97 protein-coding genes, 7 pseudogenes and 1 riboswitch (1 of these 105 running past the window's edge) are annotated in these 115,343 nt (G+C 37.6%); of the genes and pseudogenes, 66 read left to right on the top strand and 38 right to left on the bottom strand.

Features of this window, described 5'->3' with window-relative positions:
* Positions 1-1,150 carry the 3' portion of a NupC/NupG family nucleoside CNT transporter gene (locus AC1MGI_RS21400; RefSeq protein WP_480350057.1) on the top strand. Its footprint begins 32 nt before the window's first position, so 1,150 of the gene's 1,182 nt are visible here — the last part of the coding sequence; its start codon lies beyond the left edge, outside the window; the stop codon is at positions 1,148-1,150.
* 23 nt (positions 1,151-1,173) lie between these two features.
* Positions 1,174-2,103, top strand: a complete 930-nt coding sequence (locus tag AC1MGI_RS21395) for a nucleoside hydrolase (protein ID WP_480350055.1) — start codon at positions 1,174-1,176, stop codon at positions 2,101-2,103.
* Positions 2,104-2,353: 250 nt separating this feature from the next.
* Here the strand turns inward: AC1MGI_RS21395 and AC1MGI_RS21390 are convergent, their stop codons facing one another.
* Complete coding sequence (locus tag AC1MGI_RS21390; RefSeq protein WP_062186753.1) at positions 2,354-2,710, bottom strand: hypothetical protein; 357 nt, start codon at positions 2,708-2,710, stop codon at positions 2,354-2,356.
* 310 nt (positions 2,711-3,020) lie between these two features.
* Between AC1MGI_RS21390 and tnpC the strand changes: the two are divergent.
* Positions 3,021-3,880: pseudogene (gene tnpC, locus AC1MGI_RS21385) on the top strand (IS66 family transposase).
* 317 nt (positions 3,881-4,197) lie between these two features.
* Here the strand turns inward: tnpC and yppF are convergent.
* Entirely contained in the window at positions 4,198-4,395 is a 198-nt protein-coding gene (yppF, locus tag AC1MGI_RS21380) for a YppF family protein (protein ID WP_480350053.1), read from the bottom strand.
* 315 nt (positions 4,396-4,710) lie between these two features.
* Here yppF and AC1MGI_RS21375 point away from each other — a divergent pair, with 315 nt between their 5' ends.
* The 10 genes from AC1MGI_RS21375 (at position 4,711) to lpdA (ending at position 15,910) form a co-directional block, all read left to right on the top strand.
* Positions 4,711-6,090, top strand: coding sequence for an amino acid permease (locus AC1MGI_RS21375; protein ID WP_480350052.1), 1,380 nt, complete (start codon positions 4,711-4,713; stop codon positions 6,088-6,090).
* A gap of 365 nt (positions 6,091-6,455) precedes the next feature.
* A riboswitch (glycine riboswitch) is annotated at positions 6,456-6,558 on the top strand.
* A gap of 262 nt (positions 6,559-6,820) precedes the next feature.
* Positions 6,821-8,071 carry a serine hydroxymethyltransferase gene (gene glyA, locus AC1MGI_RS21370; protein WP_480350051.1) on the top strand — a complete coding sequence of 417 codons (1,251 nt, stop codon included), beginning with the start codon at positions 6,821-6,823 and terminating at the stop codon, positions 8,069-8,071.
* Positions 8,072-8,086: 15 nt separating this feature from the next.
* On the top strand, positions 8,087-8,599 hold the full coding sequence (locus AC1MGI_RS21365) for a serine dehydratase beta chain (RefSeq protein WP_480350049.1): 513 nt from the start codon (positions 8,087-8,089) through the stop codon (positions 8,597-8,599).
* Entirely contained in the window at positions 8,599-9,480 is an 882-nt protein-coding gene (gene sdaAA / locus AC1MGI_RS21360) for an L-serine ammonia-lyase, iron-sulfur-dependent, subunit alpha (RefSeq protein ID WP_480350142.1), read from the top strand. Before AC1MGI_RS21365 ends, sdaAA begins: the two co-directional genes overlap by 1 nt.
* Before the next feature lie 13 nt (positions 9,481-9,493).
* Positions 9,494-10,603, top strand: a complete 1,110-nt coding sequence (gene gcvT / locus AC1MGI_RS21355) for a glycine cleavage system aminomethyltransferase GcvT (protein WP_480350047.1) — start codon at positions 9,494-9,496, stop codon at positions 10,601-10,603.
* A gap of 94 nt (positions 10,604-10,697) precedes the next feature.
* A complete protein-coding gene (gcvH, locus tag AC1MGI_RS21350) occupies positions 10,698-11,093 on the top strand; it encodes a glycine cleavage system protein GcvH (RefSeq protein ID WP_062186742.1) in 396 nt (131 codons plus the stop codon).
* A gap of 1 nt (position 11,094) precedes the next feature.
* Positions 11,095-12,447 carry an aminomethyl-transferring glycine dehydrogenase subunit GcvPA gene (gcvPA, locus tag AC1MGI_RS21345; RefSeq protein WP_480350045.1) on the top strand — a complete coding sequence of 451 codons (1,353 nt, stop codon included), beginning with the start codon at positions 11,095-11,097 and terminating at the stop codon, positions 12,445-12,447.
* The gene (gene gcvPB / locus AC1MGI_RS21340) at positions 12,440-13,924 is read left to right on the top strand and encodes an aminomethyl-transferring glycine dehydrogenase subunit GcvPB (protein ID WP_480350043.1); all 1,485 of its coding nucleotides are present in this window, start codon (positions 12,440-12,442) and stop codon (positions 13,922-13,924) included. The genes gcvPA and gcvPB overlap by 8 nt, the downstream gene beginning before the upstream one ends.
* A gap of 191 nt (positions 13,925-14,115) precedes the next feature.
* The gene (locus AC1MGI_RS21335; protein ID WP_480350041.1) at positions 14,116-14,421 is read left to right on the top strand and encodes an iron-sulfur cluster biosynthesis family protein; all 306 of its coding nucleotides are present in this window, start codon (positions 14,116-14,118) and stop codon (positions 14,419-14,421) included.
* A gap of 88 nt (positions 14,422-14,509) precedes the next feature.
* Complete coding sequence (gene lpdA, locus AC1MGI_RS21330) at positions 14,510-15,910, top strand: dihydrolipoyl dehydrogenase (protein ID WP_480350040.1); 1,401 nt, start codon at positions 14,510-14,512, stop codon at positions 15,908-15,910.
* Between the two features lie 192 nt (positions 15,911-16,102).
* Here lpdA and AC1MGI_RS21325 read toward each other — a convergent pair whose 3' ends face one another.
* On the bottom strand, positions 16,103-16,987 hold the full coding sequence (locus AC1MGI_RS21325; protein WP_480350038.1) for a LysR family transcriptional regulator: 885 nt from the start codon (positions 16,985-16,987) through the stop codon (positions 16,103-16,105).
* Between the two features lie 306 nt (positions 16,988-17,293).
* Between AC1MGI_RS21325 and AC1MGI_RS21320 the strand changes: the two genes are divergently transcribed.
* The 4 genes from AC1MGI_RS21320 (at position 17,294) to AC1MGI_RS21305 (ending at position 24,738) form a co-directional block, all read left to right on the top strand.
* Positions 17,294-18,634: an ArgE/DapE family deacylase gene (locus AC1MGI_RS21320; protein WP_480350037.1), complete on the top strand. Its 1,341-nt coding sequence runs from the start codon at positions 17,294-17,296 to the stop codon at positions 18,632-18,634.
* 297 nt (positions 18,635-18,931) lie between these two features.
* On the top strand, positions 18,932-20,428 hold the full coding sequence (locus AC1MGI_RS21315; protein WP_480350035.1) for an NCS1 family nucleobase:cation symporter-1: 1,497 nt from the start codon (positions 18,932-18,934) through the stop codon (positions 20,426-20,428).
* A 362-nt stretch (positions 20,429-20,790) separates the two neighbouring features.
* A complete protein-coding gene (locus tag AC1MGI_RS21310) occupies positions 20,791-22,932 on the top strand; it encodes a hydantoinase/oxoprolinase family protein (RefSeq protein ID WP_480350033.1) in 2,142 nt (713 codons plus the stop codon).
* Positions 22,933-22,938: 6 nt separating this feature from the next.
* On the top strand, positions 22,939-24,738 hold the full coding sequence (locus AC1MGI_RS21305) for a hydantoinase B/oxoprolinase family protein (RefSeq protein ID WP_480350031.1): 1,800 nt from the start codon (positions 22,939-22,941) through the stop codon (positions 24,736-24,738).
* A gap of 85 nt (positions 24,739-24,823) precedes the next feature.
* Here AC1MGI_RS21305 and AC1MGI_RS21300 read toward each other — a convergent pair whose 3' ends face one another.
* On the bottom strand, positions 24,824-25,666 hold the full coding sequence (locus AC1MGI_RS21300; RefSeq protein WP_480350029.1) for a helix-turn-helix transcriptional regulator: 843 nt from the start codon (positions 25,664-25,666) through the stop codon (positions 24,824-24,826).
* 111 nt (positions 25,667-25,777) lie between these two features.
* Between AC1MGI_RS21300 and fabF the strand changes: the two genes are divergently transcribed.
* On the top strand, positions 25,778-27,013 hold the full coding sequence (gene fabF, locus AC1MGI_RS21295; RefSeq protein WP_480350027.1) for a beta-ketoacyl-ACP synthase II: 1,236 nt from the start codon (positions 25,778-25,780) through the stop codon (positions 27,011-27,013).
* Positions 27,014-27,246: 233 nt separating this feature from the next.
* On the opposite strand, the gene AC1MGI_RS21290 is transcribed toward fabF, so the two are convergent.
* Positions 27,247-28,956: a PucR family transcriptional regulator gene (locus tag AC1MGI_RS21290; protein ID WP_480350025.1), complete on the bottom strand. Its 1,710-nt coding sequence runs from the start codon at positions 28,954-28,956 to the stop codon at positions 27,247-27,249.
* Positions 28,957-29,285: 329 nt separating this feature from the next.
* Between AC1MGI_RS21290 and AC1MGI_RS21285 the strand changes: the two genes are divergently transcribed.
* From AC1MGI_RS21285 to hxlA (AC1MGI_RS21240), 10 genes are all read left to right on the top strand, one after another.
* A complete protein-coding gene (locus tag AC1MGI_RS21285) occupies positions 29,286-30,587 on the top strand; it encodes an MFS transporter (RefSeq protein ID WP_480350023.1) in 1,302 nt (433 codons plus the stop codon).
* 213 nt (positions 30,588-30,800) lie between these two features.
* Positions 30,801-32,039, top strand: coding sequence for a M24 family metallopeptidase (locus AC1MGI_RS21280; RefSeq protein ID WP_062186710.1), 1,239 nt, complete (start codon positions 30,801-30,803; stop codon positions 32,037-32,039).
* Between the two features lie 390 nt (positions 32,040-32,429).
* Positions 32,430-33,842: an amino acid permease gene (locus AC1MGI_RS21275; protein ID WP_480350021.1), complete on the top strand. Its 1,413-nt coding sequence runs from the start codon at positions 32,430-32,432 to the stop codon at positions 33,840-33,842.
* 179 nt (positions 33,843-34,021) lie between these two features.
* On the top strand, positions 34,022-34,801 hold the full coding sequence (locus AC1MGI_RS21270) for a creatininase (RefSeq protein ID WP_062186705.1): 780 nt from the start codon (positions 34,022-34,024) through the stop codon (positions 34,799-34,801).
* Between the two features lie 321 nt (positions 34,802-35,122).
* Positions 35,123-35,692 carry a DeoR family transcriptional regulator gene (locus AC1MGI_RS21265; RefSeq protein ID WP_480350020.1) on the top strand — a complete coding sequence of 190 codons (570 nt, stop codon included), beginning with the start codon at positions 35,123-35,125 and terminating at the stop codon, positions 35,690-35,692.
* Between the two features lie 265 nt (positions 35,693-35,957).
* Complete coding sequence (locus AC1MGI_RS21260; protein WP_480350019.1) at positions 35,958-37,919, top strand: primary-amine oxidase; 1,962 nt, start codon at positions 35,958-35,960, stop codon at positions 37,917-37,919.
* A 486-nt stretch (positions 37,920-38,405) separates the two neighbouring features.
* A complete protein-coding gene (locus AC1MGI_RS21255; protein ID WP_480350017.1) occupies positions 38,406-38,642 on the top strand; it encodes a hypothetical protein in 237 nt (78 codons plus the stop codon).
* Between the two features lie 58 nt (positions 38,643-38,700).
* Entirely contained in the window at positions 38,701-40,110 is a 1,410-nt protein-coding gene (locus tag AC1MGI_RS21250) for a purine-cytosine permease family protein (RefSeq protein ID WP_480350015.1), read from the top strand.
* Positions 40,111-40,692: 582 nt separating this feature from the next.
* Complete coding sequence (locus AC1MGI_RS21245; RefSeq protein ID WP_480350013.1) at positions 40,693-41,085, top strand: winged helix-turn-helix transcriptional regulator; 393 nt, start codon at positions 40,693-40,695, stop codon at positions 41,083-41,085.
* 171 nt (positions 41,086-41,256) lie between these two features.
* Positions 41,257-41,898 (top strand): 3-hexulose-6-phosphate synthase, encoded by a 642-nt coding sequence (gene hxlA, locus AC1MGI_RS21240; protein ID WP_400629872.1) that lies wholly within the window; start codon positions 41,257-41,259, stop codon positions 41,896-41,898.
* Between the two features lie 559 nt (positions 41,899-42,457).
* Here hxlA (AC1MGI_RS21240) and AC1MGI_RS21235 read toward each other — a convergent pair.
* The gene (locus tag AC1MGI_RS21235) at positions 42,458-42,904 is read right to left on the bottom strand and encodes a hypothetical protein (RefSeq protein ID WP_480350011.1); all 447 of its coding nucleotides are present in this window, start codon (positions 42,902-42,904) and stop codon (positions 42,458-42,460) included.
* Positions 42,905-43,253: 349 nt separating this feature from the next.
* Between AC1MGI_RS21235 and AC1MGI_RS21230 the strand changes: the two genes are divergently transcribed.
* The 6 genes from AC1MGI_RS21230 (at position 43,254) to AC1MGI_RS21205 (ending at position 52,046) form a co-directional block, all read left to right on the top strand.
* On the top strand, positions 43,254-44,270 hold the full coding sequence (locus AC1MGI_RS21230) for an ABC transporter substrate-binding protein (protein ID WP_480350009.1): 1,017 nt from the start codon (positions 43,254-43,256) through the stop codon (positions 44,268-44,270).
* Positions 44,271-44,889: 619 nt separating this feature from the next.
* On the top strand, positions 44,890-47,058 hold the full coding sequence (locus AC1MGI_RS21225) for a BglG family transcription antiterminator (RefSeq protein ID WP_480350008.1): 2,169 nt from the start codon (positions 44,890-44,892) through the stop codon (positions 47,056-47,058).
* Between the two features lie 226 nt (positions 47,059-47,284).
* Positions 47,285-48,724 (top strand): PTS transporter subunit EIIC, encoded by a 1,440-nt coding sequence (locus tag AC1MGI_RS21220; RefSeq protein ID WP_480350140.1) that lies wholly within the window; start codon positions 47,285-47,287, stop codon positions 48,722-48,724.
* A gap of 244 nt (positions 48,725-48,968) precedes the next feature.
* Entirely contained in the window at positions 48,969-49,385 is a 417-nt protein-coding gene (locus tag AC1MGI_RS21215; RefSeq protein WP_480350007.1) for a cupin domain-containing protein, read from the top strand.
* Between the two features lie 366 nt (positions 49,386-49,751).
* Positions 49,752-50,507, top strand: a complete 756-nt coding sequence (locus AC1MGI_RS21210) for a hypothetical protein (protein WP_480350006.1) — start codon at positions 49,752-49,754, stop codon at positions 50,505-50,507.
* Positions 50,508-50,627: 120 nt separating this feature from the next.
* Positions 50,628-52,046, top strand: a complete 1,419-nt coding sequence (locus AC1MGI_RS21205; RefSeq protein WP_480350004.1) for a purine-cytosine permease family protein — start codon at positions 50,628-50,630, stop codon at positions 52,044-52,046.
* Between the two features lie 45 nt (positions 52,047-52,091).
* Here the strand turns inward: AC1MGI_RS21205 and AC1MGI_RS21200 are convergent, their stop codons facing one another.
* Positions 52,092-52,346 carry a hypothetical protein gene (locus AC1MGI_RS21200; protein ID WP_480350003.1) on the bottom strand — a complete coding sequence of 85 codons (255 nt, stop codon included), beginning with the start codon at positions 52,344-52,346 and terminating at the stop codon, positions 52,092-52,094.
* A 142-nt stretch (positions 52,347-52,488) separates the two neighbouring features.
* On the opposite strand from AC1MGI_RS21200, the gene hxlA (AC1MGI_RS21195) reads away from it, so the two are divergent.
* The 12 genes from hxlA (AC1MGI_RS21195) (at position 52,489) to AC1MGI_RS21140 (ending at position 61,227) form a co-directional block, all read left to right on the top strand.
* On the top strand, positions 52,489-53,130 hold the full coding sequence (hxlA, locus tag AC1MGI_RS21195) for a 3-hexulose-6-phosphate synthase (RefSeq protein ID WP_480350002.1): 642 nt from the start codon (positions 52,489-52,491) through the stop codon (positions 53,128-53,130).
* Between the two features lie 2 nt (positions 53,131-53,132).
* A complete protein-coding gene (hxlB, locus tag AC1MGI_RS21190) occupies positions 53,133-53,690 on the top strand; it encodes a 6-phospho-3-hexuloisomerase (protein WP_480350001.1) in 558 nt (185 codons plus the stop codon).
* 133 nt (positions 53,691-53,823) lie between these two features.
* Positions 53,824-54,567 carry an IclR family transcriptional regulator gene (locus AC1MGI_RS21185; RefSeq protein WP_480350000.1) on the top strand — a complete coding sequence of 248 codons (744 nt, stop codon included), beginning with the start codon at positions 53,824-53,826 and terminating at the stop codon, positions 54,565-54,567.
* 106 nt (positions 54,568-54,673) lie between these two features.
* Positions 54,674-55,087: a hypothetical protein gene (locus tag AC1MGI_RS21180; RefSeq protein ID WP_480349998.1), complete on the top strand. Its 414-nt coding sequence runs from the start codon at positions 54,674-54,676 to the stop codon at positions 55,085-55,087.
* A gap of 221 nt (positions 55,088-55,308) precedes the next feature.
* On the top strand, positions 55,309-55,671 hold the full coding sequence (gene hxlR, locus AC1MGI_RS21175; protein ID WP_480349997.1) for a transcriptional activator HxlR: 363 nt from the start codon (positions 55,309-55,311) through the stop codon (positions 55,669-55,671).
* A 222-nt stretch (positions 55,672-55,893) separates the two neighbouring features.
* Positions 55,894-56,535 (top strand): 3-hexulose-6-phosphate synthase, encoded by a 642-nt coding sequence (hxlA, locus tag AC1MGI_RS21170; protein WP_480349995.1) that lies wholly within the window; start codon positions 55,894-55,896, stop codon positions 56,533-56,535.
* A gap of 63 nt (positions 56,536-56,598) precedes the next feature.
* Positions 56,599-57,012: a hypothetical protein gene (locus AC1MGI_RS21165; protein ID WP_480349994.1), complete on the top strand. Its 414-nt coding sequence runs from the start codon at positions 56,599-56,601 to the stop codon at positions 57,010-57,012.
* Positions 57,013-57,150: 138 nt separating this feature from the next.
* On the top strand, positions 57,151-58,146 hold the full coding sequence (locus tag AC1MGI_RS21160; RefSeq protein WP_480349993.1) for a heme-dependent oxidative N-demethylase family protein: 996 nt from the start codon (positions 57,151-57,153) through the stop codon (positions 58,144-58,146).
* 18 nt (positions 58,147-58,164) lie between these two features.
* The gene (locus tag AC1MGI_RS21155; protein ID WP_480349992.1) at positions 58,165-58,965 is read left to right on the top strand and encodes a dimethylamine monooxygenase subunit DmmA family protein; all 801 of its coding nucleotides are present in this window, start codon (positions 58,165-58,167) and stop codon (positions 58,963-58,965) included.
* Between the two features lie 23 nt (positions 58,966-58,988).
* Positions 58,989-59,942 carry a PDR/VanB family oxidoreductase gene (locus AC1MGI_RS21150; RefSeq protein ID WP_480349990.1) on the top strand — a complete coding sequence of 318 codons (954 nt, stop codon included), beginning with the start codon at positions 58,989-58,991 and terminating at the stop codon, positions 59,940-59,942.
* Between the two features lie 80 nt (positions 59,943-60,022).
* Entirely contained in the window at positions 60,023-60,826 is an 804-nt protein-coding gene (locus AC1MGI_RS21145) for a helix-turn-helix transcriptional regulator (protein WP_480349988.1), read from the top strand.
* A 53-nt stretch (positions 60,827-60,879) separates the two neighbouring features.
* Positions 60,880-61,227, top strand: coding sequence for a metal-sensitive transcriptional regulator (locus tag AC1MGI_RS21140; RefSeq protein ID WP_480349987.1), 348 nt, complete (start codon positions 60,880-60,882; stop codon positions 61,225-61,227).
* A gap of 343 nt (positions 61,228-61,570) precedes the next feature.
* Here the strand turns inward: AC1MGI_RS21140 and AC1MGI_RS21135 are convergent, their stop codons facing one another.
* Positions 61,571-61,705, bottom strand: a complete 135-nt coding sequence (locus AC1MGI_RS21135) for an FbpB family small basic protein (protein WP_172796933.1) — start codon at positions 61,703-61,705, stop codon at positions 61,571-61,573.
* Positions 61,706-61,953: 248 nt separating this feature from the next.
* Here AC1MGI_RS21135 and AC1MGI_RS21130 point away from each other — a divergent pair, with 248 nt between their 5' ends.
* From AC1MGI_RS21130 to AC1MGI_RS21120, 3 genes and pseudogenes are all read left to right on the top strand, one after another.
* Positions 61,954-62,472, top strand: a complete 519-nt coding sequence (locus tag AC1MGI_RS21130) for a flavodoxin domain-containing protein (protein ID WP_480349986.1) — start codon at positions 61,954-61,956, stop codon at positions 62,470-62,472.
* 13 nt (positions 62,473-62,485) lie between these two features.
* Positions 62,486-62,650 (top strand): Fur-regulated basic protein FbpA, encoded by a 165-nt coding sequence (locus AC1MGI_RS21125; RefSeq protein WP_480349985.1) that lies wholly within the window; start codon positions 62,486-62,488, stop codon positions 62,648-62,650.
* 16 nt (positions 62,651-62,666) lie between these two features.
* A pseudogene (locus AC1MGI_RS21120) lies at positions 62,667-62,839 on the top strand (IS110 family transposase); the annotation flags it as partial.
* A 137-nt stretch (positions 62,840-62,976) separates the two neighbouring features.
* Here the strand turns inward: AC1MGI_RS21120 and AC1MGI_RS21115 are convergent.
* The 3 genes from AC1MGI_RS21115 to sigH all read right to left on the bottom strand — a co-directional run bounded on the left by AC1MGI_RS21115 (position 62,977) and on the right by sigH (position 65,931).
* Positions 62,977-63,399 carry a hypothetical protein gene (locus AC1MGI_RS21115; protein ID WP_480349984.1) on the bottom strand — a complete coding sequence of 141 codons (423 nt, stop codon included), beginning with the start codon at positions 63,397-63,399 and terminating at the stop codon, positions 62,977-62,979.
* A complete protein-coding gene (locus tag AC1MGI_RS21110; RefSeq protein WP_480349983.1) occupies positions 63,371-64,165 on the bottom strand; it encodes a ParA family protein in 795 nt (264 codons plus the stop codon). Before AC1MGI_RS21110 ends, AC1MGI_RS21115 begins: the two co-directional genes overlap by 29 nt.
* Before the next feature lie 1,142 nt (positions 64,166-65,307).
* Entirely contained in the window at positions 65,308-65,931 is a 624-nt protein-coding gene (sigH, locus tag AC1MGI_RS21105) for an RNA polymerase sporulation sigma factor SigH (protein WP_480350139.1), read from the bottom strand.
* 586 nt (positions 65,932-66,517) lie between these two features.
* Between sigH and AC1MGI_RS21100 the strand changes: the two are divergent.
* The 3 genes and pseudogenes from AC1MGI_RS21100 to AC1MGI_RS21090 all read left to right on the top strand — a co-directional run.
* Positions 66,518-66,800 (top strand): annotated as a pseudogene (locus AC1MGI_RS21100) (aldo/keto reductase); the annotation flags it as partial.
* A gap of 23 nt (positions 66,801-66,823) precedes the next feature.
* Positions 66,824-67,023 (top strand): annotated as a pseudogene (locus AC1MGI_RS21095) (NAD(P)H-dependent oxidoreductase); the annotation flags it as partial.
* 1,276 nt (positions 67,024-68,299) lie between these two features.
* Positions 68,300-68,542: a hypothetical protein gene (locus tag AC1MGI_RS21090; protein ID WP_480349981.1), complete on the top strand. Its 243-nt coding sequence runs from the start codon at positions 68,300-68,302 to the stop codon at positions 68,540-68,542.
* A 577-nt stretch (positions 68,543-69,119) separates the two neighbouring features.
* On the opposite strand, the gene AC1MGI_RS21085 is transcribed toward AC1MGI_RS21090, so the two are convergent.
* Positions 69,120-69,671, bottom strand: coding sequence for a site-specific integrase (locus AC1MGI_RS21085; protein ID WP_480349980.1), 552 nt, complete (start codon positions 69,669-69,671; stop codon positions 69,120-69,122).
* Between the two features lie 240 nt (positions 69,672-69,911).
* Between AC1MGI_RS21085 and AC1MGI_RS21080 the strand changes: the two genes are divergently transcribed.
* The 4 genes from AC1MGI_RS21080 (at position 69,912) to AC1MGI_RS21065 (ending at position 72,568) form a co-directional block, all read left to right on the top strand.
* Positions 69,912-70,520, top strand: coding sequence for a collagen-like protein (locus AC1MGI_RS21080; protein ID WP_480349979.1), 609 nt, complete (start codon positions 69,912-69,914; stop codon positions 70,518-70,520).
* A gap of 250 nt (positions 70,521-70,770) precedes the next feature.
* A complete protein-coding gene (locus tag AC1MGI_RS21075; protein WP_480349977.1) occupies positions 70,771-71,157 on the top strand; it encodes an exosporium leader peptide-containing protein in 387 nt (128 codons plus the stop codon).
* Positions 71,158-71,469: 312 nt separating this feature from the next.
* The gene (locus AC1MGI_RS21070; RefSeq protein ID WP_480349975.1) at positions 71,470-71,814 is read left to right on the top strand and encodes a hypothetical protein; all 345 of its coding nucleotides are present in this window, start codon (positions 71,470-71,472) and stop codon (positions 71,812-71,814) included.
* Between the two features lie 367 nt (positions 71,815-72,181).
* Positions 72,182-72,568, top strand: coding sequence for a DUF4181 domain-containing protein (locus AC1MGI_RS21065; RefSeq protein ID WP_480349974.1), 387 nt, complete (start codon positions 72,182-72,184; stop codon positions 72,566-72,568).
* Positions 72,569-72,842: 274 nt separating this feature from the next.
* Here AC1MGI_RS21065 and AC1MGI_RS21060 read toward each other — a convergent pair whose 3' ends face one another.
* The 4 genes from AC1MGI_RS21060 to AC1MGI_RS21045 all read right to left on the bottom strand — a co-directional run bounded on the left by AC1MGI_RS21060 (position 72,843) and on the right by AC1MGI_RS21045 (position 75,196).
* Positions 72,843-73,013 (bottom strand): YjcZ family sporulation protein, encoded by a 171-nt coding sequence (locus AC1MGI_RS21060; protein WP_480349973.1) that lies wholly within the window; start codon positions 73,011-73,013, stop codon positions 72,843-72,845.
* A 359-nt stretch (positions 73,014-73,372) separates the two neighbouring features.
* On the bottom strand, positions 73,373-73,849 hold the full coding sequence (locus AC1MGI_RS21055; protein WP_480349972.1) for a DUF5342 family protein: 477 nt from the start codon (positions 73,847-73,849) through the stop codon (positions 73,373-73,375).
* A 71-nt stretch (positions 73,850-73,920) separates the two neighbouring features.
* Positions 73,921-74,229, bottom strand: coding sequence for a PepSY domain-containing protein (locus AC1MGI_RS21050; RefSeq protein ID WP_480349971.1), 309 nt, complete (start codon positions 74,227-74,229; stop codon positions 73,921-73,923).
* Between the two features lie 781 nt (positions 74,230-75,010).
* The gene (locus AC1MGI_RS21045; protein WP_480349970.1) at positions 75,011-75,196 is read right to left on the bottom strand and encodes a YjcZ family sporulation protein; all 186 of its coding nucleotides are present in this window, start codon (positions 75,194-75,196) and stop codon (positions 75,011-75,013) included.
* 411 nt (positions 75,197-75,607) lie between these two features.
* Here AC1MGI_RS21045 and AC1MGI_RS21040 point away from each other — a divergent pair, with 411 nt between their 5' ends.
* The 3 genes from AC1MGI_RS21040 to xerS all read left to right on the top strand — a co-directional run bounded on the left by AC1MGI_RS21040 (position 75,608) and on the right by xerS (position 78,285).
* The gene (locus tag AC1MGI_RS21040) at positions 75,608-75,847 is read left to right on the top strand and encodes a hypothetical protein (protein ID WP_480349968.1); all 240 of its coding nucleotides are present in this window, start codon (positions 75,608-75,610) and stop codon (positions 75,845-75,847) included.
* Between the two features lie 1,055 nt (positions 75,848-76,902).
* The gene (locus AC1MGI_RS21035; RefSeq protein WP_480349967.1) at positions 76,903-77,061 is read left to right on the top strand and encodes a hypothetical protein; all 159 of its coding nucleotides are present in this window, start codon (positions 76,903-76,905) and stop codon (positions 77,059-77,061) included.
* Between the two features lie 90 nt (positions 77,062-77,151).
* A complete protein-coding gene (gene xerS / locus AC1MGI_RS21030; protein WP_480349965.1) occupies positions 77,152-78,285 on the top strand; it encodes a tyrosine recombinase XerS in 1,134 nt (377 codons plus the stop codon).
* A gap of 874 nt (positions 78,286-79,159) precedes the next feature.
* Here the strand turns inward: xerS and AC1MGI_RS21025 are convergent.
* The 10 genes from AC1MGI_RS21025 to glpX form a co-directional block, all read right to left on the bottom strand.
* Entirely contained in the window at positions 79,160-79,303 is a 144-nt protein-coding gene (locus AC1MGI_RS21025) for a hypothetical protein (RefSeq protein ID WP_480349964.1), read from the bottom strand.
* Positions 79,304-81,058: 1,755 nt separating this feature from the next.
* Complete coding sequence (locus AC1MGI_RS21020; RefSeq protein ID WP_480349963.1) at positions 81,059-81,463, bottom strand: cupin domain-containing protein; 405 nt, start codon at positions 81,461-81,463, stop codon at positions 81,059-81,061.
* Positions 81,464-81,594: 131 nt separating this feature from the next.
* Positions 81,595-82,839, bottom strand: coding sequence for a M24 family metallopeptidase (locus tag AC1MGI_RS21015; RefSeq protein WP_480349962.1), 1,245 nt, complete (start codon positions 82,837-82,839; stop codon positions 81,595-81,597).
* A gap of 180 nt (positions 82,840-83,019) precedes the next feature.
* Positions 83,020-84,183 carry an N-methyl-L-tryptophan oxidase gene (gene solA, locus AC1MGI_RS21010; protein WP_403076680.1) on the bottom strand — a complete coding sequence of 388 codons (1,164 nt, stop codon included), beginning with the start codon at positions 84,181-84,183 and terminating at the stop codon, positions 83,020-83,022.
* Positions 84,184-84,750: 567 nt separating this feature from the next.
* A complete protein-coding gene (locus AC1MGI_RS21005; protein WP_480349961.1) occupies positions 84,751-84,894 on the bottom strand; it encodes a GapA-binding peptide SR1P in 144 nt (47 codons plus the stop codon).
* A 434-nt stretch (positions 84,895-85,328) separates the two neighbouring features.
* Positions 85,329-85,775: a ribose 5-phosphate isomerase B gene (gene rpiB / locus AC1MGI_RS21000; protein WP_480349960.1), complete on the bottom strand. Its 447-nt coding sequence runs from the start codon at positions 85,773-85,775 to the stop codon at positions 85,329-85,331.
* Positions 85,776-85,889: 114 nt separating this feature from the next.
* A complete protein-coding gene (gene pfkA, locus AC1MGI_RS20995) occupies positions 85,890-86,849 on the bottom strand; it encodes a 6-phosphofructokinase (protein WP_480349959.1) in 960 nt (319 codons plus the stop codon).
* Positions 86,850-87,311: 462 nt separating this feature from the next.
* Complete coding sequence (gene tkt / locus AC1MGI_RS20990; protein WP_480349958.1) at positions 87,312-89,315, bottom strand: transketolase; 2,004 nt, start codon at positions 89,313-89,315, stop codon at positions 87,312-87,314.
* Positions 89,316-89,348: 33 nt separating this feature from the next.
* Positions 89,349-90,212, bottom strand: a complete 864-nt coding sequence (gene fba, locus AC1MGI_RS20985) for a class II fructose-1,6-bisphosphate aldolase (protein ID WP_480349956.1) — start codon at positions 90,210-90,212, stop codon at positions 89,349-89,351.
* A 33-nt stretch (positions 90,213-90,245) separates the two neighbouring features.
* Positions 90,246-91,220 carry a class II fructose-bisphosphatase gene (gene glpX, locus AC1MGI_RS20980; RefSeq protein ID WP_480349954.1) on the bottom strand — a complete coding sequence of 325 codons (975 nt, stop codon included), beginning with the start codon at positions 91,218-91,220 and terminating at the stop codon, positions 90,246-90,248.
* A gap of 568 nt (positions 91,221-91,788) precedes the next feature.
* On the opposite strand from glpX, the gene rpe reads away from it, so the two are divergent.
* From rpe to hxlB (AC1MGI_RS20960), 4 genes are all read left to right on the top strand, one after another.
* Positions 91,789-92,454, top strand: a complete 666-nt coding sequence (gene rpe / locus AC1MGI_RS20975) for a ribulose-phosphate 3-epimerase (protein WP_480349952.1) — start codon at positions 91,789-91,791, stop codon at positions 92,452-92,454.
* Between the two features lie 519 nt (positions 92,455-92,973).
* Complete coding sequence (locus AC1MGI_RS20970) at positions 92,974-93,321, top strand: winged helix-turn-helix transcriptional regulator (RefSeq protein ID WP_062187861.1); 348 nt, start codon at positions 92,974-92,976, stop codon at positions 93,319-93,321.
* 359 nt (positions 93,322-93,680) lie between these two features.
* A complete protein-coding gene (hxlA, locus tag AC1MGI_RS20965) occupies positions 93,681-94,322 on the top strand; it encodes a 3-hexulose-6-phosphate synthase (protein ID WP_480349950.1) in 642 nt (213 codons plus the stop codon).
* Positions 94,323-94,324: 2 nt separating this feature from the next.
* The gene (hxlB, locus tag AC1MGI_RS20960; protein ID WP_480349949.1) at positions 94,325-94,882 is read left to right on the top strand and encodes a 6-phospho-3-hexuloisomerase; all 558 of its coding nucleotides are present in this window, start codon (positions 94,325-94,327) and stop codon (positions 94,880-94,882) included.
* A gap of 764 nt (positions 94,883-95,646) precedes the next feature.
* On the opposite strand, the gene fbp is transcribed toward hxlB (AC1MGI_RS20960), so the two are convergent.
* Positions 95,647-97,578 (bottom strand): fructose-1,6-bisphosphatase, encoded by a 1,932-nt coding sequence (gene fbp, locus AC1MGI_RS20955; RefSeq protein WP_480349947.1) that lies wholly within the window; start codon positions 97,576-97,578, stop codon positions 95,647-95,649.
* Between the two features lie 95 nt (positions 97,579-97,673).
* Here fbp and AC1MGI_RS20950 point away from each other — a divergent pair.
* Positions 97,674-98,051 (top strand): annotated as a pseudogene (locus AC1MGI_RS20950) (recombinase family protein); the annotation flags it as partial.
* A gap of 270 nt (positions 98,052-98,321) precedes the next feature.
* On the opposite strand, the pseudogene AC1MGI_RS20945 reads toward AC1MGI_RS20950, so the two are convergent.
* Positions 98,322-98,503 (bottom strand): annotated as a pseudogene (locus AC1MGI_RS20945) (Lin0368 family putative glycerol transporter subunit); the annotation flags it as partial.
* 369 nt (positions 98,504-98,872) lie between these two features.
* Positions 98,873-99,820: pseudogene (locus AC1MGI_RS20940) on the bottom strand (IS4 family transposase); the annotation flags it as partial.
* Positions 99,821-100,028: 208 nt separating this feature from the next.
* Here AC1MGI_RS20940 and AC1MGI_RS20935 point away from each other — a divergent pair.
* Together AC1MGI_RS20935 and AC1MGI_RS20930 are read left to right on the top strand one after the other, a co-directional pair.
* Positions 100,029-100,262 carry a hypothetical protein gene (locus AC1MGI_RS20935; RefSeq protein ID WP_480349945.1) on the top strand — a complete coding sequence of 78 codons (234 nt, stop codon included), beginning with the start codon at positions 100,029-100,031 and terminating at the stop codon, positions 100,260-100,262.
* 561 nt (positions 100,263-100,823) lie between these two features.
* Complete coding sequence (locus AC1MGI_RS20930; protein ID WP_480349943.1) at positions 100,824-101,000, top strand: hypothetical protein; 177 nt, start codon at positions 100,824-100,826, stop codon at positions 100,998-101,000.
* Between the two features lie 450 nt (positions 101,001-101,450).
* Here AC1MGI_RS20930 and AC1MGI_RS20925 read toward each other — a convergent pair whose 3' ends face one another.
* From AC1MGI_RS20925 to AC1MGI_RS20885, 9 genes are all read right to left on the bottom strand, one after another.
* Positions 101,451-101,873 (bottom strand): hypothetical protein, encoded by a 423-nt coding sequence (locus AC1MGI_RS20925; protein ID WP_480349942.1) that lies wholly within the window; start codon positions 101,871-101,873, stop codon positions 101,451-101,453.
* A gap of 431 nt (positions 101,874-102,304) precedes the next feature.
* Positions 102,305-102,631 carry a hypothetical protein gene (locus AC1MGI_RS20920; RefSeq protein WP_480349941.1) on the bottom strand — a complete coding sequence of 109 codons (327 nt, stop codon included), beginning with the start codon at positions 102,629-102,631 and terminating at the stop codon, positions 102,305-102,307.
* Between the two features lie 1,469 nt (positions 102,632-104,100).
* Complete coding sequence (locus AC1MGI_RS20915) at positions 104,101-104,349, bottom strand: ferredoxin (RefSeq protein ID WP_480349940.1); 249 nt, start codon at positions 104,347-104,349, stop codon at positions 104,101-104,103.
* A 31-nt stretch (positions 104,350-104,380) separates the two neighbouring features.
* Complete coding sequence (locus AC1MGI_RS20910; protein WP_480349939.1) at positions 104,381-105,397, bottom strand: NAD(P)/FAD-dependent oxidoreductase; 1,017 nt, start codon at positions 105,395-105,397, stop codon at positions 104,381-104,383.
* 187 nt (positions 105,398-105,584) lie between these two features.
* The gene (locus AC1MGI_RS20905) at positions 105,585-106,733 is read right to left on the bottom strand and encodes an aromatic ring-hydroxylating oxygenase subunit alpha (protein ID WP_480349938.1); all 1,149 of its coding nucleotides are present in this window, start codon (positions 106,731-106,733) and stop codon (positions 105,585-105,587) included.
* 239 nt (positions 106,734-106,972) lie between these two features.
* Positions 106,973-109,408 (bottom strand): GcvT family protein, encoded by a 2,436-nt coding sequence (locus tag AC1MGI_RS20900; RefSeq protein WP_480349936.1) that lies wholly within the window; start codon positions 109,406-109,408, stop codon positions 106,973-106,975.
* A gap of 934 nt (positions 109,409-110,342) precedes the next feature.
* On the bottom strand, positions 110,343-111,011 hold the full coding sequence (locus AC1MGI_RS20895) for a TetR/AcrR family transcriptional regulator (protein WP_082675243.1): 669 nt from the start codon (positions 111,009-111,011) through the stop codon (positions 110,343-110,345).
* Positions 111,012-111,327: 316 nt separating this feature from the next.
* Positions 111,328-112,854: a glycine betaine uptake BCCT transporter gene (locus AC1MGI_RS20890; protein WP_480349934.1), complete on the bottom strand. Its 1,527-nt coding sequence runs from the start codon at positions 112,852-112,854 to the stop codon at positions 111,328-111,330.
* A 1,357-nt stretch (positions 112,855-114,211) separates the two neighbouring features.
* Positions 114,212-114,391 (bottom strand): IDEAL domain-containing protein, encoded by a 180-nt coding sequence (locus tag AC1MGI_RS20885; RefSeq protein WP_062186866.1) that lies wholly within the window; start codon positions 114,389-114,391, stop codon positions 114,212-114,214.
* Between the last annotated feature and the right edge of the window lie 952 nt (positions 114,392-115,343).

The following is a 115,343-nucleotide window of genomic DNA, read 5'->3' as shown; positions in this document are numbered from 1 at the left end:
ACTTGTTTTTGGTGTTGCTTTTTTAGTCAGTAACAATAGAAAACAAATAAAATATAAGCGTATTTTGATTATGTTGGCTGTGCAAATTTTTGCAGTTTACTTCATGATGAATACGAGTATCGGTTTAATTGCGATTACTAAAGTAGGCGTTTTCTTTGAAAAATTAATGAAAATTGCTAATTCAGGAATCCAATTTGTATTTGGTGATATGGTGAATGAGGGTGGATTTACGTTTTTCCTATCCGTGTTATTACCGCTTGTTTTCATATCTGTTTTAATAGGCATACTAAATTATATAAAAGTATTGCCATTCGTCATCAAATATATCGGTTTAATTTTAAGTAAAATAACAGGAATGGGGAAACTAGAAAGCTACTTTGCCGTATCTACAGCTGCACTTGGACAACCAGAAGTGTTCTTAACCATTATCAAGCAAATTCCACTCCTATCTCCAAAAAGACTTTATACCATTTGTACGTCAGCAATGAGTGCAATAAGTATGGCGATGGTTGGGTCTTATATGACCATGTTGGAGCCAAAATATGTTGTAACGGCTGTTGTATTGAATATCTTTAGTGCACTGATCATTGCTAATATTATTAACCCATACGATTTAGATGATGATGAAGATTTAATTCAAATTGAAGAAAAAGAAAGACTTCCATTCTTCCAAATGATTGGAGAAAGTGTAATGGATGGGTTTAAAATTGTTATTATTGTTGCCGCGATGCTGTTGGGATTTATTTCCTTGATGGAATTGATTAATGTGGTTTTTGTAGGCGTATTTCAGGTTTCTTTCCAAACGGTTATTGGCTATATTTTTGCACCAATCGCTTTCTTAATGGGTGTTCCGTGGGCAGAAGCTGTACAAGCAGGTGGAATTATGGCGACAAAACTTATAACCAATGAATTTGTTGCCATGTTGAATTTTGGTGACATTTCAAACCATCTTTCCGATAAAACCATTGCCATTGTATCCGTTTATTTAGTAAGTTTTGCTAATTTCGGAACTGTGGGTATTGTTGCTGGTTCAATCAAGTCAATCAGTGAAAAACAAGGAAGCCATGTTGCAAAATTTTCATTGAAATTATTGTTAGGTGCGACATTAGCATCTGTCATTTCAGGAACAATAATGGGTATTGTCATGTAACTATAAAATAGGAGTGAATGATTATGACGACAAGAAAAATTATTATGGATTGTGATCCAGGACATGATGACGCAATTGCCATTATTTTAGCTGCTGCACGATCAGAATTGGAAATTTTGGCGATTACAACCGTTTCCGGAAATGCAGAAATTGAAAAAACGACGATGAATGCCTTAAAAGTTTGTGATTTAGTTTCACTAAAAGATGTTGTTGTTTCAAAAGGGGCAAGCGATCCATTGATTCGATTACGAGAAACTGCACCCGGTATTCATGGAGATTCAGGTTTAGATGGTCCTGAGTTACCAGAACCATCTCGAAGCTGGAGTGGGGAGCATGGGGCTGATACAATCATCAGATTAGTAAAAGAGTCAAAAGAGCCTGTTACGATTCTTCCGACAGGACCATTAACAAATATTGCTATGTCTTTATCAAAAGCACCAGAAATTAAGGACAATATTGAAGAAATTGTTCTTATGGGTGGTGGAACATTTGGTAACTGGACACCAACGGCTGAATTTAATATTTGGGCGGACCCAGAAGCCGCAAAAAAAGTATTTGATAGTGGTATACCAATCGTTGTTATGGGACTAGATATCACACATCAAGCCTTGGCAACAAAAGAAGTTATCGATCAAGTGAATAAAATTGATAACCATGTTGCTAAAATAGTTGGGGAATTATTAGTGTTTTTTGCATCCACATATAAAGAGATGTTTGATTTTGATGGGGCACCAGTACACGATGTATTAACTGTGGCATATTGTGTTGCACCAGAATTGTTTAAGACGAAAGATGTAAATATAACAGTGGAAACGAAAGGCGAGTTTACAGCAGGAACCACGTTAATTGATCTACATGGGGTCACTGGTAGAAAAGTTAATGCTAAGTTTGGAGTAGAACTTGATGTAGAAGGTTTTTGGAAACTAATGATTGAAGCACTTAAAAAATACTAGAACTTACTAGCCTTTGCTCTCTGGGAGCAAAGGCTACGAACCGTCTGTATACTTTTATTCATCATATTAAAAAAGATAGATTTGAATGTTACAAAATGTGCTTTATGCTAGGCTGCTCCAATTGTGCTGACAAACAGAGGGGACAGATAAAAGGGTTTCCTTATCCATCAAAGGTCATTCATCTATTTCTGAATAATAATTCTGTTGAAAGATAGGGATCTATTAGCTAGAGAGTGTTAGAAAAGGCCTATCATGATTCCTCTTTTCTTAATAAGAAACTGAGACTCTTTAATGTGTGGAGTCTAGCGGTAAAAATAAATAAGTCATCGTAGTTCCTTTCTACATATTCATTAATAACGTCGATCCCTTTTCTAAATCTCTCGACTAATAAATAAGTATATTGTTCATTCCAGCAAAACTGATTGATTCTCTGAAGTTCATCAGCAAGTATTTGGAGCTTATATTCCTTAACAAAAAGCCTTAGTTGATACACTTTATCCATATTTAAAATAAGGCTGCTTTTCTTATCCTGGTTTTTATAAACAAATTCTATAAATCCATGTATATTTTCAGCTAAAAGATTCGCAATTTTCATATTGAAATTCATATTTCCAACTCCTCAATGTATGCAAACCAATACATTACTATGAAGATTGTATGATTTGGATCGGTATTTTAACACTAAAATACACCTTGTGCGTTATTATCCAAAATTAGTTTTCTATTTTTACCTACTAACATACCTTGTTCTTTTGTAACTACTCAGACCCCCTATAATTTTTGGAAAATAACTCCATCTCCACGTCTGATTTCTTGATAACTAGTGAACGCTTGGAATATCAAATCAAAGGAGGTAAAGGATATGAACTACAAAAAGTTTTTAACTATCTACAATCAAGGCCCAGAAAAGCTATAAGTTGATTCCTTTCGCTCGAACAAAAGAGTTCTTTCAGGACTTTTTCGATTTGTCGATGAGCGAAGGAACCTTATGGAATGTCAATGAAAAATTTGGCACCCATTTGGTGAACACTTTTGAACCACAAGCGAAAAATCAGATTCTCCAAGCACCAGTTGTACATTTCGATGAAACAGGCTTACGAAGTGAAGGGAAACGCAATGGTTACATACGTTAAATACCGACCAAGTGACGTTACAGTATGTCCACGAAAAACGCGGCACAGAGGCAATCAACGAGATTGATCTCTTGCTAAAATTTCAAGGGATTGCTGTTCATGATTGTCTGGCATTCTATTTTGTGTATGAAAATTGTGAACATGCCGTGTGCAATGCCCATTTACTTTGCGATCTAAAAGCCGTTTACGAGTAAACGGAACAAACATGGACACCGAATATGATGGAGATTCTCCTTTTGGCCAAGCAAGAGCGAGAACGTCAAGATGAGCCACTGAATCCCATGGTTATTGCATGGATGGATGATACCTATCTAGACATTATAGAAAAGGGATATGTGGAAAATGCAACCATGGCCAATCATGATACGGAAAAGTTATTAAATCGACTCTCCAAGCGCCAAGATTCTGTCCTACTATTTGTAGAAGATCCACATGTTCCCTTTGATAATAATTTGACCGAACGAGATTTACGAATGGCCAAAGTGAAGCAAAAAGTTTCAGGTGCATTCCGAAGTGAAACGGGCGCACAAAACTTCGCGATGGCACGAAGCTTTTTAAGCACACTGAAAAAGCAAAAAAAGAACCTGTTTGAATCCATTAAACAAGTGATAAAAACAGGAGAAAAAGAATTGTTTGAAACCTAGTTTACGAGGTAATTCGTGATGAGTTACCTCTATTTGTTGAGTAGTTACAAAAATACTAGAATCCAATATAGAAGGTCGTAATTTGAATAATGCTATTTTCAATAGCGGAAATTTGAAAAATAGCCTTTGCTCAACGGGAGCAAAGGCTATTAATAATCTTTTACAACTATGAAGAGCTATTAGACAAAACTTGTTTTATAGATTGTTTCATGTGTTTCATAATAGATGTTCCTGTTTACTAATCATGTGTATTAGATTCTAGAATAAGTAAAAGAGTATATTGTTAGAGTGGTGAATATTCTGTAGATTTTTCAAAGTTATCTTGTTTTTATGAAGAATGATATTGGCTTTTCTGCTTTCAGTTTGTCCAGTTCAAAGAAAAGTTTTTTGTATTCAACAATCGATAGTTCCCCATCAATATACCCTTTTTGAATATAGTCTAATAATTCATTGGCATGTAATGGGTTTCTCTTTTTTACAAGTTCAAAACGATGTATTAAGTCTTCTACTAACATAGTAATCCACTCATTTCATCTTTGTTTTTGCAACATGTCTTCATTTTTGAAAAGTATACCATGCAGATGGTTAGATATTTTCTTTTTTGAAAATTCAAACTTACGACATTTTTTTACAATTTATTAACAAAGTTCCTAAACGAATCCTCTAAGGAAGGGAATTATTTTGGGTAATTTTGCAGAAAATTCAATATGTTCTAAATGTAAGCGTATTCTTTTTAGTGTCGAATTGACGGATAGTATGGTAAACTTTTATTAAGCTATTAATATGTTAAAATTGCAAACAATCTAAAAAAGTAGAGAGTGGGAAATTGTATGCAGGAACAAAAACTGGCGAGAGGTCTAAAAAACAGACACGTGCAGCTAATTGCTATTGGCGGGGCGATCGGAACGGGATTATTTCTTGGAGCAGGAAAATCGATTCATTTAGCAGGGCCGTCGATTTTATTTGCTTACATGATTACAGGCGTCATTTGCTTTTTAATCATGCGTGCACTTGGAGAACTACTCCTATCCAATTTGGAATATGACTCTTTTGTTGACTTTGTAAAAGACTATTTAGGTAATATGGCCGCATTTATTACCGGCTGGACTTACTGGTTTTGCTGGATTTCAATCGCAATGGCCGACTTAACAGCAGTTGGTCTCTATACCCAATATTGGCTTCCCGATGTACCACAGTGGATGCCAGGATTAATTGCACTTGTCATTTTGCTCATGATGAACCTTGCAACTGTAAAACTTTTTGGCGAAATGGAATTCTGGTTCGCATTAATTAAAGTCATCGCGATTTTAGCACTCATTGTGATCGGTATTTTCATGATTATTAAAGGCTTTTCCACGAATTCAGGCGCATCCAGCTTCACGAATCTATGGAGCCACGGAGGCATGTTCCCAAATGGCATAAATGGCTTTATCCTTTCATTCCAGATGGTCGTGTTTGCGTTTGTTGGCATTGAACTTGTAGGACTTACAGCAGGTGAAACAGAAAATCCAGAAAAGGTGATCCCACAAGCAATCAATAATATCCCGATTCGGATTATCATTTTCTACCTTGGCGCACTTATTGTCATCATGAGTATTTATCCGTGGAATGCCATCAATCCAATGGAAAGCCCATTTGTCCAAGTCTTCGTGGCAGTTGGAATCGCAGCAGCTGCTGGTATTGTCAATTTTGTCGTCCTAACATCCGCAGCTTCAGCATGTAACAGCGCTATTTTCAGTACAAGCCGGATGGTATACTCCCTTGCCAATGATAAAAATGCACCTATACCATTTACAAAACTTACTTCTCGTAAAGTACCTTCCAATGCATTATTCTTTTCAACTGTTGTCATTCTACTAGCCGTTGTTTTGAATTATGTCATGCCAGAAGGCGTATTTACGCTGATTACAAGTATTTCTACGGTATGTTTCATCTTTATTTGGGGAATTACTGTCATCAGTCATTTGAAGTACCGCAAAACAAGACCAGATCTAGCGAAAGTGAACAAATTTAAATTGCCACTATATCCATTTTCCAATTACTTGATCCTTACTTTCCTAGCGTTCGTTCTTGTCGTACTTGCACTTGCGGAAGATACTCGAGTTGCTTTGTTCATAACTCCTGTTTGGTTTATTTTGCTGATTACGATCTATAAGATGCGGAAATCGAAGGGGGATCATGTGGATCAAAGAAAAATAGTGGGAAATTAAGAGGGAACGAACAAAAATCCCGCCCGTGTACTAATGAAATTTGATCAAAAAATCCTGTGTTAATCATCTGAGGCCACTGAAAAGTCCTTTTAAAGAGAAAAAGAAGCTAACGACCTACTATATATAGGTTGTTAGCTTCTTCTATTGTCTGTATATCGATAAAAATCTTTGCTACTTTCAAAATGAGTTACTTTTTCAGTGCGCTCTAATCATCTATACAGGTTTTTTTGATCTTATTCGTTTCGATTAAACTACCCACGCTTTTAGTCAACTAATTCTAAAAAAATGTTAGCGTTTACAAAATAACCTTGACAGATCTACCTTATGCAACTATTCTGAATATAACAGAAACTAAATATGAGCGAATGACGGTTGTGGGAGAGTGCAATGTAACAAGCCACCGAAGGAGCAAGTTCCAAAAAGACCCTTGGAGCAAATCTCTCAGGTAGATGGAACCACAATCGGACGCACCTCTGGAGAGCGCGTATAAGTAGTACGCCACCAAAGGGGAACGACTCTATGAATCATAGGGTTAAACTCTCAGGTAAAAGGACAGGGAAGGGTAGAGAAAGTCACGCTATCCTTTTCTGTCCTTTTTTGCGTGCAAAAACGGGAGCGTATCTCCACAGTTTTCTCAGAAAAGAAGAGTGATAGTGAGAGAGTGGTTTCACTAGCTAAGCTGAAAGGATCCAAACATGGTGTCATACAAAAAAATTGAGGGGGAGTATATATGAGTTTACAGCAAAATGATTCTATTATTTTTGGAGCGATTGAAAAGGAACGAGAGCGCCAACTTCAAACACTTGAGTTAATCGCATCAGAAAATATTGTAAGCGAAGATGTATTAGAAGCTATGGGAAGCGTGATGACGAATAAATATGCAGAAGGGTATCCAGGAAAGCGTTATTATGGCGGGTGTGAATTTGTTGACGTGGCAGAACAAACAGCGATCGAGCGCGTAACGGAGCTATTTGGCGCTAAATATGCCAATGTTCAGCCACACTCAGGAGCACAAGCAAATTTTGCCGTTTTCTTCGCACTGCTTCAGCCTGGTGATAAAGTAATGGGAATGAACCTTTCACATGGTGGACATTTAACACATGGAAGCCCTGTTAGTGTTTCAGGAAAATGGTTTGACATTGTGTCTTATGGTGTGAGGGAAGATACGCAAGTCATTGATTACGATGAATTAGAAGAGATCGCCAAGAAAGAAAAACCGAAATTGATTATTGCAGGGACAAGTGCTTATCCAAGAACGATCGACTTTGCTCGCTTTAGAAAAATTGCCGATCAAGTCGGGGCAAAACTTATGGTCGATATGGCGCATATTGCAGGACTAGTAGCAGCTGGACTTCATCCATCTCCAATTCCATATGCCGATGTTGTGACAAGTACGACACATAAAACATTGCGTGGCCCGCGTGGCGGTATCATCTTAACAAATGATGAAGAGATGATTAAAGCGGTTAATAAATCGATATTCCCTGGTATTCAAGGTGGACCACTGATGCATATCATTGCTGCAAAAGCGGTGGCTTTCAGAGAAGCTTTACAACCAAGTTTTAAAGAGTATGCCAACCAAGTTATTGACAATGCGGCAATACTTGGCGAAACCTTAAAGAATGAAGGAGCGGCCCTCGTTTCTGGTGGAACAGATAATCATATTGTCCTATTAGATTTACGTCCATGGAATTTAACTGGAAAAGAAGCCGAGAAATTATTAGAAGAAGTGGGCATTACCGTAAATAAAAATACGATTCCGTTTGATCCAGAAAAACCATTTGTTACGAGTGGAATCCGTATCGGAACAGCTGCGTTAACAACGCGTGGCATGAAACAAGAAGAAATGGTGAAAATCGGAAAAGTGATCGCGGACGTTTTAACAAATAAAGGTGATGAAGCCGTTCTTGAAAAAGCAAAAGCAACAACTAAAGCGATTTGTAGCGCGTATCCGTTATTTCAACAAGCAGTAACGGTGTAAGAAAGGGGGAGAATCATGGAATTTCAAAGTTGTTTTGACATAATCGGCCCAATCATGGTCGGACCGTCGAGTTCTCATACAGCTGGTGTTGTATCGATTGGAAAATTTATTTATGAACTGTTAGGAGATTATCCACAAGAGACCAACATTGTATTTTATGATTCGTTTGCTGAAACCTACCAAGGACATGGAACAGATAAAGCACTTCTTGGCGGATTACTCGGGATGAATACCGATGATTCCCAAATCAAATACGCATTGGAAAAAGCAAAAGAATGTGGTATGCAGTACCAGTTTGAATTCGAAAACACTTGCGAGTATATGGACCACCCAAATACAACCATTGTAACAGCAAAACGTGATGAGCGTGTTGTCAAGGTTGGTGGTGTATCACTCGGAGGTGGCTTATCGAAGATCTTTATGATTGATGATGAGATGGTATCGATTCGTCTTAGCGCTGGAGATGACTTTTCGATCCTTGCGAAACCTTATCAACAGAAAGAGAAAGTATTGGTGAAGGCGATATGATGGAAATTCAATCTATGAAAGAGCTTATTGAAGCTTGTGAACAGGAGAAAAAATCCATTAGCGAAATGATGTTAATGGTTGAAGCAAAAAAGTCAGGTAGAGACGAAGAGACGATTATCAGCATGATGGAAGAGCGATTGATCAAAATGAAAGAAGCGGTGGATAGTGGGATTAAAGATGCTTCCACGGCGCCAAGTGGGATTTCTGGCGGTGATGCCGTGAAGATGTCTGAATACGTTCGGCAAGGTAAATCCCTATCAGGCGATTATATAAGCAATGCTATGAGCTTTTCATTAGCCACTTCTGAAAATAACGCCAGAATGGGCGTCATTGTGGCAACACCAACTGCTGGAGCAGCAGGGATCTTACCTGGCGTATTATTTTCGCTTCATAAAAATGATGGCACACCTTACAAAGAGTTGGTGAAGGGCTTGTTTACAGCAAGCATGCTAGGTCTTGTCATTGCGAACCGTTCTTTCATTTCAGGCGCAGCTGGAGGTTGTCAAGCAGAGGTCGGGTCTGCAACAGCGATGGCAGCAGGAACAATCGTTGAGTTAAAAGGTGGGTCGCCACAGCAAGCGGTGAATGCTACAGCGATTGCGATGAAATCCCTTTTAGGATTAGTTTGCGATCCAGTCGGAGGGCTTGTTGAAGTTCCTTGCATCAAACGGAATGTGATCGGTACTTCCATTGCCTTTTCAGCGGCTGATATGTCTCTTGCTGGCGTTGAGAGTCGGATTCCGTGTGATGAAGTCATTGAAGCGATGTACAAAGTTGGAAAAGATATGCCACGGACTCTTCGTGAAACAGCTCTTGGGGGTCTTGCGATGACCGAAACAGGTAAAGAGGTAAAAGAACGTCTATTTTGCAGAAAATCTTAATCGGGGGTAAATCATGAGTACAGAAACAGCATTAAAGCAAACACCGCTTTTTGACATATACGGAAAGTCTGGGGCGAAAGTGATTGATTTTGGTGGTTGGGCTTTGCCCGTTCAGTTCTCGAGCATTTTAGAAGAACATGAAGCGGTACGTACAGAATCAGGCCTTTTTGATGTCTCTCATATGGGGGAAGTACTTGTAGAAGGAAAAGATGCATGTGCTTATATCAATCATCTTGTAACGAATGACATAACGAAACTTGCGATCAATCAGGCACAGTATACGGCAATGTGCTATCCAGACGGTGGAACGGTCGATGATATATTAGTGTACAAACTGGCAGATGAAAAATATTTACTCGTGATCAACGCTGGAAACATTGAAAAAGATGTGGAATGGATGGAGAAGCATGTCGAGGGAGATATGAAACTTGAAAATATCTCTAATGACATCGCTCAACTAGCGATTCAAGGACCAAAGGCAGAAGCGATTTTACAAAAGGTAACGGATACCGATTTATCAGCAATTGGTTTCTTTAAATTTGCACAACATGTTACCATTTCTGGCATTACAGATGTGCTTGTTTCCCGGACAGGCTATACAGGAGAAGACGGGTTTGAACTCTATTTACAAAAAGACCAAGTGGTAGCACTTTGGGAGAAGCTTTTAGAAGTAGGAACATCAGAAGGATTAAAACCGTGTGGTCTTGGTGCCCGGGATACACTTCGCCTAGAAGCGCGTCTTCCGCTATATGGTCAAGAACTTAGCAGCGAAATTAGTCCACTTGAAGCAGGAGTCGGTTTTGTCGTAAAAACCAATAAAGAAAGTGACTTTATTGGAAAAGCGGCACTTTCTGCACAAAAAGAAGCTGGATTAACGAGAAAAATCGTAGGGATTGAAGTAACAGGTCGGGGGATTCCACGTCATGGCTATAAAGTAGTTTCTGAAGATGGAGAGGAAATAGGAATCGTTACATCAGGCACACAATCACCATCATTGAAGAAGAGTATCGGCCTTGCCTTGGTATCTGTGGAACATGCTGAAGTGGGGACGCCACTAAAAGTGGAAATCCGTAATAAACAGGTTGATGCTGTTGTTGTAAAAACACCATTCTATAAAAAGTAATTTCTAAGTTTACTAGCCTCATGCTAAAGATAAGGATGAGGCTAGTAAATCGATTTCATATCAGAATATTCAAAAGCCGAAAGGACGAAAAACAATGACAAAAGCGACAGCAAATTTACTATATAGCAAAGAGCATGAGTGGGTGGAGCAATTAGAAGGTAATCGTGTTCGGATTGGGATCTCCGATTATGCACAGAAGGCGTTAGGGGATATCGTATTTGTTGAGAACCCAGAGATTGATGATGAAGTAATCGTTAATGAATCGATGGGAACGATCGAATCTGTTAAAGCGGTTTCTGAACTTTACTCTCCTGTCTCAGGTACAGTCGTGGCTGTAAATGAAGAGTTAGAAGGCGCTCCAGAGACGATTAATGAAAATCCATTTGAAGCAGGATGGTTAATCGAAGTGGAAATATCTAACCCAGAAGAGTTGGAATCGCTTCTTAATGAAGAAGAGTACGAAGCATTTACGAATGAAGGAGAGGAATAATATGACTTCAACTTACAGATACCTCCCTGATACGAAACAAGATCAGGAGGAAATGCTCGAGTTTTTACAGGTTTCTTCCATAGATGAATTGTTTGAAGATATCCCAGCTGATATTAGACTACAAGGGGAGCTAAATATCCCACAGGCCGTTCCTGAACCACTTCTCATGAAGAAAATGAATCAGCTTGCTACGAAAAACATAAATGCAAATCAATACCCAACATTTCTCGGTGCAGGTACGTATGATCACTACATACCTAGCGTAGTCAACCATATGATTTCACGCTCTGAATTTTACACAGCGTATACTCCATACCAACCAGAAATCAGTCAAGGTGAACTCCAAGCGATTTTCGAATTTCAGACGATGGTATGTGAATTAACAGGAATGGATGTAGCGAATTCTTCGATGTACGATGGCTTTACATCGCTTGCAGAAGCCGCATCACTTGCTGTTGCATCAACAAGACGTTCGAAAATTCTTGTATCGAAAGCAGTGCATCCTGAGTCTAGAGCTATTTTACAGACAGTAGCAGATGGTCCAGGATATACAGTTGAAGAAATCCAACTGACTGATGAGATTACTGATTTAGGAAAACTAAAAGAGCAAATTGATAAAGATACAGCAGCAATCATTGTTCAATATCCAAATTTCTTTGGTTCAATTGAAGATTTAACGGAGATTAAGAAAATTGCCGAAGAAAACAAGGCTCTTTTCATTGTAAGCGCCAACCCACTCGCACTTGCACTTTTACAGGCACCTGGGAAGCTTGGGGCAGATATTGTGATCGGTGATATGCAACCATTAGGCATTCCGATGTCATTTGGTGGTCCACATTGTGGCTATTTTGCAGTCAGTAAGAAATTTATGCGTAAAATCCCAGGCCGGATTGTCGGCCAAACAGAAGATGAAAAAGGCCAACGCGGCTTCGTACTAACACTGCAAGCCCGTGAACAGCATATCCGTCGTGATAAAGCATCATCCAATATTTGTTCGAACCAGGCATTAAATGCTCTTGCCTCTTCAATCTGCATGACATCACTTGGCAAGCAAGGGATTCGCCAGATGGCTCAATTAAATTTGGAGAAAGCAGACTATATGGCAAAAACGCTGAAACAGAAAGGGTTTGTCATTCTGAATCAATCCCCATTCTTCAATGAGTTTGTTGTCGACCTTCCTCGTCCAGTCAAGGAAGTTAATGCGAAACTACTAGAAGCGGGAATCATTGGTGGATTTGATTTGGAAAGCGATTATGGTTATGAAAATCAAATGCTACTTGCTGTGACTGAACAACGAACAAAAGAAGAGATTGATCAATTTGTAGAGGTTTTGGAGGCGATTGTAAATGGTTGAATACAATGATTTGATTTTTGAAATTAGTCGTCCAGGACGTATCGGTTCAAGTCTTCCGGAAAGTGATGTGGACCCTGTTGATATTACTAATAAACTTCCGAAGCATTTAATTCGTGACGTACCTGCAGAACTCCCGGAAGTATCAGAGTTGCAGCTTGTCCGCCATTACACAGCGCTTTCTAATAAAAACCATGGGATCGATAATGGCTTTTACCCACTTGGTTCTTGTACGATGAAGTACAATCCGAAAATCAATGAAGATGTGGCACGTTTGGAAGGGTTTAGCCGTATTCATCCGTATCAACCAGTTGAAACGGTACAGGGTGCATTAGAAGTGTTATATGAACTACAGGAAGAATTAGCAGTCATCACAGGAATGGATGCGGTCACTTTACAGCCATCAGCGGGAGCTCAAGGTGAATGGACAGGGTTAATGATGGTGAAAGCCTACCATGCCCAAAAAGGAGAAACGAGGAAGCAAGTGCTTGTTCCAGACTCTGCACACGGTACGAACCCTGCAAGTGCAACAGTAGCAGGGTTTGAAACGATTACGATTCCATCCAATGAAAATGGATTAGTGAATTTAGAAGAATTAAAGAAACATGTCGGTCCAAATACAGCTGCCCTCATGTTGACAAATCCGAATACGCTTGGCCTTTTTGAAAAAGAAATTGTCGAAATTGCTCAAGTCGTTCATGAAGCGGGAGGGTTATTATACTATGATGGAGCGAATGCAAACGCCATTTTAGGTAAAACAACGCCGGGACAAATGGGCTTTGACATCGTGCATTTAAACCTCCACAAAACATTTACGACGCCTCATGGTGGCGGTGGCCCAGGTGCAGGTCCAGTCGGTGTGAAAGAGAAATTGATTCCTTACTTGCCTGTGCCACGCGTTGAAAAAGACGGCGAGAAATATGTATTAAACTCAGATCATCCACTCTCGATCGGTAGAGTAAAAGGATATTACGGAAACTTCGGTATTCTATTACGTGCCTATACGTATATTCGTACAATGGGACCAGAAGGATTGCGTCAAGTATCGGAAAGTGCTGTCCTTCATGCGAATTATCTTCGCAAACGATTAGAGCCATATTTTGAAGCGCCATATTCACAAATTTGTAAGCATGAATTTGTCCTATCTGGCTCTAAACAGAAAAAACTTGGAGTTAGAACACTAGATATGGCCAAACGATTGCTTGATTTCGGTTATCATCCGCCAACTATCTACTTCCCGTTGAATGTAGAGGAATGTTTAATGATTGAACCGACTGAAACAGAGTCAAAGGAAACCCTCGATGCTTTTGCAGATGTGATGATTCAAATCGCCAAGGAAGTGGAAGATAATCCTGGGGTCGTTTTAGAAGCACCACATACGACAGTCATTGGTCGATTGGATGAAGTACAAGCTGCGAGACAACCTATTTTGCGTTATGAAAAAGCAGTAGAAGTTGAGAAAGAAACGGTAAAATCCTAAATGAATGATTGAGCATGAACCACCGGGAATGAAAATAGCGAGAAGATCAGTTTCTCATTATTTCACACTCGGTGGTTTCATATGAGTGCAGAAATGCCAATTTTCTTCTACTTACCATGCAGATGAACAGGTCTGAGCCGTTCAGGTGAATGCTTCATCAAAAAATAGGCGGCTAGAGGAGGGAGAAATTGATGGTCATCAAGATATCAGAGGTAGCCATGAACAAATTGCAAGAAATGGCGTCTCAAGAAAAACTAGTTCCAAGAATTGACGCTGATGTTGCAGGTGGCTGTGGTTTGTCAGTAAAGTTCTCCATTGTGTGGGACGAACCCCGAAGGAACGATACCGTTATTGAATATGAGGGAATTCATATTCGCTTGGACCATTTTACAAAACGCTATTTAGATGAAGAGACACAAATTGATTATCTAGACGATCAAGGCTTTATCGTGGGAGAACAGTTTTCCTCTAGTGCCTGTGCAATTGAATTAGATTGATAGGCTCGAGATTACTAGCCTTTTTCTTGTACATAGATTGTAGATTTCTTTTTTTGATTAGGATAGAAACAAAAGGGGGACATAGCAGATGAGTCAAGAATATGATGTGGTCATTGTCGGTGGCGGAACTGGTGGGTATGTTGCGGCCATACGTGCGTCGCAATTAGGATTAAAAGCTGCGGTTGTAGAGCAAGGGAAACTTGGCGGAACATGCCTTCATGCAGGTTGTATCCCGAGTAAGGCGCTATTAAGAAGCGCAGAAGTATATGCGAATACAAAAAATGCAGAGAAGTATGGAGTCATTGCTCCAGAAGTAGGTCTGGATTTTCAAAAAGTACAAGCTCGTAAAGAAGAAATTACAGAACGCTTATATAAAGGTGTTCAACATTTAATGAAAAAAGGGAAAATTGATGTGTACGAGGGGAAAGGCAGTATTCTCCAAACAAAAGATGTTTTAGTAAAATTGAATGAGGAAGATCGCGAGGTTATTTTAATCGCAAGAAACATTGTCCTAGCAACAGGTTCCCGACCACGGACTCTTCCTGGTTTAGAAGCGGATGGGCAGTACGTGATGACATCGGATGAAGCGCTACAAATGCAAGAGCTTCCAGAATCGATTCTGATTGTCGGTGGAGGAGTAATTGGAATTGAATGGGCTTCAATGCTTGTTGATTTTGGATTATCAGTCACAGTAATTGAGTATGCGGATCGGATTTTACCGACAGAAGATAAAGAGATTTCAAAAGAAGTCCAACGATTAATGAAGAAAAAAGGTGTGAAAATCATTACGGGAGCAAAAGTACTTCCAGAAACGTTGGAAAAAGGCGAAGGTGTTTCTATTAAAGCAGAGCAAAAAGGAAAAGAAACATCCTATTCAGCTGATAAACTATTAGTATCGGTTGGAAGAATGCCAAATATAGAAGGGTTAAATCTAGAAAATACGAGTGTTGCTGTCGAACGTGCTTTTATAAAAACAAATGAGTATTATCAAACGAATGAACCTAATATTTATGCGATTGGTGATGTAATTGGCGGTTTACAGCTTGCCCATGTTGCTTCACATGAGGGCATTATCGCCATTGAACATATTGCAGGAGAAAATCCAGCACCACTGAATCCAACACTTGTTTCAAAATGTGTGTATAGTAGCCCAGAGGTTGCAAGTGTTGGATTAACAGAAGAAGAGGCAAAGGAAAAAGGATATCAAGTAAAAACAGGTAAGTTCTCGTTCCGTGCGATTGGAAAAGCTCTTGTTTTTGGTGAATCAGATGGTTTTGTCAAACTTGTTGTAGAAGAAGGATCTAATAAGTTGTTAGGTACACATATGGTTGGCCCTCATGTAACAGATATGATTACAGAGGCAGGTCTTGCGCAAGTATTAGAGGCAACAGCCATGGATATTGCCAATACGATCCACCCCCACCCTACATTAGCAGAAGCGATTGGCGAGGCTGCTCTGGCTGTATATGGGAAAGAAATCCATGCTTAGAAAAATGGATGAATAGAATAGTCTTAAACTCCTCTTCCTCCATCTAAGAAAGCAATAGAAAATGATGGGGGAGAGGATTTTTGCTTCCTGACTGCTCCTCACGTAAAATCTTCTAATTTCTTTGTTTCCAATGATTATGAAAAGAAACTCGTAACGTCGAACTTTCTCCACTTTCTCTTTTTTCCAATAGTGTTAAATGACTGTTTCTTGTAAAAATGAAATAAATGAATGGACAACTGGAGAGGTTTCTTTCTTGCTCCAGGCTGCACCAATTTTGCATGTTGTATAACTTTTTTTGAGTTGTAGGTAGACGATATCATCATTTTTTACAAATTGAATGGAAGACGGAAGTAAAGCAATACCGATTCCGGAAGCAACAAACGATAATGCCGTATGTAACTCTAGTGCTTCTTGGGTCTTTTTAGGACTAAAGCCGGCATACTGACAAAGACTAATGATCGCATCATAATAGCTTTCTCCTGCTTTTCTAGGTGTCATGATGAACTGTTCGTTGGCGAGTAGAGAGACATCGATTGGCTCTGTTTCAACTGCTAATCGATGTGTTTTAGGTAACGCAACAATAAATGGTTCTTCCCGTAGCATTTCTACATGAAACGATTCACTTTCAATTGGTAGATTCAATAGGCCGATGTGGATGGAGTTGTCGTGAAGCGCTTCCATTTGTTCTGTTGATGACAATTGTCGTAAGACGATATTAATATTTGGGTATTGTTCTTGAAACCTTCTGAGTAATAGAGGAAGTAGTTCAAACGCGATTGATCCAGTAAAGGCTAATATTAATTGACCAGCTTCCCCACGAGCAATACTACTTGCTTCTTCACAGGCCAAATGTACACGGTTTAGAATTTCATAGGCTCTCTTTAAAAAAACTTCACCAGCTTTCGTTAATTTCACGCGCTGCTTCGTTCTCGAAAATAAAAGCACATCTAATTCGTTTTCCAATTGCTTAATTTGTTGACTTAAAGGTGGTTGTGCCATCTGTAGGCGTTGTGCTGCTCTACCAAAATGTAGCTCCTCTGCAACTGCAATAAAGTATTTTAAATGCCGTAATTCCATGTAGACACCTCTTAATATATTTAAAGTATTAACCTGTAAACAAAGATGTATTAGAAAAGAATGGGCACTCGTTGTATGATTATTTTAACAAATATTTCGAAATATGTGAATATTAGGATTTTTATCCGTTACTAGGTTTATAGATTCATTCTATAAATCCCGTGAATGGCACATAAAACAGGGGAGGTTTAAGTGTCAAACTGAAAAAGAAACTCACTTTTTCAAGTAGGTTCCAAATCTAGTAAGTCCATTCTTTATGAGTGATTCTTTGTAAAGTGACTAAACAAAAATTTAGGGGTGTTGGAAATGGAAGCTTTGTTGTCAAATGGGGTACGTCAAAGAGTAAAAACGTATATGCAACAGAATCGTGAAGAATTGATAGAAGGACTGCGGAAATTGATTCAAATACCGAGTGAAACGGGGTATGAAGGTCCTGTACAAGAACATATTAAACAAATTATGTTAGGACTTGATCTGGAAGTAGATACTTTCGTTGCGGATGCAGAAAAAGTTAGACGTCATCCAGAATACACGGAGTCAGACGTAGAACGTCTTGTAGGGTTTAAAGGTCGTCCAAATGTAGTTGGTAAATGGAAGGGTACGGATCAAGATCGCTCGCTTCTGCTATTTACGCATGTTGATACAGTACCAGTTGGAGACTTAGTTCACTGGAACTATTCACCACATGAAGGAGTCATTGAAAACGGATTAATGTATGGCCGAGGAACAGCTGATAATAAAGGTGGTTTTGGCTCCCTCCTTGCAGCATTAGGCGTGATTAAAGAATTAGGATTGAAACCAAAAGGAGCGATTACGGCTATTTCGGTTGTCGACGAGGAAGTAGGAGGCGCCGGGGGAGCAGTAGCGATGACCCAATATCTTGAAGAACAAGGCTTTAAAGCGGATGCATGTATTTATCCACATCCATTGACAACGGGAGCAGGACCACAGATTGCTTGTGCTGGTGGATTAATCTTTAAGATAAGAGTGACAGGTGTCGCTGCTCACAACTTAAATGGTCAAGTTGGAATTAATGCAATTGGTAAGGCGATGAAAATCTATGATGCACTCATTGAATTAGACAATAAACGGATAGAAACTGTTAGCTATGCGCCATTTGAACGCTATTTCGCTGCTAGTGGCATGCAAGTTCGTTCTAGTAATTTAACTCCTGCGATGATCAATGCTGGTCAGTGGGCATATAAAGTTCCAGCTGAATGTGAATTAACAGGAACGATTGGTTATCCGCCAAATGAGACTCTTGAAGAGGTAAAAGCTCAAATTGAAGAAGTTGTCAATCGAGTAGCGGATGCTGATGAGTGGCTATCGAAAAACCGACCTGAAATCACGTATGAATGGCATACAAGCCCAGCGGAGATTAGCCCTGATCATCCTTTTGTTCAGATGGTGAAGTCCAATATTGATGAAGTGGTTGGGCGAGAAACTGAAATCTTCGGAATGCCGACATTTAGTGATATTCGTTTCCCACTTCTTTACATGAATATGCCTGCCATCATTTATGGACCACAAGGCGGAAATCTTCATGGCTCAGATGAGTGGGTCAATATCCAAGATTGGTTAGATTGTGTTGAAACGAATGTTTTAAACATTTTAGAATGGAGTGGCTATGAAGAGGTCACGAAGTAAACATAGAGACGAAATGGTTTGAGATAATTATCACGGAGACAAGACTTCACTCCAAAATGGGCACAATCATATTAAAGGAGTGAAGTTGTTTTTTATGAATCGAGTCGTTTAAATAAGCGGTTATTGAGTAAAGAATTACAAAAATTTTGCCCAGTCCCTCTCTTTGAAAATAAGCAGCCACGAACTCCTATATGTAAGCTTAAGATTTTCGCTTTATTGTAAGCGCTTAATATTAAGAAGGAACTTTCATAAGACTTGTTCCGTGAATCATATAAAATTTAAAGGAGTATTAGGAATATGGCTATGAACCAACCTGATTTTCAAGAAGAGACGGTAAATTCTCTTAGTAATCATGATTTGTTACCGGTACGACCGGAGGAGCAAACTTGGAAAACGCAAAACTTTGCATCGATGTGGATGGGGGTTATTAATAATATCCCCACATATGCAACAATAGGAGGATTAGTTGTTTTAGGGTTTTCCCCAATGCAGGTAATCATGATCATATTTATTGCTTCATTGATCCTGTATGGAGCTTTATCTCTTAACGGTCATGCAGGGTCTAAATATGGAATACCATTTCCAGTCCTCGTGCGAACTTCTTATGGAATCAAAGGTGCAAATGTTCCAGCGTTATTACGTGGAATCATTGCAATCGTGTGGTTAGGTATCCAAGCGTATGCAGGAAGTGCGGCGTTTAATATCGCCATTACACTGCTTTGGCCAGGATTTTCTTTACTTGGTGGAAACTGGACATTTCTAGGGATTGGGCTCCCAGGTTTACTTTCCTTTGTATTATTTTGGTCCATGCACTTTTTAGTTTTAAAGAGGGGAATGGAGTCTCTCAAGAAATTCCAAGCGTTCACCGGACCGTTAGTGTATATCGTATTAATTGGCTTGCTGTGGTGGGCAATTGATACGGCAGGAGGAATTCAACCAATCATTACTCAAACTGGAAAGTATGAGACGTTTGGGGAATTATTCTTTCCGTTTCTCGCTGCAGTAGCAGGTATAATCGGAATATGGTCAACGCTAATACTGAATATACCAGACTTCACACGATTTGCTAGATCTCAGAAAGATCAAATAAAAGGGCAACTATATGGCTTACCGATTACGTTTACTATATTTACAGTTGTTACAGTTTGTGCAACAACTGCAACAACGATTGCTTTTGGTAATCCGATTGGAGATATCATCGTTACTCTCCAACAATTTGATAGACCGATTGTAATTGCAATTGCAGCACTTATTCTTTCAGTAGCTACAATCACAGTAAATGTGATTGCAAATCTAGTCTCACCTGCCTATGATTTAGCGAACTTATTTCCGAAGTGGATTAACTTTAAGAAAGGCTTTTATATTACAATGCTAGCCGCTCTTTTTACAGTACCGTGGAAATTGATGGAAAACGCTGATGCGATCTTCACCCTTCTTAACTTGATTGGAGGAGCGCTTGGTCCAGTAGCAGGAGTAATGATCGCCGACTATTATTTGATTCGTAAAAGAAAGCTTAATATAAACGATATCTACTCTTTAAAAGGGGAGTACACGTACTGGAAAGGGTATAATTATAGAGCTTTTGCAGCGACAGGGTTTGGGGCTGCAGTTGCTTTAATTGGGGCTTTTGTGCCTTCATTAAAAGCACTATATGAGATCTCATGGTTTATAGGAGTGATTCTTTCCTTTTTCGTTTATATCGGTTTTATGCGCTTGCACCCTCCTGTTCATAATCAGGAAGGGGACGATCAATTGGAAGATATGACGCAAGGAAATATGAAAACAGGTAATTGATAGAGTCGATTGTTGAATAAAGGATATAGATACTTATAAGTAGAATATATTGAATATTCAGTATTCTAATAAAGAGGTAATAAGATTGAATATATCTATGCATAAAGAATGGGTAGATTCATGTAAAAACGAACTCAAGTACAAGCATCTTATCCACATGATGACCACGAGGTTTTGAAACTAAGGTGACTATGCACTGTATTCAGGCATTGAAAGAAGCTTGGCAATCAGTACAATAAAAAATTAGATTTAAATATTCAATATTTTTGTAATGGCTTACTGTATTTGAGAGATTGTTTCATGGGGAAATGAGAAAGCGTTTTATAATTCTGATGGAGTAACCTAGAAAAGGAGCTGGTCTCATGATTCGAATAGGCGTTGACGTTGGTGGTACATTTACTGATTTAATACTTGTGGATGAATTAACGAATCAAATTCACGTACACAAGGTACCAAGTACACTTGAGGATCAGTCGATAGGTGTGATTAACGGTATCCAAAAACTGTGTGAAAATGCTAATGTTCCTGTGACAGATATCGATTATGTGCTTCATGGCACAACAGTAGCTACGAATATTACCATTGAACGTAATGGAGCTGTAGTTGGGATGTTAACGACGAAGAATTATCGAGACATCTTGCATATTGCGCGACATAAGAAGTCAGAGAATTTCTCCATCCAGCAAGATCTACCTTGGCAAACAAACCCATTAGTATTACGTAGAAACCGTATTCCGATTACAGAGAAACTGCAAGCTCCAGACGGCCGAGTAAAAGTGCCGATGAATGAAGAAGAAGTTCGTCAAGCGGTTGAAAGACTCAAAAAATCTGAAGTAGATATTATTGTTGTGTCATTCCTCTTTTCCTTCTTAAATGATAAACACGAACAACGGGCAAAGGAAATCGTCAAAGAAATGTGGCCGGAAGTACAATGTTTTACCTCTAGTGAAATTGCCCCTCAAATGCGAGAGTATGAAAGATTTAGTACAGCAGCAATGAATGCCTATGTAGCGCCACGGGTCAGCCGATACTTAAGTAATTTAACTAGTGCTTTAGAAAAGGCTGGGGTTAAAGGAGAACTTCATATTATGCAATCTTCTGGTGGGATGGCTACCAGTGAAATGGTGACGGAAAAACCAGTCACTTTGTTAAAGTCTGGGCCATCGGGAGCTGTATTAGCCACCGCTTGGTTGGGTGAATTGGAAGGAATTCCTAATTTGATTAGTGTTGATATTGGCGGAACGTCAGCGGATATTTCTGTTATTCCAAATAATACGCCGAAAATTATCAATCCACGTGATGCTGAGGCGAATGGCTATCCTGTACTTGTGCCAATGATTGATGTGGAAGTCATTGGGGCTGGTGGAGGTTCGATTGCTTATATTGATGCTGGCGGTGCATTTAGGGTGGGACCGAAAAGCGCAGGTGCTCATCCTGGACCAGCTTGTTATGGTCAAGGAGGGGAAAATCCTTGTGTGACAGATGCCAATGTGATTCTTGGGCGACTCGATCCTGAACAGTTTCTTGGAGGGGATCTTCAGTTACATTCTGAACTGAGCTTTAAAGCGGTTGAAGAGAAACTGTGTCGCAAACTAAATATGTCTGCGGAAGAGGCAGCTCTTGGTATTTTGAAAATTATTAACAATCATATGGCGCTTAGCATTCGTGCAAAGTCTGTAAGTAAAGGAATCGATCCACGTGAGTATGCTTTACTTGCAGCAGGTGGTGCTGGACCACTTCATTCTGTTGATTTGGCGGAAACGATAGGGTGTAATCTTGTTATTGTTCCAAATTATCCAGGTATTAGTGCAGCAACAGGTCTCCTAGTAGGTGATATTAAATATGACTTTATTAAATCGAATATACTTCGTCTTAACAATGTAACGGATGAATCAATTGATTCGATTAACGCCGATCTACAGGAACTAGAAGGACGTGCTTATGATCAGTTGATTAAGGATGGGGTTTTACCTGAAGATATTATAATCGAAAGAATCGCCGAGTGCCGCTATGCTGGGCAAGGATTCGAATTGCGTGCATCCATTCCAGAAGGGATACTGACTCATCAATCTATAGAGACAATTCGTCAAAGATTCGATAAATCACATGAGGAAGAGTATGGTCATCATTTTCCGGACAATGTTGCGGAACTGATTACATTACGAATCGTTGCAACTGGAAAAACCCCTTCATTAACTTTACCGAAATTAGCAAGTGGGAACCGCATCAATCCAGATGCTGCATTTATGTATGAGCGAGAAACTGTATATGAGGTAAATGGAGAGATTAAACGTTTCCCAACTCCTCGTTACGATCGAAGTAAATTGTTAGCACATGACTTAATTAAAGGGCCAGCAATCATTGTCCAACGTGATTCGACAACTTCGGTCCCACCTCATTGGCAAGCGACTGTATCAGAAAATGGCACGTTATTTGTCGCTTCAAAAGTGACACAGGGTGGCGCGGCAGAATCAGTAGAAAAACATTTCTCGAAGGTGAGGTAAATAGATATGACTATTAATCACATGAGCTCTACTGTTATTCAAAATAAAATAGATCCTGTGACCTTGCAGGTAATCGGTGGAGCACTAAAGACAATAGCAAAAGAAATGGCACATGTTATGTATCGGATGGCTTATTCATCGCTTATTCGTGAATCTGAGGACCTTGGAGCAGGAGTTTTTGATGTTTTTGGTAATACATTAGCTGAGGCGGATTCTACCCCGATGCAATTAGGGTGTTTACCTGGGTATATTCGAGGCTTCCAAGAAAAACTGGGGGATAATCAACATCCCGACGATATCATTTGGAATAATGATCCCTATGCGGGTGCTTCGCATTCTCCAGATGTTGCTTTATGTCAGCCAATATTCTATAAAGGAGAATTGGTCGGATATGCGGGTGCAACTGCCCATCATTTAGATATGGGTGGGGCACAGCCTGGGCTGATGGTTGATGTACCGGATGTGTATGCTGAAGGCTTGATTTTAAATGGTGTCAAACTATATGACAAAGGGGTACGGAATGAAACCCTATTTGAAATTATTCGCCAGAATGTTCGGACACCAAATGAAGTCATTGGAGATTTAGAAGCGCAAGTTGCAGCCTGCCGATTAGGGGTTAAACGTTTCATTGAGCTGATGGACAAGTACGGGAAGGACACAGTGCTTTCAGCTTGTGAAGAGTTAATGAATTACTCTGAGCGGATGATGCGAAAAGAAATTGCCAAAATTCCCGATGGTGTCTATGAGGCAGAATCTTGGTTGGATAATGATGGACGTCATCTAGATATCCCTCTTAAAGTACATGTGAAACTGACGAAACAAGGAGAAGAACTGGAAGTAGATGTTTCTAAATCTGCTGATCAAGTTTCTACGGCCTTTAATGTAGCATATTCCGGCGCTCTTTGTGTAAGTGTTCATAGTGTATTACGTTCCATCTTTTTAGATACATTTATGACGGAAGAAGATGTTCCAGCGAATGAAGGAGCGTTTCGCCCAATTAAAATTACAGCACGTAAGGGAAGTATTTTTAATCCGATTAAACCGGCGGCTCTATTTAGCCGTGCCAATCAAGTAAACACAGTAGCAGACTTAATTATTAAAGCACTAGCACCGATTATCCCGAATCAGACATGTGCAGGTAGTTCAGCCAATATACAATTTGCTTCGTATGCGGGACTGGATGAAAACAATGAATACTGGGTGTATATTGAGGTAAATGAGGGGTCATATGGTGGCCGACCAGGTAAAGATGGCATGGATGCTGTAGATTTTAGCTCATGGAATACGATGAATAACCCAATTGAAGATCTTGATATGCATGTTCCTCTCGTATGTGAACGATATGAACTTCGCGAAGATACAGGAGGAGCTGGAAAGTGGCGAGGTGGTCTAGGAATTGTAAGGTGGAACCGCTTCTTAACCGATGGCTATATGACGATGGAAGGGGACAAGCATACGGTACGACCGTGGGGGTATAAAGGTGGACTTCCTGGAACGAGCGCAAATCTAATTAAAAATCCAGATCGTACAGCTGAGGAACTTCCGTCTAAACTTAACGGATATCGCTTCCAAGCTGGAGAATCGGTGCAGATCTTAGTTCCATCTTCTGGAGGAAACGGCGATCCACTTGAACGACCTGCAGAGCAAGTGTTTGAAGATATATTAGATGAAATTGTCTCAGTTGAAACAGCCTATAGAGATTATGGAGTTGTCATCTCTGATATGGAGCTTGATATTAGAGCTACAGAGATAAGACGAGAAGAAATAAGAAGCACGAGAGGCGAATTGCCAGTCTATACTCAATAAGATTTTTAAGGGGTAAGCAAGCAGCCAATTGTCTGTCAAAGGACATATTGGCTGCTTTTCCTATTCAAACAACGAATCTAGCTTTTTATAGATTATTTTCAATTAAGCGTTTTAATTTTTCTTCTGTGCCAGTGTGATTAACCGGTGTATAAACACTGCATCTTAAGTCGAGATCTCCTTGTACTTGTAAAGAAGTGAGACTAAATACCATTTTACCGGCTTTGGCATGACGAAATTCAATTAAAACTTCTGGAGCCGAGCTCACTTCACCTCGATTCCATAGTTCTTGAAACTCTGGAAAGCGTTGTTCCATTTCTTCAATGAACTGTGAATACCAATTGTCAGCAAAATATTGTCCATAATAGGTCCGAAAAATGGCAAGAAAGCCTTGTGCAAAATGCTCCCAATTCACTGCCAAACTCTTAAATTCTTTTCTTGCAAATAATAATTGAATCAAATTTCTCTCTTCCAATGGAATCGTATCAAAATCTAAAAATACGTGTGCTGCTGCTTGATTCCAGCCAATGATATGGCAATGCCTGTCTGAAATAACCGTAGGGCAGTATTTGAGCTCCTGTAAGATTTTATTTAATGAAGGGCTGATTAAGGTTTTCTCTTCCAATGAGAGCTCGTGATTGATCCCTTCTTCCAAAGCTAAAGCGAATAAATATTTTTTTTCATCAGGCTTTAATTGCAGGGCATTAGAAATAGCCTCTAATACGGAAGTCGATACTTTAATGTCTCTCCCTTGCTCTAACCACGTATACCACGTTGTGCTTACAGAAGCTAATTGAGCCACCTCTTCCCTTCGTAGGCCAGGCGTTCTTCTTCTTTTACCAATCGGCAATCCAACCATATGTGGATGGATTTTGGAGCGCCGCGTTTTTAAAAAATCTGATAGTGCTTGAAGCCTCGTCTCCGAATTCATTTTCCTGCTCCTTTTTTAATGTAGTGTAAATTATACCAGGATAAACAACAAATTGTAATAGGATAAAAAGTCGATAAAATTAGAAGAAAGACAATATGAGGAGGAGTTTAAATGAAACGAGTAGTCATTACTGGAATGGGCGTTATTTCACCATTAGGGAATGATATTAACACGTTTTGGGACCATTTACTGAAAGGGAAATCAGGAATTTCTTTCATTAATACGTTTGATGTCTCCGAGTTAAAAACGAAAATAGCTGGTAGTATTCGGGACTTTGATGCTGAAGGCAGATGGGGGCGTAAAGAAGCACGACATATGGATCGCTTTTGTCAATTTGCATTAGCTGCAGCTGAACAAGCTTTGGATCATTCCCAATTAAAGCTGGATAAACTAGATAGAGAGCGGTTTGGTGTATATGTTGGTTCAGGAATAGGGGGGATCAATACGTTTATTGAGAATGTGAATGTGCTAAACGAACGAGGACCAAAAAGAGTAAGTCCAAGCTTAGTACCGATGATGATATCTAATGCGGCCGCAGCTCAAATAAGTATTCGATTTGGTGCATATGGTCCATCTATGTCACCTGTAACTGCATGTTCGATTGGTAATACATCTATTGGGGAAGCGCTCAATGTAATTAGAAATGATGAGGCGGATGTGATATTTGCAGGTGGATCAGAAGCTGCCATTACGAAATTATCTTTGGCAAGTTTTGGCAACGCAACCGCTTTATCAACGAGAAATGAAGAACCTACTTTAGCGAGCCGACCATTTGATGTGAAGCGCGATGGGTTTGTGATGAGTGAAGGAGCGGGGATCCTCGTGTTAGAATCACTAGAACATGCCTTACAACGTGATGCTCTGATCTATGGGGAAGTAATCGGATATGGTGCAGGGTCAGATGCGTATCATATGGTAGCCTCACATCCGGAAGGAAGAGGTGCTTATTCAGCTATGAAAAGTGCCTTGAATAAGGCGAATATAGCTGCAAATGAGGTAGACGTTATAAGCGCTCATGCAACAAGTACGTATGTAGGCGATATTTCTGAAACACTAGCGATTAAGAAATTATTTGGGTCAGATGCCTATCAAGTGCCAATTACAGCTAACAAATCGATGCTCGGTCATATGCTCGGAGCTGCTGGTGCGGTCGAGGCAATTGCTCTAGTGAAAAGCTTAATACAGGGTGTCGTACCTCCAACTATCAATTTAGAGACTGCGGATCCGGAATGTGATTTAAATTATGTCTCAGAAGATGCACGGAAAGCTGTATTAAATATCGGCATATCTAATTCATTTGGCTTTGGAGGTCATAATTCTACCATTGTATTGAAAAAATATAATTAAATATCGATTAGATGATGCAAAAGGTTGTCCCAAATCGGCTGAGCTAAAATCTAATATTAACATCTATTAAACTGTGTATAGAACATATATAGGACAAAATGAACAGCATATAGAGTTAGTAGCTTGTTTTGGGACAACCTTGCTTTGTTGGATTTGTTACCTGAGTAACAAATATTATAATCACTTTTATTCGATATCCTCACAATGTTTATTTTATCTTCTAGGGAGGATATTTACATGATAGAGTGCGGAATCTTTTCCTCTTTATCTTCATCAACTTCTATTTCGAAAGCGGGGCCGTGACTTTGATTTGCAAGCGATTCAAGGGTTAAAGCGATTTGGATCCAAAATTGGCATTTTGAAGACGATAGGCTATCTCCCAAATGCTGTTCAATCCGGTCAATTCGATATCGTAATGTATTTCGATGAATATGTAGAGCTTTCGCTACCATTTCTCGATTATAGTTATGGGCAGCGAGACATTTTAGCGTTTCATAAAGCACCGAACCTCGTTCAGAAAGAAGTTCATCTGGTAAAATTAAATGGCGAAATGCTAGAGCTTTAGTTTGATCCATACCACCATAAAGAAGTAACTCTTTCTGCGATTCTTCAGCAAAATAGGCTCCACCTGCAGGATCTGAAAACTGAACAAGAGGTGTCAAAGATTTTGCCTCCTGATAGCTTTCAACGATAGAGAGCCAATCTTCCTTCATTTCACCAAACACAAGAACTGGAACGATTTGCTTATAAATCCTTTGTACATGACTGTATAAATCTTTTAAATGGGCTTTAATGACCGAATATTCAAGACTAGAGGAAATCAATAAGGTTAATCGACCTTCATATACCTCACAGAAGCCATCAATCCCTTCTGTTTCGTTAATCCACATTGTACATTCATTACTCAAAAAATCCATCTCTACGGATAAGCTAAGCGGGATCTCCTTTTTTCCAGGGAGGACAAAACCTGCCATCCAATTCTCGCTCGGAGCCAATCCAAGCTTGCATACTCTTTCTTCCATTAATATAGAGGCTGTTTTAGGACTTTCAAATAGTAATTCCATTAATTCTACTTTAAATTGCCTACTTGTAACTCCTACAACTTGTTGATTTAGGTGGATATCTAAAAGAACAGTTGCCGCATATTCAAGGGCATGCATATGCGTTTCTTCCACCTGCTGATTATGGAAGAGAAGCCAAAGCGTTCCTGAATAATTCCCCTCAATTTGAAGTGGTATAGCCATTGCCTCTGGTAAAGTGTTAGTAGGTATTCTTAGAGGATGGCTCTCTCTTAGAATCGGTTCGTTTTCAGGCAAATTACGATCCAAAAGTTCATGTAGTATCTTGGATAAATGATCCATTACATTTGGGAGATTTATACGTTTTCCTCCCGTAGGTATGACTTTATTCAAAACTTTGTTCGCAGGGTCGGTGATGATAGTAGGACAATTAAAATGCTGGGAGAGGATGCGACAAACATCCATACCATTATTTGCTACGCGTAATTCTCCGGCCAATTCTGAAGGAAGTTGTGCAGCCAATTCTTTTTTTCTAAACTCTCGTCTCATAATTTCTTGGTGAATCGATTGGGTTATTTTAATGAATTGCACATGAAAGGGTGCTTCTAAAATCGGGATACCATATTTTTCACCAAATTCCAAAACGGATGGGGGACATTCATCAAGGTAGCGACCAGTTGCAAACAAAATACCGGAAATTTGATGCCGTAAAAATCCTTTAAGAAGTCGAGCTTCTGATGCTTGATCATGCGGCCATACTTGTCCACATGTCATAAGTAGCTCTCCTCCTTCAAGGAAGTGCCTCATGTCATCATGATCAATAACGTGTGCCCAGCGGATTTTGCGATACAAGCCTCTTTTACCTGCACGAACTGTTACATTATTCTTCCCCGTTAGAAGTATTGCTTCTTTTACTGTGATCAATTACATATCCTCCTTTGTGCAAAACATACAAAAAATGAAAAAAAACAGATGAATTTAAGCACAATATCCAATTGTATTCAGAATTAATGGAATGTTATCATTCTTATTATAGGATAGCGCTTACATTATATCTATACAGAATATGTTAAATTTAAATGAATAGTGGAATGAAGTGTTGAAAAGTAACAAGTGCTATCATCTTTTTCTGACCTATTGTCGTAATCCTGCCTTTGGAAGCCAATATAAAAGATTTTTCTAACTTTAATTATCAGAAATTTCGGAATTTTTGGTACAATATGCTAATTCCGAAAGACATGGAGGTAAAGTGAATGTCCATACAACAACAGGTAGAAAAGAACATAGAAAGTGAGAAAACACAAGCCACTGGTGTGAAACAAGCCGTTTTTGGGGCGGCGATTGGAAATTTGATTGAATGGTTTGATTACGCTTCATATGGGTATTTGGCCACAATCATTGCTGCAGTCTTCTTTGCTCCGGGCAACGAGAAGGCGGCCTTGCTCGGAACGTTTGGAGTGTTTGCCGTATCCTTCATAGCAAGACCTGTAGGGGGGCTAGTTTGGGGGCATTATGGGGACAAGCTTGGCCGAAAGCGTATTTTGACTCTTACCATCATTCTGATGTCACTTGCGACGTTCACAATCGGCCTCATACCGAGTTATGCCACGATAGGCATTGCCGCACCGTTGTTACTTCTATTATGCCGTATCGTCCAAGGATTTTCAGCCTCTGGTGAGTATGCAGGAGCGTCCTTGTTTATCGCGGAATACGCACCGAACTCAAAAAGGGGACTTCTTGTCAGTATGGTGCCAGCAAGTACAGCAGCTGGATTATTACTTGGAGCTTTGACCGCGGTCCTTCTTCAGTACAATCTAACGCAAGATGCCTTACATAGCTGGGGTTGGCGCATTCCCTTTCTTATATCAGGCCCACTCGGTTTAATCGCTCTTTATATCCGTATGAAACTTGAAGATACGCCTGTTTTTACGGAGAAGGAGCACGGGGAAAAACAAGAGCCCATTTTCAAGAGTGTCCGCCAGAATCGGAAGCAGCTTCTCGTTGCATTTGGAGTCATCTGCCTGAATGCAGTCGGCTTCTATATCATTCTTAGTTATATGCCAACTTATTTGGTCAATGAGTTAGGCTTTGACAGTATGAAAGCGATTCTTACAACGATTGTCTCATTAACAACGTACGTAATCCTTCTCCCATTTGTGGGTACACTCGCTGATCGGGTCGGCAGGAAACCGGTACTTATTGGTGCTAGTGTACTGTTTATGCTATTTACTATTCCAGCATTTTTACTTCTTTCCCAAGGTGGGATGTATGCCATATTGGCACAAATATTACTTGGTGCCATATTAGCAGGAAACGATGGCGTGCTCGCAACCTTCTTATCGGAGATGTTCCCAACTTCTGTAAGGTACACTTGTTTCGGATTGTCTTTTAATATGGGGAACGCGATTTTCGGGGGAACAGCTCCATTCGTTGCAACATTCTTGATTATTCAAACAGGAAACACATTTGCTCCTGCTTTCTACTTGATGGCGGCTGCTTTCATCGCTTTCATCGCATTATTACGAACGAAAGAGACAGTGAACAAATCCATGTAGCAGGAAAAACAATTACTAGTTAAATATGAGAGAGTTGGTGCACTATGCAGAACATACTAGATATTCATTGTTTTGAAGATTGCCGCACTTATCTCCTGAGCACACGTGATCCTACGTATTACAGTGAGCGCACACTGATCATTTTACTGATTGGAAATTTGAAAGAGTAATAGTAATGATAAATAAGATTATGGAAAAGGAAAGGTGATAAACATGGTACAACAAATCACAGATCTTGAAAGAACAAAAATTTTACAAAACGGCGGTAAAAAAGTAAAGCCCACTTTTTCAAAAGAAGAAATGACTCGTCGTAATACGAATTTGCGCCAATATATGGCCAAATCCGGAATCGATGCGGTTGTGTTCACTTCTTACCATAATATTAACTATTATAGTGACTTCTTATATACATCTTTCAACCGATCATATGCGCTTGTTATTACACAAGACAAGCATGTGACAGTGAGTGCCAATATTGATGCTGGTATGCCATGGAGACGCAGTTTTGATGAGAATATTGTGTACACGGATTGGAAAAGGGACAACTATTTATATGCTGTTAAAAAGATCTTAACAGAATCAGGCTTCACTCGTGGCCGTCTTGGCATAGAAGATGATCATTTGACGCTAGCTTTACGTCGTCAGGTACAGGATGCCCTGCCAGAGGCAGAACTCGTAGACATCTCCCAGGATGTTATGAGACAACGGATGTTTAAGTCTGGCGAGGAAATTGATCTCATTAAAAATGGTGCCCGGATTGCAGATATCGGTGGGGCAGCCATTGTCGAAGCCATTCGCGAAGGCGTACCGGAATATGAAGTAGCTCTTCAAGGTACAGAAGCGATGGTACGTGAAATTGCTCGTACGTACCCTCACGCTGAACTAAGAGACACATGGGTTTGGTTCCAATCTGGTATCAACACGGATGGCGCACATAACTGGGCAACTTCCCGCAAGTTACAGCAAGGAGATATTCTGAGTCTGAACTGTTTCCCGATGATCGCTGGCTACTATACAGCGCTTGAGCGTACATTGTTCTTGGAAGACGTGTCTGATCGCCATCTTGAGCTATGGGAAATCAACTGTAAAGTACACAGACGTGGTCTTGAATTGATCAAGCCAGGAGCTAGATGTATGGATATCGCCACTGAATTGAACGAAATCTACCGCGAGCACAATCTTTTAGCGAACCGAACGTTCGGGTATGGACACTCCTTCGGTGTACTTAGCCACTATTACGGTCGTGAGGCAGGATTGGAGCTTCGGGAGGATATCGAGACCGTACTAGAGCCAGGTATGGTCGTGTCAATGGAGCCCATGATTATGGTTCCAGAAGGAGAGCCAGGAGCTGGTGGATACCGTGAGCATGACATCCTTGTGATTGGCGAAAACGGTGCAGAGAACATCACTGGATTCCCATTTGGTCCAGAACATAACATTATAAAAAAATAATTCACTCGTATCTTTACAGTAATTACGAAAATCGATTTGAGATGAGTTGCTCCCAGCTGCGGGAACTAAGGTTGGGAGCTGACTATAAACGTTCCTTCTTCACGAGCAAGTAATATTAAACATTGAAGCAGAAACTGACGGATTCATTTGATTTTTAGGTAAGTTAAATTGAAAAGAACAAGCCAATAAATCAATGTATATAGCACTATATTTAAAAAGAAATTCATTTAATCTCATAAGTGTACGATTCACTTGAAGAGTTCTCAGCTGATCTGTGAAATGATGATCCCAAAATAAAAATTCTACTTAGATATGCTTAGTGGATTACACTCACAATAAATAATTTACATTTGTGTGATAAATAATCTCTATAAAAAGGAGCTTTCTAATATGAATGAAGAGGTAAAGCTGCAGAAAAGTCTGAAGATACGACACTTGATGATGATCGCATTTGGTGGATCGATTGGTGCTGGCTTGTTTGTGGGCAGTGGGGCCATTATCCAGATTACTGGACCGGCAGCGGTCTTTACAGCACTTATGGCTGGGATTCTAGTCATTCTAGTCATGAGAATGCTAGGGGAAATGGTCGTTGCAAAGCCTTCACTAGGTTCGTTTTCAGATTATGCACGAGAGGCAATGGGGAATTGGGCCGGTTTTACGGTAGGATGGTTGTACTGGTACTTCTGGGTCATCGTCATTGCTGTTGAAGCAATCGCTGGTGCTGCGATATTGAAAAGTTGGATCTTTCCTGATATGTCACTTTGGCTTTTAAATCTATTATTGCTTATCGCACTAACAATAACGAATATCTTTTCGGTTAAAGCTTTCGGTGAATTTGAATATTGGTTTTCATTGATTAAAATTGTTGCGATTCTTTTGTTCTTAGCTCTCGGAGGAGCGTATGTTTTAGGATTTCTACCAGGTACAACAATGGACTTTTCTAACTTGACGGCACATGGTGGATTCACACCACATGGTTCAGCAGCAGTATTTATTGCTGTAGCCACGATTATTTTTTCCTTCGTTGGTTCAGAGATCGTCACAATTGCGGCGTCAGAGTCAGCTGAATCTGAAAAAGCAGTAGTAAAAGCGGTAAACTCTGTTATTGTTCGGATTATGACGTTCTATGTAGGCTCTGTATTTTTAATTGTTACGATTGTTCCGTGGAACAATTCTGAAGCGCTTACAAACCCTTATGTCAGTGCTCTCCAAATTATTGGTATACCTTATGCTGATAAAATCATGAATTTAGTTGTGGTTACAGCCGTGCTCTCTTGTTTAAATTCAGGCATATACACAGCATCGCGAATGTTGTTTGCTTTAGGAGATAAGGGAGATGCTCCAAAGTGGATGATGAATGTGACAAAGAGGGGAGTACCATTAAAGGCGATCTTGACTTGTACAATATTTGGTTTCATTTCCGTGATCATGGCTTTCATATCACCGGAAACAGTGTTTCAATTCTTGCTAAATTCTTCTGGAGCCATTGCTCTTTTTGTCTACCTGCTGATTGCTATTTCTCAATTGATACTTCGCAAAAAAATAGAACGTGAAACGCCAGAACGTCTGAAGCTACGTATGTGGGCCTATCCATACTTGACCATCGCATCGATCATAGCAATGGTTGCCATTATTGTAAGTATGGCGTTTAGTGCTTCGACCCGTTCACAGTTAATATTAAGCTTATTGAGTGCGATGGTTGTTATTCTCCTTTATGTGATTAAAACGAATATTTCTCGGAAGAGAGCAGCCAAAAACGCTTTGAATGAGGAATTATCTGAAGTAGATGTTAAAGCGAAATAACATCGATGAAGATCACTTGTGGTGGGGGAGAGTAGACCTCTCTCCCCCTTAATAAGCAGGTGCAGGAATTACGTGAACATCCAATCAACTAATCACAGATAGAAAACGTCAGTGAATTTTTTATAAGGGCTACTTAAAGTGATATTTTAATAAATTATTATTTTGGAGGAGAGTTAGAAATGAATAAACATCTACTAGCGAATATGACTTGGCAAGAATATCAATCTAAAATCAAAGATAGTATTTTAATTTTACCAATTGGGTCGACAGAACAACATGGTCCACATTTACCACTTGGTGTCGATGCTATGCTAGCTGAAAACATGAGTTTATCAATAGCGGAAAAAATAAATGCCGTCATCGCACCGACTTTATCTTACGGTTATAAATCACTGCCAGCTAGCGGCGGTGGACCCATGTTTCCAGGTACGATTGATTTGAAAGGAACGACTGTCATTTCCTTAGTGTATGATTTACTGGAAGAGTTTTTACATGACGGATGGCAAAAAATATTGTTGGTAAGCTGTCATTATGAAAATGAAGCCTTTCTTGCTGAAGCAGCGGATCTTATTATGAGAAATCGAACAGATGAATTCCCTAAAATTCTACTTACAAATTGGTGGGATAATTTAGATGAGAGTATCATGCCGCAAATATTTGATGAAATAGAATTCCCAGGATGGGCTTTAGAACACGCTGCCATTACGGAAACGTCGATGATGATGCATTTTGCCCCAGAGCTTGTGCGTGAAGAGTTTATCATAGATGAAGGGATGGAAGGGCCACCTACCTATCAATGTTTCCCACCATCACCAACATTGATTCCACAATCAGGTTGCCTTCATACAGCAAGATCCAGTACGGCTGAAAAAGGGCGATTAATTGTTGAAAACTCTACAAACAATATTGTTTCTTTCTTGGAAAAGGAATTTTTCGCAAAAGTGAAGATTGCGGATTGACAGAATCCTTCACCTGAACAGAAGAGGCTTTCCTTAGGAAAGTCTCTTTGCATGTCGCCGTATACAAGTCTACGAACCTTCTTAGTTCTAAAAGAATTCCTATTTCAAACACTTGGTATATTTCATAGTTTCGACATCCAGATAATCAAGTAAATTCGTGTATCTATGTTATAGTTCAACATTTTTTTCCGTTTTTTACAATGAAGAATTCGAACAATTGGGTAATATCATAGAGATCACTATACCTGAATTTTATTCCATTCAATTGAAGATATTATAAAACGATTCTGATGTATTTTTTAAAATGGACGGAGAGATAACATGTTGCCATTAGAGCGAAAACAACAAATCTTAACATGGTTAGAAGAAGAAGAAACGTTACGAATTTCTGAAATTAGTAAAAGGTTAGATGTGTCGATCATGACGGTCTACCGTGATTTGAAACAGCTCATTGAAGAACAGAAGGTAATCAAAACATCTAATGGAGTGATGTCTACAACAGAAAACGATGTGACAACTAAAAATTGTTCGTATTGCAATAAACATTCAAATACCAGATTATCGGTGCAACTCGTCAAAGTAAATAATCGAGTGGAACACACATGTTGTGCTCACTGTGCGCTATTACGATATCAAGATATAGAAAAGAAAGTGTCTCAAATTATTTGTTATGACTTTTTAAAAGAAACAACGATAAGTGCTAAGATTGCGACGTTTTTGTTTAATGCAGATATCCAACTAAATCACTGCCAGCCACAAGTGCTTATTTTTGAGTCCATGAAACAAGCTAAGCAATTTCAATTAGGGTTTGGTGGCGATATCTATCAGTTTCATGAAGCAATTGAAATCGTGAATAAGATCATGGATGGTGAAAGTTGTCATCATCTTTAATTAATAGATAGAAGTACCAAATCTTCCATATCAAAATAATGACTAATGACTCAGTTTTAATTTTTAGAAAAGTGGAATAGTTCCGTTTTTTACAATTAATGAACCAATGAAAGCGTTATTATTTAATTATATCAATCGTTCCTTCCTATACACACGTTAATAAATGATAGTTTCAGCCTAGTGCTGAAGATAATGGATCAGAGGAAGTTACAAAATTAGTAGTTTGTATAATTAAAATATAACTAGATGAAACGGAGGATATTGCATGGAAACTCAAGAACAGGTGTTAAAAAAGGTTGCCCACCCACTAGAACCACTAACAGGTGAAGAAATTACAAGAGCTGCTGCAATTTTAAAAGCGCAAAAGAACTTAAATGAGAGTGCTCGATTTGAACAAATTGGATTACACGAACCTCCAAAAGATGTTGTTTTAAACTTTAAAGAGGGAGATCCAATAAATAGGGAAGCTTTTGCCGTTATAATTAATAGAACAGATAGCACTACACATGAGGCTGTTATATCTCTTACAAATGAAGAAGTGGTTTCTTATAAACATGTTCCAGGTGTTCAGCCATCATTCCTTCTTGAAGAATATTCTGAACTAGAGGCACTAGTAAAGAGTCATCCTGACTTCCATGCAGCTCTTAAAAAGCGCGGTATTGAAGATCCAAATTTAGTTATGGTTGATCCTTGGTCTGTTGGATACTTTGGAATCGAAGAAGATGAAGGAAGAAGACTGTTACGTGCCCTATGTTTTGTTAAAGAATTTCCTGAAGATAATGCATATGCGCATCCACTTACAGGTTTACTTCCAGTTGTTGATATGAACAAAATGGAAATTGTAAGAATTGAAGATCATGGTGTACAACCAATTGCGCCTAAAAACGCACTTTATAAACCTGAACTAAATGATGAAATCAATGTACGTACAGATCTAAAACCGTTAGAAATCGTTCAGCCAGAAGGTCCTAGCTATACAGTTGAAGGACATAATATCAAATGGCAAAAATGGGATATCCGTATTGGATACACAGCTCGTGAAGGACTTGTTCTTCATACAGTAGATTATGAGGATAAAGGAAAGAAAAGACCAGTTCTATATCGTGCAGCTTTATCAGAAATGGTTGTTCCTTACGGGGATACAGATCCTGCTCATAACTGGCAATGTGCGTTTGATGCTGGTGAATACGGAATCGGTCAATTGGCAAACTCTTTAGAGCTAGGCTGTGACTGTGTCGGTAACATTCACTATTTTGATGCTGTAATGGCTGATAGCCAAGGTGGCGTTCATCGAATTCCTAATGCAGTTTGTCTTCACGAAGAAGATGCTGGAATCGCATGGAAGCATACAGATTGGAGAACAGAAGATGTAGAAGTACGCCGTTCACGCCGTCTTGTTATCTCATTCTTCACAACTGTTGCAAACTACGATTATGGATTCTTCTGGTACTTCTATACAGATGGAAGAATTGAACATGAAGCGAAGTTAACAGGAATTCTGAATGTTGGTGCACTAGGAGAAGGCGTAAAAACAAGATATGGATCAGAAGTTGCGCCGCAAGTCTTTGCGCCAATTCACCAACATATCTTTAACTACCGTATTGATACGCATATTGATGGTCAAAAGAACTCTGTTCAAGAAACGAATACAGTTGCGACACGTCCTGATGAAAACAATCCAAATTTAAATGGTTTCTACCATGAAACAACAACATTTAAAACAGAATTGGAAGCACAGCGTAAAATGAACCTTGAAACAGGTAGAGGATGGAAAATTATTAATCCAAACTCTAAGAACTTTATTGATCAGCCTGTTGCATACGAACTAGTACCTGGTGAAAACGCTTCTCCATTCTTAAATGAAGAGTCAAGTATTATGAAACGTGCTGGATTTATTAAAAACCACTTGCATGTTACACAATTTGACAGTGATCAAATGTATGCTTCCGGAAAATATCCAAACCAAAATAAAGGCGGAAGCGATAGCTTAGAGCATTATGTAAAAGCGAACCGCTCAATTGACAATGAGGATATCGTTGTTTGGTATAACATGTCTGTTCACCATATTGTTCGCCCTGAAGATTGGCCAGTAATGCCAGTTCACCATATCGGATTCAAATTAAAGCCTCATGGTTTCTTTGACGGAAACCCAGCGTTGGATCTTCCACGTTCAGTTAAGAACGAAAGCAAGAGCTGTTCTAATACTGAAAGTAAAAGCTGCCATTAAGAAATAAAAAAGTCGCGTGAAAAGGGAATTGATTACAATTCCCTTTTCACCTTCTTATTATTGAGAGGGAACGATTAGATTGTAGAATATATCTACCTCTTTTAGGATTTTTATATGAAAATTAGGTCGATTCGAAGTAAAATAGAGGGTCTAACTGGTATGATGGTTGTAATGGTATTATGGATGAGGAGAAGTTTAATCATCGAATAAATTATCTGAATTTTCCATAAATTCAATCAACTGTTGGATATGATTGCCATAAATCATTACAATTGTTATTTCAGCTATTTTAATAGTCACTTTTTAGCCTAACCGATCGATCATTACATTCAAGTAGATGACCATGAATATCATCACTGAGGAAAAATTCTATTAATGGTATTAAAAAACTCACATAATGATTCGAGACGTCAACGCCTAGTCGTTTGTTAACTTGCCACGAGAACATGTTTTACGAAAAGTTTAACAATAACTATATGAGGTGAAATGATGAGAGAACATGAAGCAATGGTGAAAAGGGAAGTTTTTGAAGAGACAACGTATTCCTCTAAGGATCAGTCATTTGTGGATCAATTGTATGCAGATTTAGACATCAGGCTTGCTGAAATTGAAAGCAAAGACCATGAAGTGAAAAGAATGACGTGGAAAGATTCTTCTTTATCATTGTTTTTGGTAGAAATCATAAGTGTTTTTTTAGTGTATTTAATTATGAATTTGAATTGAATGGCTGTGATAATCAGAATGTTGAAAGCAGTTTTTATAAAAGAGGGGGGATTTGTATATGAGTGATAATAGCATCTCAAAAGATGTAGCATTTGGATTTTTACCGGCGAGAAAAGGGGATCGAGTATTAGGATTTTGGAGCCTGCTTCTGATTCAACTCGGGACAGGCTTATCATGCTTTAGCCTGCTTACCGGTGGAGCTACAGGAGCCTTATTAGACGCGAAAGATTCCATTGGCGCCATATTATTTGGAAATGCGATTCCAATGATATTAATCATACCAATTGCCATTTACTTTGCCCGATATGGGATCGACACAATTGTTGGTTTTAGAAGTTCTTTAGGGTATCTAGGATCTAAATTGTTTTGGGGGTTATTTGCTGTAACAACATTAGGATACACGGCATTTACGATGTTTATGTCGGGAGAAGCTATTGTAACCATATTAAACATGTTCCATGCTAGCGGTATATTGACAACGAGTAGTTTTGGAGCGCCTTTTTTCTCAGTTGTTTTAATTCTTCTTTGTCTATTCGTCACATCCAAAGGTCCAATTATGATTAAATATTTTAACTGGGTTGGAGCGCCGGCCATGTTTGTTTTAGTTTTAATCTTGCTAGGAGTCGTTTTGTTTGGACAAAATTTAGACAAGGTGTTTGCCCTTCAGCCGATAGGACCATATGACTCTGTTGGAAGATCATTAGCAACAGCGATCGAGTTAAATGTCGGACTTGGTTTTTCCTGGCTTCCTTATTTGGGTCAATATAGCCGTCTTGCCAAAGATGAAAAGGGTGCATTTAACGGCGGGTTTTTAAGTTATGGAATCGGTTTATGCGTCGCTGCTATTTTAGCCGTTTTTATGACGCTTGTTACAGGATCGATCAATCCAACTGATTGGATGACACAAATGGGCAGTGCCTGGCTTGCTGTCATGGGATTGGGACTTTTAATTTTAGGGAATGTTACGGCCGCGATTTTCTTCATGTATGCCCAAGCAATCAGCTTTAAAACGATCTTTCCTAAACAAAAATGGGGGATTGCTTTAGCAACGAATGTCCCTGTAATCTTGTTAGTGCTTACTCCGGCTTTTTATAATTCATGGAATGTTTTTATCGTCATTATTGCATATATTATGTCGGTAATTGGTGGAATTGTTGTCGTAGATTTCTTCTTTGTCAAAAAACAAAATATCTCCGTGCGAGATTTATATGATACAAATGGAATTTATAAATATTGGCATGGGATTAATCCGTCAGCTGTATTAAGTATAATCGTTGGAACGATTTTTTATTGGAGTGTATACAATCCGTTATTGGATCAGCCAAGTGGCATCTTTATTTACATTACGGCCGGTATTCCAACGTATTTTGTTGCAGGCGGTTGTTATTATGTTTCTTCGAAATACATTTTCCGATCGAAGGCAAATAAAGCTAGTCAAATTGATATCGCGACAAGAAAAAGCAGTTAATCCTATAGGAACTAAGGTTTTTGAGAATAAATGGATTAAAGGAGAATGTCTCCAAAGGGTCTGGTCCCTTTGTTACGACATTCTCCTTTTTTTGAAGAAGTAAAAGGAGTTAAGGCTTTTCAATAAGGTATCAAAAAAGAAAATGATATACATTTAATTCTTTTTTTATATTAAGGTGAAGTAAAATATCAGAAGATAAATCTCCAAAAATTCTTGGAACCCCATATAAAATTAATTTTTGCTGGCTTATCACGTACATATTTGGTTTGATAATGAAGAAATTAAAAGTGAATAGTTATTAATCAAGCAATCTTCCTTTTGTTGTTTTTGTATATATTATTTTAAATGTTTTATTGTTTTCGGGTGTCGAAAACTGTACATAATTGGTTTCAAAGCGTACAAAAAATAAATTTGTACTTTTTAAAAATTCAGCTAAATAGTGAATAGGAAACTCCTTCTTTAAAAAAATGTAAGGGCGCAAAGGAGGGGAGACCAATTGTAAGTACTGACATTGGTTATTGAATAGTGAGAAAAATCATACTTTAATAGTGTATGATAGAGATAATAGAGGAGGGATAACAAATGAGTCAAATTCGTGGAAAGACGTTCAATTGTGAAAAAGAATTAACACTTTCTATTATCGGGGGGAAATGGAAGATGCTGATCATGTGGCATCTTGGGAAAGAAGGGACAAAAAGATTCGGAGAATTGAAATCTCTCATACCTGCCATCACCCAAAGAATGCTTGTCAGTCAGCTGCGTGAACTGGAAGAAGATCTCATTGTTAGTCGTAAAGTCTATCCTGTCGTGCCACCAAAAGTCGAATATTCCCTAACGGATCGAGGGCATACTTTAATCCCAATTCTCGAATCTATGTACGTATGGGGAAAAGATTATACGGAATTTATTTTAAATCATACACTAGAAAAAACAAATGAACACGATTTAAGTATAATGATCGACAATGACCAGTAATATCTATCATTCAAGTAATAAGGATAGCAGACTCTATTTTATTAATTCCAATAGTATATTTTATAACACCATATGCTATAAAAGTGCGTACTTTATTTTCTGAAAATTAGGACATATAATGGTTGTAGTACCAATTCTAGTAAACAAACTATATTGAGGAGTGACTTATTCATGAAATTACAATTAGCACTTGATCTAGTAAACATTCCAGAAGGCATCAGCGTCGTTAGAGAAGTAGAGGCATTCATAGATGTTGTAGAAATCGGTACACCTGTCGTCATTAACGAAGGGTTACGCGCTGTTAAAGAAATGAAAGAAGCATTCCCTAATTTAACGGTCCTAGCTGATCTAAAAATCATGGATGCCGGCGGATATGAAGTCATGAAAGCATCTGAAGCGGGTGCTGGTATCGTAACCGTTCTAGGTGCAACAGATGATTCAACGATTAAAGGTGCAGTAGAAGAGGCGAAAAAACACGGATCTGAAATTCTTGTCGACATGATCAATGTGAAAGACATTGAACAACGTGCGAAAGAAGTAGACGCTCTAGGTGTCGATTATATCTGTGTACATACAGGGTATGACTTACAAGCAGCGGGTGAAAACTCTTTTGAACAACTTAGAACGATCAAACGCGTCGTGAAAAATGCAAAAACAGCTGTTGCAGGCGGCATTAAATTGGAAACGCTTCCTGAAGTGATTCAAGCACAGCCAGATCTTGTAATCGTTGGCGGAGGTATCACAGGGAAAGACGACAAAAAAGCTGTGGCACAAGAAATGCAACGCTTAATAAAAGAAGCAGTTACCGTTTAATTTAAATAAACGACCATACCTGTAAGGAAATTAAAAATATTTTTAAAAATAAGGAAACAAATATGTAGCTGAAGCAGGAGACGTTGTTATTTTTACTCCTAATGTACCAATAATTTTTGATGCTGAAAGCGTTGGAGATGCTTTCTATATAGCACATCGTCTGCCAGAACCAACATTTATGTAAAGAAACAATCGACGATGATTCGTTTCTTCAAAAATTTAAAAGAAGAAATAGTTGTCTAGGAATGACATTATTAAACACTCTGTAGTAGCTTATTATGCACTATAGGGTGTTTTCATAATTATCTTACTAAAGAAGTTTTACAAGTAATTATTAATCTTAAAGGGAAAGCGTTGTTATTAATATGTTAAATCTTAATTTAAAAAAGTTATGATTTAATATGTTAATCTATATTCCCTACCGTATCTAGAAAAAGAAGTTCGTAACTATTCAGCTGAGTATTAGATAGCTTACTAGATAGGCAAGGAAAGAAGGCGAGCCTTCTTTTCCTTGCCTTTTAGGAGCTTTACGTTGAAAACAAATTGAATTGTTTTCTTTCTATTTGCTTGATTGCGACATATTAGTACGAACCATCTCTTTGACGGTCAGCAAACCGATTTTCTTTGCTTTGCATGTCATTCGCGTCAACGTGGCTCTGCTTATCCCGTATCCATTCGCCTTGTCGTCGATGGCTGCCAAAATCGTATTGATCTTGGCCGTTGAAATGCCCGATACTTTAGCTGCATATCGGATTAAGCGTCTTAAGGCGATCCGTTCAGATCTGGTAAAATGCTGCTTGTATTCAATCGTCCATTGTTCAATGTTGTTGTTAAAATCTTTCAACGATTTAAATTGACTGTATTTTTTAAACGTCTCGATATTATCAATAACTAAAAATTCCCTTGTTTCGGTTCTTTTACGAAATAAAAAGACGCTACTATCGCATCGGATAACAACGTCCTCTTGTCGTAACTGGTACGGTTTTCCCTTGCAACGAACCTTCATACGCGCTACAATTTACAATTAACGGCAGAATAGTACGAGTAAGGGCCAAGGGTAAGTGTTATCGCAGGGAGTTTGCGATGACGGCGTATGAGTGTCCCATCACTACATATGCACGCCTGGTTCTTTTTTTTGCTCATTTTTTACGTTACTTCATTATTGTTTCAATGAATTTAAAACAATATAATTTTCCGAATGTATTGAATATTAGATGTATAATAAGCTAATAGGATATGGAGGCATCTCTTCGATCAAAAAGCTTCTGTGTGAGTATAGTGCTTTATCTTCATGAATTACGAAGAATGATAGCGCTGTTAGTATGAAGAAAGTATGAAGGTAGAGGGAGATTTCAATGAAAAAGAGCATGAGCTTCATTTCCATAATAACTCTTATTTCATCGTTCGTCCTTGCTGGTTGTAGCAATTATAGTGGCTCTATCGTACCAACTAGAGCAATTGGGACAATTAAATTTGCGGATGCAGGTTGGGAAAGTATTAGAGTACACAACGAGATCGCAAGAATTATTATTGAAGACGGTTATGGGTATAAAACAGAATTAATTCCGGGATCTGAAACAGCTTCACTTTATGCGATAAGTACGGGAAGTATGGATGTTTATATGGAGATTTGGTCGGGAAGCTACCCGATAGAATATAAATCTGCCATTGAAAATGGTGATATTATAGAAGCATCTGTAAACTCAGAAAGTACGAGGCAAGGCCTTTATGTTCCAACCTATGTTATTGAAGGGGACCCTGAGCGTGGTATTGAACCCACGGCCCCTAATTTGAAATCGATTCATGATTTACCTGAGTATTGGGAAATTTTCAAAGATCCGGATGATCCAAATAAAGGACGTATTTACGGGGCGAATCCAGAATGGAATGCTAATAAAGTGTTTCGAGAAAAAATGAAAAACTACGGGTTATACAAAACATTCAATTATTCTGAATCAGTGACTCAGCCAGCATTAAATAAAACATTCATTAATGCCTATGAGAATGGTGAGCCATGGGTAGGCTACATATGGACACCGACATGGACGGCCGGATTGTATGATATTACCGAACTGAAAGATGAGCCATACAATGAAAAAGATTGGTTAAATGGGTACCGTACAGAGTTCCCTTCACAAAGATTAACGATTGCTGTTCACAACAAGCTGCCAGAACAGGTGCCAGAAGTTTTTGCGTTTTTAAGCAACTATTCTATAAGCAATGCCATTACGACTGACTTTTTAGCTTACATGAAGAAATATGATACAACTACACATGAGGCGGCTATATGGTTTTTAAAAGAATATGAAGAAGTATGGACAACTTGGGTTCCCGATCATGTAAGTAAAAAAGTGAAAGCTAAGCTTCAATAAAACATCAATAGGGTTGTTTTATGCAATAAACTTTCGAAATTTGCCGTTATCTCTGTTGCAGTAAAATCGTCTCACAAGTAAAGGTCAACTATTAAGGGACTAAGGGAAAGTCCTTTTTATGGTTAATATCTAACTTTGATAGTCAATGCAGCAATAGGAAGTCACTCTTTTGACTGCCAGCGTATAGCCTTCTCTGAACCTCTCATGACTAAAGTCACAAGGTTCTAAGGTACTCTCATTCAGCCTTCGTCTGAATGAACGAAAACGAGTTTTCGGCTGACATCAGCCACTCAGCTATTTCCCTTAGACTTTCATGGACAAGGATACCTACGTATCCATTAGCATCCTGTAGGCTCGGTTCAAAACCTTTTTGACTTGAACGTTGAAGATTTTACGCAACAGACGTTGTTTCCTATTGCAACCCTCTTTCTTCATTTTTCAAAGAATTGTTTATAGGTAAAATATACCATTTTAGATACTTAATCTACAATCGATATCTAACGAAATCTAATGGTTATAGATCGTATCCGAAGCCGATTCATTTCATGATTGAAATCACGAGTGTTCTCGGCTAATTAATTAATAAATAGAATGCTTATATTGGAGGGGGATAAACAAAGTGAAACAACAAATTCCTATTTTAGATTCTCGCCAAAAAGAGCTGTTAAGGATGCTGCTAATAGCTAACAAACCTATTACTTATAAAGAGTTGTCTGAAATGTTTAAATTAAGTACAAGAACAATTCAAAGAGAAATGAAAGCGCTTAAATCGATCTTGGAGGCCTATGATTTAAAAGTAGGGAAACAAATTGGAGACGGTTTTGAATTGAAAGGGTCAGAGGAAGGGAAGAGATGGTTAAGAGAACACATAGAGCAGGCGAAAACATTTTCCGCGTACTCCCCAGAAGAACGGCAGGATGGAATGACTTATGATTTATTGCTTTCTAAAGAACCGATTAAGCAATTTGTGTTTAGTAAAAAGTACGGGATTACGGAAGGGACTGTCAGCTCTGATTTGGACAAGGTGAGTATTTGGCTTGAAAAAGGGGGGATTACACTCATTCGAACGCCGGGAATTGGCGTATATATCAATGGGCAGGAAAAGCAGCGGAGGACGATGTTGTCTAGGTTGCTCCACAAGGATATAATGTTTGAGGAATGGCTCGAAATTTTCCATAAAAAGACAGAGTTAGGGGGGGGAGATGTGCAAGATCAGTTAGGTATGATGATTCGAAATCGTTTACTAAAGTTTGTTCAAATTCATAACATTTTGGATGTTGAGCGTGTTGTACACCAAGTCTTAAAAGAGCAAACAGATATCGAATTAACAGACAGGAGCTATGTAAATCTAATTGTTCATCTAATGCTTGCAGTCGAGAGAATAAAAAGCGGACAGATTATTCAAACATCCAATGTGTCTAATGTATCTCAAGACTATGAATTTGATCAATTAATCTATTCACTTGCGGAAAAAATTGTTGAACGACTTGAAACCGTTCTTGCCATTTCAATACCTAAAATTGAAGTGAATTATATTGCTCTACATTTATCAGGGGCCCGTCTTTCTAACAGAAAAGAAAGGGAAAACTATGAAAAAGAAGAATTTACTTGGATTGAATTGACACAAAGCTTTATTCGAGCAGTGGAATACCATCTAGATGAATCGTTTGAAGGGGATGAACTTCTTTTTGATGGGCTAGTTTCCCATTTTGCTCCAGCCTTTACCCGTTTAAAATACGGGCTTCAAATACATAATCCGATGCTCGGAAAAATTAAAGAAAGGTATCCGGAAACGTTTTCTGCATGTAAGAAAGCGTGTGAGCTTTTAGCAAATAGAACGGGCGGCCCTATTCCAAACGATGAGGTCGGTTATTTAGCGATGCACATCGGAGCTGCGCTTATTCGGAAGAAAGATACTTTAAAAAGCGAGTATAAAGCCATTGTTGTATGTTCTAGTGGACTTGGAACGTCAACATATCTGGCTTCAAGGCTACGTACTGAAATGCCGAATCTGAAAGTAGAAGCAGTTGTCTCGATGAATGAGCTTGAAGGATGTCTGCAGGAAAAGGAGGAAGTGGATATTTTGATTTCGACAATAAACCTTCCTTTTGTGAAACATAATAATGTCGTCATTGTAAGCCCATTTCTCAAACCAGAAGATCTATCAAGAATTCAAAGTGCCTTGTTCAAAGTGAATAAATCAAAGCCAATTCAAAAGAATGTACAAAATACGAACGGGAAATCATCTTCTGTCATGTCCCTTGCAAAATGTGGGGAAGGTATGATTCAAATTTTACGAAATTTAAAAGTTTATAATGATGTTTATGTACGCCCTCCTGTTACGATTCCTAGCATTCTTAGTGGGATTAAAGATATTGAGGAAGTAAGTGATTTTGAGAAGATTTCCAAAGATCTTGAAGAACGTGAGCAGCAAGGTGGGTTTGTAATAGATGATTTGGCGATGATTCATGCTAAGTCAGAAGGATTAAATAACTTGCTTGTTGTCATTTTTCGAATGAAAGAACCTATTTTATGGCCTTTTGCTGATGATGAAGAACAGTCTGTTAATACAGTACTCTTATTGGCGGCACCTCAAGGGGCGCCAAAAGAGCATATAGAAATGATCAGTAAGATCAGTTCCATGTTAATAGAAGAATCATTTGTTAAAGTATTAAGAGAATCTACGGCAGATGTCGTGAACAGTTCGTTGGAAGCTGCATTATCGGATGCATATGAAAAGAAAGCAGTACGTTTTTTAAAGGAGATTCAGGGAAAGTCAACTTCTTGATAATGCGAGCGCTTTTGGCTCCTACTTTAAGTTGTCAACAAACACAGGAGTACCTTACTGACCTAATAGTTTACATCAGTCATCCAACGGTTTTCTCCTCTACCCATTCTATTACGGAAAGGAGGAAGTGCAGGAGATATTATTGTTAGCAAAGCGTCATTCCTCCTCTGTTTAACACTGGGCGTTGCCTGTTTTGTGTTTGAAGCAGAGGTCTTCCTGCGTGAATATGATGAAGAAACTAGGCCAATTGTTGAGCGCCATCGTTTACCAAAATATTGCGGTCATTATAGTCGCAGGAATCATTCAAGGAGTCTTTGGGGTTTATGGATGGTGGTATAATGATAGAATTTTACTTTTATTGAATCCTATTAATAACATTCTTTTGCCTATTTTATTAGGTTATACAGGTGGGCGATTAATAGGGGGACAGCGGGGAGCTGTTGTAGCTTCCATCGTGACATATGGATTAATACTATCAAGTTCTACTCCTGCCATTTTTGGTGCCATGATAATCGGACCATTAACAGGTTGGCTAATAAAAAAGCTTGATCATATCGTAAAAAAGAAATTACCCGGTGTTGGATATGAATTGCTCATTAGTAATGTCTTAGCTGCGATGATTGCTACTATACTCACGATTTTATGTTTTTTTTATGTAGGACAAACATTTTCTGCTGTCGTGGAATGGCTCACAAATCTATTAGAAACCATTATTTACTCAGGCTGGCTCCCACTGACGGCCACAATCATTGAACCTGCAAAAGTGCTATTTTTAAATAATATTATCAATTTTGGAGTATTAGGCTCTCTTGGTGTTCAGCAAGCAGAAGAACTCGGTAAATCTATTTTTTTCGTGTTAGGAGCAAATCCAGGCCCGGGACTAGGTATTCTTCTCGCTTGTTGGTTGAAAATGAGGATTGAACAAAGGAAGGGTGTAAAACTAGCTATTTTTATCCATTTTTTAGGTGGTGTACAGGAAGTTTATTTCCCGTACGTTTTAATGAATCCACTTTTAATTATTCCACTTATTGTAGGAGGAATGATGGGGGTGTTTACATTTCAAATGTTTGATGTAGGTCTTGTCGCTATTCCATCGCCAGCTAGTATCTTCTTGTTTGTCGGTCTGGCGCCAAAAGAGGATATACTCTTTATCATTTTAGGTATATTGCTTTCAGCTATAGCCACCTTTTTTTGCAGTGTAATTCTTTTAAAACGAGTGCCAGATTCTCCTCTTCTATTGGAAAATAGTGAATATGTAAAGTTTCAGCGTGTAGAGAAAGATGAAAAACCAATCACAAAAGAGATGATAGATAATATGACTGATCCATCTATGAATAAAGAAAGAGGTGAGACAGAAATTATTTCAGCATTTTCCAATATAGATAAGCTTGAAAACATCTTTTTTATTTGTGAAGCAGGAATGGGTTCAAGTGCAATGGGAGCAGCGATGTTAAAAAAGAAGCTCAAACAAGCAAATTTGACTATAGAAGTTGAAAATGCCTCTATTAGCGATATTCCCGAATATGCAGACCTTATTATTTGCCACGAGAAGTTCCTTTCTGTTGTACAAAAAACGGTCCCCAATAAAGTCTGTTATTCGCTTAGGTCTTTCACCGATATGAAAGGTTATGATGAACTGGTGGAGCATATAAACAATATTGTTTAAGCGGATGGCTAAAATGAGTTAAATTCAGGCATACGTAGTAGATATAGGATGGCTTCTTATATATTTTAAAAAGTAATATGGCTGTTAGTGTTCTTCTATCTAACAACACGATCATCATTTTTGTCGCATGTTGAATGCGACAAAAATGATGGAACATAAGCAAGTAAATATCATTTAATAATGCTAGAATTAAAAAAGATAGAATATTCAAATAAAAATAATAAAAATAATTGGAGTGAATCAAATGAGCAGAACAGCTACAAAAGACAACTATACTTATTTAAGTCAAGGTGCAGGATTACAATTAATTAAAGCAGGTACTACAGAACTGAAAGAAGTTAACACGATTCTAGGAATCCCAGAAGTAAGAAGCCAAATTATTGATATTCCTATTACTCAAGCTGAAGGTGCTGCAACATTAGGTTTATATGCTATGCAAAAAGCTGAAAAAGGCTTTGATTTTAAATATGATTACTTAGAAATTAAAACTGTCGTTAGTGGTCAATTTATCCTTAGTGATGATCAAGGGGCTGATAGAATGGTAGCAGAAGCTGGTGATGTAGTTATCATCAACGCTGGTACTACCGTTACGTTCCACCCTGAATGTGATGGAGTAGCAACTTATGTTGCACACAGATTGCCAGAACCTATATTTGCATAATCGATCGTTTAAATAAATTTTAAAGTCGAATGATAGATGTTCCCGTTTGCACAAATGAAAGCGCTGCGCAAACGGGTTACTTTTCTCTATAAAAATATGAAAATTTTGAATATTATTTCAGACGAGTGAAAATAAAGTCGTTTTATTAAATAAGAAAATAAATCGTTCACTAAATGATCAAATCTCAAAAAGAAAGCGTTTCCGATATATAAGAAAGTAAGCATAAGCTAAACTTAATTCGACAAATAATTAATCTATAATCTTAAGTTAAATACATGAAGCCATATTTCCTTCCCTATCTAAAAAATAGAGATATTCCATTTAAGTGTTCGTATAATCTATGAAACGAAAAGGGGTTATTAAACAATGCATACGGTCAATGCCATGAGTTATCAAGATTTTGATTTTGAGCTAGATGATCAGAAAGCCTTATTGGAAGATATTTTCCCGGGTTTTAATGTACATGACCGTGTAGGAGTTGTTGTGAGGGAAGCTGGTGGTGGAACAGGGGCAAGTGCCTTACTAATGTCAGCACTAACAAGATTTTATGATTTTTTTCGACCTGATCTTGGCGTAGAGCCCGGGCAACAGTTTATTTATCCTGAATTCTTCGTCTTTCATGTCGGTGAACAGCATATGACTCATTATTGGATGGACATCTGGCCACCACATAAAGAAGTGATCGTAGAAGACGATCCTGAGCAAATACTAGAGGCAATTAATGACCGTGGCATAACACGCTTGCTTGTCGAAGACATTGAGCCTTTACAGCCCACTTTTTTGAGAGAAACATTAAATGCTGCTAAACATCGAATCGTTAGTGCATTGGCCTATTCACCGACAGGTTGCGTGGAAAATAGTGATGTAAAGATCACGAGTTGTGAAGAAGCAGAAAAATGTGTTAAGGACTCATTTAAGATGTCAGAAGGTCTTTCTAATGAAGTGCTTGAAGAGTTGTTTCAAAGACGAGAATCACTCACCACGAACGGACGTGTAACAGAGACCTATCGCCGCATTGAAGTAGCGAACGCTTTGCGTATGCTTACTCACAATATTGAACCAGGACCAACAACAAAAAGTTATTTTGCCCTACTAGAACTGGAAGCTGAAGTAGAAGCGTAGAGATCGCAAATCATGATATACGATTTACATGGATTCATCCATTGTTTTCTTATCTTATATCTCCCTTTAAATTAACTGATAATTTCTAATATTTGGATAATAGGAAAAGGAGCTGAAATTATGGCTGGAGGGTCATTGAATGTACCAGGAAAAACAGAGGGGTTAAGCGAAAAAGAATTAATGAAAGATGATTATTCATTAAGTAAAGTGCCGACTGAAAAAAGAAATATGGGCTTATTAAGCGTTGCAAATATCGCGTTAGGTATTTCTACAGCTATCTTCTTTTTTCAAATGGGGAGCATCATGGCTATTAAATTTGGCGCGATGAACGCGTTGGTATCAGGTATTTATGCAACAATTGTTGCCGGAATCATCAGTACGATTATTGTTTATTTATCTGCAAAAACGGGAATGAATGTAAACTTATTATCTAGGGGCGGAGGATTTGGCTATATTGGTGCTTCATTAACCTCACTTGTTTATGCTTCAAACTTTATTATGTACTGTGCATTTGAAGGCATTCTCATGGTATATGCCGTGAATGAATTCTTACCGGCCATTCCAATGTGGGTGTTAATCGTTTTCTTTGGATCCGTTGTTATTCCTTTAAACTGGTTTGGGATTAAGCAACTGGATAAAATACAAAAATTCACATTGCCGATCTTTATCATTATGTTAGCCATCGCTTTAATTGTATCTTTCCTTAAACCATCAGCTTATGACGGGAACTTTTTGACCTATGTGCCAGATGGGGTTAAATTTGGAGGAACGGCCCTGCTTCTTTGCATAGGCATGCAAAATGGATTATTAGGTCTAATGGCTTTACTTGCATCAGATTATGCGAGATTTCTTAAAAAAGATGACGTTAAAGTAGGGAAGTATATTATCGGATTTTTCCCTCAGCTCCTTTGTTTTTTCATCATGGGTCTTATCGGTATCTGGTTTGGAGTTCGCATGGGAGAAGCTAATCCTGGCGTGTATATGGTTCAACTTCTCGGTATAGGTGGCGTATTCTTTACGATTTTGACACAGGTCCGAATTAACATTACGAATTTATACAGCGGTTCATTATCTCTGTCCAGTTTTTTTGAGAACGTGTTTAAATTTAAACCAGGAAGACCGTTTTGGGTGGTCGTATCAGGGGTAACCTCAATCGCTTTAATGCTAGGTGGCATACTAGATCATTTAAGTGGTGTACTAATCGCTCAAGGGATTTTCCTAATGGCATGGGCAGCTATCTTAATAAGTGATGCCTTCATTGTTAAAAAAGTATTAAAAATCGGTCCTACTTATTATGAACATAGACAAAAGAATTTGTTTAAATGGAATCCAGTTGGCGTTGTTGCTTTTGTTGTAGCGAGTATATTTGGTTCCATTGCTGGATTCGGATATATGGGGACGTTCTTACAAAATACATCGGCATTCTTTTCCTTTATCATCGCGTTTATAGTCACAATTATTATGGCGATTGCTACAAAAGGGAAATACTATGTTAGAGAAGATGCAAAAGATATTCCAGCAGAAGAATACATCGCTTAATTTCACAATATCCCAGATAATGGGAAAGGAATAAATCCATAGCTATTAAGATAAGCCATGGATTGTACGCTTAAAAAAGTCTGTCCTTCTTTTGATTTCTAAAAAAGAAGGATTTTTATTTTGGCCACTTAATAAGTCGAAGTATGGTCCGAAAAAAAGAAAAGCACCACAATCGTGGAGTTTCGGACTTTTTTCTACTGTAGAGGACTGTCTGTATTTCATTTGACGAATTTGAGCTGATGCAATACGTCTCAAATGAATTTTCGAATGGACGATTTCCATACCTAATGCAACTTTCATTGAGAAAGAACTCTTAATAGTATAATATTTCTCACCATATGTTAATAAAGTGCGTACTTTATTTTCTGAAAATTAGGACATATACTGAGTGTAGTCCTAATAAAACAATCATAACAAATTATATGAAGGAAGTGACCCAATCATGAAATTACAATTAGCACTTGATCTAGTAAACATTCCAGAAGGCATCAGCGTCGTTAGAGAAGTAGAGGCATTCATAGATGTTGTAGAAATCGGTACACCTGTCGTCATTAACGAAGGGTTACGCGCTGTTAAAGAAATGAAAGAAGCATTCCCTAATTTAACGGTCCTAGCTGATCTAAAAATCATGGATGCCGGCGGATATGAAGTCATGAAAGCATCTGAAGCGGGTGCTGGTATTGTAACGGTTCTAGGTGCAACAGATGATTCAACGATTAAAGGTGCAGTAGAAGAGGCGAAAAAACACGGATCTGAAATTCTTGTCGACATGATCAATGTGAAAGACATTGAACAACGTGCGAAAGAAGTAGACGCTCTAGGTGTCGATTATATCTGTGTACATACAGGGTATGACTTACAAGCCGCGGGTGAAAACTCCTTTGAACAATTGAGAACAATCAAACGCGTGGTGAAGAACGCAAAAACGGCTGTCGCAGGCGGCATTAAATTGGAAACGCTTCCTGAAGTGATTCAAGCACAGCCAGATCTTGTAATCGTTGGTGGAGGCATCACTGGTAAAGAAGACAAAAAAGCAGTAGCACAAGAAATGCAACGTTTAATTAAAGAGGCGGTGACGGTTTAATTATGCAAACAACTCAATATACTGAACTCGTTTTGCAAGAGCTTCAACGAACAGCAGCCCTCGTTCGCGATGAAGATGCCGAAAAACTCGTAAACGGCATTTTGAGCGCAAAAAAAGTATTTGTGGCAGGAGCCGGCAGATCAGGCTTCATGGCTAGATGTTTTGTCATGCGTATGATGCATATGGGGCTTGACCCTTATATTGTGGGCGAAACCGTGACACCTAATTTGGAAGAAGGCGATATCTTTATCATCGGCTCCGGATCTGGTGAAACGAAAAGCCTGGTTGCCATGGCAGAGAAAGCAAGAAGCATTGGTGCAACAGTAGCGGCAGTCACGATTTTTCCGAACTCCACCATTGGTGAATTGGCAGATATCGTCATTGAAATCCCTGCTCAAGCGAAGTCTGGTGTCGATACGGGGAATAAATCCATTCAACCAATGGGCTCTCTATTCGAGCAAAGTCTTCTATTATTCTATGATTCTATTATTCTCCGCTTCATGGAAAAAAAAGGCATGGATTCCGATAAAATGTATGGACGTCACGCGAATTTAGAATAGGAGCGAGCCGTACGTTGTTCGTCCCCCTTTAATTAAATCGTAGGACAACCTATCAATGTTTATATGATTCATTTTGGAAGTGCTCTTTTATCAAGACAGCAACTTATCAATATCTCAATCAAGGAGAAAATGTATGTCGGAGGTTATTCGGAAGTCTGTTGCATTACTCACCACCATCGTGCCAACAGAGGATCAAGAGGAGTGGAGTGCGACGGAAGTAAGCCGCCAACTTGATATTCCTATTCAAACGGTGCATCGATTACTTTCAAGTCTAGCTGAATACGGTTTTGTATTCCAGAATTATGAAACCAAAAAGTTTCGTTTAGGTTTTACTTTGATGCAATTAGGGTTCTCGATACGGGATAATTTATCCGTTCGAAGTAGTGCACTTCCGACTATGGAAAAGCTGATGAAAAAAACCGGAGAATCTGTATATTTAACCGTTCCAGAAGGTACTGAGGGAGTAATTGTTGACTGTCTTAATAAGGATTTGCTTTCAAAAGAGATTGGAAAGAGAACGCCATTATGTGTTGGTGCATCGAATCAAGCGATTTTATCTCATTTAAGTTCAGACATGAAACAGCAGATTATACAAAAACTTGTTGAACAGGGTGAAATAAGTGATGTAAACACATTAGAAAGCGAATTAAAACTTATTGCGAAATGGAAGATTGCTAACTCCTTTGGAGAAACTACTAAAGGAACGGTTACTATAGCGGCACCTATTTTTTCTTGGGAGGGAAAAGTAGTGGCATCCATCAGCGTCGTTTTTGCTGAAACAAATTTCAAGGATCATCGATCTAAATATATGATGAGTGAAGTGAAGAAAGCAGCAGGTGTCATTTCTGAAGAATTAGGTTGGTTAAAATCCAGTTGAACTTTTCTTCATGGTCTTTTCCAAATTAAATGAATAAGTAGCTTTCTATGAAATCGAGCTCGATTGAGAAAATATTTAAAACTAAATTGGATAAGGAGTTTTCATAATGGGCCAATCAACAGAGGCAAAAAATTATAGCTATTTAAGCCAAAAACCAGGGATCCAAATTTTTAAACCAGGTACGTTTGACAAGATTGAATTGGATGGGCTTTTAGGCAAACCAGATTTGAACAGCCAAATCATTGATGTCCCTGTAACAGCAACGGCCAATCCACTAACAATCGGATTCTTCTCTATGCAACCAGGAGATGAATTTGAATTCCTATATGAAACTTTAGAATATAAAGTAATTACAAAAGGTAAATTTGTTTTGCGTGACAAGCAAGGGAACAGATATGTAGCTGAAGCAGGAGATGTCGTTCTCTTCACACCGAATGTTCTGGTTATTTTTGATGGAGAAAGTGATGGAGAAGCAATTTACACGAAACATGCTGCTGCTGATGCTGCATTTATGAAATAAGGAGAGTAGTTGGTCAATATTAGATTGACTAACTATTTTAGTAGACAGAAAATAAAAGAGTTAGTTTAGGCAGCTTGGGTCCGGTATTCATACGGGCCGAAGTTGTCTGTTTTTTTTATATTATCTGAAAATTACTGTTGTAAATACGCAGTTTTTTGTTATATAGTGTAAGAAACCATACTTTAATGATGAACGCTATCATGATTGGGGAGGGATAACGAATGAGCCATACTCGAGAAAAGACGTTTAACTGTGAAAAAGAATTAACACTTTCTATTATCGGTGGGAAATGGAAGATGTTGATTATGTGGCATTTAGGGAAAGATGGGACAAAGAGATTCGGAGAATTGAAATCTCTCATACCTGCCATCACTCAGAGGATGCTTGTTAGTCAGCTTCGGGAATTGGAAGAAGATCTCATTGTTAGTCGTAAAGTTTATCCTGTCGTGCCACCTAAAGTCGAATACTCCCTGACAGAACGAGGGCATACTTTAATCCCGATTCTCGAGTCTATGTATGTGTGGGGGAAAGAGTATACGGAAAGCGTTTTAAATCATACACTAGAAAAAACGAATGAACTCTAAATGCTAAAGCGGTTTTATGACAAACAACGCTAATAATGATGATAGACATGTAGAAAAATCAGCTAATATTCAGAATGATAGGAAGAATATGATTCATAAATCCCTATAGTATATTTTATGACACAATATGATAAAAAAGTGCGTACTTTGTTTTCTGAAAATTAAGATATATAATAAAGTCAGTACCAATTACTAACTACTTTTATAAGGAGTGTCCTATTCATGAAATTGCAATTAGCACTTGATCTAGTCAATATTCCAGAAGGTATCAGTGTCGTTAGAGAAGTAGAAGCATTCGTAGATGTCGTTGAAATCGGTACCCCTGTTGTTATTAACGAAGGGCTACGCGCTGTGAAAGAAATGAAAGAAGCATTCCCTAATTTAACGGTCCTAGCTGATCTAAAAATTATGGATGCCGGCGGGTATGAAGTGATGAAAGCCTCTGAAGCGGGTGCTGGAATTGTAACCGTTTTAGGTGCAACAGACGATTCTACTATTAGAGGTGCAGTAGAAGAAGCGAAAAAACACGGATCTGAAATTCTTGTCGACATGATCAATGTGAAAGACATTGAACAACGTGCGAAAGAAGTAGACGCTCTAGGTGTCGATTATATCTGTGTACATACAGGATATGACCTACAAGCAGCTGGTGAAAACTCCTTTGAACAACTTAGAACAATCAAACGCGTCGTGAAAAACGCAAAAACGGCTGTCGCAGGCGGCATTAAATTGGAAACGCTTCCTGAAGTGATTCAAGCACAGCCGGATCTTGTAATCGTCGGCGGAGGTATCACAGGGAAAGAAGATAAAAAAGCCGTGGCACAAGAAATGCAACGCTTAATTAAAGAAGCGGTTACTGTTTAATCTAAATAAATGACAGTATATATATAAGAGAATCAAAATAAAAAAATAATAGGAGTGTTAATAATGAGCCAATCAACAGAAGCAAAAAACTATAGCTATTTGAGCCAAAAACCAGGGATCCAAATTTTTAAACCAGGTACTTTTGACAAAATTGAATTGGATGGACTTTTAGGAAAGCCAGATTTGAACAGCCAAATCGTTGATGTCCCTGTTACTGCAACAGCAAACCCACTTACAATCGGGTTCTTCTCTATGCAACCAGGAGATGAATTTGAATTTGTATATGAATTTTTAGAATATAAAGTAATCACGAAAGGTAAATTTGTCTTACGTGACAAGCAAGGGAACAAATATATAGCTGAAGCAGGCGATGTCGTTCTCTTCACACCGAATGTTCCAGTTATTTTTGATGGTGAAAGTGATGGAGAAGCGATCTACACAAAACATGCTGCTGCTGATGCTGCATTTATGAAATAAGGATCACCAATTTAAAAGTTTTGCTGACATGTACGAACGACAAAAAAATTATGTACGAAAAGACATTCTATAGGTGGATCGTTCCTATAGAATGTTTTTTCTAAAAAAAGACAAATCTTTTATCAAGGAGAGAAAATAATGGAAAAAGGTACTCCTACCCCTATAAAAGCAGAAATTCCTAATCGGCCTATAGTCGAACGTTTCCCTTTCCCGTTTAAGGGAGACTCCCATGATTTTTCAAACAACTCCACACCACTTGATCCGCCGTTTGTGCTTGATATTACACCTGAATATATTGAGGAAATCAAACTAAAGCGGAAACTTCTAGATAGTAGAAAAGAACAAACCTATCAATCATACCCTCATTCTATTGAAGCACAATGGGAAATCTTAGAGATGATTATGGATGAGATGGCATCCATCCACCCGAATTATTTTAAAGTTTTTAAAAATGGAAATCAGTGGACGTTCCATAATAACATCCTTGAAGAAGAATATTCATTTACTTTTGGAGATTGTTCAAGTTTACCGTATGAGCCATTAGACTTTATTGGTCGTCATGTTCAAGCGGATCTGATTTATCTTGCGCAAAGAGATGGTGAACTTTACCTAGATGCAGGACAATTATGCTTTCCAGCCAATTGGTCCCTTGCGTTTGATCTCGGGATGGACTTTTTAGCGATTCATCTACCTGTGCCATCACGCTTTACGACGACTGGGTTAGCTGAGAAAATTCGCGGATTCATATTACGAATGGAAGCTGGAAAACCGTGGACTCGCTTTAACTGGACAATGACGGTTGAGCCACTTCTCGAAACATCACCTGAAACGTTTGATGAGTGGGGACCGAAAAAAGACTTAGTAACAAGTGAAAATGCAGGACAGTTGGTATATTTGAGAGTAGAAGATCAAAGATTATTTCGACTTCCGCGCAGTAACGGAATTTTGTTCAGCATCCACACACATTTTATTTCACTAGAAGAACTATCTAAAAATCGTAAATGGACGAGTCAATTCCGCAATGTACTAGTTGGTTTGGCAGATGATATAGCAGAATACAAAGGATTGATTTCCTATAAAGATCAAATAGTCACATATTTGGAAAAAAGGTTAGAAGAGACTTTTTCAAATTAACCAAAGGGATGAGGAAAATTGAATACAGTTAAAGGCAGAGTAATACAAGTAGAGAATTCATTTGATCAAGGGTATATAGCAGAAGTGAAATTGCTTTCCGGTTCTAATTCTCAAATGATTGGCTTTGCAAAACAAATTATATGCAATCAGACTCGGTTCAAGCTTCCTGTTTATTTGGTTGAAACGGGTAAACAGGAAGGAACATATCGCCTTATAATGAATACAACAACTTATCCAGAACAAGAAAAAGTGCGCTTAGTAGAACAGCTCAAAGATCAGGAATTCGAGTTGGTAGTGGAGGAAGATCCATATTTTGAACTTCATCATAACTGCCAAAAGATGCTACTTCTGATTGATCAATCGGCCCTTTTTGTTAATTTGGCTGAAATTGATTTTCTATCATTAAAAAATATCGAATTCAATGTATTTGTGATAGCTGAAGAAAAAGGTCCTATTTTAGACTATCTTCAACAGCAGCATGGTCATAACGTTACCATTCTATCATCTTTTACGGCTGATAACGTTCAAGCCGTACTAGATAACCAATTAATCGGTACAAAACTGTTTATATCTGGGGACTGGTCCATGGTTCGAGATGTCAAACAAGCTGCATATTCAGTAGGATTTACAGATAAAGAAATGCAAACGAAAGAGATTGGAATAAAAGAGGAAAAAGTATATTGTGTAAAATGTTACAACCATAATGAGAAAACAAACAGCAATGAAATAACATGTGTACATTGTCATACAGTTCTCGACGTTTCTAATCACTTTTCAAAAAGATTGGATGCATACCTAGGCTATATCCAGGTGGTCTAAGTTTAGAAAGGAGAGTTGACAAAATGGCTACAGGTACCATGGATGTTATTGTAGATAAAATCACGATTGAATCTCCATCTGTTAGAAGTTTTCAGTTAAAAGCAAAAGACGGTTCTGCCTTGCCGCGTTTTAGTGGCGGCGCCCATATTACGACAAAGATTCAGAGTGAACAAGCCCTCTTTGAACGCCATTATTCATTAACAAATGATGTCGATCAAAATGAATACTATCAAATTGCTGTCGGCCGAAACACAAACTCGCGAGGGGGTTCTGTTTATTGGCATGACTCTATAAAAGAAGGGGATCAACTAGAGATTAGTTATCCGAAAAATCATTTTCCTCTTAGCTTTAGTGCTAAACATCATGTTTTTATTGCTGCTGGTATTGGAATAACGCCGTTTCTCGCTATGGCGTCTCATTTGAAAAAGCAAGGAAAAACGTTTGAATTACACTATGCAGCTCCTTCAAAAGAATTGTGCGCGTTTTATCCTTTTCTGTCATCTGTTTATCCAGAAGAGACTCACTTCTACTTCTCAAGAACGGATCGAAGAATGACAACGGAAGTGATGAAAAACCAAGCGATGGGTACTCATGTCTATTTTTGTGGAACAGAAGGAATGGTAAAGGAATTTGCAGAAGCTGCAAAATTATATGGATATCCTGAAAGCAGTATTCATTTTGAACTTTTCACACCGCCAGATTTTGGTCCATTGTATGCATTTGAAGTGGAATTGAAACAAAGCAAGCAGGTTCTTCAAGTTCCTGAAGGGGCCACATTATTAGATGTTTTATTGGAAAATGATATTGATGCACCATATTCTTGTAAGGTTGGTGGATGTGGCAGCTGTCAAGTGAATGTGTTAAAAGGGGAAGTCGATCACAGAGATGTGTTCCTTACAGATGAAGAAAAGAACGGCGCAAATGTCGTTTTGACATGTGTCTCACGAGCAAAAGGATGTTTAGTTTTGGACTTATAAATTATTTGAATATTTTGCGATCATCATAAAAATGCTATTACACTGTATTGAACGTGTATGAATCAGGGGAGTGCAACCTAATGAAAGCCCTTACTTATTTCCCAGCTCAACCCGAAGTCCAGTATAAGATGGATAATTATATCGAGCAGAGACCATTAAATCGTCTCATCGGTAAAGATATTGCCTTATATTATCAGTTTAAAACCCAAAAAGAAACAATCAATACTTTTGCACTTATACCTGATGGTTGCTTTGATTTATTATTTTGTTGTTGTCCAAAACATTCATCTATTTTTCTATGGACGAGTCCACTCGAGCGGAGAGAGCAGCAACTTGATTTTCAAGAAGGCTGTGAATATTTTGGTGTTAGATTTCAGCCTGAGCAGGGGCTTTTGAAAATAAATTATTCGATGAGGGATCTTCTAGGTAAAAAAATCCCTTTAAATGATCTTATATCTGTAGACCCATTCCTAATGGAGAAAATATTACATGCAACTAGCTTTGTTGAGAGAATACGTTTATTTGAAGTATTCGTTAATAGCATAATGACTCCCCCTAGTAGTCACAATGTAGTGAGATATTGCATTGAAAAAATTTATTTAGCAAATGGGAACATTAGTATTAATGATTTAACGGAAGATACCGGATATTCCGATCGGTATATTCGCAAGAAATTTGCAGAGGTAATTGGTTTTTCACCAAAGCAATTTAGTGAAATTGTTCGCTTTCAAAATTCATTAGCTATGATTTTTGAAAGCAATACTCATAATCTAGCGGATATCGTCTATCTAAATGGATATTATGATCAGGCCCACTTTATTAAGGGGTTTAAGAAATTTGTCCATGTCGCACCAACCCAATTTATAGATAGTCTCTATCGGTGACAGAACGATGTGAGATTAATAGATTAGTATCATATGTGCAAGGTGGATGAGAAATGGAGACAGAAATAAAGGAGACTGACCATTTAATTCATGATGAATGCAGTGTAATCTCCACTCAAAATAGAAAAAGTCACAATTCTGAAACAGTAAAAAAAAATTTAACGACACGTTTAAATCGCATCGAAGGTCAAATACGAGGAATTAAAGGTCTGATTGAGAAGGATACTTACTGTGATGACGTCATAACACAGATAGCAGCCACGCAAAGTGCCCTAAATAGTGTTGCCAAAATATTATTAGAAGGCCATTTGAAAAACTGTGTAGTGGACCGGCTGAATGAGGGAGATTCGGAAGTTATTGATGAGGTATTAGTTACCGTTCAAAAGTTAATGAAGCGATAAGAGTGACGTGGATAACGGCATGGAATAGTAGTAGATAGTCTTTAGGTTGCTTGCTAATGAGGGAAAATAAGAAAATTTGATAGGAGTGCTAAAGTGAACGTCTGAAAAAATAAAGAAAACAAACATTTCTGGAAGGTAATCTCACCCTTATGTTTCCTTCCAGAAATGTTTGACGTGTGAACCAACTTGAATAGTAAAACCTCTGAAACCGAATGCCTTGTGAAACAGGGCCTTTCAACCATAATATGTACACAATACCTCTTACAAAATCGTAAGGAGTCATACCTTCCCTACTGTGGTATTAAACGAAATCGAATTGTATATCATTAAAAAGCTAGCTTTTTTAAGCTAGCTTTTTAAGTTCATGGCGTTGTTCTAATCGTATTTCAATTTTTTCGATTGCTTGTTTATCATTAAGTAATTCTTGTTTATTCTCTTGCAAAAGATCTTTAAATGATTTTTTGTTAAGCTTCTTCAACACGAAACACCTTTCTTTTCGTATAATTCTAAGGATAACGTCCTAGAAAACCCACATATCTAAATAATAAAACAATTCTGTTGTTTTTGTAATACAATCATTCAATAGTTTTGTAAATTATTTATGTATATTTAGATACTAGAAGTAGGTGGTTATTAATACAAAACACAATTAATTGACAATGAGAATCATTTTCATCTATACTCGAATGTATATTGAAAATATTCTCAATTAGGCAGGTGGGTTTGATGAAAGTATTCATTGGATATATCAGTTTATCTGGAAATACAGAGAAAATGGCTGTAATCATTAAGGATAGATTGGCTACTTGTGGGTGTAATGTAGAGATGGAAAGATTGGATACGATCGAAGCGGATACCTTAAAGGACTATGATTTGGTCTTAATTGGTTCATATACATGGAATAAGGAAGAATTGCCTTATGAGGCAATGGAATTTTATGAAGAACTCGGACAGGCAGACGTTCATGGCGTGAAAGCGGCATGTTTTGGCTCCGATGATTTATTCTATACGAATACGTATACAGCGATAGATATACTTTTGAAAAAAATGAAGGGGCGCGGGGCATATGTATATGATAAAACGTTAAAAATTCATCAAAAGACAACTACATATGACCAAACAAAGAAATGTGAAGACTTTGCTGATCAAGTTCTTATGTGGAGTAACAAGCGGAAGAAATGGAGACTATTTTCGAGAAGTCGTGTACTAAACATCCCTCATTATGTTAAGTCTGTATCTCTATGAAGGAGGTTTCTCCATGATGACTCAAAGCAATATAAATGAAAGGCCAAATAAAGACGAGTTGATTCAAGAGCTATTGAAATGCGGAATTTATAAAAAGTATGATAAACAGCTATATGAACTTTCAATTGTGGTTCTTGAACAAGAGCTGTGGGAGTGGTCAATAAATAGGGGGAATTGATCAAAGTGCCTTCAAATCTGGTACATTCAAAGGTACTCTAAATCGAGATACCCAAAGAGGATCTAGTAGACTACGGCACACCTTGTATATGGCCATTAAATGTGTCATTCGTAATTGTTGCAAGAAGAAAACGACAGATGAAATCATTCCTCGTAACAGCGATTAAGAGAGTTTTATGATAAGAAACGTTAAAGTGTTTGAAAAATAAGAAATAAGTTATGGGAAAGGGAGATAAGCAGATCATAACTCATGTTGAAAAAATCGATTAGCAGAGATATATAAGCCGGCTTAAAGCCGGCCATTTTGTTTAGTACCTAAAAAGGTGATTATTTTTTTTCTAAAACATGGTAATCCTCCAATAACCTTCTAATTGCTTGGTTAATCAGCTTGGATTTATCCCCTTTTTCTCCCCTAGCTGCAATTTTATCCACTTCAGTAGCTAGGTCAGCATCCATATAGAATGAGGTGAAGACTTTCTTCGGCTTTTTCTTCGATACCTTTTTTCCAGATGCTAAATTTCTAAAGTAATCATCATCGTCATCATCGTCATTAACAATAACAACATTGTTATTGTTAACATATGTTTCAATGTTGTTGTTATTGTTATCATCTTTCTTATTGTTGTTGTTTTCAATAATATCTTTGTTGTTCATTTTGTTGTTATCGATCTTTGTATCGTAGGAATTAAAGAATGCCTGAGTAGCATTTGGCTTTTTAATCTTATCTTTGAGGTTGTTTCTGCTGGACACGTTTTTTCAACTCCTGTACAAAAGGATTGTAAAATTCTAATGCGTTTTTCAGTTCTGAATTTTTTTCAAATCCTGATATGGCTAGTCGTCTGGTGGAAGCTTTTCTTCTTATTATCGTTTCAAACTTTAGGTTAGGATAGTCTTCTTCGATGGCTTCCTGCATAACTTCATTTTCTTTAGCTCTAGCATCAATTAGAGAAAATAGAATTCCAGCTGTTTTTAATGTAGGGTTATATCGTTCTCTGGCCCCTTGAATGATTTCTAAGAATTTTGGAATAGCATAATAGGCAAACATCGAACCATCGAACATAACAACAGCATAACTACCTGCTTCTGAGTATGTACTTAAAGGCATGATAGTTTGTTCGGATAATGCGGGTGGTGTATCAATAATAATCCAATCGTAATCCTCCATAACAGGCTGGAGCGCTTTTTGTAGAGCATCTAAATTCAAGCCTTTTTCAAACATTTTTCTGGGTAAAGTAGCTAGAAAATCATTAGAAGGGATTAAATCTAAATTCTCTGTAACTTTTATGATATAAGAACGTGAGTCCTCGTTTAAAATGGCTTCTAAAATGGTCTTTTCTTCAAAGACATTGCAGATGTCATATTCGCCGGTCAAAAAGCTAGTTAAATTCCCTTGTCCATCCATATCGATAGCCAAAACTTTATCCTCTTTACTTAATAGATAAGAAGTAATGCCACTGCTAGTCGACTTGGAACAGCCACCTTTACTAATTCCAAATGTTATAATTTTTGCTGTCAATATTAACACCTCTTTCGATAAATACCATAAAGAATATGGATTCTTGTTTACTTATAATCTGATCAAGTTATCTCTATAATTATTGAATTTCATCATATACATATATATTAACATATATAATGACATATGTTTTGAAAATGCTTTTAATATACATAATGATAACATTATTAACAAACATATATATTTTATTATCGTTGACATTGTTATTGCTATCTAATGACAGATATGGACTCTGTTAGATGATTTTGATAAAAGAGTCAGGTATAGAAGGGGCGATTAATAGAATCGATGATTGTGTTACTGGAGGGTCAGGATAGTAGGGATATACGGTGAGATCCATATACACACAGTGTGAATATTTTATATATCAAAAATGTTAATAATGATGAAAATAACATATGTGTTAACATATATAATGACATATATGTTGAAAACAATTTAGATGTATATGACTATAGATATAATTACTTATAACCTTATAAAGACATGCGTATATTAGAGGTTTAATCTGATGGTATAATTGCATCCTTTTTTTAGTCTGATCATTTCAGTAATCTATTTTCAAGTAAAACTTTCGATTGGGGAATAAGGAAAGGACGATTTCTATCACCTTCAGGGAAGAGTACCCCTTCCTCAAGGAATGCGAAGGGCGTAGCCCAATAAGTAGAGAGGGGTGAATTGCCTTTTTGCGTATCGGAACATTCGTTCTTGTGGTACGATATTCCTGAACAGATTGTTCATTGACAACTGGACATAGGAGGTTAGTACGAGAAAGGCTTCGTACCGTAAAACGTTCAAGCTAAAACTAACAGCCGAGGCACACAACTGTTTGAACCCAATAAGCTGAAAAAGAAGTCCCAACGGCAAGACCAATGGGATAGAGGGGTTGGGTGTTTCTAGCACACCACTGTGTCAACTCCACTAACGTTAAGCGTTCAGAAATGAAACCCCCACTTCAAATTTTTGTTAGAAAATTAAGTGGCGGGAGTATTCATATCTGCCTATTTAACATGTAAGCAATAAAAAAAACACAGAAACTGACTTGGCCTTCCAAGCAATTTCTGTGGTTGAAATTAACGACGTATTTAATTTTTATAAAAAAACGGGGCTAGTTATCAATGCGGAAAAATGACACGAAGTTATCAGATAGCCATTCTTATCTTCAAATGCTGTTCAAGTTTTCTTTTTACTCGTTGAAGAGCATTATCAATCGACTTTACATGCGTGTTTAATTCTTCAGAAATTTCCGCATATGATTGTCCATCCATATATAAGGTCAACACTCTTCTTTCTAAATCACTAAGCAATTCTGCTATTTTTAGTTCTATATCATTAGCTTTTTCTTGATTAATGATTAATGCTTCCGGATTTGTTATTTTTTCTCCGGATATCATATCCATAAGCGTATAGTTTGATTCTTCAGCATAAAGGGGCTTGTCCAGAGAAACATACGAATTCAGAGGGCCATGCTTTTGACGAGTAGCCGTTTTGATCGCCGTAATAATCTGTCTAGTGATACAAAGGTCAGCAAAAGCTTTAAAAGAGGTCATCATGTCCTCTCTAAAGTCACGAATCGCTTTATATAGACCAATCAATCCCTCTTGAATAAGATCTTCTTTATCTGCGCCAATTAAAAAGTATGGTCTTGTCTTCGCACGAACAAAATTCTGATATTTAGTAATTAAAAAAGTCAATGCCTCACTATCTCCACTATGAGCCATCTTTACCAAAACTGTATCTTCTAATTTGGCATAATTTTCAATCATTCGTACTCCGATGTTTACACTCACTCGTACCCCTCCGCTACTCAATTGAGTTCTGATGTTTAACAAACTTATATAGAAATAATGGATTCATTATGAAACTAGCGCTTGTTGACCGAATTTATTATCTCTTGATCACTTCTCTATCAAATTAATAGTATAAAGGATAATAAATGAAAACGCTGTCGGAATATGGCGGAATCAAAAATACTATTGAAATAAGATAAAGTTTGATTAAGCATTTTTGTTAAGAGTTTTTTCTTATGCTAAAGGATGGCTGTAGTTCATAATACATAGTGAATTGATAAATGATCAAACATTCGTATAAACCAACATCAATTCTAGTTGGGGTATAGCTTGTATCTTCTTTTTAGCTTAATTGTTTTACCCAGAGGTCGGGGTTCAACAAAACATAAATAGCACCTTCTACTGGGCTTGCTTTCTTTTAGTGATCGATACAATCTTGCAACTGAAACGTCTATCTGACGAGTGACACAAAACTCTAGACACTCTTGTACTACAACAGAGAACGAAACTTTATTCAACAAACAGGCTATATTATTGAGGAAAGCTCCCGAAAACAAATGGAAATAAAATCTTCCAGAATGAAATTTTAGTATCACTAGCTGAAAAATATAATAAATCCGTTATTTAAGTAATTTTACGGTGGTTAACACAAAGAGAAGTTGTGGTGATTCTACAGTCTGTTCATAGGGAAGAGAATCATCGAGAATTTCACTATCTTTGACTTTGAATTAAGCCAAGAGGATATGGAGGCGATTGCTGTGTTAGATACGAAAAAGAACGTGTTCTTATCACATTACGATCCTGAAACCGGGAAATGGCTCGGTAACGTTAAATATGATATTTAGGATATGCTCTGAGGTTATTTGAAATGAAACATCTTATTGTCTATGCACATCCACACCTTGAAGTCTAAATCACGCTATCTTGGATGCAGCAGTTAATGCATTAAAGAAAAACGGTCACGAAGTTGTTGTACTCGACTCCTATGCACTTGATTTTCAACCTGTACTGAAACCAGAAGATACGGAAGCTATGAAAGCAGGACAAATGTTAAGTGACAATAAAGTTATTTAATTACAAATAAAATCGTTAAAATTTACAATAAAGATGTTTGAAAACGTAAGTCATGTTCTTCCATTAGCCTATGACGGTTGAATATTCGGGGGCAAATAAACCATAACAGTACTACTGGAGTTAATCAGTTACTCGTAAAGGGCTGTTATGGACTGTCAAACATGTTTATTCTTATGTTTCTTGTAAGGATAAAGGATTATATAGCGAATTACCTGAAAAGGAACGGTGTAGGGCATGGACACGCACCGTAAGGCATACGTCAATAAAGCTATATGTTAGGGGTGCATTGTGTGCCTTTAACGGTCTAATGCAAGCTATACATACGGATACCTGAACTCAGACACACCGAGTTTGATAGTATGATAGGCAGATTTTAATCTCATAAATTTTCAAAGAGATTAGTCTGTCTTCCAGCCGTTTTCCTGTCCTCGAAGCCCGAGTATGAAAAAAACCTAAAACCTTGTCAAATATAATTATCTAAAATAGCTGAAAAAATTGCTATTAAGATAATAGAGATTAAGGCTAACTTACTATATAACATTATATTTACTATATATATGAAGATTAGGGAATGGAGATAAAATCATATAGAGAGATTTTCACTGTTAAAAACCGCAAATAATACCGCAACAAAGATAGAAATTAAAGAGAGATAAATGTCTGTTTCAGTTGCGGTTTTACTTTGCAGAAAATCCCTGTCTGTATGCGGGTTCGGCCGGCTCCTTCTTTTTCGTAAACACCAGAAGACCTCGCCTATACTACGTAAACATAGCCGAGGTCTTCTGGTACTCTAAAGTTGTCGCCGGCCGAGAGTGAAGTTGGGAGTAAGTAGTTGTGTGTATAACTGGAGTGAATGGATTGGGAAAGAAGTAAGAGTATAGGGATTTGGAGATAAAAGAAGTTAAAGTACGAAAGAGTAAAAATGTATAATGTGATTACAGGATGCTGCTGTTTGCTGATTTATTTGTAGTATTTTTTAGTTTCGAAGGTGGTTTCGAAGGATTCCGAAAGGGAGGAATTCAAAAAAATAGGGATTTTGTTTATGAATTTTGAAATGTGTTTTTAAAAACTCGTTGTACATGCTGTTTATTAGGCCCTCTAAGGCGTTTTATCTTTTTTGAGTTCAAAAACTTGGGATACTACAAACAGCCCTTAAGGGGTCCTTCCTTCATTACGTGAGACGCGAGAAGCTAGGAAACGACAAAAAGAAAGTATGATTAAAAATGTGCCATTTTATGACTGGTTGAATAATTAAGCGAGGGAAAAGATTATGTCAGATGATAAATTAAATTATTTTTTAAAAGAAGTAGCAGAATTTATGCAATATATGTCCCTTATTGGGAAAGAAGATATCCAAATAAATATATTAAATTTAACGAAATTAACAAGTACCTTCTACGATGAAAACGAAAATCGTTATAATGAAACGCAATTAGTTCATCAATTCATGAAAAAAATAGGTGGGAGAGATATGATTAAACTATATTCACAATTTAAAAAGTTGAGGGAATAGCTCTCTATATGGCCTAGTAACAGGGTTGCTGTCATGGACCGCAAAGTATGAAGTTTGCTGATTTATTGGTAGCATTTTTAGTTTCGAAGGTAGATTCGAAGGGTTCCGAAAGGCGATCATTCGAAAAAACGGGGACTTTATTTATGATTTTTGAAGCGTGTTTTTAAAAACTCGTCATTCATGCTGTTTATTAGGCCCTCTAAGGCGTTTTAGCCTCAAAATCTATAAAAGGGCTATGCTCCACGCAAGGTTCGGGTAGTATTTTTGAGCAACCCACTCAAAAAATCTCCACCCTTTCCCCCTTGCATTCCGCATTTTGGCAGGTAAGCGCATATCGCCAAGCCGAACATACTCAAAACGAGGATTCTCGGAATTCGGCTTACTCTGACCATTGTACCTGCCAAATCGCCAGTGTTTCCGTTCCTCGTATTGATCTTTAGCTTTATCTTTTTACGTAATACAGGGGCTAGCCCTTCTTGCTACTGCAATTCACCCCAACCAACCTCACAACTCAAAACAAGGGGGGATAAAACCTATCCATCGTGCCGACAAAAGAAAAGTAGTCCTTTTCAGCATTTTACAAAGAAAAATCCTTTAATGTTTCATCGATTTCCTCTTGCGTAATCCCGATGTATCGTTTGGTGATTGATGGGGCTGAATGGTTAAAAATATTCTGCAGAAACGCCAGGTCCTTGGTTCTCCGATAATACGCATATCCGAAGGTCTTCCGCATTGTATGTGTGCCGATGTCATCCCGTCCTAGCACGTTTCCGGCTTTCACCAGCGCTCTATAAGCTTGTGTGGGTGTAATGGGTCCATTCCCCTTCCGACTGGCAAACAGGTACTCTCCGTCGCTCATATGAGCCGTATAATCCTCGATTTCTTCCCGCAGCTTCACCGGCAACATAAATCGCTTGGTTTTATTCGTTTTTTTCTCTCGAATCACCACATGCGTTTTTCCTCGTACATCGCCAACGATCAACGGAACCATATCGCTCACCCGTAACCCTGTGTTAATGCCAAAAACAAATAAAAAATAGTCCCGTTCGGAACCATATCGCCGCAACGCCCATTTCATATCCTCAATTTCTTTGGCCGTTCGCAACGGCTGCACGTTCTTTTCTTTCATGATTTTCCTCCAATATCGTACATTCAACGTATGATACCGATAGTTTATCAAAAGAACCCACTTATATCAAGGATTTGAATGTACGAAAATATGCAATATCATACATTCGAATTAAAGGGAATCCAGGGCCAGCCGGATCAAAGTTACGTAAATAAACCAGTATTATAGCTTATAAGTACAGACCACTTATCCAATATGTTAATAGAATATTATAGTATTGAATAAAAGGAGTGGTATTTAATGGAATTTTGTCCGAATTGTTCATTTAGTGAAAATTTTTGTGAATGCACTTCACGAAGAGTCCCAAAAAGATCGTGCAAAGAAAGTAATTGTTCCTGTTCTTGTTGTTGTCCAATACCAGGTCCTCAGGGACCAGCTGGAGCTCCAGGTCCTCAGGGACCTCCAGGAACACCTGGAACACCTGGAGTATTAGACTTTGCAGATTTTTTTGCGTTGATGCCTCCTGATAATGCAGCAACAGTTGCTCCAGGTACAGACGTGAGTTTTCCGCAAAATGGACCTACTAGTGGAACTGCTATTACTCGTACTAGTCCTAGTACATTTAACTTGTTTGCAATTGGCACTTATCAGGTCTTGTTTCAGGTGAGTGTGACCGAACCTGGTCAACTGATTTTAACTCTCAATGGTGCTGACTTAGCCTATACGGTGGTCGGAAGAGCAACCGGTACGTCTCAGATAATAGGAATGGCTCTTGTGCAAACGACAGTCAACAATTCATTACTCACTGTACGAAATCCTGCTGGTAATAGCACGGCGCTGACCATTACTCCTATCGCTGGAGGAACAAGGTCTGTTTCGGCGCATCTTGTTATCACACGAATTGGATAGACAAGGAAGCTCTTATCAGGGTTTCCCTTTGTGCTTTGAGGTATATTTTTGGTATTAAACAGCAAGAAAAAATATACGAAATTGAAATAAAAGGCCTTCCGATCTGACCATAAAAAGTTCATTTTGAGCAAGGAGGTTTTCTTGTTCAACTGGAAGCCTAGATGAATGAAAAACAATGGGGGAGTGTCCAAGCAAAATTAGTAAAGTGAAATATACTGAATACTACTATGAAAATGAAGGTGATAACTCGATGGGACATTGTATGATCAGACGAACAACAAATGCAAAAAAGTGCAACCATTCATGTTGTCCTACAAACCCTAAAGCAACTATTATCTTTTCTATTAACCAGCCTACATTATGTTCGTCAAACCAAGGAAATAACACGGGATTTATTTCAGGTCAAGTGTTCGTAAACGGGAGTCCTGCTGGGGCAGGAGTAATTGTCAGCCTTTCCGTAAGCAACCCTTCTCTTGGTATCCTCATTCCTACTGCAACGATTACCAATGAAACTGGTCACTTTACAGCTGTATTTATTGCTACAAACGGAACGGGTACAGGATCGATTATCGCAACATTGCCAGAATGTCCTGGAACAATCGCTAGCACCTCAGTTACCATTATCGACTGTCCATGATTCTTACTTAAAAATTCAAATATGATTTTGCGCTTCTTCTTCTCTTTCTGGCTTCCAGGAGGAGTTATTTTGTTTCTTGTGTTTCCCAAAGATTGCATTAAAATTTAATCACGCTTTGCTGTTCGTCCAATCTAATTTTCTATTGCCTTTAGGTAAGTATTACATGGTTTAAACAACTTTTTTTATGTACGAAAATATACAAAATCATACATTCAAAAAAACTTCTTGTTCAACTAAAGTGGCAGTTTAGTAAAAGAAGAAATATCTTATAAAAATAACTGGTGTAAACTAGAAAATGAGAGGAGTGAATTAATGGTTGATGTAATTGGTTATGTAGTAGTTGTGTTTTTAATTATCGGTTTCACATACGGTCTAGTTAGACAAATTCAACATACTTTGACTATCCAAAAAGCAAATAAAACAGATGTATCTAATTACAAAAGGACGTTATTCGGCAATTATATAACGTGTATTTCATTTTTGGGTTTTCTCACTTCTTATATATTAAACGTTTTAGTTGCGATGCAAATTATCCAGTCAAATATACTTACAAGTGATAATACTGGTTTTAGTTGTTTTGTATTTTTACTGGTTCTTTTAATTGCTAAATTCGGAGTTAATCCTAAGAATCGTAAACAAAATGAATTATTAAATTGATAACAGGTTATATTATGTTTTTTTTATTTCCAACTTAAACTAATGGGTGCTTTAGTGAAAGAAGAATTTGCATAAAACACCCCTTTTTTATGCAGCTACCAGGCTTCTTCAGAAGCCGAAAATGTTGATTCATCAACCATGTATAAAATCATGTATAAACGATAAAAATGGACCATTCGGAACCCCTTGAGTACCAAGGGGTTTTATCTTTCGGAAGTTCCGGAAATTGACTTTATGTTAACTAGATTTGTATAGAGTATGCACGCTATCCATTGAGATAAATACTTATTTTTACTAGATTAATTGGTTCTTTATTTTAACAGTTTATGGCATTATAAAAGTAAAAACGGGGGTGGTATGTATCTTTTTGATACTTCCATGGGCTTTGCTATTTATTGTTGTTCTTTTTATTTTCGGGATTTTGTTAGAAAAAGGAATAAATAAATTACTTGGTGTAGAAAAGAAAAAGGTTTCGGAAACATCTGGTAAGAAGGTCGATCGATGGGGAAGAGGTATTATCTTAATTCTCTTTTTATGTACTATTCCGTTTTATGCATTTTATGTGATGGAAAATACCACTTTTATAAAATGGTATTGGATATTATATTTGATTGTATTATTAGGTTTTCAGTCTATTTTGGAGTGGAAATACCTGAAGAATTCAAAACAGTATATAACTACTCTTATTGGGCTAATAATATCCGTATTTATTCTTTATAATATTGAGTATTTTATATCGTTATTCAAAATATAATGTGAAATAGTGTACTTAAACAAACGGGTAGCTTTAATTAAACAATCAGCTAAAAGGATCTTCGACCGGAAGATCCTTTTAGTAGTACCTATAAAGATGATTATGTAAACTCTTCTTAATAAAATAAGAGGAGTTTTTTAAACTAGCTTATAGGAATAATGGTGACATCAGTTCAAGAAGAAGACCCTTTTTGGTAGTCTGCAAAAATGTAAAGATTACATTAACCACCTTACATTTAAAGAAGGACGACCTATGTTAGTCGCCCTTTTGTTATTTAGCAGAAGCCTCCGTAACCGCCCCCGTAACCACCGCCACCACCGCCGCCGAATCCACCGCCACAACTACATCCAATAATGATTAAGAGGATAAACAATACAATTAACAAGGCAAAGCCGCCACCAAATCCACGACCGCCATCACATCCGCCATCTACACAACCTGACATATACAAACATCTCCTTTTGATTTAAAGGAGGTACTTACTACTTGCATGGGCTAATTAATTATATGTTTTAAATAATGAAATGACACAAATATACGCATTATGATGCACGAATTTTTATTTAATAGGTAATCACCTATTTGGAGTGAAGATAAGCCCATTCACTAAATTAATGCATAGCATAGAAAATAGAAATGGTTATAGCCCCAACTCCAGACAAAAAATATCGATCTCGACCACCAATTTGGTGGTCTTTTCAATGTACGAAAATAACTGAAATCATACATTAGGAAAAAAATCTGGATGTTTTGAGGACAAAAAGGGTGGGCATCATTTAGATACCCACCTCTTATATATTTAGTCTATTGATGACATTCATGAACTTGATTTTCGAACCATGAATTTACTTTAAAACCTTGATATACGTGGTTAGCCATCAAGTCATACACTTTAGATTCCAAATCTTGAAGGTCATCTTCTTCTAGGTTAGTTTGGGGTTGAGGATGAAACCATTGAATTTCATCCTCGTGGAAAATCCCATGATAATGATCCCCTTCAAAGGTTAGTGTAAATTGATGACGTTCATGAACTTGATCTTCGAACAATGGTTTTACTTTAAAATCTTGATATACATAGTTCGTCATTAAGTCATACACTTTAGATTCCAAGTTTTGAAGGTCATCTTCACCAAGATTATTTTTAGGTTGAGGATGAAACCACTGAATTTCTCCATCGTGGAAAATACCTTGATAATGATCGCCTTCAAAGGTTAACGAAAACTGATGACGTTCATGAACTTGATCTTCAAATAATAGTTTTACTTTAAAATTTTGAATCATGATAAAACCTCCTACGGTTATTTATTGGACTTTTCTTTAAATGATTTTAAATCGTTCGTACCGCAGCTCTTTCAATCTTTCGTGTGTTGATCAACTTTCAAAATATCACCTGTTGATGCATCAATATCTACAACATATTCTGTATCTTGATTTACAATAGAAATTTTGTATTCTTTAATCCCGTCATTTTCAATGGTTTGAGTGTTCATTACTAGACCACCTTTTGATGTGTCTAAGGCAATGGTCTTTGCTTGTAATTCATTAATAGATTGTGAGGGTGCAATGGTTGAATTCGTTATTGGTTGGTTATCAAGCATTTCATGAGCCCCTAGACCACCTGCGATTAAAGCACCTGTTAAAAATAATGTCATCAAGTTCATGCTTGATAACCTCCTTGTGTTGTTTGTATTGTTATCATAACCTCTCGAGTTTAAAGAAAAAGAAGAAGAACCTTAAAATTACCTTAGAAAAGTAAAAGAATATCAAGTTTGCGTTTTTTGATTTTGATCTAGTAGGTGAAACTAATAACCCCCCCACTCCATTAATGGAGTGGGGGGTTATTAGTTTCATTCATTATGCAAAGCATATAGGAGTCCATACTGTAATGAATGTACGAAAATAACTAAAATCATAAATTCAGAAAAACCCTTTCTTCTATTAGGGGAGGGTTAGTTGAGAGAACAGTAAATCGTTGACTGTTGCTAATTGTCTTGTGAAAGCTAGTACAACGAGAGGTTATGACTATACCTCAAATATAATAACAACCAAGCATACATCCTTTACAAATAGGCAAATACCTACCGCTCATTGAATATGGACACATACACTATTTTTGAAACAATTTGAGGAGGAGATATAAAATGGAAAGACAAGTTGGAGGTTATGGCTACGGCATGGGATATGGCGGTTATCCGTCTCACGGCATGGGGTATGGTGGACATTACTGAGATGGTTCTTGCTAGCCTCATTAAATAAGAATACGGATGCATTACTTAAATCCCAGGAGCCGATCAATAGCTCCTTTTTTTATTATCTGGACGAACTAAGAGAATGAAACCTATTTACATAAACATGGTTTTGATAGTCAGTAATCTTCATTTAATAACCATCTTTAATTTAAGAAGGACGGCCTATGACGGCCGTCCTTTTGTTACTTATTTATTAACAGAAGCCTCCGTAACCGCCTCCGTAACCACCGCCTCCGAATCCGCCGCCACCAACTCCGCCGAATCCACCGCCACAACTACATCCAATAATGATTAAGAGGATAAACAATACAATTAACAAGGCAAAGCCGCCACCAAATCCACGACCGCCATCACATCCGCCATCTACACAACCTGACATATACAAACATCTCCTTTTGATTTAAAGGAGGTACTTACTACTTGCATGGGCTAATTAATTATATGTTTAAAATAATGAAATGACACAAATATAAGTATGTTTATATGATGAAATAGGACTTTTAACTATATTTTTAGTGAAGATAAGATCATTCACTAAATTAATGCATAGCATAGAAAATAGAAATGGTTATAGACCCCACTCCAGACAAAAAATATCGATCTAGACCACCAATTTGGTGGTCTTTTCAATGTACGAAAATAACTAAAATCATACATTAAAATCAAATTGAAAAAATAACCCTTATTAAACTATTTATCATTAAAATATATTGGAATTCTCCTCAGTGTTCTTTTTACTTGAAGGATATCGTCTATGTGTTGTTTAATTTATCATTAGAGGTGATGACATATGGACGATATAAAAGAACTAGAATTAGAAATTGAAGATTATAAACAACTAAAAACTACTGATATTGCAAAACACTTAGATATAGCTGAATCAACAGTTCGAAAATATGCTCAAGATTTAGAGAAACAAGGGTATCAATTTAGAAAAGATCCTACTTTTGGTCGGATATATACCTCGATAGATGAACTTGCAATTAACGAATTGATTAACTTACAGAAAAACGAAAGGAATCTTCTGTAAGCCGAGAGAACAATAACCTGTAGTAAGTTTTAATTCTAAAACTACCCTTTAATTTTTATTTCCGTTATTACTTGCTTCATTAAGCATAAGCCATTTAGTTTCAGGAGCATTGATACAATTGCTCCAATAACAAGGACAACTGTGAGACATAGCATTGTATATTGAATCCCTATACTTGTAATCCCAATTGGAAGTAAGAACGTCTGTAACTGCTAAACTAAAGTGAACAGTTTACAAGAAATAATAATGAACACTTATTTCCTAAAATGATTCCGCATCTTATGGCTAACGCTGCTTTCAAGGAACCTTAGTAGGCTCCTTTAGTATGCCTATTCCTCCATCACTTGTTCGTTTTGACGCAAGAATTATTTTGTATCTACTCATTTACATCCTTAGCTTGATGGGTGTGTGGCGGTACCTTATGAAGAAAAAAGTTATGTTTCAACTTTTTAGGTTTTCAATTAGCTGTTTAAAAGTTAGATGTGCAAATTAACACTTAAAACACGCGCAAAATATCTCCAAAAGTTACACTACGATAACTAAGAACTTTTTATTAACGTGTCTATATATGCGTAAAATATCGATTTTACGCATATATAGACACGTTAATAAATGTTTGGTATACTTAACTTATGAAAAAATCTGTGATTGTATATAAAATGAATAGTATTGAACATTGTACCAAATGAATTCGAGACGTATATGACGATGATCCAATAAATCTTAAAGATATAACCAGACAAGATTCGATTGTCATGAATATACAAAGGGCTTGTCAGGTATCAATCGATTTAGCGATGCAACATAATATCCGAAAACCACTATGGTTTGCCTAAAACAAATAAGATGCTTTCGATATGCTGTATACACAATCTTTAATTAATCAAGATATAGTAAAGAAAGCGATTAAAAGCGCTGTTAGATTTTAGTCATATGGCGATTACAGATCCCCAAAAAATACATATAGACACTTTAAAACAAATCGTTGATAAGCTGCTAATCGATTTTATTGCTTTTTTAAACTGATCCAAAAATTAAAATAGCGAGGTTACCCTATGAGATATAAAATCCGAGTTTATGAAATTGGTACAAATCATGAAGCAATTAAAGTAAATGAGATTTTTGAATCCCAAGATGCTGTAGAAACTGCGATTAAAAAGCTGAAAATCTCAAATCCTAATAAGTATGACTATGTAAAAGTTCCGGTTTTATGAGTAACTTACATAATCGAATGATGTAAAGTAATTATTCGTAAAAATTGAATTTTACGCACAAATGACAACTTTCTACAAAGGAGACGACATATGGCCAATACTAGACAACATCAAGTCCATGAACAAAAATTAGAACAGTTGGTTATGTCCATGCCTTTCTACATCGTTGAGTACGTTGATAATAAAATCGATACCCGATCTCCTTCCACTCTTTTGAATTATGTTCTTGATTATAAATTGTTTTTGGAGTGGTTGATTGCAGAAGGACTTGTAGAAGTGGAGTATATTAGAGATATCCCACTTTCCGTGCTGGAAAATTTGAAACTAGTAGAAGCTCGGTCTTTTATTAAGTTTTTAGAACGAAGAAATATTCCCATCAATAAAAAAGAAACAAAAAAATCCGAAAAAGTGTCCATTAATCGAAAAATCTCAGCTTTACGCTCCCTCTTTAAGTATTTAACTACACAGACAGAAAATGATGAAGGTGAACCTTACTTTTATAGAAACGTTATGCTTAAAATTGAAGTAAATAAGGTTAAAGAAACGTTAGGAGCACGCGCTTCTAGAATCTCAACAAAAATCTTTCACAATGATGACGATGCTCGATTTCTCGACTTTGTTAAACATGATTATGAAAAGGAACTACCTGAAACGTCTCGAAAACTGATCTATTTTACAAGGGACAAGGAACGAGATTTTGCGATTTTATCTTTATTTTTAGGAAGCGGCATTCGAGTAAATGAATTATCTAACTTAAGGCTACTGGATCTTGATTTTGAGGAAAACCAAATACATGTTTTGCGTAAAGGTGGAAAAAAGGATGTTGTTGCGGTATCTCCTCCATCTATGCAAGACATTAAAGATTACCTAGCTATACGACCAGAACGTTATAACGGGTCAACTGAAGATATGGACTATGTATTTTTGACTAAGGTCAATCATGCAGCAACTCCCCTTTCTAACCGGGCGATCGAAGCGCTTGTAAAGAAATATACAAAGGCTTTTAAATCAAATAAATCGATGTCGCCACACAAATTAAGGCATACGTATGGAACGAACTTAATGGAGCAATCAGGTGATATCCATCTATTAATGACTCAGCTAGGTCATACGTCTACAACGACAGCGGCCCTTTATACGAACCCAGAACAGGAAAAAGCGAGAAAAGCGGCGGAACAGCTAGGAGAGCGTAGAACTAATTATAGTGAGCATCCCAAAGGCTAAATAGCAATGACTGTCATCATAATAGGATGAGGGCCTATCAAAATCCAATAAATGAGGTAACGCTTGTCTTATCACTTTCATAATATAGACAAGACGTGAGGAAGCACCTTACGTTCCCTTAGATTGACTGTAAAAAGTCAGTATTTTTTTAAAAAGCACTTTTCTATAGCTTCATTATGAAGCTATAGTCACCCTATCAAATCTAAACACTAATGCAACAACGGGGTTAGCTACTCCAAAACTAGTGGATACACTGGTGTTCGTAGGAATCCCTCCACATAATTTTCCATAGAAAATTATGTGGAGGGTAGTTCAATGAATGGCATGAATACTAAAAAACTGATTGTTCTCAAGGAAAGAAAGATCGGTTTCGGTCCCACCCTTTTAATAAATTGAGTTAGGAATGGCTATATTTTAGATTTATTTGTATCTCAGAGTAGTCCTACATTCGTACAATGACAGTTCCGCCGCCACCCTGGACACACTTAGTATCTTCTTGATTTTGCATAGATTTTAACAATTGATTGTTCTGCGCAATCAACTTACTCAGTTGATTCAATTGATTCTCAAGACTGGTCAGGATTTTGAATATATGTTGTGTATCTGATGATGTACCAGTATATGAATTAGTCGGATATGACGAATATGAATAGCCTTGAGTATTCCCATATCCATGGCCATTAGTGTCTTGAGAAGGGGACGGATAGGAGAATACCACCATGAGCTTGTGTTCCTAAGCTTGATCTCTGCGCTTTTATACTGTCCTGACGCAAGGATCTACCTTGATGGCGGCTTTCTCTTTGAGCTTGAGGATAATAGTGCCAATTCGGTTCATAAGAATTGTGAGAAGACATCCGTCGTTAACCTCCTTTCATCATACAAACAGTTTATTCAGTTTTTCTTTTCCTGTACATTCATCTAAATGTTGATTGATTTGTTCAGCAATTTTTACTTCTAAGACAGCATAACGTTGTAAATCCGCATTGGGGTTCCACCAACTTTTTATTATATGTCCCACGCTATAGAAATCCCTGTAAACGGTTCTATATTTTTTTATAGAGAATTTGAAAAAGGGAAGCGTTTAGGGGACAAAGAAACATTCGATTGAACCATCAATTTCAAATGAAAATATAATACCTTTAATAGTCGTTACTGGTACTCTCCTTTTATATCAGATTTTGCAGCATAAACGCACATTTTTTCCAAAATGTTATCGTCATATTTTACTTTTATCTCGAACCTCCCCGACAGTCGCCCATACAATTATCTGTCCTGCTTATTTAGCAATAACGAGATAGAAGTGGAGTAAGAAAAAGAAAGTTAACACATAGATATATATCTTAAAAAACTTCTCGGTAGAATATTTACAAAAACTATTATCCCATGTTCAGCGAAAACTCCAAAATTCTTTATTTAGGCCCTCTTTCATATCATACAGCCCCCTCCTTTTTACCGGCATGCTACAGAAAGGTCTCCCCGTAACATTGTATAGAGTGCGGCAATAATCGATGGACCTTTTCACAATATGATTGATTTTCGGTCACACACTTTTTTTCCGAGTGTCGCAAGATGATGGAAAATATGGATTTTTACTAGTTTATAATTGTGAATAATTACGCAAAATCTCTGTAATGGAATGAATGAGCAATAACCTTATAAAACAAATGTAATTTCGTCTGAGAGCGAATCTCAGACAGTGAAAATTAATTTATGCAGAAACTGAAAAACATACACAGAACAAGCATTCCATCCTAAAATAGAAGTAAAGATAAGTAAGGATTATCTTTACTATACATAATAATGTTATTTTATACTGAGTATAGAAGGCAGTATAAATGAAATCTTTGGCACTTCTTAATAATTTGACTAGTGATCAATACTTAGCACATTATACAAGAACGACAGTTACTCAACGAAAGCAGAAATCTTTCTCTCTCAGAAAGTACTGAACAGGATTTTTTAGAATTATTTTTTTCTAGAAAAAAATTTCCACAAGATAAGCAGCTGTCTCCACATACGGTAAAGCGTACCGTTCGGACGCCAAAACGCTGCTTCATTTTTTAACGAACCTTTTCCTTTCTTTTCGGGATATTGGTTTTCCAGAAGTCAAAGCATATAACCAATATATTAACGAACAATATGCAGCTAAATCCGCGATACAGAAATTGGAGTTTTTTCGAAGATTATTAGATTTTGGTTATGAAACACAATTTTACAAAGCACATCTTTCCACTTGGATCACAAAACCCGTATCTAAAAAAGGACATTGACACTATATAATAGAAGAAACTCGTCACGAAGAGGCACAAACACGCGTACAAGTCAGGGAATTAAGTCAGAAAGAGGCGGAATATCCGATCTCCTTTCTCCCAAAAGTGGTGAAAGCAAAATGGGATCGGGACCAATAGAAGAAACTCGGATTATATCTGTGAAGAACCATGAGGAGAGATTAATAGCTACGAAACCTAGAAAAGATCATTACATGTAGCAGAGAGTGAAGCTTAGAATGAACTTATTAAAAGAAAATTACAGTATAAGATATTTTAGCTTAGAAGATTAATTAAATATTCTATCGAGTTGTTTTTCACGATATATGAAATGAATTATTATAACAGGAATCTTTCCACCTAATGCTTGGTGGATGGTATCAGACCAAGAATTCATTTGTATTATGCTGATTTAAAAAAAGAAAGTGATGGGGAGAAGTATCGCCCATCACTTTCTTTTTATCTGTAGTTCCTATGTTCCAAGTTACCTTGATCTGACGGATGTCTTATAAATAAGAAGGATTAGCCGCTACGTTTTTGAAGTAAACTGCTTCCCCGTCACTTTCTCCATCGAAAATAACAGTTGTTTTAGGTGAGAAGATTAATACATCTCCTACTTCACCAACATATTTATTCCCTTCAACATCACGTACAACCATTTTTCCTCTTGTTACGATTTTAACTTCAGTAAAATCAAATTCTGCTGAGTAATCAACGGATGGTTGTAAAGCGAAATAGCCTAACGTTAATTCTTCTTTTACGTCCGTTAGAGGTAAATCAAGAATTTGTCCTTTTAATTCTGGCGTACCTCTTAACTCGCTTAACTCATGTAATTGATACGTTCCGGCCTTAATCAATTGAATTCCAGGTTTTTCACATAACAATTTTACGTCTTTAAGTTGTTGAGTCACTATTTTTCCACCTCTATACGTTTTCTAACTGTTGCAAGTGTATTTCATCACTTGACAGTTGAATTTGATTCATTTGTTTTAAGATTTGACGAAACTCTTGTTGTCATATCGCAAGTTATTGCGCAGTTATATTATTTTTTAATGATGTTATGCTCTGGTCCAAATGGGAATTTAGTGATGTTTTCTACGCTGTTGTTTTCACCAATTACAAGGATGTCATGCTCACGATATCCACCAGCACCTGGCTCTCCTTCTGGAATCATGATCATTGGTTCCATTGATATAACCATGCCTGGCTCAAGCACTGTTTCGATATCTTCACGGATCTCTAATCCTGCTTCACGACCATAGTAATGGCTAAGTACACCGAAAGAGTGACCATATCCAAACGTACGGTTTGCTAATAGGTCGTGCTCACGATAGATGTCATTCAATTCTGCTGCAATGTCCATACATTTTGCACCTGGTTTGATTAATTCAAGACCACGTCTGTGGACTTTACAGTTGATTTCCCATAGCTCTAGATGACGATCAGAAGATACTTCTTCTAAGAACAATGTACGCTCAAGCGCTGTATAGTAACCAGCGATCATTGGGAAACAATTTAGGCTCAGAATATCGCCGCGTTGTAATTTGCGGGAAGTTGCCCAGTTATGTGCACCATCTGTGTTAATACCAGATTGGAACCAAATCCATGTGTCTCTTAGCTCTGCATGTGGGTATGTGCGTGCAATTTCACGTACCATTGCTTCTGTACCATGAAGAGCCACTTCGTATTCTGGTACGCCTTCACGAATCGCTTCTACAACTGCAGCTCCACCGATATCGGCAATACGAGCACCATTTGTAATCAAATCGATTTCTTCTGCTGATTTAAACATCCGTTGTCTCATTACATCTTGGGAAACGTCAACAAGCTCTACTTCTGGTAGTGCATCTTGTACTTGGCGGCGTAAGCTTAAGTTCAAGTGATCGTCTTCAATCCCTACACGTCCACCTTTGAAGCCTGCTTCTGATAATACCTTTTTCACAGCGTATAAGAAGTTATCTCTTCTCCAATCTGTGTAGACTATGTTCTCATCAAAGCTGCGTCTCCATGGCATACCAGCATCGATATTTGCACTCACTGTTACGTGCTTGTCCTGTGTCACAACAAGCGCATAGTTACGGTTGAATGAAGTAAATAAGAAATCACTGTAATAGTTAATATTATGGTAAGAAGTAAAGACCACTGCTTCAATGCCCGCATTTGCCATATATTGACGTAAATTGGAGCTACGGCGTGTCATTTCTTCTTTTGAGAAAGTAGGTTGTACTTTTTTTCCACCATTTTGTAGAATCTTTGTTCTTTCAAGATCTGTCATTTGTTGTACCATCTGATTCACCTATCCTTTTCTACCATTTATATTTGAGTTTTTCTTTTATATCATTCTGTTTACACCGATGAAAAACAGATAACTCACTATTTGTGACTAGCTTTTTGGACACTGTTACATATCGTTCTAGCGCTGTAAGCTAGTAACTTAAACTTTGTTTCTTTATACAAAATCTCTAAATTAGATTGTTGTTGTTTGTTTTAAAGCAGGACGATTTATTGAGAATAAGGAAATATCATGTTCTGTTTTACCAGTTGTCGCTAATTGACTTAACACTTCACCGACTACACTTGAAAATTTAAAGCCATGCCCAGAGAAACCAGCTGCGATAAAGACGTTCGAATGTTCAGGGTGCGTATCGATCACGAAATGCTCATCTGGTGTTTTCGTGTACATGCAGACGGCCCCTCTTTTTAATTCTCCATTTGCTTCTGGCATATATTTTCCTAGGAAGTCGCGAAGATTACTTTCATCTTCCGGATAAGCGCCAAATTCACGGTTAATCGTATCTGGATCAATTTGTTGCCCATACGTATGGTAGCCGATTTTCAATCCACAGCCACCGAAGCTTGGGAATCCGTAATAAATACCATTTGGGACTTCAACCATGAACCCTGGATAGTCAGCAGCATTGCTGTACTTCGATTCATCGGATTCAAAGAAACCGACAACTTGACGGTATGGCTGTAATGGGATATCAAGATTTAATTTAGAAAGAAGTTTGCTATTCCAAGCTCCCATACTAACGATTAATTTATCAGCTGTATAAGATCCATTTGCTGTTTGGATTTTAACTATGTCCTGTGAAACTTCAAAATCCTCAACACGTGTATAGGTTAAAACTTTTGCACCTTTCGCTTCAGCTAGCTCGCGATACGCACGAATACAATTTTCACTGAACAATACGCCTGAGTTTGGTTCAAAAATCGCATTATAATTTTCAGGAACTGTTATTCCTGGCCAACGCTTATTGATTTCATCGCCTTCAAGTAAATCAACTGTCAATGAATGTTCCGCTGCTGCTTCCATCGTTTCTGCAACGAAATCAGATTCGCCTTTCGGACCAAATACTAGCACGCCTGTTTTCGTAAAAATTTTATGGTGTGTTTCATTTTCAAGTTCATACCATAACTCTTGTGCTCTCAGTGCAAAAGGAACATATTCTCTTCCTTCACCATAAGCATGGCGGATGATACGAGTATCCCCGTGATGGCTTCCTTCTGTATGCGGCGGATCATAGGCATCCACCAATAATGTTTTGACTCCTTGTTTTGCTAATTGGTACCCTGCAGCCATTCCCATTGATCCTGCTCCAACAACAATCACATCAAAATGTGTACTCATAGTCGTCCCTCCAAATATAATGAATATGGATAATGAGTATAAGTGAAATCTATTTCACTTAATTCACTATTTTTAATGCAAGATAGTATTTACCTTGCAACAAGACTAAATCTTACAGATCTTCCTTGTTCCTTTTTCAGCAGTTTTTGAATTTTACCTACTCCTTCATAAGTGAAAACCTATTTTCACAAAATAAATGTGAATTCATATAAAAGCGCTTTCACTTTACAAACCGCTATTTTACTAACTTGCACAAAAATGTTTATAAATTGCAAGTATTGGTAATATTTACTCTATATCTGTATCTTACAGTCATTCAGTATGCGTAGCAATTGTGTAATGTTGCTTAATATTTTTTCGAAAAAAACTAATTATTGTGCATCATGAACAAACAGGTGAAATAATCGTTTTTTCAAGCCTCCATGCTTTATCTGTGCCCGCACTTTCCTTCTTGCATAATGAAAAAATAAAAAGTCGATTTCCTTCACATTTTAGGAAATCGACTTGATCTAAGTGATTTGATTTTCATAGAGTTTTTTAGCGGTTTAAGCAAAACAGATTCTGTTCTTAATCCTCTAGTAATTCACGGTTTTCACACTGTTCTTGCTTACACTCTGAATAGTAGACAGTCACTTTTTCTGTAGGCATAGTGTCAATAAGCTCTCCACAATGTTTACAAATAATTGAACCTTGCGCAATATAGTTTGACATGTTTCTCCCACCTTTTTATAGACTAATTGTACTCATTCACATACTTTGCAAATATAAGCTCACTCATGGAATACAGACATTCATTTAATTTTAATATCTATATCACCAATGTTTCATTTCCAACAAAACTTTTTAGCGATACTCTTTACGAGTAATAACTAATTTCCCCTACGAACCTATAAATACCATTTCTACTTTTAAATTCGTTGTTTTCTAAACTATTTGTAAGCGTTTCCTTAATTTGATTATTACGCAAATGAGCCATCTAAACAAGTACACACTTTATTTTTACATAGTGTGTTAAAGGATACTTCCTTTACATTCCTCTGTTCTTCTTCCAAATGAACAAAGACTGCTAAAACTAAACTCAGCAGTCCGATCCATTCATTGAAATGCTTTACTCGTATACTCACCCTTCTAATATTCTCGGTTTATTATCCAAGAGCATTTTCATACTCGGTTATTTTACAGACGCGACTTTCGTGTCTGCCTCCTTCAAAAGGAGTCGTTAACCAGATTTCGGCAATCGCTCGAGCTAATCCCGGACCGATGACACGCTCTCCCATCGCTAACATATTGGTATCATTATGCTCCCTTGTTGCTTTAGCGCTAAACATATCATGCACTAATGCACATCGAATTCCCTTTACTTTATTCGCCGCAATACTCATGCCAATCCCTGTCCCACAAATCAAAATCCCTCGATCCACTTCACCGCTTGCTACTTTTTCAGCAACTGGAACGGCATAGTCTGGATAGTCAACCGATGTACTGCACTCACAGCCTAAGTCCTCATATTCAATGTTCATTTCTTTCATTAAACTGATAATTTCTTGGCGAATATTTACTCCCCCATGATCTGAAGCAATGGCTACTTTCATGTCCTTTTCCTCCCTTTTATCCTCATTTAAGTCCTTCACAACATAGCTCTTCATCCTGTTTGTTAACTGGTTTGTTCTACTAGTTCACGCTAATAATCGCTCATATTGCTCTCTTTATATAGACAGACTTCTTGCTAAATGATACGTATCCATATCAATCGTACGCTTATGCTCTAGTGCTTCTTCAAATGGTGTATGAACGAGTTTTCCATCCCTTAATCCTACCATTACGCCTGAAACGCCCTCTACAAACAGATCCACAGCTTTTGCTCCCATTTGCGTGCTCATCATCCGATCGTAAGCGCTAGGTGAACCTCCCCGTTGAAAATGACCAAGAATGGTCACTTTTGTTTCAAATCCGGTTCTTTCTTCAATTACTTTACCAATTTCGTGACCTTTTCCTACACCCTCCGCTACTACGATAATGCTGTGGATTTTCCCACGCGCCGCTCCCCGTTGAACACGATCAATCACATCTTCTACGTCATCAATCGCTTCTGGTATAATAATAGACTCTGCTCCAGCACACATACCTGCCCATAATGCAATGTCTCCTGCATTTCTACCCATGACCTCAATTACATACGTGCGTTCATGAGAAGAAGCCGTGTCACGAATTTTATCAATGGCATCCACAGCTGTATTGACAGCTGTATCGAATCCAATTGTATAGTCCGTCCCTGCAATGTCATTATCAATCGTGCCTGGAATACCAATCGTAGCAAAGCCTTGGGCAGTTAGTTTACTTGCCCCTTGAAATGAGCCATCTCCGCCGATGACAATCAAACCAGAAATCCCTGCACTTTCCATTTGTGCAATCGCTTTGTTCTGACCTTCTACTGTCTTGAATTCGTCACATCGTGTACTTTGTAAAATCGTGCCTCCTCGATGAAGGATATCACCGACACTTTTAAAGTCCATAGGCGTAAAATTCCCAGCGATTAACCCTTTGTAGCCGTTTTGCACCCCATAAACTTCCAAACCTTTAAAAATCCCTCTTCTAACGACTGCCCGAATAGCAGTATTCATACCTGGCGCATCTCCGCCACTCGTTAATATGGCAATTTTATTCATCGCTCGTTTCCTCCATCTTTACGGCATCATGATGTGCCAACATATAGACGCCTCGTATAGTGGTGAATAAGATTTATTTCATTTTGAAGTACAAATGCTTCTCCTACTTGTATAAATAGAAAGTAGACAGACTAATGGAATTCTTGTTATTATCTATATTTATTCTGAGAGGCGACTATAATTCTCCTACACTTACCTTAATGGACCAAAACTTTAAAATAAGCAATCATTATAAGCGCTCTACTTTTTTTCAATGAAATGAATAGTATGGTTAAAAAAGGGCAGGTTCACCTATTGGTGAAATCTGCCCAAAATCCATACCAGCTTATTATGAAAACAAGCTATTTGAATTTGAATTCTGAGCCGTAACTTTCGTCTAGTTGGGCTCTTTTTCGTTCATTCAGATCATAATCGATTAACTGATTTTGCTAATTGTCTCGGTTTTCATAGATTTCATCATGTTTACAGTAATCTTTTAAAACGGGCAACGACATTTTCAACGGTAAAGCCGTATGCCTCAATAATCTTGTCATAAGGTGCTGAAGCGCCGAATTGATCAATAGCTAATACATCTCCACTATCGCCAACATATTTGCTCCAGCCAATTGATGCACCCATTTCAATGCCCAAACGTGCCTTTACATGTTTCGGAATCACTGTTTCTTTGTATGCAGTCGTTTGTTTTTCAAAACGGTCCCAACATGGCATACTAATAACAGACACATATATTCCTTCTTCTGCCAACACCTCTTGTGCTTCAACTGCCAAGGAAACTTCAGAACCAGAAGCCAATAACAAGCCTGCAACATCCCCTTTTGCTTCTGAAATAACATATCCACCATTGCTAACACCGGCATACGCTTTTTCAGAATCAGCTAGGGTTGGTAAGTCTTGACGTGTAAGAATAAGAGCCGTTGGTTGATCGTTACTTTCTAGGGCAAGCTTCCAAGCAGCCGCCGTTTCATTTCCGTCAGCAGGACGAATGGTAGAAAGTCCAGGCATTGCTCGTAAAGAAGCTAATTGTTCAATTGGTTCGTGGGTTGGACCATCTTCCCCTACAGCAATACTATCATGTGTAAACACATACGTAACCGGAACCTGCATTAAGGCTGAAAGACGAATAGCCGGCCGTAGATAATCGGAGAAGACAAAGAAAGTAGCTCCAAATACTTTTACTCCTCCGTGCAGTGCCATTCCATTGAGAGCAGCACCCATACCAAACTCCCGAACACCAAACCAGATATTTCGCCCACCATAATTACTAGCGCTAAAATCCGTTTCCCCTTTTAGTAATGTTTTATTTGAAGAGGATAAATCAGCAGAACCTCCGAATAACTGAGGAACATTTTTATTAAGACCATTTAACACTTCACCGCTGGAGGTACGAGTAGCAAGCTTGTCTTCCCCTACACGGTAAATTGGAACATTCACATCCCAATTTGCAGGAAGTTCACCATTTATTGCAAGGGTTAACTCTTTTGCAGCATCCGGATACAGTTTTTCGTATCGAGTGAATAATTCATTCCACTCTTGTTCTTTTTTATTGGATGCTTCTTTAAGTTCAGCAAAATTCACTTGTACCTCTTCTGGAATATAAAAATCTTCTTCATAATTCCAGCCGTATTGTTCCTTTACAAGCTTCATTTCTTCCTTACCTAGCGGTGCACCATGTGAATCAGACTTACCGCCTTTATTCGGTGATCCATAACCAATGACCGTTTTCACTTCAATTAAAGTAGGTTGGCTCTCATTAGCTTTTGCTTTACTTAAAGCGCCTGCTATTGCTTTAATATCATTTCCGTCCTCAACACGAAGTACCTGCCAACCATATGCTTTGAAACGATCTGCAGCACTTTCACTAAAGGATTTATTCAGATCCCCATCTAGTGAAATATCATTTGAATCATATAGGACAATTAATCGGCCGAGCTGAAGATGACCAGCTAATGAAGCGGCTTCTGCAGAGACTCCCTCCATTAGATCACCATCACCACAAATGCTATATGTATAGTGATCAATGACATTCAAATCATCCACGTTGTACGTAGTAGCTAAATGTCTTTCAGCCATCGCCATCCCAACAGCCATCGAAATCCCTTGACCAAGTGGTCCAGTCGTAGCATCGACACCTGCTGTATGGCCGTATTCAGGATGTCCCGGTGTTTTACTGCCCCATTGACGGAATTGTTTTAACTCCTCCATGGATAAATCATGCCCCGTTAAATGTAACAAACTATATAACAGCATCGAACCGTGGCCAGCTGACAATGTAAAACGATCACGATTAAACCATTTCGGATTACTTGGATTATAGTTCATAAACTGTGTCCAAAGTGTATAAGCCATTGGAGCGGCCCCCATTGGCATACCAGGGTGGCCTGATCCAGCTTTTTCAATGGCATCGATGGAGAGAGTTCTAATTGTATTAATCGACAATTGGTCAACATTTACTTTTTGTTCAATCATGTTTTTTCCCCTTTCTTTTCATAGATTTACGGATTAAGCTTGACCTGATGAACCAAATTCACGCATTTTACCTTGTACAGTTTCTTGAATCGCATCGCGAGCTGGTCCTAAGAATTTACGAGGATCGTATACTTTATCATCATTACTCAACACTGCTCGAACAGCACTAGTAGAAGAGATTTGGCTTTCTGTATTCACATTAATTTTCGCTGATCCAAGTGAGATCGCTTTTTTAATATCTTTTGTTGGGATACCTGTTCCACCATGAAGTACGAGAGGTATACCCGTCAGTTCCATTACTTCCTTCATACGATCAAATCCAAGATTCGGCTCACCTTTATAAGGCCCATGGACAGAACCTAAAGCAGGGGCAAAGCAGTCTACGCCTGTTTCACGAACTAATTGATCACACTCTGCAGGGATCGCATAAAATGCATCTGCTGCATCAACACTAAGATCATCTTCTTGCCCACCAATTCGACCAAGTTCCGCTTCAACAGATACACCAACAGCGTGCGCGATTTCTACGACACGTTTCGTAATTTCGATATTTTCAGAAAGTGGATGATGAGAACCGTCAATCATGACAGATGTAAATCCAGCATGAATAGCTTGTACACATTTTTCTAAGCTAGAGCCATGGTCAAGGTGGATGGCTACAGGAACGGTTACATCATATGCTTCGATCAATTCTTTGACCATTGATACGATTAATTTAAAACCGCCCATATAACGAGCAGCTCCTTCAGATACCCCAAGAATAACCGGTGAATTTTCTGCTTTTGCAGCGAGTAGAATGGCTTGAGTGAACTCAAGGTTATTAATATTAAACTGTCCTACTGCATACCCTTTTTCTTTCGCTTGAATTAACATGTCCTTCATCGATACTAATGCCATATGAATCTCTCCCTTTTTATTGATTATTTATTATTAATGAAATGCTTCAACAAATTGATAACTCTTCGCGTTACCGCCAACTGCTACAAAAGAATGTGAAAGGATAAAACCATCATTGCGTTTTCGAATTCCTCTCATTAGCACGCCATCAGTAATGCCTGTTGCGACAAAAAAACAATCTTCAGATCTCACAATTTCATCCATTGTTAAGGATTTTTCTGGATCCTTTATCCCCATTTTAATACAGCGTTCAAACTCTTCTGGTTCTTGAGGAGCAAGTTTTGCTTGGAAATCTCCTCCCATACACTTCAGGGCAACCGCAGCAATAACTCCCTCTGGAGCCCCACCCATACCTACCAATATATCCACATCGATTTCGTCGATTGCAGTAGCGACGGCACCTGTAACATCCCCATCAGCAAACAACTTAACCCGGGCTCCTGCATCAAGTACTTGTTTGATCAAATGATCATGACGTGGTCTGTCTTGGATCATAACCGTTAGTTCACTCACGTCTTTACCTATCGCTTTAGCAACTGATATCATATTTTCTGTCAACGTTGCATCTATGTTGATGGAACCTTTTGCCTTTGGCCCTACCGCGATCTTGTGCATGTACATATCCGGAGCATGTAATAAACTGCCTTTAGTGGAAACGGCAATAACAGTTAAGGCATTATCTTGACCCTTCGACATCATCGTAGTCCCTTCAACTGGATCAACCGCAATGTCTACTTCGGGACCATTCTTCGTCCCAAGCTCCTCACCAATATAAAGCATCGGTGCTTCGTCCATTTCACCTTCACCAATCACAATCAAACCACTCATATCAATAAGATTCATTTGATTGCGCATAGCTTCAGTTCCTGCACCATCCGCTTCTATCTTGTTTCCTTTTCCTACCCAAGGATAAGAAGCGATAGCCGCTTTTTGTGCGACAGTAAGAAAGTCCATAGCTAGTGTCTGAATATCTTTTTCATGAATGACATTATTTTTCAACTGATTCATCAGGTCACCTCCTGGTTAAGTATTCTAACAATCCATTACACAGTTTCTAAATTTAGTTCCCACCTGTACAGCCATAGTATATCTCGTATATTCTGCATCTGTAAGTACGCACTTTATTAACATATAGTATCGGGGAGTATACCTTTTACCAAATTTTCTGAATATTAAACTCGTCAAGATTGTACTTTTTCAAAAGGTGAAGCTGGGCTAAAACTTGATTGATTTCATTATTTTTTTAAAAGATTCTGTTATTTGTCTTCTTTTAACGCTTAATCTTTATTAAAATATGTTTTATAAGACAATCCCATTATTCGGGAAAATACAGTTTCTTTATGTAAATATTTATGTAAGCATAAGTTCAACCGGGATATTTAATACATCCAATACAAAATGATAGTATAGTATAGGAGCTAGGGAACTACCCCAGTCCACACTGTTAAACAGACTCTATCTATTTTTATCAACACACTAGTATCGAAGTATTTTCTAATCCAACAGGGAGAAAACAGACATCATTCTAGCGAAAATGAATGTTTTTCTACTACTAAAAAAATCGGAGGATTTCATTATGATTAAAATTGCACCTTCTATTCTTTCAGCTAACTTTGCCAAGCTTGGAGAAGACATAAAAGATGTTGAACGGGGGGGAGCTGATTACATCCACGTCGATGTGATGGATGGTCATTTTGTCCCGAATATAACCATTGGACCACTAATCGTCGATGCCATTAGACCCGTCACTCAGTTACCCTTAGATGTACATTTAATGATTGAAAATCCGGATCAATATATCGAAATGTTCGCAAAAGCAGGGGCCGATATTATTTCTGTACATGTAGAAGCGTGTCCACACCTACACCGCACTATTCAACTGATTAAATCAACTGGGGCAAAAGCTGGCATCGTCTTAAATCCACATACACCTGTTTCCATGATTCATCATGTGATTGAGGATGTTGACCTTGTATTGCTGATGACAGTGAATCCAGGCTTTGGAGGGCAGTCGTTTATTCACTCGGTTCTACCTAAGATCAGAGAAGTTGCTGACCTTGTAGCCGAGAAAAACTTGGATGTTGAAATCGAGGTGGATGGTGGCGTAAATCCGGAAACAGCCAGACTTTGCGTCGAAGCAGGGGCCAATGTTCTTGTCGCTGGATCCGCCATTTATAATCAACAAGATCGTAGTCAGGCCATTCAATCCATTCGGCACGGAGTTAATACAGCTGCCATTTAACAATTCGTACATGTTGATTAGTAGTGTATCATCCAGTAAACTTATGTGATAAATACACGCACCTATTCAAATTATATAGCCTTTTCTTTGTAGCATGCTAGTCATGCTACAGAATTCGCCAAGTGCCTTTCCTAAAAGCCTTGGCTTTTTCTTAAAATAAATTGTATAGAGAAAATAGTTTGTTTTAGCTAATCGCAGGTAGTGTAACGCGAATCAGTAGGAAATTATCGTGTTTTCAATAAAAAATTCTAGATTATTTTATTTATCTTAAACATTTTAATCGTTTTTCGTTCGAAGCAAAAAAATTACTTGCCCAACGACAGCATTCTCTAACTCCTAAAACAAACAGGTTGTGCATGATTTGTGACACCGATATTCTTAATGAACCGTTCACCTTCTTCTATCATTTTCCCACCTGTATAGAATGTACTATCCTCTTTCAGAAGTAATGAACTGGTAAGTAATGATTAAACTGATTATTGACGGGTTTATATTTTGTCCGGATTGGAGGTGACAAACATGATAGAGCTTTGCGGTAAGTCTTATAACTGTGAAAAAGAATTAACTCTTTCTGTTATCGGGGGAAAATGGAAGATGTTGATTTTATGGCATTTGGGCAAAGAAGAAAAGAAACGTTTTAATGAACTGAGGTCTCTCATGCCAGGTATCTCTCCAAGAATGCTCGTCAGTCAATTGCGAGAATTGGAAGATAATTTCATCGTGCATCGTGAAGTTTTTGCTGTCGTCCCGCCCAAAGTAGAATACTCGCTTACGGATCAAGGAAAAAGCTTAATGCCGATTTTGGAGGCTATGTATAGCTGGGGGAAAGAGTATATGGAAACGACCAATACTGTAAAAACACAATAAATATCATATACTAGATTAATAATGTGATTTTAATTTTCTAAATAATCAGTTTTTTTATCAAAAATACAACATACAAATGCTTGTCAATAATGTCTCATAACCGTGTGCGGAACCCTAGTGGCAACTTACACACGGTTTTTTGTTGCTAGTGTCTTGAATGTTGATTAATACGAGGATATAGTTCAATCCTATCATCGCACGATCAAAGTAAAATCTCCTACATACTACCCATTTTACTTTGATAGTGTATTTTTTAACACTATATGATAAAAAAGTGCGTACTTTGTTTTTTGAAAGTTAGAATATATACTATCTTTAGTAGCAATTATTTACAAACTATATTAAGGAGTGGGTTATTCATGGAACTACAATTGGCGATAGACCTAGTAAATACTGAAGAAGCAATTAAATTGGTGGAAGAAGTTAAAGATTTCATTGATATCGTAGAAATTGGTACACCGGTTGTTAAAATTGAAGGTCTTCAAGCAGTAAAAGCTATGAAGGAAGCATTCCCTCAATTACAAGTTTTAGCTGACATGAAAACAATGGATGCAGCAGGTTATGAAGTTTTAAAAGCATCTGAACATGGCGCTGATATCGTCACTATTCTAGCTGTAGCTGAAGATGAGTCTATCAAAGGCGCAGTTGCAGAAGCAAAAAAACAAGGTAAAAAGATTCTTATTGATTTAATTGCTGTAAAAGATCTTGCTAAACGTGCGCAAGAAGTTGACGCAATGGGCGTAGACTATATTTGTGTACATACAGGTTACGACCTACAAGCAAAAGGTCAAAACTCATTTAAGGACCTTGAAACAATTAAAGGCGTTGTGAAAAATGCAAAAACTGCAATCGCAGGTGGTATTAAATTAGAAACACTTCCTGAAGTTCTTAAATCAAACCCTGACCTTATCATTGTAGGTGGCGGTATTGCTAACCAAGATGATAAAAAGGCTGTAGCACAAGAAATGCAACGCTTAATTAAAGAAGCGGTGACCGTTTAATTATGCAAACAACTCAGTATACCGAACTCGTTTTGCAAGAACTTCAACGAACAGCAGCGCTCGTTCGCGATGAAGATGCCGAACAACTCGTAAACGGCATTCTGAGCGCAAAAAAGGTATTTGTGGCAGGAGCTGGCAGATCAGGCTTCATGGCTAGATGTTTTGTCATGCGTATGATGCATATGGGGCTTGACCCTTATATTGTGGGCGAAACCGTGACACCTAATTTGGAAGAAGGCGATATCTTTATCATCGGCTCCGGATCTGGTGAAACGAAAAGTCTAGTTGCCATGGCAGAGAAAGCAAGAAGCATCGGTGCGACAGTAGCGGCAGTCACGATTTTTCCGAACTCCACGATTGGTGAATTGGCAGATATCGTCATTGAAATCCCTGCTCAAGCGAAGTCCGGTGTCGATACAGGGAATAAATCCATTCAACCAATGGGCTCTCTGTTCGAACAAAGCCTTCTATTATTCTATGATTCTATTATTCTCCGCTTCATGGAGAAAAAAGGCATGGATTCCGACAAAATGTATGGACGCCACGCGAATCTAGAATAGAATAATTGAACTTCCATAACGTAGAAATACGTTTTCAAAAAAAGGATGACTTTAAAGTCAATGGCTCATTGACTTTATCGCATCCTTTTTTGAACTTTGTCGTCTTGTCTTTTTTGTCTCCTTCAGAAATTATAACGGATCCACTTATCTTTTTCAAAATGATGTTCATCTCTGATTCTCTTTTGTTAAGAGATGATTCCTTAAATTATAATCTGCCTCTTTTTTCATTAGCAATCTCCTGAATTGAGGATATATTTTATTGTCATAATTATCACCTGTTTATGTTAAATTACAACATTTCTTCATTTATTCTTTGAACAAGTAGAGAAGAAGTTTAATAAATAATTATATACCAAAGCCATCAAGGGATACGCCAATTTTCCTTAAGGGTTTCTTGATGGTTTTGCTCTAAGGAAAGTTGTGTGCTATTGATAAAAAATAAATGTTCTATAATAACGGGACAGTCCAGAAAGTCAGTGAAAACTAACTTTCTGGACTGTCCCTAGAAATTGATTAAACTAAACTTTTTAGAATTAATTTAAGAGTCTTTACATAATTCCTTGTATATTGGCCATTATCTTTCGATTCATCTACTTTTATGGTCATTGGTTTTAATCCCTTGGCTGATCAAATCTTGGCTTCCTATCGTGCAAAATTAGGAAGAATTATCCTTGGTTGTAAAAGTGTAGGTCCTGCTTGTTAACACAATGTTACTAAGCATTATTCTATATTATAGAACCTATTAAATAGTAATGATTGATGACTCAATTCATATAGCGATATTCCATAAGACTTCTTAAAATAGAGACTTCCTGCAATAATTCCTCTCCAACATTTGTTTCTAGAACCTTTTTTCTCTCTAGTTCTTTATCCACCAATCTTTTTACTGATAAAACATCAGTTCCATTTAGCAGAACATCTTCTTTTGAATTAAAATGTTTATGCGCAACAAGTTGCATACCGTAGGAATTATATAATAAAGTGTATCCAGCAATCCCTGTTTTTGATTGATAAGCCTTGGAAAAGCCTCCATCAATGACAATCATCTTTCCATTTGCTTTAATTGGATTTTCTCCGTCAATTTCTTTAACTGGTGTATGGCCATTTATTACACGCCCTTGATCAGGATTAAGATCAAATTCTGTTAGAATTTTGCGGCAGGTTTCCTCATTTTCACGTAAATGGTAGTATGGATTCTTTCTCTCCTTGTGGGTTGCCTTATCCTTAATGAAATATCTTTCAAAGGTTGTCATTTCTCTTTTTCCAAAGAGTGATGAATATTCTCCTGTCCATAAATACCAGACCATATCTGTTGCAAGATCATTTGTCTCTTCAGGATGTGCAAATGCATGTCGTAAATAATGTTCAAAAATATCTAGTAAATCACGACCTGCATAGGTTTTATTTTCAATCACCATTTTTTCCATATTTCCTTTTTCATTTAAAGGAATACAGCCATGTATTAATAAGTTCCCGTTATATTTCAAATAAAGACTGCCTTTCTTCATAAGAAACTTCATATGTCTTGCTAACTTTTCTGAATGTTGGACAGAAAATAAAAGCTTATCCAACACTTGCTCTTCTTCCTTTAATAATTGATCAGCTTGTCCTTGATTTACCGTTGCAAAGCAAGTATTTTCTAGTGGGTACGTTTCCCCATGAATTGTTATTTCGTTTTTGCCATAATCAATTTTCTCCAGCAAAAGCCTTTCCGACATATTAAAGTTCGGGCGTCTCTTTATGATAGAGATCTCAAGTTTGAACTGAATCATGGCAATGGCTTGATGAATTTTTGTAATTTGTAATAGTTCATGATTAGATAGTTTTTTATCTGAATGTCTCTTCGGTCTAAAGGCTGGATTGTCCTCATAGTATTTCTCCGCAAGATTAAGAAGTGGTCTAAGATTGATTCCATACACATCTTCAATAATATCCAAATTGTCGTACCTGGCACAGATACGAATAATATTAGCGAGACAAACCTTTGAACCAGCAAAGGCACCTAACCATAGTACATCATGATTTCCCCACTGAATATCAACAGAATGATAATTGATTAGAGTATCCATAATTTTATCAGGCTCTGGTCCGCGATCATAAATATCTCCCACTACATGAAGATGGTCAACAACCAACCTCTGAGTACTATAAGCAAGACCTATAATAAGCTGATCAGCCTGTCCTAGGGAAATAATTTGCTGAACAATTTTTATGTAATACTGTTCCTTATTCGTGGATTCATCCGTTTTGTATAGTAGCTCTTCGATAATATAGGCAAACTGATTAGGCAATGCTTTACGTAATTTTGAGCGTGTATATTTGGAGGAGGCATAAGAAATGAGCTTAATCATATGATCAATAATTTCTGTATACCATTGGTTTAATTCTTGTTCCTTATCAAAATCATTCTTTATTATCTGCAATTTCTCTTCAGGATAATAAACTAATGTCGCCAATTCATTAATTTCTTTTTCTGATAATACATCGTTAAAAATATCTCTTATTTTCTCTTTTACTCTCTCCGAACCATTTCTTAACACACGTTGAAAGGCTCGATACTCCCCGTGTAAATCACTGACAAAATGTTCTGTCCCCTTTGGTAGGTTAAGAATGGATTCAAGATTAATAATTTCAGTTACCACTTTTTCTTCACTATCATATTTTTTGGCGAGTAAATCTAGGTGTTTTTTGTTCAAAATCACGTATCCCCTTTCAATTTCATCTAAAAGATTCCGAGTAAATACTTACACTAGAAAACTAAAATTGAGATTTTAACCATAATAACATTTTTGATACGATTGTTGCTTGGCGATTGGATAGACTTGGACGCAACTTACAAGACTTGATTCAAATTGTGAACAGCTTGAACGAACGAGGTGGGGTTTCACAGTTTGTAAGAAAACTTACTAATGGACAAAAGCAATGCCACGGGGCAATTGATGTTCCACCTGTTTGCAGAATTTGAACGTGTAATCTGATCGAAAACGCTCGGCTGCAGGACGGGTAGCAGCAAGAGCCCGTGGTCGTCTTGGCGGCCGTCCTGAGAAATATGGACCAAAAGATATTGAAATGATAAAAGCACTGATTGAAAGTGATACACCGATTAAGGTTGTTGTGGAAAAAGTGGGGTATGTCTCGAACGACGATATATCGCTATTTAGAAAAATAATAAATCGGAATGGTTGATGTCTATGCAGAGGGATGTTTTTTTTATGGGGGATAGGGTCAGGAAACCGCATCTTCTGACTCTACCCCATGCCTCTCAAGCTAAGGATGTAAATGACTAGATACGAAATAATTATTGTTTCAAAACAAGTGAATAATGGAAAAGTAGGAATACCAAAAATCCTATTAAAATACGCTTTTTTCGCTAGGCAACTTATCTATGTTTTACTGTCTCTTGTTTTTTCATGGTTACCATCTGATATTTAAGTTTATTTTATAGAATTAAGGAAAGTAAAAAACCACCTATTACACCGCCAACCACAGCTGCAAAAACGTTAGTTAAAAATTTCGAAATTTTACCACCAGTTAAAGCAGAAGTACAAAGAGTCCAATCCCTGCTACCCACGCCATATCTATCCAAGCACCACTATAATCAATGATTATCTTTACAATTCCTAATTCCCTTGCCTTTTGTAAGGATCTGGATATTTTAATTCACGATAAACCAGTAGCATTGGCAATCTGCTGCTGTGACATATTATCCTCATAATACATTTGACATATCGAAATCAGAAGTCTCTGATCCATGTCTGTCACCTTCCTTCATAAATCATCATTCTCTTTCCATTTATTATAGCTCATCTCGTGTGATTCACCACGTTCACAAACACCAGACTATACCACAATATCATTTTCATAGATTTGATTTAAAAACAGGGTTGAGTCAAGTCTTTGTAGGGGATATTTCTAGGGGGTGAACTTTCTCTTTTTATTATCCTTTTGACAACGCTTTATCTTGATGTATAAGTTGATTCCCATTAGCTACTTACTGTTGTCCTTCATGACAATCCCTTTCTTTTTCTCACGTACGGCTTGGTTTTTCAGTCGTGTTTCGGTTTGATCATTCGTTAATCGGTGGATGATTACACGTGTCGGTAATTTCTGAATCTGTCCAATGTAAGCTTCCGAAATTTCAATGGTCTCACCTGGTTCCAGTTCCTTCATGATCTGTATCATATCGAGCTGAGTATATTCTGTTTGCTTTTTCAACGTGCCATTTTTGAAATACTCTGGTTCCGGATTTTTCACATAAATACGTGTATTTAATTTCAATCGATATATATAATAGGCTCTCAACTCATGAATCGCTTGTAAATCTCGCAAATCAAAATAACCTAAGTCACGCAGGCATAAATCACTTGCCTCGACATTTTCAAGACAATCCGTACCATATGTTTTGTCGTTATTTTTTCCTGGCCCTAGCTGCACATTTAAGAATTGGCCACTAAGCAGATCGTATTCAGGTTGGATTTTCACACCAGCCGTGTTACTACTCCCTCCAGATCCTTGATAATCAGTGACGAAGGAATCAGGTAACTGAAACACCGTTGCATCTAGAATCCGAATCCGTTTGAAAACAGAAAGGATACGTGAAGTTAGCGATTTTGTCGCACAGAGTTTCTGTGTAAGGAGTAAAGTAAAGAATTCTCGAAGAAATGCGACAGCTGTTGGATTAAAGCATTGATTCAGTCCTTCTGGGCTCATGAGTACGCCCGTCGAAGCCTCTAATCGACTACATAGTTGCGTAAGCGATGTACTAGCGACTTCTTGGCTGAGTCAAACGCAAAGGGCGATAAGTTCATCTGCTTGATATTTACTGGAGCGCTGCACAAAACCAACTTGTTTGGCGAGATCTTGTAGGACTGTTGAAGATAGAAAGCGTTGTAATTCTTGTGAGAATAGATGTAAATCTTCAGAAAGCGAGAGGTCCATGAAAAAACGTCATCCTTTTCGAGTAGTTTACTGAAAGAATAACGCTTTTTTCATTTTTGAGAAAATTCGTTTCATTAGCTTGATGAGCATGTGACGCTACCCCTTTTATGACAAAATCCCTTATAAACTAAAACCCTATTAAGAATCCATTCCCACGATAATACACCCGCATAGAATGATATCAACTTACTTGAGAGGTGATTTTTCGATGAATAGACAATTCTATGGACCATATCATTATGGCTGGTATCAATACTATCCATCCACATACTATTACGGCACTCCCTATGTACCAATTTTAGGTTCGTATGGAGGATTTACAGGCGTTTCGGGATTAGGTCAGCATACAGCATTTTCTGGTGGAATTCCGGGGGTTAGTCATGTTGGTGGGGCTGCACATTTTGGCGGCGTATCAGGCATTGGTGCAATTCATGGAAGATGATAAAGGTTTATAGGCAAGTTTTTGGTTGGAAAAGCGAGACAAATGAACATAGCTCGCTTTTTACATACAGAGGACCATTTTATAAAAACAGTTCACCAATGACCTTTTTTCAGTTTGGTTGATTAGCAGTACGATTTGAAAATTCGTAGATTTATAGGATAATCACACAAAAATTCGTACTTGGCCATGGCGGATCGCGATCGATCATAATAAGGATCGAAATTACAAGGAAAATCGATTAAAAAGATTGAAAAAAGCAAGGAAGAATACTGCTTTTTCAGAAGTGAACTTTCAGAAAAACATCCGTCAAGAATGAAGTAGAAGTTATCCTGGCCATTTTTAGAATGTTGAAAAATGAAAAAAGCGGCTTTGAGATTATGAATGTTCTGACGAGTAAAGGTAATGTGAAGTTTGCTAACAATGAAGACTTTCTTGAAGCTAGAGTTGAATAATAATTTGAAACAAACAACAAAAGCTCTAAAGAAACACGAATTAAATGATGAGGAAGCTGAATAAAAGGCTGTTTTAAGGATAGAGAATCCAATCCATCTTGGGTGAAAAATGGATCGATTGCACAGTCTGAAGGTGGATTTGAAAACGATTGGCTTGTTTTTGTTTGTCGTTGTTCTTGGAATGGTTCCAATATTTGTATTCGAATCTAAATACACGGCGATGGCATTTCTTCAGAAGTTTATTGTAAAACTTATAGGTATAGCTTTTGCAAAACGCGGTGAATAGCCTCTATTAGTCCTCTTAACTTCATTTATTCGGCGTTAATTCTATAATATACATATAGCATAAACAGCTTGGTACTTACCATGTTTAATACGCGTGACTACACACGAACCTTATTAGCACTCCGGGTTGCGTTGCATGGAAGGCTAACTAGTGCATTACTCTAAGATCGGATCTGTGTCATTGTAACACCCTTTTTTGTTGTACCACTACATCAGGTTAGTTTAAGTAGTTAGATTAAGTAGCCAAATGAACCCCTATCTTTTATCCCTAGAGGCAAGGTAATTAAAGAAACTTTGGCGATAAGTATTTAATACTATCCCCATGCTTCTTGTTCCGCTTTTTTTCTAATAAAGTGGTTTGTTCTATTTCAAGTGCGGTACGACTTACTGAAACTAGGTCTCTTAGGGGGTAAGGTATTTTAAATATGATCTTCTTCATGTTTCCACCAGCTCAAAACTTCTCCCTACTTGGCTGTAAATTTGTTTTTTTTAATATACTCAATGTTGTCACATGTAGCTCTTGTTCAATGCCTTTTAATTTGGAAATTTCCTTTTGTATATCATCTTCCTTTAATTCTATGAGGTTATCATAATCAATTTTGCATAATAAATTATTCAAACAATTCAAAATCCCCTTGAATGATTTCACTAATAATCCATGTTCAATATCCAAAAGATTTGGGGATGCAATAGTCTCTAGAGATTGGATGCTACACTGCCCTACACTAATTGCATTTTTTAAATCTACGCAATACTGATCATAATCAGAAATTACTCCATCAATATAAGTAGGATGTACCATATTAGAGATATAAACTAAATTCCCGCCCACTTGATTTAGAGTTTGCCCGTATTTCTTTAAATTTCTTCTCATATAATTTCCTCCTGTTTAACCAAAATACTTTGGGCTTTTTTCTTTTATAATGTATGCGATGTAAATAAAATGGTTTAATGCCTACTAAGCTGAGAGATTGAATCTGAACTTTAAATCCAACAAATTTAAGGTACGTTGAACATGTATATAATAAAAACAGGAAGAGCAAAAAAAGAACTGAATTAAAAGAGTAATTACTGTTAATTGAAGCTCGACTGAGCAGTCAAAGGAAAGAAAAAAGGATTTCTATCAAAAATTTTTAGATGGAGTATGAAGGAATAAATGTTGAACAAATTGAATAGAGATTTGATCGTTTAATAATCTATCTTGAGTAGTCTATTTTAACCATGTTTAGGCAAACTATTGTAATGTCTTTGACTACGGTAAAGCCCTTTTGGATTCGTGTATGTTTCTCAAAAATGTACAGTATTTCAGCATTTATATACACATAGTACATTCTCTAATTCCTTCTCACCACATACCATATATGGAATACTAAGATGGAGAAGGTGAAAAATTGATATCCCATCAATACTCCCAATATCCCGAATATCAATCTCGGCTACAATGGAACCCCAACCAAACTTGGTATCATAATCATCGAATGTTTCCATATCAGCAAATGTTTCCATATCAGCAGATGTTCCCTCCACAGTTATGGTACCCTCAGCCTCAATGGAAACAAGATCCGTATATTCAGCACGTAGGAGGGCATTATCCAGGACATCATAATAATAAAAAGATTCCCTTACATCCATATGTTAAAGGTTACCTTATCATGGGCGCTTAAATGAAAAGGTGCCCTTTTTATGTGTTGTTTGATTTGACTCTTGTGCTATTCCTCCGGCTCCTGGACTAGACACTCCCGATTCAAACTGGTCCTCACCGCCCAAACTGATTGAAACAAACAAAGCAAATCCGAAAATAGAAGTGAGAAGAAGAAGGATGCCTGCAATAATCTAAGTGATAGGGTTTTTGAGAATGGCAATGGTTCCAGCGACTTTTGCACCTTTCTTTAAAACTCCTTGCATAGGAACTCCTTTCTAAGATCGTTTCTGACACAATGATACAGATTGGTCACGAAACTGCATCTAATGACGTCAAAGCGCTTCTCTCTAATATCATTTTCGCTCTTTTTCTGTTTGCTCGTTTTTTTGTCTTCCTGATCTCGGAACGTTTGACATTTTCGGAGGGTGTTGTATTTGCTTTTCTGGCATCGATTTTCTGTTGTACCTCCCACTGCGTTAGATGTTTGACGGGTTCCCTTGCAGCTGCTACTTCTTGCTCGATTTCCATTCTGATAGCTGGGTTACGATGCGGGGAAGGTTAATTTTCACGGTTAATTGATCTCACTGTCCGTTAACTAGGAAATTTAGCACCTCTTGTTTTCTGCTTTCTTATCTATTTGAATTCGCTGGGTTCAAACCCAGCTTCCGAGCTTCTGAAGTGGTACGTTCAAAACTGCGGGCTGTTTGGCCAGTGACTGCACTTTTGTTGATTGCCTATAAAAAACCGAGAAAAACAGCAAAATAGTAAGAAAACATTATATGAGGCCGTTTTCATTGCGTTTGTTATCGCTTTCATCATAAATGTTACCGATTTCAACAGCGTTGTTAAAATATTACTTATAAACCATAATAAGAGTATAAGAAAGGGGATGATATGAATGAAAAATTTCGTAGAAACAATTAAGTGGGGAATGGATATGTATGCAAATGCACTTGAAAGAATATGGGGAAAGTAATTGTAAAACCAAAGAAAATAATCTCATAAATTAGAAAGGGGATGACACATTTGAAAAAGTTCTTAGAATCATTAAAGTTCGGAATGGATATGTACGGAAAATCACATGAATTAATGCATAGAAGATAATTGAAAAACTAACCAATTCTCAAGATATACTGAGAATTTTTTTTTATAATTCACAATTAATCTTTCTCTACGTTTAAATGAAACCTTATCTTGCCCACCTGTTCCTAAAAAAGGACGAGGGAGCAGACTTCTGGTCTTTTCCCCTTCATATAACATTTAACATTCAGTTCCCTCTCTTTATCTTGCTCCTTCTGATCGAGTCTTTTCACCTCTATCCTAAGAGTTTAATTCTTCTTCGTACTCTTTCCAGACAATAAAATTTTCATTATATAACTCTGTAATCTTCTCATTAAATTCTTCTTTTGCTTTTAATGTAGCTTTGAACTAAAGCACCCTTTCGTGAAAAGCCATCTGTTTATTCGAATTTATTTGCGTCACTGTCAAACTGGGCTTCCGCAACTTTAATAGATCCACTTGGGCAGCTTTCCAATGCATCTTGCATATCTTCATGAAGGTCAAAAGGAATTTCAACCATCCCTCTATTATCATCCAAGATTACGAAAGCAACCCCTTCCTCATCATAATCGTAAATGTCAGGAGCACATGCTCCACAAGTCCCACAAGCAATGCATGTTTCCTGATCAACCATTGTGTACTTGACCATTCATATACCCTCCTGCAGAAAAATAACAAAGCTAACGGGTTGTGACAAAATCTGATTTTTCTAAATTCATTGACGTACTGTGGCCAGGTTGTAATTTAGCTTCAGGATCGATATAAGCTTTTGCATTATTCACCGCTGTTGGCGCTTCCCCGAATCCAACTGCAATTAACTTTACTTTCCCCAGATAAGTAGTAATATCCCCTGCCGCGTAAATACCAGGAATTGATGTTTCCATTTTTGAGTTGACTACGATACTACCTTTTTCGATCTCTAATCCCCACTCTTTAATAGAGCCAAGTGAAGATTTAAAACCGAAATTGACAATGACAGCATCCACTTCAATGATTTTTTCTTCTTGAGTTTTACTAGTAGAAATGACTAGCTTCTCAATCCTTTCGCTCCCTATAAGATCCTTTACTTCATAAGGTGTCAAAATATTGATGGTAGAATTTCTAAGATTTTCTACACTATACTCATGGGCACGAAACTTATCTCGGCGATGGATAATATGAACCTCTTGAGCGATAGCTTCCAACATAAGTCCCCAATCAACAGCAGAATCCCCCCCGCCAACAATTGCAACCTTTTGATTCGCAAACTGATTCAAATCTTCAACAAAGTAATGAAGATTCTTTCCTTCAAATGTTGCTGCCTGAGGATGGTCTAGCCGTGTTGGTTCAAAGGCACCTACACCCGCTGTTAGAATGATCGCCTTTGAAAAGTGAACACCTTTGTTTGTTATCATTTCAAAATGACCGTCGAGTTTTTTTATATATTGAACACGTTCCTCTAAACAAACGGTCGGACTAAAATGAAAAGCTTGTTCTTTTAAAGCATGGATTAATTCTTTAGCACGTATTTTGGGATAACCAGCAATATCGTAGATAAATTTCTCTGGATAAAGGGTAGCTAATTGCCCTCCTAATTGTGGAAGACTCTCAATAATTTTCACTGTACATTGACGCATTCCGCCATAAAAGGCGGTAAATAAACCAGTAGGTCCTCCGCCAATAATGGTAAGGTCAAAAACTTGATTATTTTGGGACATACCATTCACTCCTTATAGTGCTCAATCTCATATTTATAGTGCTTCATTGTGAGATTCGTATAAAACCAAGAGTCTAAGGTAACAGCATTTATTCTAGTATTTTACCAAAAGAAAAGATTATCTTGTTATACTCTATTGAATAATACTTCACTCTAGAGGAGATCACATCATACGTGAGATTTTTCTGTTAGGCATCTTTCATACCAACGGACTCTAAAACATAATCGTAAAATTTAGATACGTGATGTTCAATTGGTACTAAGATTCCACCATTTTTATAGGCTTTTGAGCCCATATTATCTTGACACCATTGACAAGCTTCGAAATCCTGCTCGTTCACGCGATGGAATAGTTCAACAGCGTCCATTGGATCAAAATCTGGTTTGGCCATTTCTTCAGGATCGAATAGCCAATCACAAATCACAATCGATCTTTCCCCACTTATCGGAATAATCCGGTGCGTAATGACATGATCCGGTGTTAAGTTGATGAATACATGCGGAATCATGGTCATGCCAAAATATAAACGGTCATCTTCAGGAAGTAATCCTTTTAACATCGGCCTATTGCCTTTCCCGCTAATGGAGAAAGCTTCTAAATTTTCATTAAAACTGGCCCCTAGACCCACTTGATTTTGTGTTCCGACACCTGATTTGAATTCAGGAAGAGCTGCTGTTAATTCAGGGTGAATGGCCGAGCAATGGTAACATTCCTGGAAGTTTTCTACAATGATCTTCCAGTTTGCTTTCACATCATACTCCTTAGAGTGAGCGACTCTTAACGTTGGAATTTGGTATCTGGCGAATGTCTCAAGTTCGCCAAAGCGATCCATAATTTGTGTGTCTAATTGTTGCTCCACTGACTCTGGATTTTCAGAAAAATTCAGCCAGATCAAGCCATGCCAGGTTTGAAGCTGTACTTCTTCTAAGCGGTACGTATCATTATTCACTAACTCTTCATGGCATTCACTTGATTTGGGAACACCACGTAAAGAACCATCAAGCCCATAACTCCAAGAATGATATGGACAGCGGATGATCCCTACTTTTCCAGAAGATTCGCTACAGAGGGTTGCTCCACGATGACGGCAGGCATTTAAGAAAGCACGGAGCACATGGTCTTTGCCCCTCACAATCAGAATATTTTCTCCCTCGACTCTTGTTGTGATATACTGACCTGGGTTCGCTACCTCATATTCATAGCCAACGAAAAGCCATGATTTTGAAAAAATCTCCTTTTTTTCCAATTCAAAAATGGCTGGTGATGTATAAAATTCTCCTCTTAGTGTAGATCGGATTTTCCCTTTACCATTTATCACGCTTTGATCCATCGCCATCTGTTATTCCTCCTTTAGTCTTTTGAAAAGTTAACGAAACTATGTGGGAGCTTCCTTATAAATTCACAAAAATACATAACGCTACAGGCTGAATAATTCAATGGGATGATTTGTTTTACCACTTATCATCAAATCTGCTAATTGCTTCTACAGCACTAGTAAATGTAAATCGACCCCTGCTGTACTACTTATCGTTCCAAATCGATCATCATGACATCATAAAATTAGTTATCCTGACCTTATTGATGAGCAATCACAGCTGGCTTTGTCATTATTTTGGCTGTGTAACGTTGTCCAAAGTATTCAATACTTAATTCGCCCTCTCTATTTACCGCTTCAGGTGATAACAGTGCATACACAATCCCCTTGCCTATGCTGTATTTATACCCAGCACTTGTCACAAACCCGACAACCTTTCCTTCATCTACTACCGGTTCATACCCCATCACAACCATGGACGGATCATCGAGTAATAGTGTCGTTAACAATAACTTAGGCCCCTTTTCCTTACGGTCTATCAATGCTTGTTTCCCAATAAATGTTGGTTTCGTAAGATCAACCATATGATCGAGTCCTACTTCATATGGATCATGTTCACTCCAGAAATCTTTCCCACTTCTTAATGAAAGGGATTCAATCCGTATGCTTTCAAGAGCTCGGTCACCTGCAGGTATGAGCTGATATCGGTGGCCCGCTTCAAATAGTGCATCCCATAGCTGTAATCCTTGATCGAAAGTGGTGAAAAACTCCCATCTATCTGTACCTGCATAGGTATCGTATACAGCGAGGACTGGAGCATTTCCGATAAATACGTCTTTGGCTTGGCCACTCTCCCATTCACTACTGTCAAAAGTCTTTGGATCAAGAGCTTGCATCATCTCACCCGCTTTAGCACCCATGACACCTAGCCCACACATTCCGGATGTTACATCTTGAATCACAACTTGGCTCGATACGGATACGTGTTTTTTCATCCAACTTGCTTCCACTGCTCCTGTACAAAGAACAAAGAACGTGGAGGCTTTTGTACGAATCACCTTTATTTCATCTTTTATCCCTGCTAATTCATGTAACATCAATGTACTTGTCACATGTCCAATCGGAATATCCATATTACTTGTGGTCAATTGTTGTAAAAACGCAAGCGCCCCTTCACCACTAATTTCCAACCGCTTTTTCGCAGCTGTTGCGTCATAAAGCCCAACATGTTGCTGTAAATGAAGCTGTTCCACCTCAATAATCGGTGACCAATATTGGGCGGCCCAGCCTTTTCGCTTCAAGATAGTATTTTCATAGTTTGCAACAAGCGAATCATTGGCTTCATACCATTGTGGCTGCTCCCAGCCAGATTTTTCGTTAAAATAAGCCCCTGCTGTTTTTTGCCGCATATAATATGGACTTACACGCATATCCCGCGATGTTTCCGGTGGCATAAATGGATGGTGAACATCGTATACTTTTTCATAATTTTCAATCGAACGCTTTTTATAATAAGCCGGACTTTGTGCGTAAGTGTCAAAACGATTAATATCACATAACTCTAAATCAACGGTTGGCGCGTCATTGACAATCCATTCAGCCATTTGTTTACCAACACCAGCAGAATGGGTGACCCAAATCGCTTCTGCCACCCAAAACCCTCGTACTTTCTGTGATTCACCGAGTAATGGCATCCCATCCGGTGTAAACGAAAAGATCCCGTTTATTCCTCGTTTCACACCTGCTTGTTTCAACCCAGGAATGAGTCTTTTGGCATCTTGCCAAGGCTTTTCAAAAAAATCTTCCGGCGTAAATGGCTTTACAGATGGCATTTCTTTTGCTTCTCCATATTTCGAAATGTCACTCACTTCAACTGGCAATGGGCGGTGTTGATAGGAACCAATCCCGATCCCATTGAATACTTGACGAAAATACATGGCATTATCTTGATCACGGATCAGCGGGGCTGTTACTTCTTCTGATTCGCCAGCTAGTTCTTGTAAATCATTCGAAAATACATATTGATGAGCAATTGGTTGAAGGGGAATCGTGACGCCTACCATTTCCCCAATCCGAGGTCCCCAAAATCCGGCACAGCAAATAATCAAGTCAGCCTCGAATCTTCCAGCACTTGTTTCAACTGCTGTTACTTGACCATCCACAACTTCGACATCCGTCACTTCTGTGTGACCGTAAAACTTCGTCCCACAGGATTCAGCGAACTTCGCCATTTTGTCTACAGCACGAAGGGGTTTAGCAATTCCATCTGACGGTACATACAGTCCACCTAAAATGTTATCTGGGTTAATGAGTGCGCATTTTTCCACACATTCTTCTGGTGTAAGAACAAACGCCTCCATTCCCCAAGATTTTCCTACTCCTGCTTTTCGTTTTAAATCGTCTAATCGGTCCTTTGTATTGGCCACTTCAAGACTCCCTACCGAATAGAAAGAAGGTTGTCCTTCATGACTCAACTCTTTAAAAGCCTCCACGGTTTGATTCGCTAATGTTGTCAGAACTTTTGAAAAGCCAAGTTGAAACACAAGTCCTGGTGCATGCGAAGTGGAGCCCCCTGTTTCAAATAATGGACCTTGTTCAATCACCGTAATGTCTTGCATCCCCATTTTGCTTAAATAATAAGCGATACTACAGCCAACAACACCAGCACCAATGATGACCATTTTCTTTTTCTCCATATCCTGCATCCCGCTCCCTCTGAATCATCTATAGTACATATTGTTGTGATCCTTCTTATTTTTTATGGGGAATCAATTCAACCCCTATCTACAATTATTCCATTATAATCAGTAGATTGTGAGTGGCTTCCAAGCCTTAAAGGTTATAAATTGTTAGCGTTTACAATTATTAGAGTTAAAAGTCTAGGGTAATTTTTTGCGCTCCTTTTTTATAAAGGGGCTCTTCCAAATTCATCAACCTCATTTCGTAATCATGATTAATTTATAATTATGATATCAACTCCGATCGATATTGTAAATGATAATTTTTATAATTTTTAAAAAATTATAAAAATTAAATGTGATTACTTTTTTAATATATTGTAATCTTGATTGACCATTGCTAAAATCCCCTAAAGAGGTTTGTAAATGCCTACCAAAAGTTGAGAAAAAATTAGGGACATGTGAAAAGAGTCCCTTTTATCATTTCACTGCTTATTTGATTTCGGAAGATTGTTATATGATTGGGTATTTTCGTCAATGTTCGTTTAGCAGACTTAATTGGAGGTTTTTTTATATTGACAAGATGAGGAGTGGATGAGTGTTTTGGGGAGTAGCGGAACGAATCGTACAGTATACATCATCACCTTTTGGATAAGGGGATACAGTGGGATCTGCAAATAGAGCGATGATGTACACTTTTTTTCACTAGGAATTGTTTAGGTCGTCTATACATTTCTTGGTCTATGCTTCACTTTTGCCGATATCGCAAAAGTTTACTGGGATTAATTAGCTTCATTTTTTATCCCATTCTTGGTAATCGGATTATAGCTCTCATATCAATAGGATTCTTAGTAAGTCGCAACTTAGAAACATTGCAATCAGCATTTCCATTTACTACCCACATAAACAAGACAATAGATCACAATCATTCGAAACAAGAAGTTGATATGAGTTATCCAATTAAAGGGGTAGCATTACGAATATGATTGACCGTTATTTCTGTTGCTTCTTCAACTGTATAGGTCGTTCTGTTATTGACGAACATCGTAAGCATCCCTTGCCAGATTAAATAATGACATTCTGCGATTCTCTCAGCATGCGTTTCTTGAATGTATCCTTCTTTGATACATTGTTTAAGGGAGATAAATGTTCGTTTAGATTGATCAGATTCTATAAGCATAAGCTTTAGATCATCATCAGCTAAAAATGCTAATAAATCAGTTGGAGAATAATCATAATACTTTTCCATATTGACCGGATGAGTACCTAAATCAGCCGAAAATACAGCATAGTAGATTTTTGGCGATTCAAAAGAAAATTTACAAAAGCATTCCCAAATCAAAAAGTATCTTTCTAAAGGGGTTTTCGCTTTCTCAATATATTGTGGTAAAGCATCCGTATATTTTTTTACCATACTCATAGAAGCAAAGAAATTTAGATGGGATAAGTCTTCAAAGTAGTTATAAATGGTTGCACTATTATAGCCGGCTATATCAGCAACTTTCCTTATTGTAACCTTATCAATCCCTTCTTTTTCGATAATATCAGCAGCTGCGTTAATAAAGTAAGACATCATACGGACCGTTTGCTTTTCCTTGTTTTTTTCTGTTTGTTTTTTCAATCTTTAACACCTCAAAATCACGATAATTAATTTTGAGTGTAACATAAAATAGCTGATTCGCAAAAAACTTCAAGTCATTTGCAATGAATCTCTAAATCTAGAGCATACTTTTATTATTTTACGACTTCTTAAGGTATATGGCTTTCACCCAAAGTTCAATCCTCTGTAGGCTCAGCAGAGGAGGTTTGAACTTTGGGTGTTGAAATCTTCATGAACGTTATATTTTTCACTAGCTTCAGCTTTGTCGTGCGTAAGTCTACTCTATGGTATTCATAAAACGTAGATTTTCTATCATTCTTTCTCGTAGGTCCGCTCATTATGAAATTTTTTCTTTAGGTTCTGAGATTTTATCTTCTTTTATCTCATTCTTTAATCCTTTATATAGAGACCAACACATGAAGACCATAATAATCGCAAAAGGGAATGCAACTGCAATCGAGGCCGTTTGAAGTACCTCTAAGCCACCTGCTAAAAGTAATACAGCAGCAACCATTGACTGGATAATCCCCCAAGTAATTTTAATTCTATTCGAGGGATTTAAATTACCACTTTCACTAAGCATACCCAACACAAAAGTTGATGAATCAGCTACTGTTATATAATAAATAATCACTACTGCAAAGCCTATGATGTTTAACACAGAACTTGCTGGAAGATAATCAAAGAAACGAAACATTGATAAATCCACATTTGAAATAACTTGTTGTGCCAATTCCTTTTGACCTAAGTTATGGATCAGATGGAGAGCTGACCCTCCAAATATTGACAGCCAAACAAACGTACCAAGGGCAGGGACGAATAAAACGCCGATAACAAACTCCCTGATCGTTCTTCCTTTCGATATTCTGGCAATAAACAGGCCTACAAAAGGGGCCCATGCAATCCACCATGCCCAATAGAATAAGGTCCAACTGCCATTCCATTTGTTGTCACCAAAAGGTTTTGCGTTTAAACTCATACTGATGAAATCATCTACATATCCGCCCATCGTATTAAAAAATACTTTAAAAATCGTAAAAGTAGGGCCCATGACTAAAACTAATAACATAATCAAAAACGAGAGGACCATAGCAGTATTGGATAAGTATTGAATCCCTCTTTCTAATCCAGTGGATATCGAGATTAAGTACAGGATGGTTGCGACTACGATAACGGTGATTTGAACAGCAAGTGTATTTGGAATATCAAATAAGGAATGAAGCCCACCTGAAACTTGCATTGCGCCCAAACCAAGTGAAGTAGCTATGCCAAAGACGGTAGCAAAAACAGCAAGGATATCTATTGTTTTTCCAATCGGACCATGAATTTTTTCTTTTAAAAGAGGGTAAAATGCAGAACTCACTAATGCGGGTAATTGTTTGTTGAATTGGAAAAATGCAAGAGCTAAACCAATAACGGTGTAGATCGCCCAGGGGTGAAAACCCCAATGGAAAAATGAATACTTTAACGCTACATTAGCTGCTGCTTCTGTATAACCTTCTCCAGTAGGAGGGCTCGTATAATGAAATACAGGCTCTGCAACACTCCAAAAGAGAATGCCTACTCCCGTACCGGCAGCAAATAACATAGCCAACCAAGATATTGTCTTAAATTCTGGCTTGTCCGTTTTCTTTCCCAACCTAATATGACCATATTTAGACAAAAATAAATAAACAGAAAATAAGACAAAAAACAGAGCTGCACCAAGATAAACCCACCCAAAATACTCAATGGTGCCATCGAAAATGATATCGGTAATAGCTGAGAGACTCTCTGTAAAAAAAATACCCCAAATAATAAATGCGACCGTTAGTAGAACTGAAACATAAAATACAATATTTGCGTTTATTCCTTTTTTACTCAAATTAACTCCTCCTTTACTTTTAAAAGTGGTTCATGAGTATTGGTTATACGCGTTATGCTTGTATTTTCAATGAATAGATCAATAAGGTTAGCCAGGATTTAAGGCTAATTTTAGAATACAATAGATTGATTGAAAAATGAGACAACATAAAGCCATCATCGTATAAAGCCATCCAAGAATTCAGTTGTTTTTGTAACATGCACTTAAAAGACACGACTCTTTCTTTTAGCGAATTAATATGAAAATGAAACACAGAATGCAATCCCTAGTGAAAACACGCCACATAAAACAACATTTCGCTAATCGTAATGAAGCTACAAAAACCACATTATTCTTTCATTTTACGGAAACACCCCCTCCTCATTTTTATAAATGGATTTACCATCCATTTTGAAAACGTTTTCAAAAATATTCTTTCCTAGTAATCAAGATGTTGGCATATTAACTAAGGGACATTTCAAACAAAAATTTTGGAATGACTAATTACAATTACAGTCCCTTTCTACCCGGATCTTCATACTTAATTTTAATTAATTTCCAATTTGGGGTGCTCCCCTTTTTATAATCATGATTATTTAATTATTGTGATTAATTATAGTGGCATTTCCGAAGAATGTAAATACAAAATCGCCAATTAAAATGAATATTCCTAATTTTTAAAATATTACTTATGTTTTTTGTGGAGTTGTTGCATATCTACCAAGTCGATGCTACGGTAGTCGTGATTATTTCTTTGAGCTTTTCATTTAAATAAGAGTACGGTTCCGAACGGAGAATGTGTGGTTGCCGATTACATAAAAAATTGCTCTAGATTTTTTGGCGTTTCACAACCCGTTGCTATGAGCAGCAACCACTTACGCAAAAAATGCAGTGAGGATTGACTTCCTCACTGCATTTTCCACATATTTTACAGATTTCCCGAACGAGAAAGCCCATTATGGTGCAATAGCACACTCTTTAGAGATGGGATGATCGTTCGGTTGGCGTTAGCCAAAGTGTGTATAGTATAATATCCCTGTACAAGATGTTCTTTGAAAACTGAAGATAGGGAGTTGTGGCAAGAAGCGATTGATAACATTTGCCACGTAAAATCTTCAACGTTCATAAAAATATTGGGTCGTGACAACGCCCCATGCGGAACGGAAAGCACACAAGGAGTCTTTTTTGGGTTTAAACTTGGTGAAGTACCTAGCCATGCGCTATACGTCTGTTGATGTTCTTAGAGAACGTACGCTAGTGTTTCAGTAGAAACTCTTTTCGCATGAAAAGATAAGGGGACTGTTAAAAAGTATACTTGTATCTTAGAACCCCATTGCTTTAGTGGTGGGAGTTGTCAGAATGAGTTGTACCAACCGTATTAATTCATATTTTTTAATTCTTCTGTTAATCGTATAAATTCTTCCTTATTTCGAGTTTTCAATGAGTGATCGATTGCCTTTTCTAGTTTCTCTTTTCGGAAATCACGAATGGCTTTGTCTAATACCATCTCAGCAGTCACTTCGGGTTCTAACGGGGTTCTAGGCAATTGCTTTTCCATATGCAATCAAGCTCCCTTCACCTTTTTCTATTCTACATCTTAGTTACGCATAGCATAGATTATTAGTTTTTTATCGAAACTAGTGGATACACTGGTGTTCGTAGGAATCCTCCATTTCAAATTTTCCATAGAAAATTAAATGAAGGTCGTTCAAACTTTAGGTTTGGTGGCCAACTGTGATTCACAAATCTCAGAACCCCAACCTGTTACAATGGATACTTTACCCTCTAATTCACCTGTAATATAACTCCTTTTAACATAATGATAACGCTTACAGGCTTATTTTACAACTAACAAGCTTACAAATTTCACAAGTACTTTATATTGAACTCCCATTCGGTTCTTTTGCTGTTAGAAGTTGAATCTTCCTCGTCACAGCGCTGTCGATTGCCTCTTCTTATTCAGACTCATCTAAAATAAGTATGATTAAAATTATTGGCATATATAATTAAGGTCATTACTTCAATATGCCTTTCATGTAAATGTAGAAAACAATTTTTTTATAGTCATGTTTATTTCCCCCTCTTATTGATTTTTTATTCCTATTCTTATATTCTCCGAGTTATCACACTTATATACCTCTAAAGTATCAATATACGATTTTCCTTTTTAAAAACATCTAGTAAACTCTTATATTTCTTGTAAAGTACTTCTTGTATACAAAATAGCATCTATCCATACTTGAAAATGGGATAGATGCTTTAGTAAAACGTATAGAATAGGATGTGACTATCCAACTGGTCCTTGATACCGGTGGATAAATCACGGCCACAATTATTTCAGAAAGGCGGTTAGCCTTCAAACCCAAATACATGATCTTTTTCCAGGGTATGCTGCATCTTCTTTTTCACTTTTTACTTAGCCTCTACTTCTACATCTGCTGCTACTTCTTCCATAGCAAATCGTTCTTCTGGAGCATTTTTATTGATACGATACCTTGCCCAGACAAAGT

Source organism: Peribacillus sp. BM1, assembly GCF_056679975.1.
Note: the sequence above shows the minus strand (reverse complement) of the source record. Positions and strands in the feature narration are given on the sequence as shown.

Excerpts from the sequence above, each read along its gene's own strand:
- solA (WP_403076680.1), bottom strand. The coding sequence starts at position 84,183 with ATGAGTACACATTTTGATGTGATTGTTGTTGGAGCAGGATCAATGGGA.
- AC1MGI_RS20885 (WP_062186866.1), bottom strand. The coding sequence starts at position 114,391 with ATGGAAAAGCAATTGCCTAGAACCCCGTTAGAACCCGAAGTGACTGCT.
- AC1MGI_RS21365 (WP_480350049.1), top strand. The coding sequence starts at position 8,087 with ATGGAATTTCAAAGTTGTTTTGACATAATCGGCCCAATCATGGTCGGA.
- AC1MGI_RS20900 (WP_480349936.1), bottom strand. The coding sequence starts at position 109,408 with ATGGAGAAAAAGAAAATGGTCATCATTGGTGCTGGTGTTGTTGGCTGT.
- gcvPA (WP_480350045.1), top strand. The coding sequence starts at position 11,095 with ATGACTTCAACTTACAGATACCTCCCTGATACGAAACAAGATCAGGAG.
- AC1MGI_RS21285 (WP_480350023.1), top strand. The coding sequence starts at position 29,286 with ATGTCCATACAACAACAGGTAGAAAAGAACATAGAAAGTGAGAAAACA.
- AC1MGI_RS21200 (WP_480350003.1), bottom strand. The coding sequence starts at position 52,346 with ATGAAAGTTGCATTAGGTATGGAAATCGTCCATTCGAAAATTCATTTG.
- AC1MGI_RS21250 (WP_480350015.1), top strand. The coding sequence starts at position 38,701 with ATGAGTGATAATAGCATCTCAAAAGATGTAGCATTTGGATTTTTACCG.
- AC1MGI_RS20935 (WP_480349945.1), top strand. The coding sequence starts at position 100,029 with ATGAATAGACAATTCTATGGACCATATCATTATGGCTGGTATCAATAC.
- rpiB (WP_480349960.1), bottom strand. The coding sequence starts at position 85,775 with ATGAAAGTAGCCATTGCTTCAGATCATGGGGGAGTAAATATTCGCCAA.
- AC1MGI_RS20910 (WP_480349939.1), bottom strand. The coding sequence starts at position 105,397 with ATGTCCCAAAATAATCAAGTTTTTGACCTTACCATTATTGGCGGAGGA.
- AC1MGI_RS21325 (WP_480350038.1), bottom strand. The coding sequence starts at position 16,987 with ATGGAATTACGGCATTTAAAATACTTTATTGCAGTTGCAGAGGAGCTA.
- pfkA (WP_480349959.1), bottom strand. The coding sequence starts at position 86,849 with ATGAATAAAATTGCCATATTAACGAGTGGCGGAGATGCGCCAGGTATG.
- AC1MGI_RS21035 (WP_480349967.1), top strand. The coding sequence starts at position 76,903 with ATGAGATATAAAATCCGAGTTTATGAAATTGGTACAAATCATGAAGCA.
- AC1MGI_RS21215 (WP_480350007.1), top strand. The coding sequence starts at position 48,969 with ATGAGCAGAACAGCTACAAAAGACAACTATACTTATTTAAGTCAAGGT.
- hxlR (WP_480349997.1), top strand. The coding sequence starts at position 55,309 with ATGAGCCATACTCGAGAAAAGACGTTTAACTGTGAAAAAGAATTAACA.
- AC1MGI_RS21060 (WP_480349973.1), bottom strand. The coding sequence starts at position 73,013 with ATGTCAGGTTGTGTAGATGGCGGATGTGATGGCGGTCGTGGATTTGGT.
- AC1MGI_RS21150 (WP_480349990.1), top strand. The coding sequence starts at position 58,989 with ATGGCTACAGGTACCATGGATGTTATTGTAGATAAAATCACGATTGAA.
- tkt (WP_480349958.1), bottom strand. The coding sequence starts at position 89,315 with ATGATTGAACAAAAAGTAAATGTTGACCAATTGTCGATTAATACAATT.
- AC1MGI_RS21220 (WP_480350140.1), top strand. The coding sequence starts at position 47,285 with ATGATGAAGAAACTAGGCCAATTGTTGAGCGCCATCGTTTACCAAAAT.
- AC1MGI_RS21165 (WP_480349994.1), top strand. The coding sequence starts at position 56,599 with ATGAGCCAATCAACAGAAGCAAAAAACTATAGCTATTTGAGCCAAAAA.
- AC1MGI_RS20905 (WP_480349938.1), bottom strand. The coding sequence starts at position 106,733 with ATGGCGATGGATCAAAGCGTGATAAATGGTAAAGGGAAAATCCGATCT.
- AC1MGI_RS21055 (WP_480349972.1), bottom strand. The coding sequence starts at position 73,849 with ATGATTCAAAATTTTAAAGTAAAACTATTATTTGAAGATCAAGTTCAT.
- AC1MGI_RS21300 (WP_480350029.1), bottom strand. The coding sequence starts at position 25,666 with ATGAATTCGGAGACGAGGCTTCAAGCACTATCAGATTTTTTAAAAACG.
- AC1MGI_RS21045 (WP_480349970.1), bottom strand. The coding sequence starts at position 75,196 with ATGTCAGGTTGTGTAGATGGCGGATGTGATGGCGGTCGTGGATTTGGT.
- hxlA (WP_480349995.1), top strand. The coding sequence starts at position 55,894 with ATGAAATTGCAATTAGCACTTGATCTAGTCAATATTCCAGAAGGTATC.
- AC1MGI_RS21270 (WP_062186705.1), top strand. The coding sequence starts at position 34,022 with ATGAATAAACATCTACTAGCGAATATGACTTGGCAAGAATATCAATCT.
- AC1MGI_RS21205 (WP_480350004.1), top strand. The coding sequence starts at position 50,628 with ATGGCTGGAGGGTCATTGAATGTACCAGGAAAAACAGAGGGGTTAAGC.
- hxlA (WP_400629872.1), top strand. The coding sequence starts at position 41,257 with ATGAAATTACAATTAGCACTTGATCTAGTAAACATTCCAGAAGGCATC.
- AC1MGI_RS21090 (WP_480349981.1), top strand. The coding sequence starts at position 68,300 with ATGTCAGATGATAAATTAAATTATTTTTTAAAAGAAGTAGCAGAATTT.
- hxlA (WP_480349950.1), top strand. The coding sequence starts at position 93,681 with ATGGAACTACAATTGGCGATAGACCTAGTAAATACTGAAGAAGCAATT.
- fabF (WP_480350027.1), top strand. The coding sequence starts at position 25,778 with ATGAAACGAGTAGTCATTACTGGAATGGGCGTTATTTCACCATTAGGG.
- AC1MGI_RS21005 (WP_480349961.1), bottom strand. The coding sequence starts at position 84,894 with ATGTCAAACTATATTGCGCAAGGTTCAATTATTTGTAAACATTGTGGA.
- AC1MGI_RS21320 (WP_480350037.1), top strand. The coding sequence starts at position 17,294 with ATGGAAGCTTTGTTGTCAAATGGGGTACGTCAAAGAGTAAAAACGTAT.
- AC1MGI_RS21260 (WP_480350019.1), top strand. The coding sequence starts at position 35,958 with ATGGAAACTCAAGAACAGGTGTTAAAAAAGGTTGCCCACCCACTAGAA.
- AC1MGI_RS21210 (WP_480350006.1), top strand. The coding sequence starts at position 49,752 with ATGCATACGGTCAATGCCATGAGTTATCAAGATTTTGATTTTGAGCTA.
- AC1MGI_RS21375 (WP_480350052.1), top strand. The coding sequence starts at position 4,711 with ATGCAGGAACAAAAACTGGCGAGAGGTCTAAAAAACAGACACGTGCAG.
- AC1MGI_RS21395 (WP_480350055.1), top strand. The coding sequence starts at position 1,174 with ATGACGACAAGAAAAATTATTATGGATTGTGATCCAGGACATGATGAC.
- AC1MGI_RS21130 (WP_480349986.1), top strand. The coding sequence starts at position 61,954 with ATGAAAGTATTCATTGGATATATCAGTTTATCTGGAAATACAGAGAAA.
- AC1MGI_RS21125 (WP_480349985.1), top strand. The coding sequence starts at position 62,486 with ATGATGACTCAAAGCAATATAAATGAAAGGCCAAATAAAGACGAGTTG.
- hxlB (WP_480349949.1), top strand. The coding sequence starts at position 94,325 with ATGCAAACAACTCAGTATACCGAACTCGTTTTGCAAGAACTTCAACGA.
- AC1MGI_RS21040 (WP_480349968.1), top strand. The coding sequence starts at position 75,608 with ATGGACGATATAAAAGAACTAGAATTAGAAATTGAAGATTATAAACAA.
- gcvT (WP_480350047.1), top strand. The coding sequence starts at position 9,494 with ATGAGTACAGAAACAGCATTAAAGCAAACACCGCTTTTTGACATATAC.
- AC1MGI_RS21235 (WP_480350011.1), bottom strand. The coding sequence starts at position 42,904 with ATGAAGGTTCGTTGCAAGGGAAAACCGTACCAGTTACGACAAGAGGAC.
- hxlB (WP_480350001.1), top strand. The coding sequence starts at position 53,133 with ATGCAAACAACTCAATATACTGAACTCGTTTTGCAAGAGCTTCAACGA.
- AC1MGI_RS21280 (WP_062186710.1), top strand. The coding sequence starts at position 30,801 with ATGGTACAACAAATCACAGATCTTGAAAGAACAAAAATTTTACAAAAC.
- AC1MGI_RS21050 (WP_480349971.1), bottom strand. The coding sequence starts at position 74,229 with ATGAACTTGATGACATTATTTTTAACAGGTGCTTTAATCGCAGGTGGT.
- sdaAA (WP_480350142.1), top strand. The coding sequence starts at position 8,599 with ATGGAAATTCAATCTATGAAAGAGCTTATTGAAGCTTGTGAACAGGAG.
- AC1MGI_RS20925 (WP_480349942.1), bottom strand. The coding sequence starts at position 101,873 with ATGAGAAGAAATTTAAAGAAATACGGGCAAACTCTAAATCAAGTGGGC.
- fba (WP_480349956.1), bottom strand. The coding sequence starts at position 90,212 with ATGGCATTAGTATCGATGAAGGACATGTTAATTCAAGCGAAAGAAAAA.
- sigH (WP_480350139.1), bottom strand. The coding sequence starts at position 65,931 with ATGATTGAAAATTATGCCAAATTAGAAGATACAGTTTTGGTAAAGATG.
- AC1MGI_RS21085 (WP_480349980.1), bottom strand. The coding sequence starts at position 69,671 with ATGAAAGAAAAGAACGTGCAGCCGTTGCGAACGGCCAAAGAAATTGAG.
- AC1MGI_RS21390 (WP_062186753.1), bottom strand. The coding sequence starts at position 2,710 with ATGAATTTCAATATGAAAATTGCGAATCTTTTAGCTGAAAATATACAT.
- AC1MGI_RS21070 (WP_480349975.1), top strand. The coding sequence starts at position 71,470 with ATGGTTGATGTAATTGGTTATGTAGTAGTTGTGTTTTTAATTATCGGT.
- AC1MGI_RS20920 (WP_480349941.1), bottom strand. The coding sequence starts at position 102,631 with ATGGATGTAAGGGAATCTTTTTATTATTATGATGTCCTGGATAATGCC.
- AC1MGI_RS21180 (WP_480349998.1), top strand. The coding sequence starts at position 54,674 with ATGGGCCAATCAACAGAGGCAAAAAATTATAGCTATTTAAGCCAAAAA.
- AC1MGI_RS21075 (WP_480349977.1), top strand. The coding sequence starts at position 70,771 with ATGGGACATTGTATGATCAGACGAACAACAAATGCAAAAAAGTGCAAC.
- AC1MGI_RS21230 (WP_480350009.1), top strand. The coding sequence starts at position 43,254 with ATGAAAAAGAGCATGAGCTTCATTTCCATAATAACTCTTATTTCATCG.
- lpdA (WP_480350040.1), top strand. The coding sequence starts at position 14,510 with ATGAGTCAAGAATATGATGTGGTCATTGTCGGTGGCGGAACTGGTGGG.
- AC1MGI_RS20970 (WP_062187861.1), top strand. The coding sequence starts at position 92,974 with ATGATAGAGCTTTGCGGTAAGTCTTATAACTGTGAAAAAGAATTAACT.
- AC1MGI_RS21245 (WP_480350013.1), top strand. The coding sequence starts at position 40,693 with ATGAGTCAAATTCGTGGAAAGACGTTCAATTGTGAAAAAGAATTAACA.
- AC1MGI_RS21140 (WP_480349987.1), top strand. The coding sequence starts at position 60,880 with ATGGAGACAGAAATAAAGGAGACTGACCATTTAATTCATGATGAATGC.
- AC1MGI_RS21255 (WP_480350017.1), top strand. The coding sequence starts at position 38,406 with ATGATGAGAGAACATGAAGCAATGGTGAAAAGGGAAGTTTTTGAAGAG.
- rpe (WP_480349952.1), top strand. The coding sequence starts at position 91,789 with ATGATTAAAATTGCACCTTCTATTCTTTCAGCTAACTTTGCCAAGCTT.
- hxlA (WP_480350002.1), top strand. The coding sequence starts at position 52,489 with ATGAAATTACAATTAGCACTTGATCTAGTAAACATTCCAGAAGGCATC.
- AC1MGI_RS21335 (WP_480350041.1), top strand. The coding sequence starts at position 14,116 with ATGGTCATCAAGATATCAGAGGTAGCCATGAACAAATTGCAAGAAATG.
- AC1MGI_RS20915 (WP_480349940.1), bottom strand. The coding sequence starts at position 104,349 with ATGGTCAAGTACACAATGGTTGATCAGGAAACATGCATTGCTTGTGGG.
- glyA (WP_480350051.1), top strand. The coding sequence starts at position 6,821 with ATGAGTTTACAGCAAAATGATTCTATTATTTTTGGAGCGATTGAAAAG.
- AC1MGI_RS21015 (WP_480349962.1), bottom strand. The coding sequence starts at position 82,839 with ATGGTACAACAAATGACAGATCTTGAAAGAACAAAGATTCTACAAAAT.
- AC1MGI_RS21275 (WP_480350021.1), top strand. The coding sequence starts at position 32,430 with ATGAATGAAGAGGTAAAGCTGCAGAAAAGTCTGAAGATACGACACTTG.
- AC1MGI_RS21315 (WP_480350035.1), top strand. The coding sequence starts at position 18,932 with ATGGCTATGAACCAACCTGATTTTCAAGAAGAGACGGTAAATTCTCTT.
- glpX (WP_480349954.1), bottom strand. The coding sequence starts at position 91,220 with ATGAATCAGTTGAAAAATAATGTCATTCATGAAAAAGATATTCAGACA.
- AC1MGI_RS21265 (WP_480350020.1), top strand. The coding sequence starts at position 35,123 with ATGTTGCCATTAGAGCGAAAACAACAAATCTTAACATGGTTAGAAGAA.
- AC1MGI_RS21145 (WP_480349988.1), top strand. The coding sequence starts at position 60,023 with ATGAAAGCCCTTACTTATTTCCCAGCTCAACCCGAAGTCCAGTATAAG.
- yppF (WP_480350053.1), bottom strand. The coding sequence starts at position 4,395 with ATGTTAGTAGAAGACTTAATACATCGTTTTGAACTTGTAAAAAAGAGA.
- AC1MGI_RS21160 (WP_480349993.1), top strand. The coding sequence starts at position 57,151 with ATGGAAAAAGGTACTCCTACCCCTATAAAAGCAGAAATTCCTAATCGG.
- gcvH (WP_062186742.1), top strand. The coding sequence starts at position 10,698 with ATGACAAAAGCGACAGCAAATTTACTATATAGCAAAGAGCATGAGTGG.
- AC1MGI_RS21310 (WP_480350033.1), top strand. The coding sequence starts at position 20,791 with ATGATTCGAATAGGCGTTGACGTTGGTGGTACATTTACTGATTTAATA.
- AC1MGI_RS20930 (WP_480349943.1), top strand. The coding sequence starts at position 100,824 with ATGGATCGATTGCACAGTCTGAAGGTGGATTTGAAAACGATTGGCTTG.
- AC1MGI_RS21080 (WP_480349979.1), top strand. The coding sequence starts at position 69,912 with ATGGAATTTTGTCCGAATTGTTCATTTAGTGAAAATTTTTGTGAATGC.
- AC1MGI_RS21305 (WP_480350031.1), top strand. The coding sequence starts at position 22,939 with ATGACTATTAATCACATGAGCTCTACTGTTATTCAAAATAAAATAGAT.
- xerS (WP_480349965.1), top strand. The coding sequence starts at position 77,152 with ATGGCCAATACTAGACAACATCAAGTCCATGAACAAAAATTAGAACAG.
- AC1MGI_RS21185 (WP_480350000.1), top strand. The coding sequence starts at position 53,824 with ATGTCGGAGGTTATTCGGAAGTCTGTTGCATTACTCACCACCATCGTG.
- gcvPB (WP_480350043.1), top strand. The coding sequence starts at position 12,440 with ATGGTTGAATACAATGATTTGATTTTTGAAATTAGTCGTCCAGGACGT.